The sequence below is a fragment of the Acinetobacter halobius genome, assembly GCF_044130335.1.
In the GTDB taxonomy this organism is placed as follows: domain Bacteria; phylum Pseudomonadota; class Gammaproteobacteria; order Pseudomonadales; family Moraxellaceae; genus Acinetobacter.
The window spans coordinates 1-99,405 of sequence record NZ_JBIQOD010000013.1; the positions used below are offsets into that span (position 1 = coordinate 1).

Here is a 99,405-nt window from a genome sequence, read left to right on the forward strand (position 1 = left end):
ACGGTATTCTGATGTGACAAAACCTGAGTCCTTGTAGTTAAAGTGTTTGTTCGCACTTATATTTTAACTATTTTGGACTCAGGTTTTTTATTTAAACAAAACTATGGGACAGCAGTGAGCCGAAGCTTCCTTTTAAATGAACGATTTTAGTCTTGTGCATCAATACTTTGACCATTCATATGCAAACTGTCATCGCCCATCAAGTACAGATAGGCAGGCATGATATTTTCAGGTGTGGGCAATGTTTTTGGATCTTCATCAGGATAGGCTTTGGCACGCATCGCTGTGCGGGTCGCCCCCGGATTGATACAATTAAATCGGATATTCGGTGCGGTATTTTCTTTGGCGAACAGTTGACTGACCGCTTCAATCGCGATCTTAGACACGGAATATGCGCCCCAACGTTCACGCGTTTCGCGCCCGACACCTGAGCTGGCAAAAACCACAGAGGCATGCTCAGATTTTTTCAGGAGGGGCATTAATTCTTGAGTCATAACGAATGGCGCACGTAAGTTGACCGCCATCACGTCATCCCAAACATCGACAGGATAATTTTCCAGTTCAGTACGCTCACCTAAAATACCTGCATTATGCAAAATGCCATCTAAGCGCCCAAACTGACGTTCTAGGGTGTCGACCAATAATTCATAGTCACGAGGAGAGGCACTTGATAGCTGCAAGGGTAAGATTGCAGGTTGCGGCGCACCTAAGCCTTCAATTTCATCATAAATGACTTCGAGCTTATTTAAGGTACGCCCATGCAGCACCACGGTTGCGCCGTGTAGGGCATAACTTAATGCAGCAGCACGACCAATACCATCGCCCGCACCTGTAATTAAGATGATACGATCTTTGAGTAGATCGGGGCGAGGTTGATATTCTGAATATTTCATCATTACCTCCTCGTTATTGTGATTTTTTAATTGTGATCAAGTCAGTGAGCTTGCTTTTGATGTCTGGTTGACAAGGGACTGAATGACCTCATCTAACTCAACTACATTCTTCACTATACAATCTGCTTGCCAAGCTGTTAAGTCATCTTTGTGCGCGAATGGTAAATAACCATAAGCGGCCAAAATGGTATACATCTGCGCGTTACGACCTGCATCTATATCACGTGGATGATCCCCGACGTAAATACAGTTTTCAGGTGCAATCGCAATCTGTTGGGCTGCCAAATACATTGGTTCAGGATCAGGCTTGGTTTTGCTGACATCCTCTGGGCAGACCAAAACAGCGCAGCGTTTTGTCAAATCCAGCGCGTCTAATAATGCTTCACTGAGCCAACGTGGTTTATTGGTGACAATGCCCCATGGAATTTCTTGGTTTTCAAGTTTTTCAAGTAGCGGATACATGCCAGTAAATAGGTCGGTATCTACCGCAATATCCGCCCCATAGGTGTCTAAAAAACGCTGACGATGTGCCAGAAAAATTGGGTCTTCGACTTCCAGTTCTGGATAAACCAATTTCACCATAGCCCGTGCGCCTTCAGAGACTTGGCTACGGATCAGGTTTGCATCGACCACAGCAACACCTTTTTCACGGCACATGTTTTGAATAATGCGAATAAAGTCGGCAGCCGTGTCGATCAGTGTGCCGTCAAGGTCGAATAAGACGGCTTTCATGCAGCACCTTCTTTGACAGTGTAGACCATATAGTTGACATCGACATTCGGCGCTAACCAATAGCGTTTGGTCAATGGATTGTAATGTAAACCCGTCATGTCTTTTAGTTTGAGTCCAGCACCGCGAATATCATGTGCAAGCTCTGATGGTTTAATGAATTTATGATAATCGTGGGTGCCTCTCGCTAACATACGCAGTACATATTCAGCACCAATAATGGCAAACAGATAGGCTTTGGGATTACGGTTGATGGTTGAAAAGAACACATGACCACCTGGTTTAACCAGTTTATGGCAGGCTTCAATGATTGAAGCTGGATTAGGTACGTGTTCCAGCATTTCCATGCAGGTCACGACATCGTATTGTCCCGCGTGTTCTTCTGCGAGCTGTTCAACTGGAACTTGGCGATACTCGATATGCTTAACACCTTCTTGCTCTGCATGTAAACGCGCCACATTCAGTGGGGCTTCGCCCATATCAATACCAAGAACATCTGCACCACGACGTGCCATACTTTCAGCCAAAATGCCGCCACCACAGCCGACATCAAGGACTTTTTTCCCACTGAGTCCACCAGCATGCTCATCAATCCAGTTTAAGCGTAATGGATTGATCATATGTAAAGGACGGAACTCCGAGTGCTGATCCCACCATATGGCAGCAAATGCTTCAAATTTGGCAATTTCTTGTGGATCAACATTCAGTTGCGACATCATCGTCACCTCAATCAGGTTGTAATATTTAAAAAAATTCAATAGGGCTTAGTGTAGCGTTTATTCTGGAAAAAGCGATAAAAGCCTGAAAAAAGTTCACAGAATGAAAACGAATTTGGCATATTTGATTTATAGTATTTGCATAAACTTATCATAATGATTTTGAGGACAATAAGTTCAATGAAAAAACTCCTTTTGAGTGGACTAGCAACCGCTGTTTTCGCTATTTCTGGTAGTGCTTTGGCTGCAAACTTTGTAGCAGGTCAGGACTATACTGTGGTACCAACGCCAGTACAGGTCGAAGTACCTGGAAAAATTGAAGTGCGTGAGTTCTTCTGGTATGGCTGCCCACACTGCTTTAAACTTGAACCGCATATGCAGACTTGGTTAAAGAAATTACCTAAAGATGTACGTTTTGTACGTACACCAGCAGCGATGAATCCACTTTGGGAGCAGGGTGCTCGAGCTTATTATGTGTCTGAAGCTTTAGGTGTGCGCAAGAAGACACACCTTATGTTATTCCATGCGATTCATGATCAAAACCAACCAATTTTAGAACAACCTGCTTTAGCTAAGTTCTATACTCAATTTGGTATTCCTGAAGCGAAATTTAACACTACGTATAAGTCTTTTGCGATCACTTCAAAAATTGCTCAAGCGCAAGATTTAGCGAAACGTTATCAACTGAGTGGTGTCCCTGCGGTCACAGTCAATGGTAAGTACATTGTTCAAGGCGAAAATGAGAAAGTTGTGCAAGTTGTAGAATATCTCATCGAAAAAGAACGTGCGGCAAAATAATGAGCGTATAGCTCGCCCCATAAAAAAAGCCTGCTGATGCAGGCTTTTTTTATGGGGTGACAAAATTTATTGCACACTTGATGTAGGCTGTAATAAATCCTCATAACGCAGATCAATTTTTCTTAAAGTTTTTAAGCGCCAAAGTTGGTGACGAGCCTCAGCCTCATAGCCATTGAAAGCCAAGAGTTTAGCAAACTTGGTTAAATCATAAGGAATCGGGTAGTTCAACACCATTTCCTCATAGTCCCGAATTTGCTCAGGGCTGACTTTACTATACGGATTTAACTGAATCCATTCGATACGACGGTTAAACTCAGACAGCAGTAAAATTTGATCGTGATTGGTGAATTTTTCAGGTGTTTTTTCATAGCGAGAGGCTTGATTTAGCTTCGGCACCATCAGTTCATAATCACGGATAATGAGTCCGACCAAGATCACACAGACTGTAAATACCACTGGCATAACATAACTTGCTACGGTCCATGTTTTTACTTTTTGCTGGGCTTGAATAATCCCGAGAATAAAGCCGAGCGGCAACAAGAAATAGGCATAGAATAAAGGAAATTCGAGCATCGCATGAATGAGTACAGCCCCTACCATGAGCAAACCCACCACAGATTCGGATGAAGTTGCATGCTTTTGTAGTTGATAACCCCAATAGCTTATGTAAGCAAAAAATGGAACTGCAATCAGTAGCCCATTCCATAAAATGAAGTCGAGAATGAAGTTGTGCGCACTTTTCACCCAAACTGGACCTTGGAACTGATCACTAATCAATGTGTAAGCGACACTGGTTTGATGCCAACCATAGCCAAACCAAGGGCGTTCTGCGATTGCATGTAGCATTTGCTGCCAAATGGCAAGACGTGACATATCCCCCTTGGTTGCTCGAGCAACGACATCGCGAGTTTGTGTGACATCAACATTAGAAAGTTGAGCCAACAACTGATTGAGCTGAGGAGTTAACACAATTAAAGAAACAAAGAGCACAAACCATGCAAGAGCACTATACCATTTGAGTTGTAGTGTGCCTCTGTATTGTTGATAGAGTAAATACAGTAGTACACAAATACTCGCGACCCATGATGTGCGAGATTGACTCAGTGCGACAGCAAACAACATCAGTACGGCACTAGTGCAGAGAAGAAGAGTATTGAATTTTTTCTTCTCAAATAAGTAAAGAGTACCCAGTAAGGACAGAATTAAGAAGCTTGCCATATTATTCGGCTGAGCGAAGTTGGCATACGGGCGATCACCTTTTAATATGGTCATCCCCGGTATTTTCTGTTCAATATTGAGCCATTGGCAGATGGCAATCAGAGCAGTGACCACACCAACCAACCAAAAAACCGTACTTAAACCAGCAAACAATTGTTCACGCGCGAGCGGTCTTTGACTGAGGTTAAAACCTAAAACAATACTGAGCCAAAAGGCAAAAATGTATAGGCCGCACATCAATGCTTTGCTGAAAAAGAACAGCTCACCAAAGCCGTACTGTATAAAGGGTACAAGGCTTAAGAGCAATAGAGGTAGTGTGATCTTGGGGAATAAAACTTTTTCTTTTAGAAACAGTGCAGAAAGCGTAAATAATGACAAAAAGGCAAACAGCTCACCTGTATAAGTGACCCATGGTCGATAATGAATGGGCAAAAGCCATGCTAAGGCCATACATACACTGGCAGCTAAAAAAAGAAAAAAACGCATAAGAGGTACAGATGAAAAAACTGGCTCTATGATAGTGAAAAAGCGTCTAAGTTTGAGCAAACAGTGTTAAAAAATTTGTAATGTATTAAAACATCATTCTAGCTGGAGTTTAATGCAGTGTCGGGTTGGCTTGTTCTGTTTGTATTGTTGGTCGATGCCAATTGGAAATACCACGAAACATGAGTTGAATCTGTACCACTGTTTGCATTTTAAAGTCATGTTGTTGCTGTTGTAATTGTACTGATGGTACATCTCGGCTAAAACCCATCCAGCGCATGGCCCAGTTAAAAGAGGCGTTCATTAGAATATTGGCTAAAACGTTAAGGTCTTTTGAATCGCGGATATGCTGCATACTTTCAATACGGGTGAGAGCATAGGCAAAGTCGTCGATTAAAAACGTGATCTCTCGTTCGATGGCTTTACGAACCAATGTTGAGCCTCCCCAACGCTCGCCGATGAGAAAGATCCATTGTTCGGGGTGTTGCTCAACGGCATCAAAGAATAAATCGAGGCTGTGCTCAATGGTTGCATGTGGGCGGTAAACATAGCTTTGGCCTAATTGGGTCAGCACATTTTTGATATGTAAGGTAGCTTGGTCGACCAGTTCAAGCCCTAGTTCATCCAAATCACTAAAGTGTCGATAAAAGGCGGTTGGCACTAAACCGACTTGACGGGTAACTTCACGGAGACTGATCTGACTAAAGGAGCGACCAGAGGTGCTGAGCTGTAAGGCTGCATTGAGCAATGCTTGGCGACTTTGTTGTTTGCGCTCTTCACGAATCGACATAGATGTGGCCTCAAGCTCATTTGTCTTTTAGTTTAACAAAGAATCAAGATCTAAAGTGAGGTTGGCGATCAATTACAAAAGCGAGCTTGTGGAGCAAATGCTTTGGCTTTGCTTCTGCTATACTATGCGCCAATCAACTTAGTCAGATGAAGGACGTATTATGCGTATCGACCAACGAGCATTAGATCAATTACGTGATGTTACTATTACGCGTAACTATACACGTTATGCAGAAGGTTCGGTATTGGTTGAGTTTGGTCATACCAAAGTTCTTTGTACGGCGAGCATTGATAACTCAGTTCCGCGTTTTTTAAAAGGTAAAGGTCAAGGTTGGGTAACAGCAGAATATGGCATGTTGCCACGTTCAACCCATACCCGTAGTGACCGTGAGGCGGCACGTGGTAAGCAAAGTGGTCGTACTCAAGAAATTCAACGTTTGATTGGTCGTAGTTTACGTGCCATGGTGGATTTAAAGAAACTCGGTGAAAATACGATTACCATTGACTGTGATGTGATTCAAGCAGATGGTGGTACGCGGACTGCTGCAATCACTGGTGCTGCGGTGGCCCTTATTGATGCGATGAATACGCTGCTTGAGAAAAAGAAAATTAAGCAGGATCCACTCAAAGGTTTGGTTGCTGCCATTTCAGTCGGTATTTTCCAAGACGAAGTGCTTTTAGACTTGTGCTATGAAGAAGACTCAAACTGCCAAACGGATTTAAACGTGGTCATGACCCAAGCGGGCGAGTTTATTGAAATTCAAGGTACGGCAGAAGATAAGCCGTTTACCCGTACACAGTGCAATGCCATGTTAGAAATGGCGGAAAAGGGTATTCAAGAATTGGTGAAAAAACAGCAGCAAGCACTGGGCTGGTAAGTTGTAACGCAAAAAAACGCACTATCTAGTGCGTTTTTTTATGGCGTGTTGACTGAATGCAATCTTTTCAAATTAAGCATTAAAACGCATGGAAAGATCGACGGCTTTGACATCTTTGGTCAACACACCCATCGAAATATAATCCACGCCTGTAGTTGCCACTTCACGTAAGTTGTCAATGGTGATGTTGCCTGACGCTTCCAATTTACAACGTCCTGCGACATGCTTGACCGCATCAATCATTTGTTGCTGGCTAAAGTTGTCTAACATCACGATATCCGCTTGGGCTTCTAATGCTTGGTCTAATTCAGCCCATGTTTCGACTTCGACTTCGACAGGTTTGCCCGGGGCAATTTGATGCGCTTTGGCAATCGCTTGAGCAATGCCACCAGCTGCCATGATATGATTTTCTTTAATTAAAAAAGCATCGAATAAGCCTAAACGATGGTTTTGCCCCCCGCCGATCGCGACTGCATATTTTTGTGCAATGCGCAGACCCGGTAGTGTTTTACGGGTATCTAGCAACTTGGTATTTAAGCCATCCAGTTGTTTGACATATTCAGCCGTTTTGGTTGCAACTGCAGACAGGGTTTGTACAAAGTTGAGTGCAGGGCGTTCAACCGTAAGTAAGCTGCGTGCTGAACCCGCCAGTTTAAAAAGGGTTTCATTGGCACGAACCAGATCGCCATCGTTTTTTAGCCACGTGATTTGTACACTCGAATCAAAAGCTGCAATTAATGCATTGACCCAAGGTTGACCTGCAAGAATCATGTCTTCACGGCTAATAATGGTCGCAGTTGCTTGCTCATCTTCAGGCGTCAAAAGTGCCGTAATGTCGCCATCACCGATGTCTTCTTGTAATGCCTGTTGAATATTCAGTTGAATAGATTGTTCAAGCAGTTGCTGCGATATGCTCATCCGATTGTCCGTATCTTTATAGAAGCCATGAAAATTGCGCAATATATTAGCATTTTTCCTGAAAAGGCGTAAAAATTTCTAAAACGAAACACCATAGATTTGTGAAATGATAGGGAAAGATTTAGCATGGACAACAAAGCAAAAATATTGCCCGAAGGGCGCAATGGGTTTAAGGAATAAAAATATGCAAGGCATTCCATCGTTTCAAGTGCAAGCTGGTCAATTGCAGGGAGCGAGACAAATCCCATCGCCTAATTTTAACGCACGTCCTGCAGATGCTGATATTCAACTGATTGTCATTCATAATATCAGTTTGCCCCCCTCACAGTTTGGTGGTGGCTATATTGAACAATTTTTTCAAAATCAATTGGATTGGTCAGTACATCCATATTTTCAAACTATTCAAGGCATGCAAGTCTCAGCACATTTACTGATTTTAAGAGGCGGGGAAGTCTTACAATTTGTTAACTTTCATGACCGTGCATGGCATGCAGGGCGTTCGAGTTATTTGGGCAAAAAAGAGTGCAATGATTATTCGATTGGCATTGAGCTTGAGGGCAGTGATGACATGCCTTTTGAAGATGCCCAATATGAAGCATTGGTACATGTGACTGCCTGCTTACAGCAAACCTATCCTCAAATTCAACAGCATTTGGCGGGGCATTCCGATATTGCTCCAGGTCGAAAAACGGATCCTGGCCCATTTTTCGATTGGTACAAATATAGAAGCCGTTTGCAGCAGTTAAAAAGTCAATAAATTGAGTGCAGACAACAACATTAAACAATCAAATATTCGTTGAAGTTTCATTACAATAGCGGCAAATGAAAAACTAGGTGGATACGATGGCGCTGTGGCGGTCAACCGTAATTGTAAGTGCAATGACCATGCTTTCTCGGGTCTTGGGTTTGGTACGAGACATTGTTTTACTGAATGTCTTTGGTGCAGGTAAAGATTTCGATACCTTTGTGGTGGCCTTTCGTATACCGAACTTCTTCCGTCGGCTGTTTGCTGAAGGGGCATTCTCACAGGCGTTTATTCCAGTACTGACCGAATATAAAACTGGGCGTACCCATGCGGAAGTTCAAATCCTGATTAGTCGAGTCTTTGGTTGTTTGATGACGATCATGACAGCTCTAACTTTCTTGGCTATGGTCGCGGCGCCTGCCGTATTGTATATTTATGCACCGGGCTTCCATGCTGACCCTGAGAAGTTTGATCTTGCAGTTTCGATGTTCCGCCTCACTATTCCTTATTTATTGTTTATGTCGCTGACAGCCTTTGCCAGCAGTATTCTAAATAGTTATGGTTCCTTTGCTTCACCCGCATTTTCACCAGTATTGCTGAATGTGGCGATGATTGCAGGAGCATGGTGGTTGACGCCGTATATGGCGGAGCCGATTATGGCACTCGGTTGGGCAGTGATTGCTGCGGGTGTATTGCAATTAGCGATCCAAATTCCTGAACTTTGGCATAAAAAATTACTGATTCCGCCGAAAGTCGATTTTAAACATGAGGGTGTAGATCGCATCATGAAATTGATGTTGCCTGCACTATTTGGTGTTTCTGTTACGCAAATTAATTTACTCCTGAACACCATTTGGGCTTCGTTTATGCAAGATGGTTCTGTGTCTTGGTTATATAGTGCAGAACGCATGACTGAATTGCCTTTGGGCTTGATTGGGGTGGCGATTGGTACGGTAATTTTACCGGCATTGTCGACCCGTCATGCAGAGCAAGATATGTCGAAGTTTCGTGGCATGATGGATTGGGCTGCGAAGGTGATTGTTTTGGTTGGCGTGCCTGCCAGTATTGCACTGTTTATGTTATCGACCCCTATTATTCAGGCCCTGTTCCAACGCGGACAATTTACCCTTGAAGATACTCAAATGACGGCTTTAGCGTTGCAGTGTATGAGCGCCGGGGTGATTTCATTCATGTTGATTAAAGTCTTTGCACCTGGGTTTTATGCACAACAAGACACCAAGACTCCTGTCCGTGTGGGGCTAATGGCCGTTGCTGCGAATGCGATTTTAAACGTAGTGTTTATTGGTTTCTTTAAATTGATTGACTGGCATGCAGAGCATATGGCACTGGCTTTAGCGTCTTCTGGGTCTGCACTTGTAAATGCAGGAATGTTGTATTTCTATCTACATAAGCGTGATATTTTCCGTTTTGGTGCTCACTGGAAAAAACTGTTTATTCAGTTTGGTATTTCTAACGCCGTGATGATTGCAGCATTGTGGTACGGACTGACTTGGTATAATGGCGAAATGTCACAGTGGATTCGCGTTGCTGAAGTGGTTGGGCTGTGTGTGGTCGGTGCGGTGGCTTATGCCGTTGGTTTATTCATTACGGGTTTTAGACCACGCCATTTAAAGCATGAAGCATAAAACAAAAAGCACTACTTGATTTTATGCTGCAAGACCAGTGAAGCGCGTAGCTTAAAAAAGCATGGCTTGATTTGAGAATAGATTGTAATTCATAAAAAGTGTAATCAATAAAAAGCCTGATCACATGTCAGGCTTTTTATTTTATCTCTAGAATTATTTTGCCTAACCGCCTTAGTTTGGCAATACTGCAATCAGTTCCACATCAAAAATCAGCGTGCTGTTCGGTTCAATTACATCACCTGAACCAATTTGACCATAACCCAGTTTAGATGGAATAAAGAAACGGTATTTCGCTCCTTCTTTCATCAGTTGCAAACCTTCAGTCCAACCTTGAATGACTTGGCTGACTTGGAATTCTGCAGGCTGTTGGCGGGCAATCGAACTGTCAAAAACCGTTTGATCAATCAAACGTCCTTCATAATGGACTTTGACTCGACTGTTGGCCTTGGGTGACTTGCCTTGACCTTGTTGTAAAACTATATATTGCAGTCCTGAAGCTGTAGTTTTCACCTCAGGTTTTTTTGCATTCTCAGCTAAAAATGCTGCACCAATTTTGGCATTTTTGTCTGCCAATTGTTTGACTTCTAATAATTGTTTCGCTTCGGCTTGACGCTTATATTGGGTGAGTACACGCGCCATATCTTCATCACTTAATGAGGCAGTTTGGCCTTTAGATGCTTCTCGTAACCCTTGGACAAAAGCATCTATATCTAAATCTTGAATAGACTCTGCATTACTGCGACCCATCAAATAACCAAAGCTATAACCGACCTGTTGATGAACACTACTTTTATTGGTGATAGGCGCCGCGAAAAGAGGAGTTGAAAGGAACAAGCCACAGAGTAATGTTGTTTGAATTTTCATAAATTGTTCTCAATAAAAACAGGAGAGCAAAAGCTCTCCTTGAGTTGGCATTGTTATTTTACTTTGATCAGTTCTACATCAAAAATAAGTGTGCTGTTGGCTGGGATCATACCGGGTACCCCTTGTGGACCATAACCTAAGTTGGACGGGATATAGAGGGTCGCTTTGCCACCTTCTTTCATCAGTTGTAAACCTTCAGTCCAACCTGGAATGACTTGATTCAATGGGAACTCAATTGGCTCGCCACGCTCAATTGAGCTGTCAAAGACTTTACCATCGACCAACTGGCCCTTGTAGTGTACCGTCACTACCGAGTTTGCATTTGGTTGCTTGCCTGTACCTTCTTGGGTGATTTTGTACTGTAAGCCTGAAGCTGTAGTTTTCACCCCAGGTTTTTTTGCATTTTCAGTTAAGAAATTATCGCTAGTGGTCTGTGCTTGCTGAGCAACATTAGCCTGTTTTTGTTGCATTTCTTGTTGGAACTGTTCATAGGCTTGTTTTAATTCTTCTTCTGTATACGCGGGTTGGCTACGTGCATGACCTGCACGAACACCAGTGACAAAACTGTTAATGTCGAGTTCTGGTGGGGTTTGATGAGCAACTTCATAGCCTAGTGCATAGCTAATTTTTTCTACGGCAGATGCATTTTTTGAAACTTGCGCTTCAGCCGAAGCAGGGTGTTGAGATGCATAATAAACGGGAACAAGTGCAGCACCGCCTAGAAGAACAGCTACAGCAATCGGTAAGGCTTTACTCATGTGAAATTTTTCCTAATTCTATTACATTCAAAAAGTTTTCAGCATCTTAGCAGACTTCATGAATCACGTGTTTTGTACCTAGAGTACATTTCCAAATTAATATATGCCGAAGTCCTTAAAAAAACTATAAGGATTTGAATATATAAACGTTTGTCATACAAAATAAAAAGCCAGAACTGTCATTCTGGCTTTTTATCGGCTAATAGCTGTCTTTAGTCTGATTCTTTATTGGCTTTATAAGCATAAGCATAATTGTAGCCATAACCTGAACCAGCTGTACGTTGAATGTCATTCAGAATGAAGCCATTGACTTTAACACCTGCTTGTTCAAAGCGATTGATGGTTAACTCAAGCTCTTTCATTTGTGTTTTCGCATAACGCGCAATCACTAAATTAACGCCTGTATATTGAGAAATAATAATCCCATCCGTTACAGCCAGTACTGGTGGTGTGTCGATGATCACATGATCGAACTTTTCAGACAGTTGTGCCAAGACGTTCTTAAACTGAGCCGAGCTTAAGAGTTCAGATGGATTGGCTGGACTTTTACCTCTGGAGATGACGCTTAAGCCAGGTACTTCAGTATTTCGAATCACTGTCTCTAAGCTGTGTTGGCCATTGAGTAATTCAGTGAGACCTGGTTGAGTGTCGTAGTTAAAGTATTTATGTAAATATCCACGACGTAAGTCAGCATCTACAATCAAAACACGTTTATCGCTTTGCGCCAAAATTGTGGCTAAGTTGGTCGAAATAAAAGATTTCCCGACTTCTGGTGCTGGGCCTGAAATCATAATCAGGTTATTTTTTGCAGAACTTAAAGCAAAATGAATGGCGGTACGCATACTACGTAAGCTTTCAATCGCAATATCATCACTGTTTTTAACAGCCAAAATAGGAATATTCTTTTTCTTCTTCAAAATATTGATGCGACTTTCTTGCACGGGTGAACGAGGGACTGTTGCATACACAGGTAGATCCAGCTCATTTTCAATTTGAGCGGAGTCTTTAATGCCTGAGCGCATCATATTGCGTAATAATGCTAACAGCGTACCAAGGAAACCACCGACAAAGAGCGATAAAATTAGAACGATAAGTGTCTTTGGCTTAACTTTTTCAAAAGGCTTAACGGCTGTATCGACAATACGTACATTACCAATCTCACCTGCATTTGCAATTTTCAACTGTTGATAGTTGTTTAGCAGAGCAGTGTATTGTTCTGCATTGACTTTAACATCGCGATAAAGCTGTAAATATAAGCGCTGGGTTTCTGGAAGTTGTTTCAAAGCTTGATTTAACTGTTCTTTTTTACCAGTCAACTCTTTCAACTGAGCATTAATTTCTGCCATTAAAGGGTGATCATTGGTATATTTTGCAGAAAGTTCAGCTTGTTTTTGCTTGAGCTCAATCATTAAGCGTTCAAGCTCAATATTTTGTTTCAGCAACAGTTCAGATTCTTGGGTCACATCAATGGTGTTGTATTTTTCACGGAATCTATTGAACTTAATCTCAGAATCTTCGAGTTGCTGCTTAAGTAAAGGTAATTGTTTATCTAAGAAAGCAAGTGTTTGCGTTGATTCTAGGGACTTTCTTTCAATATTTTGTTTGTGATAGACACTCAGAATATGATTCAGAACTTTGGTAATGTGTGCTTTATCAGTGCCTTGGTAACTTAAACCGACTACACCTGTCATTTTTCCACGTTCAGCAACACCATAATTCAACATTAGGTTTTTCATTGCTGTTGGTAGAGCGTATTTTGTGATTTTAAGTTCTGGGGCTAGATTGTTATTTTTTACAATATACACTTGCCACAAGCCATACGGACTAGGCACTTGATTCTTGACATTGGTTTTGCCTTCAAAAACAACTTCATCTTTATGTAGTAGTTGAAATGTGTTTGATTCGTTGAATTTTAGTTGAAGGGGTTCATCTAGATAGAAATCAGGGACATTCAATTGTTTAATTTGAACTACGGATGATTTATTTTGATAAACCACTTCAGTTGGAGTGTAATCAACTGTTGACTTTTTCTCTGAAATCAAACGATTAAATGCGGAGTCTTCTGGGGCCTTGATTTCAATATCAAGGTTGAGATCTCGAATCACTTGTCCCAAAACCATGCGAGATCTTAGAACTTCAATTTCTGCATCGGCTGGTGATTTTTGCCCCATCGCTCCTGAGAGTTGGCTTAACTCGCCTAATAGTGCTGCTGAGGCAGCACTTTTGCTGTCTTCAACGAGAACCATCGCATCTGTAGCATAAATGGGTTGAGTGACTCTTAAATAAAGTAATGCACAAATTAAACTGAAAATAATACAAAGAGCAATGAGTTTCCACTGAGCAATCAGAGAAAAAAATAACTCTTTTAAGTCGATTGTATCTTCGCTAGTGCTAGAGTTTTGATTCATAATTTAATATCGTAATAATTTAAAAATGTGATTTCCAATCAGCAACAAAGCGTTGAATATTGCTACAGGTTATATCAAAAAAAGCTTGATCATGCTGGTAGGGGTCAGCAACATTTTGTTTTTGCCAATGACCTAGGCGAAAGACTTTACCTTTAGCAAAAGGCCACTGTTTTTCTATATGTTGAGCTTGGTTGTTACTCATCACCAAAATCAAATCGGCAGCTTTAATGAGACTGGCATTGATCTGTTTTGCGACATGCTGACGCATATCAATCTTAAATTGATCCATACAATGAATAGCCTTGTCATCGGCACCATGTCCCACCATGGCGGATAGACCTGCAGAGTCAATATTGAGCTGTGGATTTTCCTGTTTGAGGAAATATTCCGCCATTGGACTTCTACAAATGTTTCCAACACAAACCACTAAAATATTTTGTATCCCCATGACTTATTTTCCAAGTTGATCAAAACTATATAAAGCACTTGAGAACGGAACAATTTGATTCATCACACGCTGCCAACGAGTTAAACCTGTTGCATCAATATAGACAATATCGTTCTTTTTCATGTCGAATTGATTGGCTAAGGCCAAATTACCCAGACTACTCAAGTTTAAATGATAAATGGTTGATTGTTTGGACTTTAAGTCTGTGCGCATTACATAAATTCGTGCTGCACTTGCAGAATATGGATTAATACCTTCACTTTCACCCAATACATCACTTAAAGACATGCCTTGATCTCTTAAGCTAATTGCTTGGCTTTTACTCGACTCACCCATGACATATAGTTTTTGGTCTTGTTTGGTGTTAACGAAAATGGTGTCGTCAGGTTGGATCAGTAGGTTATGGAGTGATAAGCCTTGTTTTTCTAACTGAATGGTATTGAGATTATATGTTTGACCATTTCGGATGAGTTGAATATTGGTCGTATCTCCAGTCTTGGTGTCGATCCCGCCCGCTTGACCTAGGGCAGTATAGAGACTGATTGGAAGATCATTGATGGTGTATTGTCCACTTTTAAGCACTTGCCCGTTGACATAGTAGCGTTTTGCTTCAAAAGACAGAACGCGGACAATCACGTCAGGATTCTTGAGATACTTGCTAAATTGGCTACGCAAGAATGTATGTGCTTCAGCAAGCGTTTTTCCAGCAATTTTGACAGAACCAATTAAAGGAAGTTGGACATTCCCGTTTGGATCAATCGGGTAGCCTACAGTTCGTACACTGGTCGCATCTTGAATAGGTGGAGTAATTTCTGGATATGCCCAAAGTTGGATAGATAGGACATCACCATAGTTCAAGCGATAAATACCTTGTTTTTTATTAAACAAAGTTCGAATATCTGAAAAATTGTTGACAGGTGCTTGCGCTATATTAGAGATATTCTCTTGTGTTAACTGTACAACATTAAGTTCAGCACCTTGATTTGTTTTATAGGAGCCTTGTTCAGGAAGATCATAAGTTTGAAGTCCTGATGTTACGGCACAACCAGTTATGCTTAAACTGAGTGCTAACAATATGCTATAGCGGTAGTAACTCACTCGAAAATAAACCCTATTTATAAATAATTTGAATAATGGATCAGGGCTATGACAACCCGAAGAATTTATATAAAACAGTTAGATTTTATACCAATTAATATCTTTAACATAGCCTAAGATGTTGGTGAAACGTACTGTTTCTATAATTAATCGAATAATTTTTTGAGGACTAAGTAACATAATTTAGTCATTAAAAGAAATCAAATTTCTGCTATATTGTGCAACGTTGAGATCTCTGCTCCTATCCTATTCAAATTGCACAAGGCTGTACCATGCTACAACTCGCTGATCTAAAAATTGCCATCATCGGATTAGGTTATGTTGGTTTACCTCTGGCTGTAGAGTTTGGTAAAAAAGTTTCTGTGCTGGGTTTCGATATTCATCAGAAGCGAATTGATGAGTTAAAGTCTGGTCAAGACCATACCTTGGAAGTGTCTCCAGATGAGTTGATGCAAGCAACTCAGTTGAGTTATAGCGCAGATTTAGAAGATCTAAAAAGTTGTAACTTTTATATTGTGACCGTTCCAACACCGATTGATGAATTTAAACAACCCGACCTCACCCCATTAATCAAAGCATCACAAAGTATTGGTCAGGTATTATCTGCGGGTGATATCGTTGTCTATGAATCGACCGTTTACCCCGGTGCAACAGAAGAAGCCTGTATTCCTGTCTTAGAAAAAGTATCAGGTTTAACATTCAATCAAGATTTTTTTGCGGGCTATAGCCCCGAACGGATTAATCCAGGGGATAAGCTCCATCGGGTTACGAATATTCTAAAAATCACCTCAGGTTCTACACCCGAAGTCGCTGATTTTGTCGATGAAGTATATAATCTTATTATTGAAGCGGGCACGCACAAAGCGCCAAGTATCAAAGTCGCAGAAGCAGCAAAAGTGATTGAAAACACGCAACGTGATGTAAATATTGCTTTAATTAATGAACTTGCTTTGATCTTCAATAAAATGGGCATTGATACAGAAGATGTACTCACAGCCGCAGGAACGAAATGGAACTTTTTACCATTCCGTCCAGGTTTAGTGGGTGGGCACTGTATCGGGGTTGATCCGTATTACTTAACTCATAAAGCACAGTCGATGGGTTATCATCCTGAAATTATCTTGGCAGGTCGTCGTCTGAACGATGGCATGGGTGCTTATGTCGTCACCCAACTTGTTAAAAGTATGGTGAAAAAGAAGATTCAGGTTGAAGGCGCAAAAGTTTTAGTCTTGGGGCTCAGTTTTAAGGAAAACTGTCCTGATATTCGTAATACCCGTATCATCGACATTGTGAAAGAACTTGAAGAATATCATATTGATGTTGATGTATATGACCCGTGGGTGAGCCCAATTGAGGCTGAAAGTGAATATGCGATTAGCCCAGTACAGTCTTTAAATCAGCAAACGTATGATGCAGTGATTCTTGCGGTTGCCCACCAGCAATTTAAGGTGATGGGCGCTGATGCAATTCGTGCTTTAGGTAAAGAAAGCCATGTCTTGTATGATTTAAAATATGTATTAGATCAATCAGAGTCTGATTTACGTCTATAATTTATTGAATGTTTTTGGAAAATTTACGATGAACCAATATCAAACGGTCTGCGAGCAGTTACAACAAGCACCGAAGACATGGCTAATCACGGGCGTTGCTGGATTTATTGGTTCAAATTTGCTTGAAACATTATTAAAGCTGGATCAGATCGTGGTCGGGTTAGATAATTTTGCGACAGGCTATCAACATAATCTTGATGAAGTGAAAGGATGTGTCTCAGAGGCGCAGTGGTCAAATTTCAATTTCATTGAGGGTGATATTCGTCAGTTTGCAGACTGTCAAACAGCTTGTACTGGTGTGGACTATGTTTTGCATCAAGCTGCTTTGGGTTCTGTACCACGTTCGATTGTTGATCCGATCACGACCAATGACACCAATATCAGTGGCTTTTTGAATATGCTGACCGCAGCACGTGATGCGCATGTTTCAAGTTTTAGTTATGCGGCAAGCAGTTCAACCTATGGTGATCATCCAGGATTACCTAAAGTTGAAGAAAATATTGGAAATCCACTTTCACCCTATGCCGTAACTAAATATGTGAATGAGCTATATGCAGATGTGTTTGCCCGTAGCTATGGTTTTAAAGCCATTGGATTACGCTATTTTAATGTTTTTGGACAACGTCAGGATCCAAATGGTGCCTATGCAGCCGTGATTCCCAAGTGGACTGCGTCGATGATTGCAGGGGATGATGTTTTCATCAACGGTGATGGGGAAACCAGTCGCGATTTCTGTTTTATTGATAATACGGTGCAAGCTAATATTTTGGCAGCCACAGCCCCTGACGAGGCCAAAAACCAAGTTTATAATGTAGCTGTGGGTGATCGTACCACCTTGAATGATCTATATGCTGCAATTCAAGTTGCATTGCTTGAAAACTCAATTCGCTATGAAAAGCCTGCAGTGTATCGTGAATTTCGTGCAGGGGATGTGCGCCATTCACAAGCCAGTATTGCCAAAATTCAACAGGCTTTAGGATATGCGCCTGGATACCCGATTGCTGAAGGCATTCAGTTGGCAATGCGTTGGTATGTCAACAATTTGACCTGAACGGGTTGACATGATTGCGCGCCTGTTCGCCAAATACCAGTCGATTGGTTTAATCACCAGCAGTTTATTAGTGGGTGCGATAATGACATTTATCGCCCTGCCTTTTTTAACGCGTTTATATTCGGTTCAAGACTTTGGTGAATATGGTATTGCTTTAGCCATCGTTAGTGTCTTATCGACGGTAGCGAATTTGCGTTTGGACCAAGCGCAATTGGTGGCCGAACAACAGCATCAAAAAAGTCTGATTTTCGAAGGTGCGATTTTTGCCACCATTATTTCCTTGCTTTCGGCAGGTGTTTTGAGTTGCTTTTTTGATGGAGCAATGGTTGGGGCAATTTGTAGTGGAATACTTGCCAATACTTTGATTCAAAGCCTTTATAACTATAAGTTTTCAGTACATGCCGAATATTTTTGTGCAGGGCTGAATATTTTTAGAAGCCTGATTGTGGTGGTGGTGCAGTTAAGTTTACCTTTATGGATGAGCATTGGCCTGGTGAGTAGTTATGCGGTCAGTTCAGTGATCATGCTTATGATTGTGGTGCTTTATATTCTAAAAAATCAACTCTATAGCGTGAGTTGGCAGGCGTTTAAGCATTATAAAGATTTTATCTATAGCAATACACCACATGCACTTTTAAATAGTTTTTCACATAACTTGCCATACTATGTGGTTTCACATTTTGTCGGGGTGCAGGCAATGGGTTTTTACGCCATTGTTGAACGTACGCTCCGTGTCCCAATTAACCTAATGTCGCAAACCCTTCGCCAATTTTTTATTCGCAAATTTAAACATGCACATACCAATCGTCAGGCTTTGCATAGCAGTGTGATTTTAAGCCTGATTTCGCTGCCATTTTTTGCAGTATTTTTTGTATTACCTGAAAGTGTTTATTTGTGGGCTTTTGGCCATGAGTGGGTCGGTATTTCAACCTATTTCCAAATTTTGGCATTGGGCTATTGGGCGGTCTTTTGTAATCCGCCCAGTTCAGCTTATCTGATTGCGAAACGAAACAGCCAAGTTTTGTTTAGACTGCAAATTGTGGAATTGATTTTAAAGTTCATTTTGTTTGCTGGGCTCTATGTCATGATGAATGATAAAATTTATATGCTTTTGGCTGTTCCTGTAGCACTCATTTTTTATAATTTTTCCATTTTATATGTGGTGTGGAGAGCAAAATTGTGATGTTTTTTAAAACTTTGAAGTTGCTCAACTGGTTCTCTGCACAGTGCCGTAAGATGCTGTATAACATGGCGTTTTCAAGTCGGTTTAAATATTTTGGGAAGCGGACTAAGCTCGATATTAGCGGTGTCGTGAGTATTGGGGAAAATGTCTATATTGGGGATGATGTCACGATTATTGTGGAAAAGGGCGCCACGCTTTGTATTGGTGATCACAGTTTTATTGGTGAAAGCTGTTATATCAAGTGTTTTGGTGGCAAGGTTGAAATTGGACAGAATGTCAGTATCAACTCCAAATCTTTTCTCAATGGCTGTGGTGGTCTAAGCATTGGGGATAATACCCGGATTGGCACGCAAAGTATTATGATCGCCAGTAACCATAAGTTTGATGATCCTGAGGTTTTGGTCAAAGACCACATTACTAAACAGGGGATTCAAATTGGTGAAAATATTTGGTTTGGTGCTCGAGTAACCGTGCTTGATGGCGTCAATATTGCCAATAATGTGGTCGTGGGCGCCTGTTCATTGGTGAGTAAAAGCCTTCCCGAGGCGGGGGTTTACGTGGGAACACCTGCAAAAAAAATAAAATAAAACTCTGTTGGACAGAGCATATCCGTGTTGCACAATTGAGAGTAAAATAGCCCGTTGCAGTACTTTTGTTGCACATTTATCTATTTATCTTGGGTCTTTTTGATACATGGCATTGATTCGGTCAATTTTCAACACAGTGTTTGATTTAGCCTATTTTATGTTCAAGGGCAGTATTGCTTATGCGCGTAAAAAAGGTGTGACTATCGGTGAGCATTGTCGAATTTATATCAAGAGCTGGGGCTCTGAACCTTTTCTGATTCACCTAGGGAATCACGTTACAGTCACCTCAGGCGTTAAGTTTATTACGCATGATGGTAGTACCTGCCTTGTTTATGATGCGCAAGGCAAGCGTTATCAACGTTTTGCCCCTATTCATGTGGGTTCTCATGTTTTCATTGGGGTCAATAGCATTATTATGCCGGGGGTCACGATTGGTTCAAATGTGGTGATTGGCGCAGGTTCAGTGGTGACTAAAGATATTCCTGATAATAGTGTAGCAATTGGAGTACCTGCCAAAGTGGTGAGCAGTTTTGATGACTTTCAAGCCAAAATTAAAACCACTTGTGCCAGTGACTCTGAGCTTGCAGGGATTCAGGACTATACTCAACGTGTGCAGCGTGCGATTGAGCTTCAAGCACAAAAACAATCTCAGCTTTAGCTTTAAGTGGATTTTATGATGTTGAATAAAGTGATGTTCTTTTTACCAACACTGGGTGGTGGAGGGGCTGAGCGAACCGTCATCCAGTTGGCCAATAGCTTTGCTGAGCAAGGTATTCAGGTGGATTTGGCTGTATGTAATATACAGGGTGAAAAGGGAAAATTACGTCCTGAGGTCAGCCCTAAAATCCAACTGCTTGATTTGAACTGTGGGCGAGTGGTGAATGCTTTGATGCCACTGAAACAACAATTAAAAACAGGGCAGTACCTTGCAGTCGTTGCCACCCAAACCCATAGCAATATCATTTGTGCCTTTGCCAAGAAACTGGCAAGAGTCAAAACCAAATTAATCTTCCGTGAAGTGTCGACACCTTCGAAAAATATGAAGTTGCAAGGTTTTGCCAAGTTTGTCTTGAAAAGCCTCGTGAACTATAGCTATCCCATGGCGGACCGAGTGGTTTGTGTATCCAATGGGGTGTTGGAGGATTTTCGCAAATACTATGGCTATCAACAGTCTAATTTAGTCACCATTTACAACCCCGTGATTGATGACAGTTATTTTACTAAACTTCAAGCACCTGTAACGCATCGTTTTTTTGAGCCTAATCTTAAAGTCATCATGGCGGTTGGACGTTTAACAGAAGCAAAAAACTTTGCTAATTTAATTCGTGCTTTTGCTAGGTTATATCAACAGCAGCCCAATACCCGTTTGATCATTTTGGGTGAAGGTGAGTTGCGTCAGGAACTGGAACATTTACGTGCTGACTTGGGTCTACACGATGTTGTGGATTTACCCGGTTTTGATGCCAATCCTTATGCTTATTTTAAATATGCTGAACTGTTTGTGCTGAGTTCAAATTGGGAAGGTTTGCCAGGTGTGCTGATTCAGGCGCTCGCTTCAAAAATTAAAGTGGTCAGTACCGATTGTCCAAGTGGCCCGATGGAAATTTTGGATAATGCCAAATTCGGCTTATTGGTGCCTTGCGATGATGCACCTGCATTAGCAGAGGCTATGCAGCAAGCGCTTTGCGCAGATGGTGTGCAATATACTGCGGCTGAATTTGAACAGCACTGTCAGCAGTTCCATAAAGATACGGTATTGCAACGCTATGCTCAGATGATGGGGTTGGCAGTATGAACAAACCTGTGGTTGTACATGTGATTACCAACTTCGCAGGTGTGGGTGGCGCTGAAATGATGCTGTCCCGTTTGGTTGCGCAAACGCAGGCAGAGTATGAACACATTATTATTTCATTAATGCATGTATCCAATGTTTATGCCGAAACCTTGAAGCTGTGCTCTTCACACTACAGTTTAAATTGGAAGGGTATAAACAGTTTTAGTGTCATGCTTAAACTCAGAACACTACTGCAACAGATTCAACCGAATGTGGTACAAGGTTGGATGTACCATGCCAATGCGATGACCAGTCTAAGTCTGTTGGGCATGCAACAAAAACCACCTGTTTTTTGGGGGGTTCATCATTCACTGGCATCACCTAAAGAAGAGTCGCTGAGTACCAAAGTGGCATTAAACCTCAGCAAGCTTTTCTCTCAGCAGCCGAAAGGCATTGTGTATTGTGCGCATTCATCCCTTGAGCAACATCAAGCGTTTGGTTTTAACAATGCAAATCAGCAGGTGATTGCCAATGGTGTTGCCTTAGATCAGTTTCAAGTAAATGAGCAATTGCATGAACCGATCACAATTGGTTTTGCAGGGCGCTACCATACAGCTAAAGGATATGCATATTTATTGCAAGTGATTGCTGAACTTAAAGATCAGCCGATTGTATTTAAAATTGCGGGGAGTGGTGCCAATTTAGACACCCCTGAAATCAAACAAGCCTTTGCTGAGCATCAGTTAGATCCACAAAAAGTACAGCTCTTCGATCAGGTTTCGGATATGCCAGCTTTTTATCAATCGTTGGATGCTTTTTTGATGACTTCGATTACGGAAGGTTTTCCCAATGTTTTGGTCGAAGCGATGGCATCAGGTTTACCCTGCATCACGACGGATGTTGGGGATGCTAAATATATTGTAGAAGAGAAAGGTTGGGTGGTTGCGCCACGCGATGTAGCAGGGTTGAAAGCGGCGATTTTAGACTATGTAAAATTGTCACAGGCTGATAAGCGCAGTTTAAAGCAACAAACACGGGCGCGGGTAGAGCAGAACTTTAGTATTCAGCACGTAAGCCAGCAATACATGACGGTATGGGGACAAGGTTGATGAAATTTTTGATGATCAGTAGTTATCTACCGTCTGTACTGAACTTTCGCGGTAAATTGTTAGAGGCGATTCATGCTCAGGGTTTAGAAATACATGTCCTAGCGCCTGATTTACACGATTATCCTGATGAGTTGAATAAACTGCAGCAATTGGGTTATCAGGTACATACGCTGCCCATGCAACGTACAGGAACCAACCCAATCCAAGACCTCAAAACCTTAAAAGCGATGTATCAGCTGATTCGCCAAATTCAACCTGATTATGTGCTGTCTTATACCATTAAGCCCGTGATTTATGGCACATTGGCTGCAAGCTTGGCAAAAGTGCCCCATCGTTTTGCATTGATTACGGGTTTGGGGTATGCCTTTCAAAATGCGGAATCGGGTCAACGCAGTATTTTTCAAAAAATGGTGCATGGTCTGTATGCGCAAGCGCTCAAGCATGCACACAAAGTCTTTTTTCAAAATCCCGACGACTTAAAATTATTTCAAAGCATGCAACTCCTATCACCTCAAAAACCGATGGTGGTGGTGAATGGTTCTGGGGTGAATGTGCAGGATTTTGCAGTACTGGATTTACCTAAAAATGAACATGGCCAAGCAAAGGTTTCTTTCTTGCTGATTGCTCGTTTATTGGGGGATAAGGGGGTGCGAGAATATGCAGAAGCGGCTCGCATCATCAAAGCAAAGCATCCAGAAGTCGAGTTTCATTTGGTGGGTTGGATTGATGAAAATCCTGCTGCGATTGCGCAAGCTGAACTAGATGCTTGGGTGGCAGAGAAAGTCGTCAATTATTGGGGTAAACTCAGTGATGTACGACCTGCAATTGCAGCCAGTTCGGTTTATGTTTTGCCATCTTATCGTGAGGGTACACCTCGCACCGTACTTGAGGCTATGGCGATGGGGCGTGCCATTATCACCACCGATGCCCCAGGTTGCCGAGAAACAGTGATCCATGGTCAGAACGGGTATTTGGTTCAGGTGAAATCGGTTGAAGAGTTGGTACACGCCATGCAAGCTTTTATAGATGACCCACAACTGATGGTACAGATGGGGCAGCGTTCGCGTGAAATCGCTTTAGAGAAATATGATGTCCATCAAGTGAATGCCCACATGATGTCCGAGATGGGAGTTTAAGCATGCTGAAACGAATTTTAGATGTCGCGATCGCCTCAACTGCTTTGGTGCTGCTATCTCCTGTCTATGCGTTGGTGGCGTATAAAGTAAAAAAGAATTTGGGTTCTCCTGTACTTTTTCGCCAAACCCGCCCGGGTTTACATGGGCAACCGTTTGAAATGATTAAGTTTCGTAGCATGAAAGATGCACTGGATACAGCAGGCAATCCGCTACCCGATAGTGAGCGTTTAACGCCCTTTGGTAAAATGCTCCGCGCCACCAGTTTGGATGAAATGCCAGAGCTATGGAATGTGATTAAAGGGGACATGAGTATCGTGGGACCACGCCCGTTGTTGATGGAATATTTGCCTTTATATAATAGCGAGCAAGCCAAACGCCATGATGTACGTCCCGGCATCACGGGCTATGCGCAGGTGAATGGACGTAATGCCATCTCATGGGAAAAGAAGTTTGAACTCGACACATGGTATGTCAACAATCAGTCCTTGTGGCTCGACTTTAAAATCATGCTGAAAACCGTCAAAAAAGTACTCGCGAAAGATGATATTAGTGCCGAAGGTGATGTCACGATGCATAAATTCACAGGCAGCAAACATGACTAAGCTTTATGCCGTATATGGTGCTTCGGGGTGTGGACGTAGTTTGATGCCTGTAGCACGTCAACAATTAGCACGTCAGCAAGAGCCTGCTGAAATTGTGTTTATTGATGATGCTTTGACTGAAATTACCATAGTGAATGGTCATCGTGCCATGAACTACCCACAATTTAAAGCGGAGCCTGTATCTTTCAAAGCGGTACTGATTGCAATTGCCAATAGTCAAGTACGTGAAAAAATTGCGCTGAAACTGGAGCAAGATGGTCTTCCATTGTGGTCAGTGCAGGCAGATAATACGCTGCTGATGGATACGGTAGAACTTGGCGCAGGTGCTGCGTTGAGTCCTTTTGTCACGATTACATCCAATATTAAAATTGGCAAATGTTTTCATGCCAACTTATATAGTTATGTCGAGCATGATTGTGTAATTGGTGATTTCGTCACGTTTGCACCGGGCGTAAAATGCAACGGTAATATTCATATAGAAGACCATGTTTATATTGGTGCAGGTGCCGTGATTAAACAAGGCACACCTGCGCAACCTTTGGTGATTGGTCGTGGTGCTGTGGTGGGTATGGGCGCTGTGGTGACCAAAAGCGTGCCTGCGGGCGTAACAGTGGTGGGAAATCCTGCCCGTATACTGACCAGTAAATGATAAATTTAGGAAAAACTCATGTTAAACACTGCATTTGAACCGTGGCCAAGTTTCACCTCAGCTGAAGCAGATGCGGTGTCAAAGGTCCTTTTATCCAATAAAGTCAATTATTGGACAGGACAAGAGTGCCGTGAGTTTGAAAAAGAATTTGCAGCATTTGCACAGACGCAGTATGCCGTCGCTGTAGCGAATGGCACAGTCGCACTGGATTTGGCCTTAAAAGCCCTTGGCATTGGCACAGGCGATGATGTGATCGTCACTTCACGGACATTTCTTGCATCTGCCAGTTCAATTGTGACGGCTGGTGCCAATCCTGTTTTTGCCGATGTTGAACTGGATTCACAGAATATTTCACGCCGTACGATTGAAGCTGTGCTTACTCCGAAAACCAAAGCCATTATTTGTGTGCATTTGGCGGGTTGGATGTGTGATATGGATCCGATCATGCAGTTGGCTGAGGAAAAAGGGATTTGGGTCATAGAAGACTGTGCCCAAGCCCATGGTGCATTCTATAAAGGTCAATCCGCAGGTTCAATCGGGCATATTGGCGCATGGTCATTTTGTCAAGACAAGATCATGACCACGGGTGGTGAAGGCGGTATGGTTACCACCAATGATGAAAATTTATGGAAAAAAATGTGGTCATATAAAGACCACGGTAAAAACTTTGACAGCATTTATAACAAACAGCACCCGCCTGGCTTTCGTTGGTTACATGACAGCTTTGGCACCAACTGGCGCATGATGGAAATGCAGGCTGTTATCGGACGTTTACAACTCCAAAAAATGCCAGAATGGACGCAAGTGCGTAATGCGCATATGCGTCGCGTTTTAGCAAGTTTTGAAAATAACCCTTATTTTACTGTGGCAATGCCACCTGCGAATTATGTTCATGCGGCATATAAGGCTTATGTCCAAGTGAATACAGCACAATTGCCAGAAGGTTGGTCGCGTGATCGCATTATGGCGGAAATTAATGCACTGGGTGTGCCATGCTTTAGTGGTTCATGTTCAGAAGTGTATTTAGAAAAAGCCTTTGATGGAACACCATGGCGACCTGAGCAACGATTGGTCAATGCCAAAAGCTTGGGGGACAGCAGTTTAATGTTCTTGGTACATCCGACTTTGTCCGACAGCAACATGCAAAAAACGGTGGATAGTATCCAACAGGTGATCTCACAAATCTCCATGTGAAACAGCGTATAATTTGCCATGCAATTTTTTGCCTTCATCTAGCCCGTTGAGTCCATCGTGAAAGACATTATCCGAGTTATTGCATCATTACCGCGCCGCCAAAAACAAGTTGTTTTAGTGGTCATGGATATCTGTGTCCTGCCTTTGATGATGTGGCTGGTTTATGCCATTCGACTAGCCAAACCAAATGTTCCGGTGATGGAAGGTTTAGATTTTTGGTATCTGTATGTCGGTGTCATTGGTGTCGCAATTTTTGCCTTACTCGGTATTTATAGTGCGATTGTGCGCTCCTTCAATGAAGATTATTTGCTACGGATCTCGATCGCGACATTTATCCAAATTGTTGGTTTATATGCAGTTAAGAAGCTCGGTTTAGCTTTTATTCCCATGAGCATTCCACTCATGTACGGCTTTGTGCTGTTTTCTTGGATGTGGTGGAGCCGTGCTGTAATTCGCTATGCCACACTGCGTACTTTTGTGAAAAAGCAAAACCGTAAGCGTGTCGCGATTTATGGTGCAGGGCTTGCGGGGCAGCAAATTGCGGCCGCATTATATCGCTCTGATGACTATTTGCCCGTCTGTTTTATTGATGATAAAGCTTCGTTACAAGGGCAGTCTTTAAGCGGACTAAAAATCTTTTCACCGAAAAGGGCGCTTACCGCATTTCGTAAGTTTCACATCGAAGAAATATTACTGGCTATGCCATCTGTAAGTCGTGCACGTAAAAAAGCAATTATTGAGTCTTTTGAACCGTCTAATGTCAAAATTATGGAACTGCCAGGGGTCACCCAACTGGTGGGCGGGCGAGTTCAAGTCTCCGATATTCGAGAAGTCGATATTATTGACTTACTGGGGCGTGATCCAGTACCACCCAAGTTAGACCTTTTAGAAAAAAATATTAAAAATAAAGTGGTGATGGTAACTGGTGCAGGTGGATCAATTGGTTCAGAACTTTCCCGTCAGATCTTGAAGCATCAACCAAAATGCCTTGTTTTATTTGAAATGTCTGAATTTGCACTGTATTCCATTGATCGCGAATTACAAAACGCAGGTGTAGAAGTAGTGGCTATACTAGGTTCTGTAACTCACCAAATAAAGTTGGAACGTATATTGCAAAACCATGCTGTGCAAACGGTTTACCATGCAGCAGCTTATAAGCATGTTCCCTTGGTTGAGGCCAACCCCTTTGAAGGGATCTATAATACTTCAATTGGTACGGCCCGTAGTGTTGACGCTGCTGTGGCTCAAGGGGTTGAAACCTTTGTCCTGATTTCTACTGACAAAGCTGTACGCCCAACCAATGTCATGGGTGCATCGAAACGGATGGCAGAATTGTATTGCCAAGGTTTAGCTGCCACAAAACCGCAAACACAAATCAGTATAGTTCGTTTTGGTAATGTATTAGGTTCATCAGGTTCTGTCGTTCCTTTGTTCAAAAAACAGATTGAAAAAGGTGGACCTGTTACAGTAACTCACCCTGAGGTGACTCGTTATTTTATGACTATTCCTGAGGCTGCGCAGTTGGTGATTCAGGCGGGGGCAATGGGAACAGGCGGAGATGTTTTTCTACTGGATATGGGTGAACCCGTTAAAATTGTTGATTTGGCTAAACAGATGATTCGTCTAAGTGGGTTTAAACCTATGGATGAAAAAGGCTTAGGGGATATCGCAATTCAGTTTACTGGCCTACGTCCAGGTGAAAAACTATATGAAGAGCTACTCATCGAATCTGAAAATGTGACTAAAACCGACCATGAACGAATTTTAAAATCGTATGAGCATTTTTATCTTTTTGATCAAATTAACAGCGTATTTTTGCAGTTATCTGATTTATCTGAACAAGGAGAGAATCAGGTAAAAATTAAAAATATCCTACAAACCTATGTAGAGGGTTACAAAACCAAAGATTTGCACAAGAATTGATATATTTTATTGATGTTCATTTGATAAAGCCTAACGTGTTCAATTAAAATATTTATACAATTCATTCACATATTTTGAATAAAATACTGAAATAGTTTTAGAAAAAAAGAAACATCTTATTTATCTATAGATAACCTAAAATTATTTTGCTATCAATCAATTTAAATTAAGAGCAGGAAAATATGAAATTATTGGTAACAGGCGGTGCTGGTTTTATTGGTTCAGCAGTCGTTCGCCATATTATTCAAAATACACCCCATCAGGTACTCAATGTCGATAAACTCACCTATGCGGGTAATTTAGAATCGTTGGCATTGGTTGAAAATAATGAACGTTATCAATTTTCCCAGACTGATATTTGTGATCGCATTGCATTAGATCAATTATTTGAAAGTTTTCAACCCGATGCTGTGATGCATTTAGCTGCTGAATCGCATGTCGACCGTTCAATTACTGGCCCTGCGGCGTTTATTGAAACCAATATTATTGGTACCTACCAACTACTTGAGGCAGCACGCCATTACTGGAATCAACTAGATCAAAATAAAAAACAAGCATTTCGATTTCATCATATTTCAACAGATGAAGTGTATGGCGATTTAGAAGGTACAGAAGATCTGTTTTTAGAAACAACACCTTATGCTCCAAGTTCACCTTACTCTGCCAGCAAAGCCAGTTCGGATCACTTGGTTAGAGCATGGTACCGCACGTACGGCTTACCAGTTGTACTGACCAATTGTTCAAACAACTATGGGCCGTTCCATTTCCCTGAAAAACTCATTCCGCTGGTAATTTTAAATGCACTGGCGGGTAAGCCACTACCTGTATATGGAAACGGTACACAAATTCGTGACTGGTTGTATGTAGAAGATCATGCCCGCGCACTTTATAAAGTAGTCACAGAAGCAGCAGTGGGTGAAACTTACAACATTGGCGGTCACAACGAGCAAAAAAATATTGATGTGGTAAAAGCAATTTGCGAACTTTTAGAAGAGCTTGCTCCAAACAAACCTGAAGGTTTAGCACGTTATGAAGACCTCATCACTTATGTGACAGATCGTCCGGGACATGATTTGCGCTATGCGATTGATGCAAGTAAAATCCAAAAAGATTTAGGCTGGGTGCCGCAAGAAAGCTTTGAGACAGGCCTTAGAAAAACAGTGCAGTGGTACCTAAACAACCAAGCGTGGGTACAGCATATTCAAAGTGGTGAATACCAAAACTGGATTCAGCAACAGTACACAACCACCGAAAAAATGAATTAAGTTGCGTGAAACTATGAAAATACTGTTGCTTGGAAAAAATGGTCAAGTTGGGTGGGAGTTGCAACGCGCACTCCAACCGCTTGGTGAAGTGGTTACACTTGATCGTAATATGTCATCTGAGGGCTTCAGTGGCAATGTTGCAGACTTCGCTGCCATTTCTGATGTGTTTGATAAAATTAATCCAGATATCGTCGTGAATGCCACTGCATATACTGCGGTTGATAAAGCCGAATCTGATCAGCAACAGGCACAGCTTATCAATGCGCAAGCAGTGAAGCATTTGGCTAGTGAGTGCAAAAAGCATCATGCACTGTTGATTCATTACTCGACTGACTATGTTTTTAGTGGAGATGGTATTGCTCCATGGAATGAAGATGATCAAACCGCACCAGTGAATTACTATGGCCTCACCAAACGTGAAGGCGAGTTAGCACTTGAACAGAGCAATGTTCGGTTTTTAAACTTTCGTACCTGCTGGGTATATGCCGCACGAGGCAATAACTTTATAAAAACCATGCTCAAACTGGCTCAGACCAAAGAAGAACTGAGTATTATTCATGATCAGGTTGGGGTGCCTACAGGCGCAGCACTGATTGCTGATGTTACGGCTCAAGCGATTCGCTATTACACCTTACAATCTGAAACTGAAAAACAAAATCTGCATGGTCATTATCATTTGGCGCCAAAAGGTGAAACTACATGGCATGATTACGCTCAATTTGTTTTTGCACATGCACGACATGCAGGACAAGTTTTAGCTTTAAATAAAGTAAATCCAATTGAAACATGGGCATACCCAACACCGGCAAAACGCCCGCTTAATTCACGTTTAAACACCAACAAGCTAGAACAAAATTTTAAATTGCATCTTCCTCACTGGCAGCAAGGTGTAACACAAGTATTAGAGGAACTTCTTACATGACTCAAACAAACCGTAAAGGGATTATTTTAGCGGGCGGCTCTGGCACACGCTTGTATCCAATTACCATGGGTACATCAAAACAGCTACTTCCAATTTATGACAAACCCATGATTTATTATCCACTGTCTGTACTTATGCTTGCAGGGATCAATGAAATTTTAATTATATCTACCCCAGAAGATGTACCAAACTTTGAAAAACTTTTAGGAACAGGTGAGGAGCTTGGAATCAAACTCTCTTACAAAGTTCAACCGTCTCCTGATGGGCTTGCTCAAGCATTTATTTTGGGCGAAGAATTTATTGGTCAAGATAATGTCACCCTAATTTTGGGTGATAATATTTTCTATGGTCAACATTTTAGTGAGCAGTTAAAGCGTGCTGCTGCTCAAAATAATGGTGCGACAGTATTTGGCTATTATGTAAATGATCCAGAGCGTTTTGGGGTGGTCGATTTTAATGCATCGGGTAAAGCTTTAAGTATCGAAGAAAAACCAGAGCACCCAAAATCGAATTATGCAGTGACGGGTTTGTATTTTTATGACAATTCAGTGATAGAAATTGCCAAAAATATTAAACCATCACATCGCGGGGAGCTTGAAATTACCGACGTAAATAATATTTATTTACAGCAACAAGCACTAAATGTAGAAGTACTTGGCCGAGGTTTTGCATGGCTAGATACAGGTACACATGATTCACTGATTGAAGCCAGTCAGTTTGTACAAACCATTGAGCATCGTCAGGGGCTAAAAGTTGCCAGTTTAGAAGAGATTTCTTTTAACAATGGCTGGATCGATTTAAACCAACTTAAAGCACGTGGTGAATTTTTTAAGAAAACTGGATATGGTCAGTATTTGTTGAAATTGCATCAAGAACACTCAAAATAAGTGTAATCAGGGCATTATGTAGATCTGCATGATGCCTCTTATATCAAGGTATACTGGACGTCATTATAATGAATATTGTTGAAACCAAAATCAAAGGTTTACTCATTTTAGAGCCGCGTGTGTTTGGTGATGACCGCGGCTGGTTTATGGAAAGTTTTAATCAAAAAAACTTTGAGCAGGCGCTTACTGAGCGTGACTTAGACGTTCCACAATTTGTACAAGACAATCACTCGTTTTCACAAAAAGGCGTATTGCGCGGTTTGCATTATCAGCTTAATCCTCATGCGCAAGGTAAACTGGTACGTGTGGTACAAGGCCGAGCGTGGGATGTAGCAGTAGATATCCGTGAAAACTCACCAACATTTGGGGAGTGGGTAGGAGTTGAGCTTACAGGTGAAAACCATAAGCAATTTTGGATTCCTGCTGGTTTTGCACATGGCTTTATTGCGCTTGAAGATAATACTCAGTTTTTATATAAGACCACGAATTACTACTCTAAGGAATGTGAAAGAAGTATTGTATGGAATGATCCAGATCTTGCGATTGAATGGCCAATAGATATTATTACCGAATTAAAACTTACTGAAAAAGATAAATTAGCTTCACCATTTAGATTAGCTGATCTATTTTAAAGGTAAGTCTTTATAATGAGTATTGCTAAAAACAGCTTCATTAATATGGCCGGGTATTTGGTTCCAGGGATATTATCAATACCTGTATTAGGATACATGGCCAGAGCAATGGGTGGAGATTTATTTGGTTTATTTACATTGATACTTTCTATTGTAGGATATGCAAGTATTTTTGATGTGGGTATTTCGAGATCAGTTATAAGAGAGGTTGCAATATATAGGCATGATAATGAAGAGGTTTTAAAAATACTTTCAACTTCGACAGTTGTGATGTTGTTTCTAGGATTATTTGCAGGAATTTTGATTGTCACTTTTAATAGTTATATCGTTGAGTTTCTAAATGTAAGTCCTTATGTTTCAAATGATTTTTATCTTTCATTAATAGTAATGTCAATTTCAATTCCATTTTTTCTTTTGGTTCAAGTATATTGTTCATTATTAGAAGGATATTTAGAGTTTTTAAAATTAAGTATATTTAAAACTATCTCAAGTAGTCTTATTGTTGTTATGCCAGCTATAATGCTACTTTGGAATATTAGTTTGTTTAACGCAGTGATAGGTCTACTTATCGCTCGAATTTTTTCATTTTTTCTAATAATTTTTTACTGTAAAGAATATATTACAAAAAAATCCTTAAAATTTTATAAATTAATTTTTTTTAGATTAATAAAGTTTGGTGGCTGGGTTGCTGTTAGTAATATCATTAGTCCTGTAATCTCGTATTTTGATAGATTTATCTTGTCTAACAAAATGGGAGCTAATGTAGTTGGGTTTTATACAGCACCATCTGAAGCAATATCAAGATTAAGCATACTGCCCGTTGCAGTTGCAAAAACTATTTTTCCTATGCTATCAAGAGGAGATGTTGATAAAAAAAATACTAAAAAAATATCATATTTTTTAATATGCATATCTAGTGTTCCATTGGGACTGATTTTTATTTATTTTGGACGAGAAATTATAACTCTATGGTTAGGTCAAGATTATGCAGAAAAATCAACTTTAGTTTTTCAGATATTAATGCTTGGATTTATTTTTAATGCAATAGCGCAGATACCTTTCACCAGTATTCAGGCAAAAGGAAAGGCTAAAGTTACAAGTTTGATACAGGTAGTTGAGTGTGTACCTTATATTTTTCTTCTTTTGTATCTAATTAACTTATATGGTCTAGTTGGCGTAGCTATCGCATGGACAACAAGAGTTTTTATTGATTTGTTGTTATTGATATTTTTCGATAGATTTGAGTAGATTAATTATGTCTGATACTTCAAATAAAGTTTTTAAATTTATAAATAGACTAAATTCTTTTTTTTATTTATTAAAAACACAATTATGGTATAAGATATTTTTTGAATTAATTGGTACTAATTCAAAAATATTTAAACCAATGATGATTATGAATCCTGGGAGAATTTCAATAGGAAATAATGTTCTGATTAGAGATTGTGCTAGATTAGAAATTATTGATAAAGGTCGGATATTAATTGGTGATAATGTTTCTATAGAACAAGGCTTTCATATAGTGTCTGCAAATAATATTGAAATAGGTAAGGATACAACAATATCATTTCATGTTATGATTGCTGATATAGAACACTCATATGAAGAAATTAATGTACATATATTAAAGCAAAATGATAAAACAGTTCAAACAACCATTGGTGAAAATTGTTTTATTGGTGCGGGTTCTTATATACAGCCTGGTACAATTTTAGGTAAACAGTGTATTGTCGGAACAAATTCTGTAGTTAGAGGTCATTATCCTGATTACTCAGTAATAGTTGGATCACCAGCTAAAATAGTAAAGCGTTATGATTTTATTCAAAATACATGGCGTAAAACTGATACTCATGGCAATTTTATATAATTTAAGTAGGATTTAATATGAAAGTTTTAATTACTGGCGGCGCTGGGTTTATTGGTTCAAATCTTGCTTTAAAATTAATAGACTTAGGGCATGAAATTACAATATTAGATAATTTGAATAAACAGATTCATGGTGATGATCCTGAAAAAACGTCTGAACTTTATCAATCTGTAAAAAATAAAGTGAAATTTATATATGGATCAGTTTGTGATGAGCAACGTTTAATTGAAGCTGTTAATGGTCAGGATGCTATCGTCCATCTGGCAGCAGAGACTGGCACTGGTCAATCGATGTATGAGGTAAAGAGATATGTAGATGTAAATATTGGCGGTACTGCTCTTTTATTAGATATATTGACAAATCAACAGCATACAATAAAAAAAGTAGTTGTTGCATCATCTCGAGCAATTTATGGTGAAGGTAAGTATTTATCTCATGAAACAGGAGTAGTTTATCCGGATTCCAGAAAACAGGAAAACTTAGAGAAAGGAATATATGATCCAATTTGTGAAGTTTCAGGTCAGCCATTAAATTTACTAGCAACAGATGAAGATTCAAAAATTCATCCATCTTCTATTTATGGAATAACGAAACAAAACCAAGAACAAATGGTTATGGTTTCATGTGCTGCTAATGGAATTGCTGCCTCAGCTTTAAGATACCAAAATGTATATGGACCAGGTCAATCACTAAAAAATCCGTATACTGGTATTTTATCTATTTTCTCGACTAGTATTTTAAATGGTAACAATATTAGTATATTCGAAGATGGTTTAGAAAGTAGAGACTTTGTTTATATAGATGACGTAGTAGATGCAACCATACTGGCACTTACCAAAGATACTGCAAATGGCGAAGTTTTTGGTATTGGATCTGGCATCCCTACATCAGTTAAAGAAGTGGCCGACAAGTTGATAAAAAGTTATGGAGCTGCAATCGAAGTTAAAATAACTGGGAATTATAGAATAGGTGATATTCGCCACAATTATGCGTGCCTGAAAAAATCAAAGCAATTACTAGGTTATGAGCCAAAAGTAAGCTTTGAACAAGGTATAACCAATTTTACTAATTGGGTTAAATCTCAAGAAATTGGGAATGATTTGTATCAACAATCTATTAATGAATTAAAATCACGAGGTCTATATAAATGAAGAAGATGGCATTAGTAACCGTTTTATATAGATCTGCGGATGTACTAGAACCTTTTATTCAAAGTTTGGTAAAACAGACCAATAAAGATTGGATACTTTATGTTGTCGATAATAATGAAGATAACTCTGATAAAGATGAGTTTTATAAATTAGCAAGTAAGCACGATTTTAAAAATTTTGAATTTATCTCAAATTATCGTAATTTAGGTATCTCAAAGGGAAATAATCAAGGCATTGAAAAAAGTTTAAATAATGAATTTGAATATACATTATTACTAAATAATGATATTTATTTTGATCAAAATACTCTTGAATTAGCTTTAAAATATTCACATGAGAATAATATAAATATTTTAGTTCCAAAAATTTACTATGCAGGGACGAATAAAATTTGGATGGCTGGAGGAACTATTTCAAAATTAAAAGGCACTACAATTCATCGCGGCGATACTCAAGAAGATCAAAAGCAATTCAATAAGATAGAAATTACTGAATATGCTCCGACATGTTTTATGCTAATTAATAATGAAGTTTTTAAAAAAATAGGATTAATGGACGAAAGATTTTTTGTTTATTATGATGATACTGATTTTGTTTTTAGATTAAATAAGGTGGGATATAAGATAATTTATTTCCCTGATATTTTAGTACATCATATGGTCAGTTTTTCAACTGGTGGGAGTGAAAGTATATTTACGATATATCAGGGTAATAAAAATAGAATAATATTTATTCGTAAAAATTTTAATATTTTAGAAAAATATTTTTCATTATCATTTTTTCTGCTAACACGTATAATTAAATATTTTAAATATAATTCTACGCAAAGACAAAAAATGATAGAAGCTATTCGTGATGGGTTTAAAATTAAGTTGAGATAAAAATGAATTATATTTTATTTTCTGTGGATATAAACATATCATGAATCATAAAGATAATTGCTTTGATGTAATGAGACATTTTGCAGCCCTACTTGTGCTATTTAGTCACAATTTTGTGGTGTTTGGATATGCTGAACCAACTTTTTTTAATATTCAGACGTTAGGTGGTTTTGCGGTAATTATATTTTTTTCAATTTCAGGTTTTTTGATTGCTAAAAGCTGCATATATTCTTCTTCTAATGTAAGTTATTTGAAAAAAAGAATTTATAGATTATTTCCAGGATTAATTTTTTGTTCTTTTTTATTAACCTATTTTTATTGTGGAATATGGGGACGACAAGAATTTTTAGGTTGGATTTCATCTTTTGAAGCCTTTAAAACTTTTATTTTTTATTCAACGACTGCTAGAAACGAATGGTTAATTTTATCTGAGTTTTTTCCATCTCTAGAGATTACTTCAAATTTTATCACTAATAGATTTGCTTATTATCCTCTACTAAATGGTCCACTATGGTCTTTACTCTACGAAATTTTTGACTATCTATTGTTGTTGATAGTTTTTTCTTTATTTTGTAATAAATTGAAGGTAAGTATAGCTATTGTTATATTATGCTTCTTAATACAATGTCTTTTATTTTTATTCGGTGCTCCAGAAAATCAAGTCTTTCAAAATAAATTTTTAAACTACTTTGCAAATGAATTTTTATATAAAATTTCATTACTTAGTATTCCTTTTTTTATGGGAGCAATTATCTATCTGAAAAATGATTATGTTTTTTCGAAAAAATTTTTTTTGATTCTAGCTTCAATCCTTTCTCTATCTATTTCCATAATTAATCCTAAGTTGATCATGTTCTATTCTTTAGGATTACCATTATTAATTATTATTTTTGGTTTAAGTTTCAAAGATAGATTTATAAAAGGTAGATTTGACTATTCTTATGGTATATACATTTATGCATGGCCAATCCAACAGTTTTTTTCAAATATATATAAAGTTGGCTTTTTTGAATCCTTTTTTATAGTTTTAATTTTTACTTTAATTTTCGCGTCTATATCATGGCATTTTGTGGAAAAACCATTCTTAAATTTTTCTAAAAAAAAATAACGATTTAATCAAGGATTTTATTTGAAGAATCAATCCAAATTTTTAGTAGTTAAATAATTTTGTTACAAAAGGAACTCTGTAGTGGCTTATTCAGCAGTATAATACTCAAGTCAATAGGCCTATACTTAAATCTATCGCACAATTAAAAGGTTCTTCTGCAATCGTGTATTGATGAATTGAGAAAATCTCTCGATGTGGGGTCAATGATATACACAGCAAAAAAGCAAACACAGACAAAAGCAAGTTTATTCTGATGTGGCTATTTAGTGTTTTCTTATATAATCAAATCACAATTTCGACTTTCTTTGCGTATTATCATTGGCTCTGTTCAGAGCCTTATTATGCTTTATAGACTAGGTTGTAAAGCTCTAAATATCAGTGATATTCTTACTCGACTATTTGTGGAAGAAAAAAGTCTATTGATATTCAAATTCGCTATCAAGAAAGTCGCGATGGTTTTCATTTACTTATAGACTTAACTTGACTGTGTTGCACAAACCTTTTAAAGGTTGATTTTACAAAATCTTACCAAATATAAGGCATAATTTGGATGTTAGGTGTGTATAACTTCTTAAATTTATTTAATACTGCCGCACGTATATAAATTCTCCTTTATTTAGTTTTGATAGTTCCTAACGCTGAGCTTATTGCCTAGTAATTTGATATATTGCATCTTGTTTTCAACCAAACTTCGGTGATGATAATCTGATCATTTTTTCCATAGCCTCCTGCCTAAACGTTTAATCTTTTTAAGTAGTTCATTTCGCTCTCGCGACTGAGCTTTTATATACTTCCAAGATTTTGCTTTTTTTCTTGACGGAATCACTGCATTTGCTTACCGATCTGCAATGAGCTGACGATATTTTTTTTATGTCATATACACGATCTGTATAAACGGAATCTATCTGCTCATCCAATGAGATTTGATTAAGTAAATCATCCAGTACTTATGAATCACTCTCATTATTCGTTATGAGTAGAATAACCCGTATTTGTAGAATTTTATTATCTATACTAATATGGAATATACGCCATCGACGACGATATTTAGGATGATTTTTCTTACGTTTAAATCTAAAAACTTTAAACTTATGGAATCGATAAATAGATTTAATCCTTTGCAACTCTTTTTCATAGCTAATTTGAATATCAATATACTTTTGTCTTCTGAAAATATTTGAATAATTTATCATCGTCCAATCTAGCGCACACAGTTTAATAAGACTTTAAACAAATTCCATGTTCATATTTAAAGAAAGACGAAATATAGATTTAATTATTAAACAGCATTACGTGACTGTATCAGATTAAGCTTGATTTCGTCCGTGCCTACCTTGTGATAGTGCATATTATTGAGTTTCAGAATCAAACCAGATTGAAATATTTACTCGCTTGATTATATGAGGAACAATTGGTTGTACGGTAGATTTTAGGTACAGGCTTCTCCATCTGAAAATTATATTGCTGAAGAAGCCTTTAAGAATAGATTTATGCAAAGAAGCCGTTTAATAGTAATTATAAAATCAATTTTTTCATATATCCTAATCATTAAGTATAGTTAGGTCTTAAGTTTCTTATTTATTTTAATTTGCCCAACAGCTAAACCTAGAAGCATCCAGTAATATGGCCGAAGGAAACTTGATTCTATCATCATAATTATCATAATAACTATTAAAGAACAAGTTATTACAGAATCACTTTTTTGAGAATTAACATTTTGTTTAATTATGTAGAAATGCCATAACAACCAAACAGCTAATGCTAACCATCCGCAGGTAGCTGCGATTTCTAAGTAAATATTAATTGGCGGATAACCTATAGGTGATAAATAGTCTGGAAGATATGAGAAATTAGAAAAATAATGATTAAGGCTATATTCATCCATCGTACCAATACCAACCCCCCAAAAATTTTGTAAAGCAATCTCGTTGGTTAGCTGCATTCGTGGCCATCTATTACCAGTTCTTTCAAGTAAAGAGGTTATAACATCACCAGAGTCTATGATATTTTGAAAAGTTTTTGAAATTAGATCATCTGAATTACTTATATAAAATTTGAATGCTTGATAGATAACTGAACCCAACAATGAAAATATTAATAAATTTCTTAATTTTCCTTTTTCAAATGCGAATAATATGATTGGTACCAAAAAGCAAATGATAATTAAATTAAAGCTTTTCGTGATAAATATTGCTAAAACTAGAAAAATTATATCTGAGTGAGATGTATATTTTTCATTGTTATCTGTATTGTTATTAATATACTTGCTAAAAATCATCACAATATAGGGAATTAATGCAATAGCAAAATAAGATGGCTCATAAAATAATACTTGAGCACGTTCTTGAATTCCTGAAAAGTATAAAAAACATCCTACTATTATTTGAAGCTTGTAGGCATCTCTTATTCCAATAATTGTTTCATATTTAGATTTTTGTATTAATTGAGAGTATACTATTAAAATTGAAAGATAATTTAAAAAAATCCAAAATATATATAACGAAGATTTTATAATATTTACTGTAAATAATAATGAAGGTATACATAATAAAGCGAATAAAAATACATATAATGTGTTTTTATCTATTGAGTTGTTTTTTATAAAAATCAATATCCCAACGAATAAAAGTGGAATTAAAGTAATTCTCAAACCTGAAAACTGAATGACATCAACACTTATTAATAATGTTATTAAGAAGCTAAATAGTTTTATACTATTAATTTTCATCTTATTTATCCAGAAACGTGAGAATTTTTTAATTCTTCAATTAATAGTAACTTACTTTTATTCCAGCAAAAAGAAGATGAAATATTAATATCACTGATTTGTAGATCATTAGAGGTTGCTTTCTCAATTGCTTTACTTATTTCTGTAATACTCAGAGGGTTAACTAAGATACAAGAATCATCACTTATTTCAGCTAATGAAGTTGTATTCGACGTAATTACAGGTGTTCCACATGCCATCGCTTCAATTACAGGAAGCCCAAAACCTTCATAAAGTGATGGAAAAAGTAGGCAGAGTGCGCCTTTGTAGGTAGATGCCAGTTCATCTTCACTTAATCGCCCGAGAAACTTAACTCGATCTTCAATTTGAAGCTCTTTCGCTGTATTTACTAATTGATCAGAAGGTTTACCCGAAAATAAAACATGGATATTTTTATCTATATTTGCCTGTGCAAAAGCTCTTAAAGCTCGGTCTTCATTTTTATGTAGCTTTCGATTACCCACTATAAAAATATACGGAAAACCCGGTAGGTAGGGCTGCACATCTTGATGAAAAGCACTCGATACACCGTTATACACTACTTTCACCTTATCTGGATTGATACCCGACCAGTCTACAATTCTGCCTTTTGAAAACTCAGAGACGGTAAATATCAGTGCAGCTTTTCTACATGCCCTCTTAAGAACAATGTTGTAATAGAGTTTCTTTAAAAAGGATGTATTGGCATCTACATCTATATGGTTGAGATCATGGATAGTAATTGCTGTTCGATGTAAAAAGAAAAAAGGTGCATTAAAACCAGGTGAAAAAAAGAAGTTTTTATTAAAAAACAAATATATAGTAAGCTTAATAACATCAAAAATTGATACAGGGTTGCCTTTTAATTTTATTGGCTGAAAGAAATCTTCGTCATAAACTTCTGTCGCAAAACGCCCGATACCATGCTCTCCAAACCAACGTGTATCGAAAATTACTTTATTTTGTTGATTTAACATACAATTTTATTAAACGAGATTTTAATTACCTCGAATTATAATGAAATCCTATCGGAATATAAATGGTATATACTTGCTAACTTCAAAAATTCAATTTTTTTACAAAATTATGGATGAGTAAGAACTTCCTATGATAACAGAACCAAAAACAGCTTTAGTTGCAGATTGGCTTGTCACCTATGCGGGTGCTGAGCGCGTAATGACTGAAATATTAAAAGTTTTCCCAAAATCAGATCTATTTGCTGTAATTGATTTTTTAAGCGATGAAAGTCGACAGCATTTTTTAGGTAAACACGCCCAAACAACATTTATTCAAAAATTTCCTAAAGCTGAAACAAAATACCGCAATTATCTTCCATTTATGCCTTTAGCCATTGAGCAGTTAGATGTCTCTGCCTACGATGTGATTTTATCGAGTAGCCATGCAGTAGCCAAAGGTGTGCTTACGGGGCCAGACCAACTGCACATTAGCTATGTTCACTCGCCTATACGCTATGCATGGGACTTACAGCATCAGTATTTACGTGAGTTGGGGCTCACCAAGGGCATAAAAGCCATTATTGTACGTTGGTTATTACACAAAATTCGGATGTGGGACTACCGCACCGCCAATGGGGTAGATCACTTTGTTGCAAACTCTAAATTTATTGCGCGTCGTATTCATAAGGTATATGGCCGCGATGCAGATGTGATTTATCCACCTGTAGATACAGATCGTTTTACACTACGTGAAAACAAAGATGATTTTTACTTTACCGCTTCACGTATGGTGCCTTATAAGAAAATTGATCTAATTGTTGAAGCTTTTTCTCATATGCCCAATAAAAAATTGGTCGTGATTGGAGATGGCCCAGATATGCAAAAAATCAAGTCTAAAGCGACATCTAATATCGAAATTTTAGGGTATCAACCGAACAGCGTGATGCAAGATCATATGCAGCGCGCTAAAGCCTTTGTATTTGCAGCGGAAGAAGATTTTGGTATTACACCTGTTGAGTCTCAAGCATGCGGTACACCCGTGATTGCTTTTGGTAAAGGTGGGGCACTTGAAACAGTGAATTGTGAGGTTGGATTGCATCCGACAGGAACTTTTTTTCAAAAGCAAGATGTCCCTAGCGTAATTACTGCGGTTGAGTATTTTGAAAAAAATGAGAATTTGTATTTACCAGAAAATTGTCGTACTAATGCTTTGAAATTTTCAAATCAGCGATTTGAGCAAGAGCTAGAAATTTATGTACATAGTAAATGGCAAATGAAGCAAGAGGAAATGAGCACTTTATAAAAATACGCCTAGCAGTTGCTAGGCGTATAAAATTTAACATCTACCATATAAGTCTTCGAATCGGACAATATCATCTTCTCCAAGATATGAACCAGATTGTACTTCAATTAGTTCGAGAGGAATTTTTCCTGGGTTTTCCAGTGCATGAATTTCTCCCAAAGGAATATATACAGATTCATTTTCTGTAAGAAGGAATGATTCCTTGCCTTTATGAATTTTTGCAGTCCCATTGACAACAATCCAATGTTCTGCACGATGATGATGCTGTTGTAGTGAAAGTTTCTGCCCTGGGTTAACAACAATACATTTGACTTGATAACGGTCACCACTGTCTATGGAATCGTAATTACCCCATGGTCGATATACTTTTCTATGTAAGTCGACCTCAGTCCTTTGCTGTGCTTTTAATATTTCTACAATTTTCTTAATATCTTGAACTTTATTTTTATGTGCGACAAGTACGGCATCAGATGTTTCAATGACGACAATATCTTCTAGACCTAAAACACCCACTAAACGACTTTCAGCGTATACCAGTGAATTTTGAGTATCGTGGATGATGGTATCGCCGCGTAATGCATTGCCTAAAGCATCTTTTTTGCTGACCTCCCATACGCTTTTCCAAGCTCCAACATCACTCCAATTGGCATTTAAGGGAACCACAACAGCTTTATCCGTTTTTTCCATAACAGAGTAATCTATGGAGTCTTCAGGGCATTGCTCAAAACTCGGTTTATCAAGTCGAACAAAATCTAAGTCATTTTTGCTTTGCTGGACAGACTTTCTAGCATTCGTAAGAATTAAAGGATTGAACTTTTCAAGTTCTTGCAGATAAACGGAGGCTTTAAACATAAACATGCCACTGTTCCATAAATAAGAGCCATTAGCTAAATATTCTTGAGCCGTTGTTAAATTTGGTTTTTCAACAAAAGTCTCAATCTTATATGCTTGTAGTGGTTTATTCGGTTTTACAGGGTTACTTGATTTAATATAACCATAACCTATTTCGGGTGAGTCTGGGACAACTCCAAAGGTTACCATTTTCCCAGCTTCAGCTTCAGCTAACCCGACTTCGATTGCTTGATTGAATGCTTGTTGTTGTTGGATAATATGGTCAGCAGCGAGAATGAGTAAGACAGGATCTTCCCCATAAGATAGTGCAAGTTCTGCAGCGGCTGCAATTGCGGGAGCTGTGTTCCTTGCAACAGGCTCTAACAAAATTTTAGCTGTCATTTTTTGTTGGCGAAGTTGTTCAGCAACAATAAAGCGATGATTTTCATTGGTTACAATGATAGGATTTTGAAAGTTAATTAAAGATGCATTTAAGTTTGAAATACGATCTAGAGTAAGTTCGAATAATGTTCTTTCGTTTGTGATTGGTAAAAATTGTTTTGGATAGCTTGAGCGAGACAACGGCCAAAGTCGTGAACCAGAACCACCAGATAAAATTACAGGTATCATTGAAAATCTCTTATTTGTGTTTCATGTGCTATTTATATGGTTTTTCTAAGAAAAATCGAATATTGTTTTTGTAAAAACAACAAAATAGTGATGAATTTTTACTTAGATTAAACAATTATAGATAAAACTTGAATTATTGCTACAGTAAGTGTCAACAGACCCTATTTTCAAATGCAATATCGGGGTTACAAATTAAAAAATAGTCACTGTCTTTTGCATATTGTTTGATGGCTAAATTATGGCCATAGCCAAAACCAAAATTACCTTGCGACTTTAAATAAACAACTTTTTCATGAACGAAAGTATTTGCCCAGTCACTTGCTGAATTATCTACCAAAATGACTTTATGAATAGATGGGGCACCGAGTAAAGAGTCTAATGTTGGCTTAAGTTCTTGATAACTGTGGTTATATATTACAATAGAGGCAATGACATTGATATTTGAAGTCGTTGTTTGGTTTGGAGTATCAGTTGCCATTAATATGCGCCTTTTCTAAATAGAACAACGAGAACAGTTTTGGCTAAAATTTTTAAGTCCTGAAAAAAAGACCAGTTTTGCACATATTTTTTGTCTAAGAGAACGCGAGTATTATAGTCGACATCATTTCGACCACTTACTTGCCATAAACCAGTGAGCCCTGGGGTGACGTGTAAATAATAAATAACATTATCTTTATATTGAGGTAATTCTGCTGCTGTTACAGGGCGTGGTCCAACAAAACTCATTTCACCCTTCATAATGTTAATCAATTGGGGCATTTCATCCAAACTAGACTTTCTTAAAAAGTGCCCAATTTTTGTAATTCTGGGGTCATTTTTTAATTTATAAGTACTATTCCATTCTTCGCGAGCCTGAGCATCTGAGGCGAGTAATTCTTTTAATAATTCTTGAGAGTTGCTAGCCATTGAACGAAACTTTAGACATTTGAATGTCTTACCATTCTTTCCAACACGTTCATGCCCATAAAAAGCACTTCCACCATCAAGTTTTACGATTAAATAAAAAAATAAAAAAAATGGTGATAATAAGATGAATAGCAAAATAGAGAATAATAAATCAAAAGCCCTCTTAGATGGATGTTGAAATTTATTAATATTTAGGTTTTCTGTTTTGCTAATATCAATTATTTTTTCTGGGAAATCATCATTCATAAATACATCTTTTTGTTAAATATCTATCTGCAGATCAAGTATAGTTTAATGTTAATACACTTGAATGGAAAAAATGTTACAGGTTGAATTTAATTTTAGAATTTTATTCAATTTTATAAAAAAATTCTACCTTAAGCTGCTTAGTTTCTCAGCTTCATATCTGGTTAACAGATAATGAACAAAGGTGTCATTTTCTTTTCAAACTCACGTGATAGCTTACCATTCATAATTTTTTACAGGTAAACTATACACATAATTGTAATTCCTGTTTTATGAATTTGTTGTAATGAAGGTAGTGAATAAGAGAATGATTAAAAAAGCAATTCTTCCTGTTGCTGGACTAGGTACCCGTTTTTTACCTGCAAGTAAGGCCATACCGAAAGAAATGGTGACAGTGGTAGACCGTCCAGCAATTGAGTATGTAGTCAAAGAAGCTGTAGCCGCTGGGGTTGAGCAAATTATTTTAGTCACACATTCATCAAAGGCTTCCATCGAAAATTATTTTGATCGTAACTTTGAGTTGGAAACAGTATTAGAACAAAAGAATAAGTTTGATTTACTTAAAGAAATTACTGAGATTTTACCTGAAAATATCAGTGTTGTTAGTGTGCGCCAACCACAACCTTTAGGGCTTGGTCATGCTGTTTTATGTGCGAAGTCTATCGTTGGTGATGATGACTTTGCAGTGCTCTTGCCTGATGTTCTGGTTAAAGAGACTGATGAGCGTAATGATTTGAACATAATGATTGAGCGCTACAATGTTTCAAAAGCGGCACAGATTATGGTTGAATCCGTTCCAGATAGCATGGTGGATCAATATGGTATAGTCGATGTTGCTGAAACTCCTGCAGAGGGCGAAAGCATCATTATGCAGGGGATTGTAGAAAAACCAGCTATTGGGACTGCACCGTCAAATTTATCTGTTGTTGGGCGTTATGTATTGCCTGCCAAAATCATGACTTTATTAGAACAAACACCGAAAGGTGCAGGGAATGAAATTCAACTGACAGATGCGATTGCAATGTTACAGCAGTCTGAACCTGTTGAAGCCTATCGTATGAAAGGGCGTACTTTTGACTGTGGAAGTAAAATTGGTTATTTAAAAGCCGTTTTGCACTATGGTGTTGATCATCCAAAATTAGGCGATGAATTTAAAATATTGATCCAAGAGTTAAACTTATAAGAAATACAAGGGGGAAGTATGAAAATAGCAATGTTTGGTACAACATTGTATGCAGGTGTGATTTCGTCATTACTTGCTGAAAGTGGGCACCAAGTCTTTATTTGTAATGATTTACAAGACCATACAGCGCTATTCAACCTTAGAGACCAAGATGTAGTGCGTTCTTTGGAGAAACAGCACAAAAGTGGCTTTCTAAGCTATTGTGATTTTGCAGCCCTACCTTTAGACATAGATGCTTATTTTTTTAGTTTTAATCCAGCTCAAGAGGGGGAGGCACTTTGTGTTGCTAAGCAACTAAAAATGCGTACGATTATTCATCCTAAATTGATGATTAATGCCTCTACGTTTGGTCTTAACGGTACTGAAAAATTAAAAGCCGTATTAACAGACGATCATTGGGTCTATTTTCCCGATATTATTCAAGAAGGTCAGGCTTTTAAAAGTGTGACGAGTGCTTCTAAGGTGATTATTGGCTGTGCCGATCAACAAGCACAGGGTCATTTAGAAGAAATGTTACGCCCAATTTTTCCCCGACCTCAGCAATATTTGTTTATGCCAGTTTTAGATGCTGAATTTACCAAACTCAGTATTTCAGGCATGTTGGCAACGCGCATTAGTTATGTCAATGATCTAGCTGCGGTTGCCGAGAAACTAGGTATTGATATTGCCCATGTTCGTGATGGGATGGCTGCGGATAGCCGTATAGGGGAATCATATTTGTATTCTGGAGCGGGGTTTGGTGGAGAAAATTTTTCACATGATATTTTGACTCTATCAAATACCATCAGTAATACAGGAACAAAAAGTCAACTTCTGGGACAGGTTTGGGATATTAATGAGCAGCAAAAGGAGTTTCTTTTCCGTAAGCTGTGGAATTATTATCATGGAAATTTAGCTGGAAAAACCATTGCGATTTGGGGAGCTGCTTTTAAGCAACATACCTCAAGTACCAGTTTTTCACCTATTCATCCGATGCTTGCCGCACTGTGGGCACAAGGTGTGACGGTTCGTTTGCATGATCCACAGGCCTTAGAAGAAATACACACAATTTATGGTGAACGTGATAATTTAATTTTATGTGAAGATCAGTATGACGCGGTGAATCAGGCACACGGTTTATGTGTTCTAACTGCATGGAAGCAATATTGGTCACTTGATTATACGCAATTAAAACTTAAATTAGCCCATCCTTTGATTTTGGATGGACGTAATATTTATCAACCTGATTATGTTAAAAGTCAGGGTTTTGCATATATGGGAGTAGGAAGATAATGATAAATTTAACTATTTTTCCTAAAAAAACGCTAGCAACAACACTTGAACATTTACAACACTTAAGTACAACCATTGGCCAGAAGCACTTAAATACTTTTTTTGCCGAAGATGACCAAAGATTTAAGCATTTTTCTGTTCAATATGATGAAATCACTTTTGATTTTAGTAAGCATCGTGTTGATGAGTCTGTAATCAGTGCATTGATTGATTTTGTACAAGTTCGGGATCTTCCCACTTGGACGAAACGTTTATTTTCAGAAGAAGAAATTAACTATACAGAACAGCGTGCAGCTATGCATTGGGCGCTTCGTTTACCGAAACATGATGAGCAGCATCCTAAATTAGCAGGCAAAGTACATGAGCAATTAGAGCGAATGTATGCATTGGTTGAGAAAATTCATGCGGGTCAGTACCGTGGTGCAACGGGTGAAGTTATACAAGATGTGGTTAATATCGGTGTGGGTGGGTCTGATCTAGGGCCATTAATGGTGAGTCACGCTCTGTCTGATTTTAAAGTCAATACAGTCAAACCACTGAAAATGCATTTCGTATCTACCATGGATGGTAGCCAACTTTCAGATTTATTGCATCAATTACGCCCAGAAACGACATTATTTATTATTTCATCAAAGTCTTTTGGAACGATTGATACACTTTATAATGCGCAAACTGCACGCCAATGGCTTGAAAAGCAATTGGGCCAATCAGAAGCGGTAGATCAGCATCATTTTATTGGCGTATCAACTAAGCCAGAGAAAATGACGGAATGGGGTATAGCAAGCCATAATCAGTTTTTGCTCTGGGATTGGGTCGGCGGTCGTTACTCTTTGTGGTCGTGTATTGGTTTGCCGATTGCATTAAATATCGGTGTACATGGTTTTAAGCGCTTACTTGCAGGTGCTCATGCAATTGATGAGCATTTCCAAAATGCCCCTTTACGCCAGAATATTCCTGTTCTTATGGGGATTTTGGGGATATGGAATCATAACTTCTTAGGAATTCAGACGCAGGCTATTTTACCTTATGATGGTCGTTTAAAGTATTTTTCGGCATATCTACAACAGCTTGAGATGGAGTCAAATGGTAAGTCGATTCAGCGTAATGGTCAAAAAGTTGAATTAGAGACGTGTCCTATCGTTTGGGGTGAAGTGGGTCCAAATGCACAGCATGCTTTTTATCAATTGTTACACCAAGGTGCGCATAAAGTGAGCTGTGAGTTTATTGCACCCGTTAATCGTTATGCTGCGAACCAATTTACCTATGTAAAAAATGCCAATGCATTGATTGATCAACACCATTTAGCGCTATCAAACTGTTTGGCTCAGTCTCGACTATTGGCCTTTGGTAATCAGGCACTTGATGCTGAAGAGGTGGCGGGTCTAGAGAATTATCAAAAATATGAAGGTAATCAGCCTAGTACAACCATTTTGCTCAAAGAGCTTAATCCTTATACCTTAGGTATGTTGGTTGCGTTGTATGAACATAAAGTATTTGTGCAATCTGTACTTTGGAATATCAATGCTTTTGACCAATGGGGAGTTGAAAAAGGTAAACAAATTGCGAATCAAGTACTTCCAATTTTGACTGGTACAGAAAAAGATTATGTTGATTTTGATAGCTCTACCCGTGGTCTATTAGATATTTTACTTGGAAAATAAAATGGCAAAAATATTAGTCACCGGTGGGGCTGGTTATATTGGTTCACATACTTGTTTGGAATTATTGAATGCTCAACATGAAGTTGTTGTATTGGATAATTTATCAAACAGCTCTGAAGTGTCATTATCGAGAGTTCAAGCTTTAGCAAATAAAAGTTTAACTTTTATCCAAGGTGATATTCGCGATGCGCAGATTTTAGATCAGATCTTTGCACAGCATCAGATTGATGCGGTCATCCATTTTGCTGGTTTAAAAGCAGTTGGCGAAAGTCAGGTCATTCCACATGCTTACTTTGATCATAATGTTGCAGGTTCGATTAATCTTGTTCAAGCGATGATTCGTGCCAAAGTGTTTAAATTGGTCTTTAGTTCATCAGCAACAGTTTATGATGAAAAAAATATATCACCGTTAAGTGAAGATATGCCAACAGGAATGCCAAGCAATAATTATGGCTATACCAAGTTGATCGTTGAGCAAATGTTACAAAAGCTTGCCGAGTCAAACGCTATTTGGTCCATTGCCTTGCTGCGTTATTTTAATCCTGTTGGCGCCCATAAAAGTGGCCAAATTGGAGAGGATCCACATGGAATTCCAAATAATTTAATGCCATTTGTGACTCAGGTTGCCGTAGGGCGACGTGAGAAGTTGTCAATATTTGGTCATGATTACGATACCCCAGATGGCACAGGGGTGCGGGATTATATTCATGTTGTTGATTTGGCTTGTGCGCATGTCTTGGCGATTCAGAACAGGCTGAATGATACAGGTTGTCGTGTTTGGAATATTGGCACTGGCAATGGGATTTCTGTACAGCAAATCAAGGATACCTTTGAGAGAGTCAATAATGTGCATATTCCTTTTGAATATGCGCCACGTCGGGCAGGGGATGTTGCAACAACGTTTGCTGATAATGCTCGGGCGGTTGCTGAATTAGGTTGGCAGCCAAAATTTGGGTTAGAAGATATGCTGGTTGATAGTTGGAACTGGCAAAAGCAAAATCCAAATGGTTTTATGCAGGACTGATACAATATTTTAAAACTCTGTCATGTATTGATTATGCAAACAATCATGTATTTATTCCCTTATTTTAAAAAACATCGCTATGATGTTTTTTAAAAATGAACTTAGATGAAGAATATTTATGAGATATCAAAGTATTAGATTTTTGTCACTTGCGGTTTTATCTGCACTTTCTTTGCCAGCCATTGCACAAGGAATTGTGTTAAATAACGAAGACTTACGAACTGATCTAAATTGGTTAAATCAACAAGGTGTGATTCAAATTAGCACGTCTACATGGCCTTTAAGTGGTGATGAAATACAACGTGCTTTATCTAATGCAAAGATTGATAATCAAGTTCAGCAGCAAGTCTTGGACTCCGTGCAAGCTGCTTTAAGTGCGGAAAATACAACGGCCAAAGCCAGTTTATATGCTGAATCTGATCCCCAAAATGTACCGCAACATTTTGCAGATGAACAAAAATCACAATACCAAGCGGCTGTTGAGTTCAATGCTGGTGGGGCGCAATGGGATGCAAGACTGCGTATTAATGCTGAAAAAGACCCTATTATTGATAATGGGCATGATGTGAATGTTGAAGGGTCATATTTAGCTGGAAAGTTGTGGAATCAATGGTTGATTGCAGGACAAATTCCAACCTATTGGGGACCTGGGCATGATGGTAGTCTAATTCGAGGGGATGCAAGTCGTCCAGTATACGGTTTTACAATGCAACGCGCTGAGCAAAAGGCATTTGAAACGAAATGGCTGTCTTGGATTGGTCCTTGGCAATACCAAGTTTTTGCTGGACAATTGGATGATTATAAAGCGATTCCAGATACAAAATTATTGGGTCTGCGTTTGACAGCCCAGCCTTTACCTTATCTTGAATTGGGTGCATCGCGCACATTCCAGTGGGGGGGGGAAGGACGCTCAGAAAGTTGGAATACTTTATGGGAGGCGATCAAAGGTAATGATAACGTTGAAGAAGGTGAGGTTGATAAGTCCAACCAAATTGCAGGCTTGGATGCCCGTTTAAATCTACAACAATGGTTTAAAGTCCCTGTAAGTTTATATGGGCAGTTTGTCGGTGAAGATGAATCAGGTTTACTGCCATCTCGGAAAATGTATTTGGCAGGACTCGATTATTCCTCACAAGTGAAGAATATGCCGTTCCAGCTTTATACTGAATGGGCAGATACTCGAACCAATGGCGATGTACTAGGCTATTCTTATAATCACTATGTATATACAGATGGTTACTACCAACATGGATTCCCTTTAGGTCACGCTATGGGTGGTGATGGTCAGATGTATAGTTTAGGTGGAGATATTCGTTTCGATAAAATGAATCGTTTAAATGGTCGCATCTTGTTGGCAAAAGTGAATCAGTCAGGACTTGAAATCAATCATGCTTTTCCACAAAAAGATGAAATCAAAGCTCTGGATTTAACGTGGACACATTATCTTCGTCCAAATACGCCGTTGAAATTAAGTGGTTGGGTCAGTGACTCTGACGTGTATGGCGGAGATAGCGGCGTGTCTTTAGGGGTTGAAATTCCTTTGGATCGCTCTTTATTTTACTAAGTTAAAAAGACTTTCTTAAAAAACGTATCTATACATGAACCATTCAAACGATGTTAAATCGTTTGAATGGTTTTTTATTTGAGGCTAAATATTGCTTAAGCTTGGATAAGTTGGGTCAACTGATCGACATAGACTTGTATTGGTTCAGGGTTTTTACTTGCATCACTTTCAATGTTTAAGCGTAATAGTGGTTCAGTATTTGAAGCCCGTACATTTAGGCGCCAAATACCAAAATCTAAACTCACGCCATCAGTTTGATCAATTACTGGATTTTGGTCAGCAAAATGATCAAAGATCTTTTGAATGGTGACTTGTGTATTGGCAACTTTGAAGTTAATTTCACCTGAGCACGGGAATTTTGCAATCATATCCTCAACCAATGAAGATAAAGATTGACCTGTTTCAGAGAGTACAGAAACAGCCAATAACCACGGGATCATACCACTATCACAGTAAGCAAAATCACGGAAGTAATGGTGGGCACTCATTTCACCACCATATACAGCATTGTGCTCACGCATTACATCTTTAATGAATGCATGGCCTGATTTAGATTGGACAGCGATCCCTTGATGTTTCTCAACAATATCTAATGTATTCCAGGTTAAACGAGGGTCATGCACAATCTTTTCACCTGCTTGTTTGAGTAGAAAGGCTTGTGCTAAGAGACCAACAATATAATAACCTTCAATGAATTGACCTTTTTCATCAAACAAGAAACAACGGTCAAAGTCCCCATCCCAAGCAATCCCCATATCTGCACCATGTTCAAGTACTGCTTGGCTAGTACTATCACGGTTTTCGATTAAAATAGGGTTAGGGATTCCATTTGGGAAATTGCCATCAGCTTCATGGTGGATTTTGATGAACTCGACTGGGATATTTAATGCTTTAAATTTTTCTTCTATCGCATCAATTACATGTCCTGCTGCACCATTACCTGCATTGGTGACGAGTTTCATTGGGCGAATCTTAGTCGGGTCAATGTAGGTCATGAGGTGATCTACAAATTCAGGTAGGATATTGTATTTTTCTACAAGCCCCTTTTGAGTAGCGTCGATAAAGTTGCCTGATTCAGCAAGCGCTTGAATCTCTTTTAAACCTGTATCCGCACTAATTGGTCGTGAGTTCTCGCGAACCAGTTTCATCCCATTGTAATCCATAGGGTTATGGCTGGCCGTTACTTCAATACCACCTTGGACATCTAAATGGAATGCGCCAAAGTAAACTTCTTCTGTACCTGTCATACCCAGATCAAGAACATTTACGCCTGCATCATTTAAACCCTGAATGGTTGCTTGTTTAAGGCTTTCACTGGTTAGACGAACATCGGCACCAATCACAACTGTTTTTGGTTGATAAATTTGCCCATAAGCACGACCAATTTTATATGCAATATCTTCATTGAGTTCTGTGCCAAGCTTTCCACGGATGTCGTAGGCTTTGAAGCAGGTTAAAGTCATTTTATTACCCTATTTAAAAATGAAAGGGCTGGAAGTCAGCCCTTTAAACGTTATTATTCAACAGTTACGGATTTAGCTAAGTTTCGAGGCTGATCGACATCGGTTCCTCGAAGTACGGCAACATGATAGGACAAGAGCTGTACGGGAACGCTATAAACAATCGGAGCTAATACAGGGCTGATGCTTGGCACATAGACCACATGTTGGCGGTCTTTGGCTTGGATACCACTGTTTTCATCGGCAAAGACAAAGAGTTCCCCGCCACGCGCTTGGACTTCTTCCATATTGGATTTGAGTTTATCGAGCATGTCATCTTGCGGTGCGAGAATGACCACTGGCATCTCATTATCAACTAAAGCGAGTGGGCCGTGTTTAAGTTCGCCTGCTGCATAGCCTTCTGCATGAATATAAGAAATTTCTTTTAGTTTCAATGCACCTTCGAGTGCAATAGGGAAGTGAGTCCCACGACCAAGGAACAAGCAATGCTGTTTCTCTACAAATAGTTCAGAGAGGCGGAGAATTTCAGCGTCGTTCCGTAAAGTATCTAAAATGACTTTAGGTAAGTGCCAAAGTCCAGCGGTAATCTCAGCCACCTGTTGTGTAGAGATACGATTTTTAATCGTACCTATTTTGAGTACCAATAACATAAGCGCTGCAAGCTGCGTGGTAAATGCTTTGGTGGATGCAACACCAATTTCAGGACCTGCCAGAGTTAATAAGCTATGGTTGGTTTCACGTACCATGGAAGATGTTGCGACATTGCAAATGGTCATCGTAATGATGTCTAAGCCTTTTGCTGTAGCACGCTTTTGAGTATCGCGCAGGGCAGCTAAAGTATCTGCTGTTTCACCGGACTGAGAAATACAGACATATAGGGTATTATTGACAATCACTGGTGTACGATAGCGAAATTCACTCGCGATTTCCACTTGGCAAGGCAGATCAATGAGCTGTTCAAACCAATATTTTGCAATCATACCCGCATGGTAACTGGTACCACAGGCAATGATTTGGATTTGCTGAATTTGAGATAAATCTGCAACAGCATTCGCAAGGAAATCTTCACGTAGGGCATTGCCATTTAAGGCTTGTGAAATGGTTTGTTGAATCGCTTCAGGTTGCTCATAAATTTCTTTGAGCATGTAGTGTTTATATTCGCCTTTTGATGCATTGCTGACGGTCGCATCTAACTCTTTTACTGGGCGATGAACCAATTGACCATCAACAAAGATTTCAATGCTATTACGAGTGAGACGCGCAATATCACCTTCTTCGAGATAAATAAATCGGTTGGTAATCGGAAGCAGCGCCAATTGGTCTGAGCTGATAAAGTTTTCACCAATACCCACCCCAATGACCAAAGGTGAACCTTCACGCACGGTAATCAGTTCATCTGGATAATCAGTATGTACGATACCGAGAGCATAAGCTCCTTTAAGCTGTGGCACGACTTGTTTGACTGCTTCAAGTAAACTTGGCGTTGACTTCAATGCATCATGAATCAGGTGGGCAACCACTTCGGTATCGGTCTGAGAGGTAAATACATACCCCCGTGCTTCAAGATCATCTTTTAGTTCTTGATAGTTTTCAATAATGCCATTGTGTACGATAGCAACGTTGCCTGAAATATGCGGATGTGCATTGTTTTCAGTTGGTTTGCCATGGGTTGCCCAGCGAGTATGTGCAATCCCTAATGAACCGATAATCTGTGATTCTTCAACCGCACCACCCAGATTGGCTACTTTACCGACACGACGTTCACGTAGAACATGGCCTTGGTTAATGAGAGCTAAGCCCGCAGAGTCGTAACCACGATATTCTAGACGCTTTAAACCTTCGATGAGGATATTACTAATATTACGTTCTGCAACGCCACCGACGATACCACACATAACAAATTCCTCTTATTTCTTGATCTTTTGCGGACGTTGGTAGTTTTCTTTCGTAAACTGCTTAGAACGTTCTACCGCTAAACTATTTTCTTCGACATCGCGGGTGATGGTTGAGCCAGCCCCGACAGTTGCGCCGTTGCCAATGGTGACTGGGGCAACCAAAGCACTATTTGAACCAATAAAGGCATGATCGCCAATGATGGTTTTAAATTTGTTTGCACCATCATAGTTGCAGGTAATGGTTCCTGCACCAATATTAGAGCCACAGCCCACTTCAGCATCACCCAAATAAGTAAAGTGGTTGGCTTTAGACCCGACACCGACTGTTGAGTTTTTGACTTCTACAAAGTTGCCAATATGTACTTCAGCCGCGAGTTTGGCACCTGGGCGTAAACGGGCAAAAGGTCCAATCTGCACATCTTCCCCGACAATAGCTTGATCAAAAATACTATAAGGCTGAACTTTGGTGCCTGCCGCGATTTTGGTATTTTTAATGATGCAGCCTGCGCCAATTTCTACATGGTCACCGAATTCACATTCGCCTTCAATGATGACATTGATATCAATGCGCACATCTTGTCCAACGACTAAGTTACCACGAAGATCAAAGCGACTAGGATCAATTAAATGCACACCTTGTTGCATGAGTTTTTTAGCTAGATTTGCTTGGAACTGGCGTTCTAAAGCTGCCAGCTGAATACGGTCATTGACCCCTTCAACTTCGAAGGCTTGTTCAGGCTCAACTGAGGCAACGGTCAAACCATCAGCCAATGCCATTGCCACAATATCTGTCAGGTAATATTCGCCTTGCGCATTGTTATTGCTGAGTTTGGGTAACCATTCGTGCAATTTGGCATTGCTCACACAGTAAATGCCGGTATTAAACTCTTTGATTTGGCGCTGTTGCTCTGTTGCATCTTTATGTTCAACAATTGCTTGAATCTGACCATTCTCACGGACGATACGACCATAGCCTGTTGCATCATCCACAGTGAGTGTGACTAAGCCGATACCAGTTTGGCTCGATGCATCTAATAGTTTTTGTAGCGTATTCTGGCTAATGCAAGGCACATCACCAGAGAGAATGAGGGAAATACCATCTTGAGGTAAAACGGGCAGGGTCATTTGTACCGCATGCCCAGTACCGAGTTGTTCTGCTTGTTCAACCCATTTAATGTCTTGATCTGCAAAAGCTGCTTGAACCCGATCGCCACCGTGACCATAGATCGTAATGATGTTTTCAGCGTGGATTTTTTTTGCTGTTTCAATCACATGACCGAGTAAAGGACGCCCTGCAAGTGGTTGTAGCACTTTGGGTAACGTCGAACGCATACGCGTTCCTTTACCTGCAGCAAGAATAATAACAGTCGTTGACATGTTCTAATCCTAAAAATGGCCTAGGCCACGGTGAAATAAAAATAAAGCCCAATACAAAGTGCGGCCCAAAGACCAGCAATAATGTCATCAAGCATGATGCCGAAACCACCATCGACTTTTTGGTCAATGACACGGATTGGCCAGGGTTTCCATACGTCAAATAAGCGGAATAAGGCAAAACCAAGCAACAGCCACAGCCAATTCATTTGCCCTAAATACAGTACAGGCAAGAAAGCGATGGATTGGCCTGCAAATTCATCCCATACGATACGTCCATCATCATGTACTCCCATGACTTTGGCGGTATGGCCGCAAATATAAATGCCGATCAGAGACATGAAGATGATGGCAATAATGGTGTTGGATAAGCCAATTGCAAGCCAGATTGGGACGAACAGCAGTGCAAAGGCTGAACCAAATGTTCCTGGTGCTTTGGGTGCTAGTCCTGAGCCAAAACCTACACCGCAAAACACGATGAAACGGTCGTACCCAGACATCTGACGAAAGAGGATAGGAGGCTTATGCAAAGTGTTGATATCCAGTAAATTGCAATGAATGGTCTAAGCCATTTTGTTGAAAACGTAGACCGCTTTGAGCGTCAACTTTTCCAATCACGTTGATCTTAGTATGGTTTTGTTGTTGCAAAAGTTTTTCATAATTCTGCGGACTTATTGTAAAGCATAATTCATAGTCATCGCCACCCGCCAAAGCATATTGCCATTGTTGTTCTCGTGTTAAATCTTGTAGAGCGATGTTGATGGGCAATTGATCAAGCTGTAGGGTCGCACCGACATTTGAGGCCTTTAAGATATGACCTAAGTCTTGTGCTAAGCCATCGGACACATCAATCATACTATGTGCCAAGCCTTTGAGTACTTGGCCCAGTTCACAGCGTGGGGTAGGGTAGTCCAAACGTTGTTGCAGAGGGTGGCCCAAGTGTTGCAGTGCGAAGGCGGCATCACCAACCGTACCACTAACACAAATTAAATCACCCACTTGAGCAGCGGAGCGGGTGACGGCTTGGCCGATATCGACCCAGCCCAGTGCAGTCACTGAAATGGTCAGATGTGGGCTTTGGGTGGTGTCTCCACCAATTAAACTCACGCCAAATTGATCGCAACAATCATATAAACCCTGACTAAAGCCTTTAAGCCAGTCATGATCAATTTGGGGTAAGCTCAAGGCCAGTAAAATACTCTGAGGTTTCGCGCCCATTGCGGCGATATCAGATAAATTGACCGCGACAGATTTCCAGCCAATCGCATGGGGACTGGTATCAAGCGGGAAGTGACGTCCAGCAACGAGAGTATCGGCACAGATGACCAATTGTTGCTGTGGAGGAGGGGTGAGCAAGGCTGAGTCGTCACCGACGCCTAAATCGACAGAATAAGGACTCTTACGATTAAAATAGCTATCAATGATCGAAAACTCAGCCATACAACAAATCTACTACTGTGAGTTCGCTTGTTGCTTTTCTGCTGCACGTAAAGTTGTTGCTAAACGATCTAATACACCATTGATGTATTTATGGCTGTCTGCACCGCCAAAGTGTTTAGCAAGCTCGATTGCTTCGTCTAAAACCACACGATATGGAATTTCAAGATGTTCCTTGAGTTCATATGCGCCTAAACGAAGGGTCGCAAGTTCAACGCCGTCAAGCGCAGAAACGTCGCGATCAAGCACAGGGATTAAGAGCGCATCCAATGCTTCATGATTGGCAACCACTTGGGTTAACAATTCATGATAATAGCTCAGATCCACTTTGTGCATGGCATTTTCCACACGCGTACGTGCTTCAATCTCATGGACTGGATTGTGGCTCATTTGCCATTCGTAAATTCCTTGTACAGCAAAGCGACGTGCTTTACGTTTTGCTGCATAAGTTGCTTGCAATGTTTGCGACATAGCGTTAAATAGCCTTTAACAAGTTAACCATTTCAATTGCAGTAAGAGCAGCTTCGCCGCCTTTATTACCTGCTTTTGTACCCGAGCGTTCAATCGCTTGTTCGATACTATCCGTAGTCAATACACCATTAATCACTGGAAGACCAGATTCTAGGCCAACCACGCCTAAACCTTTGGCACATTCACCTGCAACAAAGTCGAAGTGAGGTGTGCTACCACGAATCACAGCACCCAGTGCAATGATGGCATCAAAGCGTTCAGACGCCACTAATTTCTTAGCTACGACAGGAAGTTCCCACGCGCCTGGTGCATGAACAACAGTGATATTATCCTCTGATACACCATGACGTTTCAATGTATCAATTGCACCTTCTAATAGATGTTCGACAACAAAACTGTTAAAACGACCCACTAAAATCGCATAACGGCCTTCGCTAGCGAGATGTAACATACCTTCAATACGGCGAATTGCCATAGCAACCTCGATGATTTTTTAAGTTGTTTGATGTGCGGTGATATATTCCACCACTTCTAAATTAAACCCAGAAAGTGCATTAAAGCGTAAAGGTGAGCTTAAAAGCTTCATCTTTTCTACGCCTAAATCACGTAAAATTTGTGCGCCAACCCCAATGGTTTGGTACTGCTGAGATAAAGCAGCATTGGATTTGGTTGGTTTTGGTGCGGTAAGGCTGTCTAAGGCTGGGCCTAAGTCTTGTAAATGACGTTGACCAATCCAAACCAAAACACCCCGATCGCTACTTGCGATTTCTTGCAGCGCTTTGTCGAGATTCCATGCTGGCTCGCCGTCCTTTTTATTGAACTTAAGCAAGTCACGAACAGGGTTGAAACCATGAACACGAACGGTGGTTACCCCTTCTTTCGGTTCACCTTTCACCAAAGCCAAGTGAATATCTGGATTGCCTAATTCGCGGTAACGATATAAGTCAAAAGTCCCATATTCGGTATCAATGCTTTGCTGATCAATCCGTTCAACCGTTTGTTCATTGGTCATACGGTAGTGAATCAGATCCGCAATGGTGCCAATTTTTAAACCATGCTTTTCAGCAAAAAATTCAAGATCGGCACGACGCGCCATTGTGCCATCTTCATTGATGATTTCACAGATGACAGATGCAGGCTCTAAACCCGCTAGGCGAGACAAATCACAACCTGCTTCGGTATGCCCAGCACGGTGCAGTACACCGCCAGGCTGCGCCATCAATGGGAAAATATGACCCGGTTGAACGATGTCGGATGGTTTGGCATGTGCCGCTACAGCCGTTTGAATGGTATGCGCACGTTCCGCAGGTGAAATCCCTGTAGAAATACCTTCTGCTGCTTCAATTGAAAGCGTGAAGTTGGTGCCATGTTGTGCGCCATTGGCATCGACCATCAAAGGAAGATTCAATTGTTTACAGCGATCACGGCTGAGCGTTAAGCACACCAAACCACGGGCATGGGTGATCATAAAGTTGATGTCTTCTGCGCGAACATGGGTCGCTGCAATAACTAAATCACCTTCATTTTCACGATCTTCGTCATCCATCAGGATGACCATCTTACCTGCACGGATATCTGCAACTAGCTCTTCAACAGTATTGAGCGGCATCAACCTTCACCTTCATTGTTGTCGTCATGGACGATGTATCATTTGTTTTCATTGGCACATAGTTTAAGCTTTTTTCAGGCTTTTGCCTATGCGCGAATCATTTCCCTGAGTTGTCCATTGTTATACACAGTCAATCTCAGCTTGAAAAGAGACCTTTATTTTAAAAAGCCGAAAAGTGCTTAGTCTTTAAACAATTGAAAAGCATAAAAAAGAACAATCTTATCGAAAATAAGTCAATCGGCGTAGTAAATAAGGGGGCTAGACAAATGTTGTGTTGGTACTGGTGTGTCGTTGAGCGCTCAAGTCATTCTTTTTTGCATTTGAGCATCAGGTTTAATTCGAGATGGACACGGCAATTGCGTAATCCGATCAGGGGGCACTCATCGGGTAGAGGGAGAGTTAACGAAATATTAAATGTGCCGTAGTGAATAATCAGACGATTCGTCATCTCTTTTTGATTTGTACTATAATTCTTCTTTTTTTAATCCTCTGGATTATTTCTCCTGTGATGTCCTTACTTGCTCAATATTTTGCACAGCAACAATTTTGCGTATTGGTTGAATACTTAAGCGTGCAGCAAGCCCAATGGCCTGTCAAAACTCAATTTGCAGGTTTTCCTGCGGCTATGACGCTGGCCGATCGGGTACATGCGGATGACGATGAAGCGCCTTTAATGGTCGCCAAGCAGTATCCACAAGCGATTGAAAAAGTCATTCACTTTTCGGGGAAAGCGCGCGATATACGGGACTTTGAGCAGTTTTTGCAGGATGCAAAAATACAGGGTCAAAAGAACCTGTTGCTCTTAACGGGCGATAAATTAAAACAGCACCACTACAGCCATGACTTAGAGCCACGGACACGTTATTTGGAGTCTGTGAATGCTGTCATGGAAGCCAAACGCCAAGGCGGTTTTCATATCGGTGTGGCGTTTAATCCGTTTAAATATGCGGAAGCGGAAAAAGAGGCACAATATCTGAAACTGCATAAAAAGATGAAAGCAGGGGCGGATTATGTGATTACCCAATTGGGCTATGACATGGCTGCTTTACAGGATGCGCATGCATTTTTAGCGCAACATCAGTATGCGCAGAAAATTTTAGCCTGCGTTATGCCACTGACCTTGGCGCGGGCTAAGTTTATGCTGAAACATAAAGTAGCCGGCATTGTGATTACCCCGCATATATTGAAGGTGTTACAACAGGAAAAAGAACAGGGTTTAAGTGATGGCGTTTATGTGCGCTGCGCATTACAGATTCTTATGTGTCGACATTTGGGCTTTGCGGGAGTGCATTTATCGGCTTGCCATCAGCCTGAAGAACAAATGTTGTTGGAACGCTATATTGAAGAATATCGACACTTGAGTTTTGCTGAGTGTGAACGACTTTGGAATACGCTTTGGCAGGTGCAAACAGGTACGGAATTTCATCCGAAGCTGACTTATTATTCACGGCCTGCGACCTCAAGTCAGATCATTAAATACCAACATCTGCATCTGATGCACGATGCTTTATTTGAATCTAAACTGGCTAAAGGAGTAGGGCGGTTTATTTTTAATTTTAATGTTTGGGATCGAACGAAAGCCAACAATGCATTACTGAAAACGGAACATTTGAGTAAGCATGCAGTGGTGGGCTGTGAGAGTTGTGGTCAATGCCGTTTAGGCGAGACCCTGTACATTTGCCCAGAAACTTGCCCCAAAGGCTTGGCTAATGGGCCTTGTGGTGGAACCAGCTTAGACCGCTGTGAATTTGGTGACCGTGAATGCATTCATTCCGTCAAAGCACGCTTAGCCAAAGCGGTTGGACAAACAGCGATTTTAAAAGAAAAGCTGATTCCGACCGTGTCGATTGCGGTACGTGGAACCAGCTCTTGGAAAAATTGGTATGTGGCGTCTGCGAACTAAAATCAGCTGTCCTGATCCATGGCATTGGAATAGAACTTTTCTCCGAGTTTGATGCGCTCACGGCCTTGGCTCATGCGCCAGCGGTTGCTATCCCGCAGTGAATACACACAACCACAGTATTCTTGTTGATAAAATTCTTCACGTTTGCTGATGTCTAGCATGCGTACCGCACCGCCATGTTTGCGCCAGTTATAGTCCCAGTACTGAATGCCTGCATAATGTGAAGCAGAACGGTGTCCGCATTCATTGATCTGTTGCATATTCTTCCAACGGGAAATGCCGAGAGAGCTACTGATTAGGCTAAAGCCATGTTCTGCCGCATATAACGCCGTTCGTTCAAACCGCATATCAAAACACATGGTACAACGGATGCCTTTCTCTGGCTCATTTTCCATCCCTTTGGCACGTGCAAACCAGTTGTCTGTATCGTAATCACAGTCAATAAATGGAATATGATGTTTTTCTGCAAAGCGAATATTTTCTTCTTTACGAATTAGATATTCTTTCACGGGGTGAATATTGGGATTGTAAAAAAAGATGGAAAAATTGATACCTGACTCAATCAGGGTTTCCATGACTTCACCTGAACAAGGTGCACAGCAGGAATGCAGGAGCAGCTTGTCATGACCTGTGGGGAGGGTAAGTTTCTGACGTTCGAGCTTCGGCATATTGAATGGTTATATATTTAAACCAGACAGTTTAAAACGTCTAAAAGACAGATCAATCCAGATTGGGTGAAGAATTCTCAGGATGAGCTGATGAATTTTCATGATCAAAAGCGAGTTGAGTCGATGATTAAGATATGCACTTAGCCTTGTAATGGATATAGAGAGAACATTTGATAGGTCTAAACTTGCATAATGGATCGAGATTCGTCATCATTTACACAAAGGGTGTTTAACAGTTGTGTTAGATAGGTATTCGTTGAAGGCGGGCCACTTCAACAGCAAGAAAGAGAGTATCTAACAGTGCTGCATTTTTTTACTACGCCTTCTAATAAGGAATTGGAGTGTCGTCATAATTTCCAATTTGAAACGGATATGCGATTGATTCAACGCTGTAAATTTCTTGAAGATCAAGATGAGAAAAAAGCCATTCAACATCTTTTAAAAGAACGTGGTTATACCAAGGCTGAGATTTTAAAACTCACGATTGATAGTTAAGTTAACATTGAAAAGAGCTTCCAAAATAGGAAGCTTTTTTTGTTTTTGCATGCCTTGTTTTGTATCTCGTTAGTTTGAGATACAAACGACTTTTGCTCCCTGCTTACATGATGCTTCACGTGGAACATCAAAAACCAAGGCTGAGGCAAATAATGTAGTGTGCTTTAGTTGATCGAAGGTGTTTGAAAACATCAGCTTTATATAAATGAGATGAATATCACTCAGGTATATAATAGGGTGGATTGAGCTTAACCCATAAGAAGTGTTTAGCTGTGGTTTTTAACTTGTAGTTGATCGTGCCAATCATTTTCTTTACTTGTTTGAGAGTTACTTTCATGTCTAAAACAGGCTTCAGCAGTAAATTGTGGCTTGCATCTCTGAGTTATTGATTGTGTGCTGAATATATTTACATACCGTGTAGGGCGGTAAAATTTTTGTTATAGACAGCATGATTTAAAATTAAATAATGAAATAAATTAATAAGTTTAATTTAAAGGTGAAAAATATTAAGTATTAGGCGTAATTATCAGTTAAGCTATACCGTATCTATTAAAATTAAACCTTGAGTTGCGCCAGATGTTAGAACTCCGCCATTTAAAAACTTTAACCGCCTTAAGAGAGCATGGCTCATTGGTCGCTGCTGCAGGGGATTTGTGTTTAACCCCTTCAGCACTATCGCACCAGTTGCGTGAGCTTGATCAATGGTTTGGTGTGGAGGTGGTGAATCGTCGCAGTCGCCCTGTTAGTTTTTCGAATGTTGGACAGCGTCTATTAAAGTTAGCGGATGAGGTGTTACCACAGGTACAAATTGCACAAAGCGACATTACCCGTATCGTACATGGGCAAACAGGACGCATTACCTTTTCTTCTGAGTGTCATAGTTGTTTTGATTGGTTAATGCCGTTGTTAAATCAATATCGTCAGCAATATCCTGATGTTGATTTGGACTTTGCTTCAGGCTTTGAGGCGAACCCGCATGAATTATTACAGACGGGCGAATTTGACCTATTGATTACAGCCGATCCGATTGCATTAAAAGGGGTAGAATATTTCCCAATTTTTGAGTACGAGTCACGTTTGGTCTTATCCAATACCCATCCTTTGGTTCGCGCTAAAGAGATTACTGTACAAGAGCTTGCCGAAGAGACTCTTATTACCTATCCAGTTGATAAACATCGTTTGGATATTATGTCGCGTCTGTTTATTCCAGCCAATATTCTGCCAAAACAAATCCGTACCACCGATCTGACTCAAATGCTGATCCAGTTGGTGGCAAGTGGTCGTGGTATTGGTGCGTTGCCAGACTGGGTAGTGAATGAATATGAACAAAAAGGCTGGGTGACTTCACGTCGTTTGGACTGTGTAGCACCTGAAGGTTTGCGTCGTACTCTCTACGCTGGATATCGTACTGAAGAAAAAGAAAAAGACTATTTTGAAGGCTTTTTAAAGCAGCTCGATAAATTTGCCAAAAAAAGAGCGCAATACTATATCTAGTTGAAAAATAAAAAGAGGAGGAACATATTTCCTTCTCTTTTTTTAACTATTCTTAACTATTTATAATTTATGAAAATTTTTCTTCATAAAATATTAAACCTTTATTCACGATAACAATCATTTAAATGATTGACTAAAATATACAGATTTTCGGGTAAATCCTGAGTAGAATTCGACTTTTATTTTTTCTCCAGTAAAAAAGGCATGGCTTCTCACTATGCTGCTTTGCAAGGACGTTTTATGCTCGCGCTAGATATACAACATGTTCGAATGAAACAACACGCCACTGATAAGGCACAAGCGTTGCAATGTCTAGTCGATATCTTAGTCGAAGACCAATTGGTTACCCCTGATTATATTCATGGCTTGACCGCGCGCGAACAACAAAGTGCAACGTATTTAGGGCAAGGAATTGCCATTCCGCATGGGACACCTCAGTCGCGCCAATCTATTTTAAAAACGGGTATTCGTCTGGCGCACTTTCCTGAAGGAATTGTTTGGGACGGTGAAAATAAAATTTATTTAGCGGTGGTGATTGCTGCGAAATCAGATGAGCATTTGCAAGTCTTACAAGTTTTGACACGGGCTTTAATTAACAAGGTCGCTGACCAAGTGAAACAGGCTCAATCTGCAGAGCAAATTATTGCATTATTACAAGCCCAACCAGCATCTTTGGCATTGCATGAAAATTTAATCGCCACTCAAGTTCCCGCACTAGATGTAGAGGATTTGATTTGGCAGGCAACACAGCTACTGAAACAGCAAAAAATGGTGGAGTGTGGTTTTCTGTCGGGTTTAAACCTAAAAAGCATGATTCATTTAGGGGAGGGGGTCTGGTCGATCACTTCGAACCAGCATGTTTTGAGCCCAGCTGTAAGTTTGGTAAAAGCGGAACAGGTTTTAAGCCATCAGCAGGAAATGCTCAAGACTTTGGTGTGTATTGCCAGTAATGAGCAACTGGATATGCCACGGTTTCAACAATTAATGGATATTTTGTTTGATACTGAACAAGTTCATACCCTCAACCAAGAGCAAGATAGTCACCAGTTGGCGCAGTTAATTGGTGCTGAACTGATTCCTGATTGGCCATCTCGTCGTATTGTCTTAGCCAACGCTCATGGACTGCATGCGCGTCCCGCGACACACTTGGTCAATATGACCAAGAAATTTGCAGGGGATATTCTCGTTGCTGTAGATGAGGGGGCTTACGTTTCGGCAAAAAGTTTAACCAAATTATTAGCCATGGGATGCCGTCGTGGTCAAACTCTGACTTTTATTGCACAACCTGATACCGATGCTGTAGCAGGCTTAGAACAGATTATTGATGCAGTTCAACAGGGCTTAGGAGAAGAGGTTGAAGCTATTGACCTTGTATCTCATCAGCACAGCAGTAGTGACCCAGTCGGAAATACTTTGGAATTACTGCGTTTTGAATCACATGGCGATACGGGGAGCTGCGGTATTGCAGCATCAACTGGCCTTGCTTTTGGTCCTGCACATGTGGTGAAGCCACGTGAATTTAGCTATGAACGTCTCGGACAGAGCTTTAAAGCTGAGAATGAAAAGCTTGAAATTGCGCTTCATCAGGTGAAAAACAGCTTACGTCAATTCATTGCACATACTGAATCTACCGCCATTAAACAGATTTTCATGGCACATTTGGAAATGCTGGATGACCCAGACCTCATCCAAAGTGTGCAACGCGGTTTAAAACAAGGGTTGTCTGCTGCGGCGGCTTGGCATGAGCATATTGAAGTGGCTGCGACTGCGCAGGCTGCACTTAGTGATCATTTACTGGCAGAGCGTGCGGCTGATTTGAGAGATATTGGTGAGCGTGTTTTGGCTGCTTTGTGCGGTGTTGCTGAGGTCACAGAACCCGAGCAACCTTATATCTTAATTATGCATGATGTTGGTCCAAGTGATGTCGCGCGTCTGAATAAAGACCGGGTTGCAGGTATTTTGACTGCGGTTGGTGGGGCGAGTGCCCATAGTGCTATTGTGGCACGTGCTTTGGCTATTCCAGCGGTCGTAGGTGCGGGTGCAACTGTTTTAAGTATTGAGAACCATGCCACCGTGCTGATTAATGGGGATACAGGTGAGTATGTGGTCTCACCAGAGCCAAGCCAGATTGATCATGCCATTGCAGAGCGCCAACGCCAGCGTGAGTTACGAGAACAAGCGGAACAGCACTGTTTAGAACCTGCCATCACACTGGATCAACATCAAGTTGAAATTGCAGCCAATATTGGCAAAGTAGGCGCTACGATACAGGCTGTGGCAGATGGGGCAGAAGCAATTGGTTTGCTACGCACAGAATTGGTCTTTATGTCACACAGCAGTGCGCCTGATGAGGCTACACAGGAAGCCGATTATCGGGTGGTGTTAGATGCTTTGGCGGGTCGTCCATTGGTGGTACGTACACTTGATGTGGGCGGGGACAAACCTTTGCCGTATTTGCCTATTGAAAAAGAAGAAAATCCATTCTTGGGCTTACGTGGTATTCGTCTGACTTTACGTAAGCCAGAATTGTTACGTCAGCAATTGGTTGCCTTACTTAAAGCTGCGGATAATCGCCCATTAAGGATTATGTTTCCTATGATTGGGCGGGTTGAAGAATGGCGAGCAGCAAAAGCGATTTTGGATGAGGTTCGCATACAGCATCCATGTGAAAACTTACAAGTCGGTATTATGATTGAGGTTCCTGCGGCAGCATTGTTGGCTCCGATTCTTGCTCAAGAAGTTGATTTTTTTAGTATTGGAACCAATGATTTGACTCAATATACTCTGGCGATTGACCGTGGTCATCCGCTGTTGTCTGCTGAAGCTGATGGCTTACATCCGAGTATTTTGTTATTGATTGATCAGACTGTTCGGGCAGCACATCAGCATGGTAAATGGGTGGGCATTTGTGGTGAATTGGCTGCTGACCCAAAAGCTGTGCCTGTATTGATGGGCTTGGGCGTGGATGAGTTGAGTATGTCGAGTACCAGTATTCCATTGGTGAAGGCGCAAATTCGTGGTTTGAACTATATAAATTGCCAACAGGTCGCACAGCAAGCCTTAAGTTGTGACAGTGCAACCGCCGTACGTGCATTGGTGGAGTAATTACCGAATGGCTAAGATATTAAGCATTACCCTGAATCCTGCAATTGACCTCACCGTGCAATTGGATCAACTAAAAATTGGCGAGGTCAATCGTCAGTTAACGGCCCAAAGCCATGCAGCAGGTAAAGGCTTAAACGTGGCACAGGTCCTTAAGGATTTGGGACATGAACTGATTGTGAGTGGCTTTTTGGGGCAAGAAAACCGTCAAATTTTTGACCATCATATCCAGCAAGAGCAATTTGATAACCAATTTATTTATGTTGCAGGTGAAACACGACAAAACATTAAAATTGCAGAAGCCTCTGGTCAGATGACAGACATCAATGGCAAGGGCTTTTTTGTGGATACCGCCGCAAAACAACAGCTACGTGAACGCCTATCACAACTGATTTTTGCAGTGGATGCGATTGTGATTGCAGGTAGTTTGCCACAAGGTTTTTCTGCAGAAGAGCTTTCAACGCTGATTATATGGTTACAGTCTGAGGGTAAAAAAGTCGCAGTGGATACCAGTGGTATTGCATTGAAAGCGGCAATTGCTGCCCATCCTTGGTTGATTAAGCCCAATACGGATGAGTTGACGGAAACTTACCATTTGCCAGCAGAAACTTTTGCAGAACAACAGCACCTTTTTGCCCGTTTAAATAGTCAGATAGAACACATTGTGGTCTCGATGGGTGAAAACGGGGTGAACTGGCTTCACCGCACACAATCCCTGCATGCTACTGCACCGAAGGTCAGCGTCCAAAGTACGGTGGGTGCAGGAGACTCCTTAGTGGCAGGGATGATTCATGGCTTGTTGAGTTCAACTTCCCCAGAAGAAACATTGAAAACAGCAACCGCAATTGCGAGCAATGCCGTGACCCAAATAGGGTTTGCCCTTCCAGACTTTGCTGTTATTGAAGATTTGAAATCGCAAATCTCAGTCCAATCATTGAGTTAATACGATGCAAGAGATAAAACATATTCTATTTGTGCCACATAGTCCCGAGCAGCCGATTAATGCAGTGATTTTGGCCAAAAAATTGTCCAAAGCAGCAACAGCACTTGGTATTTCCAATCATGTAGCGACGTCAGTCGAACATCTCGATTTATCAAATGCTATTGATACGGTTGTTTTTGTGGGACAGAAGTCGACAGATACAGATCAACTGCGTGACAAAGTTGTGAAAGTCATTCGTTTGGGTGCCGCACAACATGATGCGACCATACTTTTGCAACAAGTCTTTGAGCATTCAGATGCTGTAGATGAACCTATTGCAGACAATGCTGAGGTTACACGGTTTGTCGCAATTACAGCATGTCCAACTGGTGTTGCACATACGTTTATGGCGGCCGAAGCCTTGCAACAAGGTGCAGTAAAGCATGGTTATCAGATTGATATTGAAACCCAAGGTTCGGTTGGGGCTAAAAATATTTTATCGGCAGAATGTATTGCCAATGCAGATGTGGTGATCTTAGCAACGGATATTGAGGTCAATACCGATCGCTTTGTAGGCAAACGTGTATATCGCTGCGGTACGGGATTTGCCCTTAAGCAAACCGATAAGACTTTTGCAAATGCAATTGCTGAAGCCAAAGTGCTTGAAACGGGTAAGCAAACAGCCACCAAGACAGAAAGTGAAAACAAAGAAAAAGCTGGAATTTATAAACACCTTTTAACGGGGGTGTCTTTCATGCTGCCGATGGTGGTGGCGGGCGGTTTGATCATTGCGATCTCGTTTATGTTTGGCCTCAATCCTGTTGAAGGGAGCTTTGCAGCATCCTTAAAACAAATAGGCGCTGCAGCATTTACTCTCATGGTGCCTATGCTGGCAGGTTACATTGCCTATTCTATTGCGGATCGTCCGGGCTTAACCCCTGGTTTGATTGGAGGCTTGCTTGCAACACAATTAGAGGCAGGCTTTCTCGGTGGCTTAGTTGCAGGTTTTATTGCAGGTTATATTGCGTTATTTTTATCGAAACAATTAAAACTCCCAAGTAGCCTAGAAGCCTTAAAACCAATTTTGATTATTCCACTATTAGCCAGTTTAGCTGTTGGTTTAATCATGATTTATGTGGTTGGACAGCCTGTTGCACAATTGTTTGAATTACTTACACACTTCCTTGCCAATATGGGTACGACCAATGCCATGATCATGGGGATTATTCTTGGGAGTATGATGTGTATTGATGTTGGGGGGCCAATTAATAAAGCCGCTTATGCCTTTACGGTAGGCTTACTGACGTCACAAACATACGGACCGATGGCGATTACCATGGCCGCGGGTATGGTACCGCCATTGGGTATGGCAATTGCAACTTTTCTGGCAAAGCATAAATTTGCCAAACCTGAGCAAGATGCAGGGAAGGCTGCTGTGGTCCTTGGCCTATGTTTTATTTCGGAAGGAGCTATTCCGTTTGCAGCCAAAGATCCGATTCGAGTGCTTCCATGTACGATCGCAGGTGGTGCTGTAACGGGGGCTTTGGTTGCATTGTTTAAATGTGAATTGGTCACTCCGCACGGCGGTGTAATGGTGCTGATCATTCCGAATGCGATGAATTATCCATTAAAATATTTATTGGCGATTGCGATTGGAAGTGTGGTGACTGGTGTAGCTTATGCCGTGATCAAACGCCGTTTGCCACAAACTGAGCCTGTCATTGCTCAAGCTTAATGAAGATCCTTTCTTGTTAAGCCTTTGGTTTGCCAATAGATATAATCAAAGGCTTATGGTGCGATCTTTTAAAATGATACAACGTGTAGGTTAAATGTAGTCCATGTTACGTGGGGATACTAAAAATCCGCCAATTTAGAGGTATTGATAAAAAAAGCGGCAATTTTTTATTGATAAGTGAATGGTATTTCACATTTTTATTTTTGAAAACAACGTGGTTTTGTTATTTTTTGTGAAAAATTTGGCTCGGTGCTATAATTGCGCGCCTGATAATTTGTCAATTTTTTAAACACTGATCATGATGATGCAACTCCACGTATCCCGCTTAAATCTAAGTTCGGTTGATCAAGAATTATCAGCTATAGAACACATTCCTGCGATGCAACGTCGACGTTTATCGCGTCTGGCAAAGCTGGCTTTGAATAGTGCCATACAAGCTTTAGATACCTGCAATGTCGATTATATTGTTTGGGTGTCGCAATATGGCGATGAAGCCAAAACGCTGAATATATTAGAAGATGTCTTGAGAGAGCAAACGCCTTCACCGACACAGTTTTCAACCTCGGTTCATAATGCCATTTCAGGCTTGTATTCTATTTTATGTCAGGATGCGACACCTGCGACCAGTTTGGCAGGCTCGTGGAATGACGGGTTGATTGAAGCCTATGCGTGGTTAAAAACACAGCCCGAAGCCCGTCAGGTTTTGCTGGTGTATTATGATGATGCACTACCTGAAATTTATATCGAGCATCAGCCATTTGCTGCTTTTGCGATGGGTGCTGTGATTTCATTAGCGCCTGCAAATTTGATTTTAGAGTCAGAACATCACATCGCTCAAGATCCTGCTTATCAACAAGCTTTAGCGTTTAATGCGTTTTGGAACAATAACAACGAAACTGAATTTGAAGTGTGGACAAAATGCTGAAATTAGATGAAATCAAGCAAAAAGCCAACTATGCATGGCGTGTTGGGGCAACGGGCTTTAGCTTTGCCAGTTTTGGCTTAGGCGGTGTGGCGATTGGTAGTTTGATTGCACCAATGGTCAAGCTGAGTTCACAAGACCCAGAAGTTCGCAAGCAGCGCACCCAAAAGGTCATTAAGCACAGTTTCAAAGGTTTTACCGAGATGATGGTAAAACTGGGCATTATGACCTATACGGTTGAAGGTTTAGATAAGCTACAGCACAGCCAACAAGAGCTGGTGATTGCCAACCATCCGACACTGATTGACGTGGTGGTTTTAATTGGTTTAATGGAACAAGCGAATTGCGTTGTGAAACAGGCGCTGTGGTCGAATCCATTTACCAAAGGTCCTGTACAAAGCGCAGGCTATATTTTAAATGCAGGTTCCGAGCAGTTTATTCAGGACTGTGTACATAAATTACAACAAGACCATGCTGCCTCATTGCTCATCTTTCCTGAAGGAACACGGACGGCCAAAGGTGAGCAGTTGAACGAGTTCCAGCGTGGCGCAGCCAATATTGCACTAAGGGCAGGGGTACCGATTCGGCCTGTGCTAATTAGCTGTACGCCCTCGACACTCACTAAAAACGAAAAATGGTATCACATTCCAGAACAGCCTTTTCATATCCATGTAAAAGTCTTGGATGCGATCCGCGTGGAAGACGTATTGGATGACGTAACGGTCAATCCAAAAAATGTACGTCAATTAAATCAACAATTACAGTGGTTTTTTAACCAAGAGTTATCCCTAAATGACTAATCTTGCTGATGAATTAAAGCAAATGATTATTGATGTCCTTGCCCTTGAAGACATCAGTATTGAAGACATTGATACAGGCGCGCCTTTGTTTGGCGATGGTCTAGGTTTGGACTCGATTGATGCCCTTGAATTAGGCTTGGCATTGAAAAAACGTTATGGCATTCATTTGAATGCAGAGTCTGCAGAAACCAAAGAACATTTTAAATCAATTCAAAGCTTAGTGGCTTTGGTTGAAGCACAGAAAACAGCATAAGAGGTTGCTATGCTTGCACAAGAAACCGTGTTAGAAAAATTACGTGAATGGATGGAAGAGCTGTTTGAAATTGCGCCTGAAGATGTGCAATTAGAGTCAAACCTAGCTTCAGACCTCGATGTTGACAGTATTGATGCCATTGATTTGGTGGTAAAAATTAAAGAGTTGACCGGCAAACAAGTCAACCCTGAAGACTTTAAAAATGTGCGCACCGTAGAAGATGTGGTGGTCGTGATTCAGAATATGTCGGCTGCATGAACAACATCTTAAAAGGGGTAGCAGGGGTTGGATTGATCCTCTATCCTTTTTTTGTGGCTTATGCTTTGGCACATGGACAGTATGTCTGGGTCAGTGCGGTATTGATTGTACTGGGCGTTCTGCGGCTATTGAGTAAGGGCAATGCCCTGCTGTGGCCATTGACGGGTTTTGCCATTTTATGTGGCGGGCTGAGTTTGATTTTAAAAGATCATGCGTGGCTTAAACTCTATCCTGTCTTTATGAGTCTTGGGGCGCTGTTTATTTTTGCCAGCACCTTGATTCGACCGCCTTCAATGATTGAACGTTTTGCACGTTTGGCAGAGCCTAATCTGCCCGAAGAAGGAGTAGAATGGACCCGTCAAGTGACCAAAGTTTGGTGTGGTTTTTTTTGCATCAATGCGGTCATTGCCCTGATCACTGTTTTCTTTGCACCGATGAAGATTTGGGTGCTGTATAACGGTTTGATCTCTTATGTCTTGATGGGTGGACTGTTACTGGGTGAGTTTGTGTTGCGTAAACGCCAGCAACGACTGCATCAGGCACAGAAATAACAGCATTTCCGTCAGGGCAACTGAAACAGTGGCCTCGAACTATAGCGATTAGAAATACGGTTTTTAAAAACAAATTTTATGTCTTGTCATTTTCAACATCATCTCCATTCATCGCGTCCCTTGTGTATTCAGGCGGACTCAAGTTTTGTGTCCTTTCACACTTTTTGGTTGGATGTAGCTGTGCAGGCTACGCAAATTCAGCAGTTGGAACAGCCAGTATGGGCGCTTTGGGAACAAGACAGTTATGAGTTTTTGGTATTGTTGTTTGCAGCCTTGCAAGCAGGTAAGCAAGTGCTGTTGCCGCCGCATCGGGTCAGTGACTTAGAAAAAGAATTGGCTGAACAGCAGATTTATTTTTTACAACGTTTGCCGTCGACAGCATCGTCAACCTTTGAGCTTCAATTTGATGCTGCCTTTCTCAATCAGGCACAGCTGTATTTCTATACTTCGGGTTCAACAGGGCAGCCGAAAAAGATTCCGCGCACCTTGCAACAATTGTTCAATGAAGTCTGTGGTTTGGAAGCCAGTTTTGATTTGCCTGAGCGGGCAGTTGCGATTGCCACGGTGAGTCATCAACATATTTATGGTTTGTTGTTTAAGCTGTTGTGGCCCTTAGCCAGTGGACGTAGTTTCTACCAAAAACAACTGGCTTTCCCAGAAGATGTGGTTGATCTTCAAAAGAAAATTGCCCATCTGCAACTACCCAATTATCTGATTTCAAGTCCTGCATTGTTGAAGCGCTGGACCACAGATGTGGTGTTGCAAGACTGCCATCGGGTCTATTCCTCTGGCGGAAAGTTGGATGCAGGTGTGCGTCCTTTGCTGAACCGTCCCATTACCGAAGTGTTTGGTAGTTCTGAAACAGGCGGGATTGCTCACCGTCAGGCGGATGATGCACTATGGACACCCTTTGCCAATGTCGAAATTAACTGCGCCGAGCAGCAAGAGTTAGCCGTTAAAACCAACCATGCCTATAGCGAGGATTGGATTTTGACAGGTGATAAAGTGCAGGTTATGGATGCAGATAATCCCAAAAGTTCGTTTCAGTTGTTGGGGCGTTTGGACCGCATTGTCAAACTCGAAGAAAAGCGGTTAAGTCTCGATGCGATTGAAGCAAAAATCGCTGAGTTGGCAGAAATACAGCAGTGCCATGTTTTAATTCATGAAAAAGAACAGCGTCAGATGTTGGCGGTGGTGGCAGTGTTAACGGATGATGCAAGGGCGCTGCTCATTGAAAAGGGTAAAGCTGCCTTTACCGCACAGCTGAAAAAACACTTACAACTGAAATTGGAAAGTATCGCGATTCCGCGGCAGTGGCGGTTTTTAACGCAAATGCCACAAAATGCACAATCGAAGCTGAACAAACAGTATTTAAAATCACTCTTTCAGCCGATGACTCTGCCTGTGGTATTGACACAGCAGTCACAGGATATGCAGATCACTTATGCTTTGGAGTTTGTGCCTGAGCTGGAATGCTTTAAAGGGCATTTTCCGAACTTCCCGATTTATCCGGGCGTAGGGCAAATTGGATTTATTCAACATTTTGCCAAACAAAACTGGGCAGATTTACTGTGGTGCAATGGTTTTGAGCAGTTAAAATTTCAAGGACTGATCCAACCCTATCAAACGCTGGAACTGGTGCTCAGCCGTAAAGCACATAAGATCAGTTTTGAGCTGAAAAATCATGACAAAATATTGGCATCAGGACGTTTGCTGTTTGCTGTCCCTGTAGACGTTTAAGCCGAGAGACAAATATGAAACACTGCTTTGTGATTCCTGTGTATAACCATCCGCATTATTTGGCTGCGTTACTGTCACATTTAAGCGCTTTTGAGTTACCCATTATTATGGTGAATGATGGCAGTGATGCTGATTGTACAACAGTGTTACATCAGCTTGCGCAGGACTACCCAAGGGTCGATTTGGTTGAACATACCCACAATCAAGGGAAGGGGCAGGCGGTGATCACGGGTCTCAAGCATGCCTTTCAATGTGGCTATAGCCATGCTTTGCAACTGGATGCGGATGGACAACATGATTGGCAGGATGTGCAACGCTTTTTAGACATCTCTATCCAGCATCCCGAAGCCATGATTATTGGTCAGCCGATCTTTGATGCGACTGTTCCAAAAAAACGTCTCTATGGCCGTTATGCAACCCATATTTGGGTGTGGATTAACAGTCTGTCTTTTGACATTAAAGACAGCATGTGTGGCTTTCGTGTTTATCCTTTGGCGCAGACGGTGAACATTCTAAATACAGCCAAGTTTCAACCGCGGATGGGCTTTGACTCGGAAATTTTGGTGCGTTTGAAATGGGATAATGTGCCGTTTATCAATTTGCCCACGCATGTCGTTTACCCTGAAGGTGGCATTTCACATTTTGATGTTTGGCGTGACAATTTGGGCATGGCGCGCGCGCATAGTCGCTTGTTAGGTGGCATGCTGCTGCGGTTCCCCAAACTGATTTATCAGAAAGTTAAAGGCTAAGGCGGTCAGAGAAGCATATGCAGAAATGGAGCGCCGTGAAAGAGCGGGGCGGGATGTTGCCGCTGATGCTGATGCTGGGTTTCTACCGTTTGGGTGGGCGCTGGCTGTGTCGGGTCATCTTGTACTTTGTGATTTTATGGTACTGGCTCTTTTCCAATACCGTGCGTCAGGCTTCTCTGTTGTACTTAAAAAAACTGCATCATTTTGCAGGTGCACAGTCACCGTTTCAGGCTGAGCCGCAGCTTTGGCATAGCTATACGCATTTGATGCAATTTGGCGAATGTATTTTAGATAAAATTGAAGGTTGGCTTGGGCATATTCCTGAACAGAACTTAAAGCTACATGGTCATGCGCACTTTCGCTCGCACTATCAAAAAGGTGCGGTGATTGTGGTGTCGCACTTTGGCAATATTGAATTACTGCGCGCCGTCAAAGCAGAGCATCCGCAGAGAATTAATGTGTTGGTCTATCAAAAGCATGCCACCAAGTTCAATGCATTTTTAAAAAAACTGAATGAACATGCCGATGTCAATTTGGTTTCGGTGGATGAGTTGGGGATCGAAACAGCACTGATTTTGCAGGATAAGTTGGATCAAGGTGAATGGGTGATTGTGGCTGCAGACCGCGTACCTGTGCAGTCAGATCGGGTACAATCGGTTGCGTTTTTAGGTGAGCAGGCGCTGTGGCCACAGGGCGCATGGATTTTGGCCAGTTTGTTGAAAGCTCCTGTGCTGGCTGTGTTTTGCTATCGAGTCGATACACATTTTGAAGTGCATATCCATCAAGTCGCGGAGCAGTTAAACTGGCCACGTAAAGAGCGTTTACAGGCCATGCAACAGACCACACGACAGTATGTGGAACTGTTGGAACAGCATTGCATACGTGCGCCCTATCAATGGTTTAATTTTTATAATTTTTGGAATAAAGGATAAGTCTTGTGTTAATTGTTGGGGAAACTCCGCTCAGTATTGAAGATGTTGTGGCTGTAGCGCGTAAGGAAAAACAGGTGGCATTGCCTGCCTCTGCTGAATGGACAGCATTGATTCAACGTGGCGCAGATTTCCTCGATCAGCTGTTGCAAGACGAAGGCGTCATTTATGGCGTGACCACGGGCTATGGCGACTCGTGCTTGGTTGAAATTCCAGCCCACCAAGTGCATGAGCTGCCGCTACATTTGTCGCGTTTTCATGGCTGTGGCATGGGGCAAAACTTAGACTTAATTACAGCGCGTGCTGTTGTGGTGGTGCGTTTATGTTCTTTGGCACGCGGTTATTCGGGTGTTTCGCATGCCTTGTTGCAGCGTTTGGTCTGGATGCTGAATGAAGATGTGATTCCTGTGATTCCCTCGGAAGGTTCGGTGGGTGCCAGTGGGGACTTGACGCCTTTGTCTTATATCGCTGGGGCCTTGGTCGGTGAGCGCGATGTGTACTATCAAGACCAGATTATGCCGATTGCACAAGTGTATGCCGAAAAAGGTATACAGCCTTTGGTGATGCGTCCTAAAGAAGGCTTGGCCCTGATGAATGGTACAGCGGTTATGACCGCCATCGCTTGTCTGAATTATAAAAAAGCCGAACAGATTTCTTTTGCCAGTACTTTGATTACCGCCCTGAATGTTTTGGCTTTAGAAGGGAATCCAAGCCATTTTGATGAAGTCTTGTTTGCGCAAAAACCACATCCGGGACAGCAACATATTGCAGCCCAATTACGTGACTGGTTGAATAGCGAAGTACAAACCGAACACCAAAGTTCACGTCTGCAAGACCGTTATTCATTGCGTTGTGCGCCGCATGTGATTGGGGTGTTTGAAGATTCTAAAGTCTGGTTGCGTCAGTTTATTGAAAATGAGCTGAATTCAAGCAATGACAATCCATTGATTGATCCGGTGAACCTGCGGGTACTGCATGGGGGACATTTCTATGGCGGACATATTGCCCAAGCCATGGACAGCCTGAAAATTATGATCGCGAATATTGCCGACTTGATGGATCGCCAGTTGGCACAGTTAGTCGACTATAAAATGAACAATGGTTTGCCGCGCAATTTAACTGGTTCAAGCCCTGAGCGTTTGCCGTTGAATCATGGCTTTAAAGCGGTGCAAATTGGGGTTTCGGCATGGACAGCAGAAGCCTTGAAACAAACACTCGCAGCGTCGATTTTCTCACGTTCAACCGAATGTCATAATCAAGACAAAGTCAGTATGGGCACCATTGCTGCGCGTGATGCCAGTCGAGTGATTACCCTGACTGAACAAGTGATTGCGGCACTCAGCTGTACAGCGGTTCAGGCGGTCAAACTCAAAGGGGTAGATACAGAACTCAGCCCTGTTTTAACAGCATTTCAACACTGGGTACTTCAGAGCTTCACCTATGTAGTGGAAGATCGTCCTTTGCAACAAGAGCTTCAGGCATTGGTTCATCGCTTTGAGGATTTAGAACTGTTAGACAGCATTGCTGTTCAATATTCATAGGAAATGGGCATGCATGCTGATGTAATCATTGAAGTGCCTTTTCATGATGTCGACACCATGAATGTGGTGTGGCACGGGCATTATTTAAAATATTTTGAAATTGCGCGCTGCAAACTGCTGGATCAATTTCACTATAACTATAACCAAATGCGTGACTCGGGCTATGCATGGCCGGTGATTGAAAGTCATGTGCGTTATGTACAAGGCATCGAGTTTGAGCAAAAAATTCGTGTGCGCGCCATTTTAAAAGAATGGGAAAATCGCTTAAAAATCGAATATCTGATTTTCGATGCGGTTTCAGGCAGAAAGCTGACCAAAGGCTATACCTCGCAAGTGGCGGTACACATTGAAAAACGTGAAATGTGCTTCCAGTCGCCACAGGTGTTGCTGGACTGTTTAAATGCATGGCCTGAATTTAAAGCGGAGTAATGCAAGCATGATTCGATACAAATTTTTTAAGCCGATTTTGGTTGCGTGTACAGCCAGTATGATGACACTGCTTGCTCCCACAGTGAATGCACAAAATACTGAATTGAAGCAGGTGTTTGCTCAGCTCGGTGCAACGCCTGTGGTGCGTGCCCAATTTGAGCAGCAGAAAAAACTGGCCTCTTTGAATAAAACCTATGTGTCCAAAGGCACGGTACTGTTCAGCAAAAACCAAGGCGTGCTGTGGCAGATTCAAAGTCCAGTCAAAGCCGATTTGGTGGTGACACCGCGTAAGCTGGTACAAAAGACGCAGCGCACGTCCAGTCAAATTGAAGTCGATAAGACTCCTTATGGCTCTGTAGCGACGATGTTTTTACAGTTGATGTCGGGCAATGAAGCGGCACTCGCTAAAAACTTTAATGTGGTGTCTGCCAATTACAGTCCGACGCAATGGAATGTCAGTTTGACACCGAAAAGTGGTCTATTTAAAAAGCTTTTTGTCCAAGTCGATGCGCAAGGGCAGCGTTATGTGGACCGTATTACCATTTTGGAACAAGCCAATAATCGCACCATCATTCGTTTTAGCCAGCAAACGGCTCAACCTCAAACTTTAACGGCTGCGGAAAATGCGCTTTTCCAATTGGCAAAATAAGTTTAGCGCCCTGTGGTTGTTGGTGCTGTGTGTCATTGCTTTGGCACTGGGCGTGGCTTGGCTGAATAAAGGCATCAAGATTGAGACCAATATTTTTGCTTTGTTGCCTGAAGCACATCAAGATGCTCATCTGGAACAAGCACAGCAATATGTCAGCCAGCAGTTAAATGACAAAGTTTTTGTGGTGCTGGATGCCAAAACAGATCTGCAACTCGAACAGGCAACGCAGGCACTCAAAACCCAAGCCGACCACAGTCAGCTGTTTTTACCTGTTCGTCCACAGCTTGATCCTGATCAATTTGCCCAAGCGCTCTATCTACACAAGGCGGGGTTATTATCCAAGACTGATCAGCAGATTGTGCAAGGGCAGGATACTGCTGCGTTGATGGAGCAGGGCTTATTACAACTGATGAGTCCGGGCATGCCAATCACGGCTGAAATGCTCAAGCAAGATCCTTTATTGCTGTTTCCCCGTTATGCAGTGGGTTTAAGTGCCCTACAAAGTAATGCCGATATCAATTTAGAGCAGGGCTTTGCCACGATTCGTGATGAGCAGGGCATCTCGCGCCTGATGGTGCTTCAGCTCAATAGCAGTCCCTATAACATTGCCTACCAAGAGCAGACTGCTGCATTTATTCAGAATATCAATCGGCAGCTCAACCAGTTGCAGGTTAAACCGCACTGGACAGGCACGTTATTGTTTGCACAGTTTGGCACCAATTCTGCCAAAGAGGAAATCTCGACTATTGGCGTGGGTTCGACCATCGGAATATTACTACTGGTCTGGTTTGGCTTCCGTTCGATACGCCCGATGCTGACGGAAATGGTTGCAGTCGGTACCGGCAGTCTGGTGGCCTTTGCGGTGACGTATTGGGTTTTCGGCGAAATTCACCTGATGACACTGGTCTTTGGCGCCAGTCTGATAGGGGTCTGTGTCGATTTTTCATTTTACTTTATGGCCATGCAGTCTCAGCATCGACAGGTGGATGGATTTGCAGTTTTAAAACCATTATTGCCAAGCCTATTTGTGGGTTTGATGACCACATTGTTAGCCTATGTGGTGCTGAGTTTTACCCCATTTCCGGGTTTTAAACAGATTGCGGTCTTTTCCATGGTTGGACTGAGCGCCGCATGGGTGACCAGTATTTTATTGCTGCCACGTTTGCCTGCGCTGAATGCGGAACCCGCGATACGTGCTTTGGCCTTTATTGGCAAAGCACGTAGTTATGTGCAGCGCCACAACACGCTACGTTATGGCATGATTGCACTGATTCTACTGGTGATGGGTAGTAGTCTCGCCTTGCTGAAAAGCAATGATGACATCCGTAATTTACAAAGTATGGATGCCACTTTAAAGCAGGAAGATCAATATATTCGTTCACGCTTTATGCAACAGCAAAGCAGTGAATATTTTGTGGTACAAGGTCGAACCCCAGCAGAGTTAGAGCAGCGTGAACAGCAACTGTTGGCAGAGCTTGCGCCCTTGCAACAGGCTGGAAAGCTAGATGCTGTACAAGCTTTAGGGCAGTGGATTCCATCGCCTGAGCAGCAGAAGCACAATATCGCGATGTTACAGGCGATTCCTCAGCCCGCTTTGGTGGAATATGCGCAAGCACTACAGCTCAACGCAGCCGATGTTTTAAACTGGCAAGCCCATTTAAAAGACCAGCCGTTGCTGACCGAAGCCATCTTTAAAGATCATCCTCTGCATTTTTTGCAGATGAGTCCGACACAACGTTTGGTGATGCTGCAAAATGTGCATGATGTCAAAGCCGTACAGCAGCTTGAGAATGCTGATGTACAACTGTTACGTCCCGTTCATCAACTGTCTGAATTGTTTAAACAGCACCGTGAGCAGGCACAGTGGCTATTACTCAGCGCTTTGCTGATTTTAGCCATTGGCTTAGGGACACTATATGGCAAAAAATCCATTCTGCCTTTGGTGTTGCCTGTCAGCATGGCCTTAATGACCACGTTTGCGATTCAAGCATGGCTGGGTGTCGAGATTAATTTATTCAGCATTATGGGTACCTTCCTGATCATTGGGATTGGGGTGGACTATGCGATTTTCTACCGCCACGGACATGATCATCCGCAGGTGGTGGGGATGGCTTTATTCCTGTGCATGATGTCGACGTTTTTTAGTTTTGGTTTGCTGTCCTTTAGTCATACCTATGCCATTCACAGTTTTGGCTTAACAGTGTTGCTGGGCGTTATTTTTTCATTTATTTATGCCACACTTTTTACATCCTCCGATGCAAAACATGTGGTGGTTCAACAATATCAGCCAAAGAGCTGAGTCAAAGGGTACAGTGCAATGAGCACCATGCAACAGACAGATGTTTTAATTATTGGGGCGGGACCATCAGGCAGCTCGGCTGCAGCTTTGTTGCGCCAAAAAGGTTACCAAGTCACGGTCATTGAAAAGCAATATTTTCCGCGTTTTTCCATCGGCGAGTCTTTATTGCCGCAGTGTATGGTGTTTTTAGAAGAAGCGGGTTTATTGGAAACGGTGCGTGCACATGCCGACGAATATGCCTTTCAGTTTAAAAATGGCGCGGCTTTTTTAAGAGGCAGACAGCGTAGTTTTTATGATTTCACCCAAAAATTTAGTGAAGGCCCAGGCACTACATGGCAGGTCCGACGTGCCAACTTTGACCAGCTTTTGGCACAGCAAGCCGAAAAAATGGGCGCGGACATCCGTTTTGGCCATGAAGTCTTGGCCGTCGATGTCAAATCCACACAGCCGATTTTGACGGTCAAAGATGAGCAAGGCAACAGCTACCAAATTCAAGGCAAGTTCCTCTTGGATGCCAGCGGTTTTGGTCGCATTTTGCCAAAGTTTCTCGACTTAGAAAGCCCGTCGGACTTTCCTGTGCGCCGTGCAGTCTTTACCCACATTGAAGACGGTCTATTGAATGACCCTGAGTTTGACCGTGAGAAAATTTTAATTACCGTACATGAAAAAGATCATCGTGCGTGGTATTGGCTGATTCCCTTTGCTGATGGGCGCTCTTCATTTGGCATCGTGGCGGAGCAGGATTTCTTTGAAAAATATGGTTATGACGGCAGTGCAGATTATGATTTAGAAGCTTTGCAGAAACGTATTTTGGCGGATGATGTCAGCTTGTCGCATGTGCTACGTCACGCCAAACATGATACTCCTGTCCGTACTTTGGTGGGCTACTCTGCCGATGTGAAACATTTGGCATCTGAAAACTACGCGCTACTGGGCAATGCCGGTGAGTTCCTCGATCCTGTCTTTTCTTCGGGAGTGACTATTGCTTTGAAATCGTCCAGTCTAGCCGTACCATTGGTCGAGCAAGTGCTGCAAGGTCAGGCAGTAGACTGGATGGAGCAATATGAAAAGCCACTACGTAAAGGCATTCAAGTATTTCGTGCCTATGTCGAGTCATGGTATTCGGGGGAGTTTCAGGATGTGGTGTTCTCCACTCAGCAGGATGAGAAAATCCGCCGTATGATTGCTTCCTTACTGGCAGGTTATGCGTGGGATGCAAGCAACCCGATTCATCGTAATGCCAAGCAACGCTTGAGCACTTTGGCCGAATATTGCCGAGAAGAACAACCGCAAAAAGAGTCGCTGACCGATGAAACTTAAGCTGCGTTTGAAAACTGTCAGTTGGCTTTTAGCCAGTGCTCTGCTTTGTAGTGCCTGCCAAAGCTGGATCCCCAAGGCGCAGGGACTCGCGACTCCGCAGTGGGCAGCGCAAAATTATCAACGTCAAGACCAAATCGAAGTGCAGTGGAAAACCCAGAGTTTCAGCTTTTTACTGTATCAGCAACAACGGGGACAGTCGCTTGACATGCTGGCGCTCAGCCTCACAGGACAGCAGTTGTTTAAGCTCAGTTTTGATGGTCAAAAGGTCGAAGTTGAACAGCGGATTGATCCAATGAAACGGTTGCCTTTTGATTATGTGGTGCGTGATATTCTGTATGCCACGTATCCAAATTTTGCTGCCTTACATACTGCTCAAAATGCGGTCGTGCAGAAAGACGATACCATTTATATACAGCAGCAACCCGTGTTGAAAATTCAGCACAATGAAGGAACAATTGAACTAGATAATCTGCAAGTGCCTTATCAAATGGTGATCAGCACGGTGAGCAATACTTTAGAAGATGATCAAGGTGACCATCATGACTAAAAATCTACAGCATGTTTCAGCCGTGGGGATTCAGTTCAGTGTGGCGCTGTCGGCTTTGGGGCAAAATGCCACTGAGCTTCAGCATGCCTTAACCAATACTGAAAATACTTTGTCGCAACGAGAGGATTTGATCGCGGGGCGTTCGGTTTGGGTCGGTGCATCTGATCAAGCCTTGGTTCAAGCAGTGCCTGAAAGCTTGAGCGGTGCAGATTCACGGAATCTACGCTTTGCCTTGACGGCTCTGGCACATATTGAAACTGAAATTCATGCTTATACTGCGCAGTTTGCTAAACAACGTCTTGCTGTGATTATCGGTACGTCAACCTCAGGCATCGCGGATAATGAGCCTGTATTGAAAGCGCAGTTTCAACAGCCAGCGTCAAAGTCTGTACAGCACCAAAAACAAGAAATGGGTAGTTTAGCGAAAGCCTTACAACAGTATTTGGGCTGGGAAGGGCCTGCCTATACCATTTCTACCGCTTGTTCCTCCGCAGCCAAAGCGCTGGCGGCGGGGCAACGTCTGCTGAATGCCAATTTGGCCGATGCTGTCTTAGTCGGTGGAATAGACACCTTATGCAAGCTGACCTTAAATGGCTTTGATAGTTTAGAAAGCTTATCGAGCGGAATTTGTCAGCCCTGTGGTGCCAACCGTGATGGTATTAATATTGGTGAAGCCGCAGGACTGTTTTTACTCTCCAAAGCGCCTGCCCCTGTGATGTTACTGTCGAGCGGCGAGTCAATGGATGCATGGCATATTTCAGCACCACATCCAGAAGGACGAGGGGCTGCGGAGGCGATGCAAAAAGCTTTAGATATGGCACAGCTTGAAGCAGGCGATATTGGGTATTTAAATTTGCATGGGACTTCTACACCGCAAAATGATGCGATGGAAATTAAAGCAGTGCAGACTGTTTTTGCAGATTATTCAGTTGCACTTAGCAGCACCAAACATAAAACAGGGCATTGTCTGGGGGCGGCGGGTGCAATAGAAGCCTTTATTTGCCAGCAAGTTTTATTGGATCAATCCTGGTTGCCACTGCATCATGCAGGTGAATTGGACGATGCGTTGGCTGGGCAAAATTATGTGCTTACACCGCATTTGAATACACCCATTCGCTATGCGATGAGTAATTCTTTTGCTTTTGGGGGGAGCAACATCAGTTTAATTTTCGGGACGGTTTTGTCATGATGGACGCAGTACAGTTTATTCCACATGCGAAACCGATGGTTTTTGTGAGTCATCTGATTGAAGCCAATGATACGTTTGCGATTGCAGAACTTCACATCACACCCGATTTGATGTTTTGTGAACCAGATGGCTTGCCCACATGGAGCAGTATTGAGCTGATGGCGCAGACCATTAGTGCCTATGCAGGCTATAAAGGGCAAACCAAAGGATTGCCACCGAAAATTGGCTTTTTATTGGGAACGCGTAAAATGCAGTTACCCTGTGCCTATTTTAGTTTGGGTACAACCGTGCAGATTCGGGTCGAACAAAGTTATCTGCACGAAGGTTTGGGGCAGTTTAATTGTGAAATTGAATATCAAGAACATCGGTTCAGCGCTATGTTGAGCGTATTTGAGCCTGAAAATATGAATGAAATCATTGGAAAATTAGTGTGAACAGAAGAGTTTTAGTCACGGGTTCGAGTCGTGGAATAGGTAAAGCGATCGCTTTGGAGTTGGCAAAGGCAGGCTTTGATGTCACGGTCCATGCCCGCTCAAGACAGTCTGAGGCCGAAGCAGTGGCTCAGGAGATTCAAGCGCTTGGACAGGCGAGTCATGTACTGATGTTCGATGTGAATGAGCGTGAAAAGATTGCTGACATTTTGGAGCAAGATATAGCACAGCATGGTGCTTTTTACGGTGCGGTGTTGAATGCAGGACTAACCCGTGATGGTGCTTTCCCCGCATTGACCGATGAAGACTGGGATGATGTGGTCTCGACCTCTCTGAACGGTTTTTATAATGTGCTGAAACCCCTGATGATGCCGATGATTCGCTTGAAAAAGGGCGGACGTATTGTGACCTTGTCTTCAGTATCTGGAATCATGGGGAATCGTGGTCAGGTGAACTATAGCGCTGCTAAGGCAGGCTTGATTGGAGCGACTAAAGCATTGGCACTGGAATTGGCCAAACGTAAAATTACCGTGAACTGTGTTGCTCCGGGCTTGATTGAAACCGAAATGGTGAACGAAGAAGTTAAAGAACACGCCTTGAAAATGATCCCGATGCAACGCATGGGACAGGTAGAAGAAGTCGCAAAAGCGGTGAAGTTTTTATGTAGTGATGATGCCAGTTATATCACTCGTCAAGTGATTTCAGTCAATGGAGGCTTGATCTAATGAAACGTGTTGTCGTAACAGGCATGTCTGGAATTACTTCTTTGGGTGAAACCGCAGAACAAATTTTTGAGCAGTTTGCACAAGGCAAAAGCGGTATTCGCTATATGCCTGACTGGGAAATTTATCCTGATTTACGCAGTAAATTGGCTGGCCCGGTGGAGTCATTTACTGTACCGAAGCATTTTAACCGTAAAGTAACCCGTGGCATGGGGCGTGTTGCTTTAATGTCTACGGTATGTGCTGAAAAAGCATTAGAAGATGCAGGTTTACTGCATGCGGATATCTTAAAAAGTGGTGATGCAGGTGTGGCCTTTGGTTCCTCTGCGGGCAGTGTGGATGCCGTACGTGAGTTTGGCGCCATGTTGATTGAGCACAATATGAGCCAACTGAATGCCACGACCTACATTCGTATGATGTCGCATACCAGTGCAGTCAATATGACGGTGTATTTTGGTTTAAAGGGTTTAACCCTACCAACTTCGAGTGCTTGTACTTCAGGTTCTATGGCGATTGGCCAAGCTTATGAAGCGATCAAATATGGCAAGCAAACTGTGATGATTGCAGGTGGTGCGGAAGAGCTCAGTGCAGCGGGTTCAGCCGTGTTCGATGTGCTATTGGCGACCAGTGTGCAAAATGACCATCCAGAGAAAACCCCACGTCCATTTGATGCAAGCCGAGATGGTTTGGTGGTGGGTGAAGGCGCAGGTTGTTTGATTTTAGAAGAGTATGAACATGCGCAAGCACGTGGGGCGACCATTTATGCCGAGATTGTGGGGTATGGCAGCAATACCGATGGTCAGCATGTGACCCGACCTGATTCTGAAATGATGGGCCGTTGTATGCAGTTGGCACTCAAAGATGCACAGCTTACAGCCGAAGATATTGATTATGTTAATGCGCATGGTACCTCGACCGATCAGGGGGATATTGCTGAATCACAAGCGACTGCGCGGATCTTAGGCAAAAAACCGATTAGCTCATTAAAAAGTTATTTTGGGCATACGCTTGGGGCGTGTGGCGCCATTGAAGCATGGCTCAGTATTGAAATGATGCGACGCAACCAATTGGTGCCGACTTTAAATTTAGATCAGATTGACAGCGCCTGCGGTGATCTGGATTATGTGGTATCGGGCATGCGTTCAGCAGAAACGCAAACCATGATGAGCAATAATTTTGCTTTTGGAGGGATTAATACCTCCTTAATTTTTAAACGTTTCAAATAAGATGAGGGAAAAATGATGTCTTTTAAAAAAGCTTTTGCAGTAACAGTATTGTCTTTATGTGGGATTGCATCGGCTCAAGCAGCTGACCAAATGCATGATTTCAATTTCCAAGAAGCCGTAAACCGTGCTGTCGCTGATGGGGTGTTGGATGGTTCAGTCAAGTTTTATTTAGCGGGCACTAAGTCAGGTGGCAAGGTCATTCAAAAAGGCTTAGTGACCAATAAAAAAACCAATGGTTTTGCTAAATCGGCAGAAAGTTCATGTGATCATGTGCTACGTTCTGCGTTGATTCAGTTCCAAAATACGGCAAAAGCAAAAGGTGCAAATGCCGTGACCAATTTGGTGAGTTTCTATAAGTCCAACGAAACACGTAGCACCACGACTTACCAATGTGCGAAAGGTACGGCATTAGCAGGGGTGGCGTTAAAAGGTGACTTAGTAAAGTTCTAATGTGATTGATGGGCTGGGTCTTTCTATAAACAAGAGAAAGGCTCGGCTTGATATAAAATAATCATGGTTTTATCGCTCAAGTCAGCGGTTTTCATGAGTGGTTAGGCTCAGTGGCTTTATCTTGTTTAAACAGTAAGTGTGAAGCATGAATAATGATGAAAAGCTGTTGTAGTGCATTCAACCCTAGTGTTTACCTCATAACATATTAATATTAAATAATAAAATATACTGCACTAATTTTTAGAAACATAAATCTAAATTTACTTTAACTCGATCCAGAACAATTAAGGTTCTGTACGTCTTTACATCAATATTATCTGCAAAGTGTTTTCTTACTAATACTTCAAAATGAGATAAATTATTTGAAATCATTATAATGATGAACGAAACTCCTCCATTTACGAAATAGCATTGCTGAATTTCATCTACAGATGAAAAATATTGTTTGGATCTGTCCATAACGATAGACCTATCTTCACTTAACCTAACTTCAATAATAGACGTAATTCTTTCACCAAATTTTTTTGGATTTAAGACAGCGCAGTTTCGCTCAATAATTTTTTCATCTTCCATTTTTGCTATACGTCTTTGTACCGATGCTGGAGATAAGCCAATAGCATCAGCAATTTCACGATGAGATGTTTTATTGTTTTGTTGTAGAACTCGGAGGATAGAATAATCAAAATTATCTAAAGAAATTTCCTTCATAATTAAATGCATCAAATTTAGTCAAATTATGAGTAATTTACTCGAATAGATATCGAAATTACAGCTTTTTACCTGACTTGTCTGAACTAAAATTTCTTCATCAAATAACAGATGAAAAAAATGATCCTTGTTCATTCTAAGTATGAAGTCGCTTTACTTGCAGCCTTTCTGTCTTTAATTTCTGTACAGATTGGTGCAGCAATTGCAAAAACAATCTTCCCTATTTTAGGCGCAGAAAGCGTAGCTCTAATGAGGCTAGGTTTATCAACTATTTTATTATGGATCATGTTTAGGCCTTGGAAAGGGTTGAATCCAAATGTGTATTGGAAAGATTTAATTTGCTATGGAATCATCATGAGTTTAATGAATCTTCTAATTTATAAAGCCTTTTCATATTTATCTGTAGGTATTGCCATTTCTATAGAAGTATTAGGACCTTTAGCCATTGCTATTTTTATGTCTAGACACAAACTAGATTTGATTTGGGGAGGATTAGCGCTTATTGGATTAGTTTTATTTCCTTTCGGGAAAGTAGCGAATAATTTTAGTTATATTGGAATGTTATATGCGCTTGGTGCGGCAGTATGTTGGGGACTATATATTATTTATGGTGCAAAAGTTGCACTGGGTGGCAAAAATTCTGTCGCTTTAGGAATGGCTATCGCTGCATTATGTGCAAGTCCATTTGGAATTTGGAACATTAGCGTTATTTTTGAATCTCGTTGGATTTTTCTACTTTGCTTTTTAGTGTCACTGCTTTCTAGCACAATTCCATTTCTGTTAGATATTTTTGCAATGAATACGTTATCTCCAAAAATTTTTGGCATCTTATTAAGTGTCTCTCCTATCATAAGTGCTTTAGCTGGATGGATAATTTTAGGTGAAAAATTAAGTAATTATCAGTTGATCGGTATCACTATAATTATGGTGTCCTGTATAGGGTGTTTTTTCTGCTCTTATAAAAAATCTAAGCCCCATCTAATCTAAAATTTCTTATATGCAGTGCTCCATGTGCCAATAAAAAAGCCCCCATCTTTCGATGAGGGCTTTTTTGAATCTGGAGCGGGAAACGAGACTCGAACTCGCGACCCCAACCTTGGCAAGGTTGTGCTCTACCAACTGAGCTATTCCCGCGTATTGAGCAGTTTTATAAAAACTTACACTAAAAAATTTGGAGCGGGAAACGAGACTCGAACTCGCGACCCCAACCTTGGCAAGGTTGTGCTCTACCAACTGAGCTATTCCCGCGTATTGAGCAGTTTTTACGAAAACTTACCCTGAAAAAAATTTGGAGCGGGAAACGAGACTCGAACTCGCGACCCCAACCTTGGCAAGGTTGTGCTCTACCAACTGAGCTATTCCCGCATAGCGCTGTATGATACAGCAAGCAAGTTCAGGGTCAATAGCTTTATGAAAAAGCTGAGTTTAATTGCATAAAATAAAGCCAGTTTAATGCAGTCTGTTCCGACTTTTTGATTTTTTACCGCTGAAAAGTAAAGTCATGGTTCGGATGATGATCGTTTTAACCGTCGCATAGCAGCAAGGAACAGGTATACTCTCAGAATAATCATTTTTGGAGACAGGCATGAGCTTAGAGCAGCAATTAATTGAGCGCTTACAGCAGTTTTCCCCATCCCATTTAGAAGTGGTGAATGAATCTTCGGGGCATGGTGGATATTTCCCCGGTAAGGAATCACATTTTAAAGTGATTGTGGTGAGTGAAGCCTTTGCTGGTCTGCGTTTGGTACAGCGGCATCAAAAAATTTATGCCGTAGCAGGCGATTTACTCAGTCCTGGAAAAATTCATGCTTTAGCTATTCATGCTTTTCTACCAGAAGAGTGGGAAGGGCAAGACACTTCTAGCCCAAACTGTGCACATGCACCGAAAAGCTAAACAGAGGCTTGCGAATGGAAACACAATTACTGATTAAAATTGTACATATGAGTGCGGTGAGTATTGCATGCATAATTATTTTGGCACGTGCGATGACCTTGTTTAAAGGGGTTCAGGGTAACCAGCCTAATCCTACAGGTCGTATCGCTTTTGTTGCATTTCAGCATTTGAGTATGACTATGATTGTACTCACAGGCATCATCTTATTGGTGATGAAAAACTTTGAAGTGCAAACATGGTTCTATGCCAAAGTGGTTTTATTTTTAGTCATACTGTCTTCTTTATCTAAAGCCTATAAAAAGGATGACACAATTTTATTAGCACAGCGCCGTGCAGGCTTATTTCTCGCTGTAGTGTCGATGGTTTCGATTATTGGTTTAGTCATGATTAAACCAAACTTTGGCTAATTGTTAGACATAATGTTCGGCACGAAACCTGTTCTGCGCTACACTGCTAGATAAGGTGGAAAAATAACAAGATGAAGGGGATTTTATGCATACACGTGTGGTATTTAATCAAAAAGGTGGTGTAGGCAAGTCCAGTATTGCTGTGAATTTGGCTGCTATCAGTGCGCATCAAGGTCTAAAAACATTATTGATTGATCTCGATCCACAAGCGAATTCGAGTCAGTATGTGTTGGGCGATGATGCAACCTATACTGCGGATAAGCCTGCTTTAGAGCCAAATATTGAGAACTATTTTGAAGAAGTTCTGGGTGCTACACAAAATAAAAGCTTGCTCGGCAATGCGATTGGTTCGATCCTGAAAGGACGTGCCAAAGGCTTAGAAAGCTATGTACATCAGTCTCCTTTTAAAAATCTTGATGTGATTCCTGCCAGCCCAAATTTGGGTGCCTTGGCCCATGCATTAGAATCCAAACATAAAATTTATAAATTGCGTGATGCCTTACAACAACTGGTTGGGAAGTACGACCGAGTTTATATTGATACACCACCAGCCTTTAATTTCTTTACCTTATCGGCATTGATTGCGGCCAATAAAGTTCTAATTCCGTTTGACTGTGATGTTTTCTCTAAACGAGCACTACAAACCTTGATTGAAAATGTACTTGAAACCCAAGATGATCATAATGACCATTTGGAAATTGAGGGCATCGTGGTCAATCAATACCAAGCACAGGCTAAACTGCCGCGTGAAGTGGTGCAACAGTTGAAAGATGAAGGTCTACCTGTTTTAGAAAGTATGTTACCGCCATCGGTGATGATGAAAGAGTCACATCATAAAAATTTACCGTTGATTCATTTGGCGCATGATCATAAATTGACGCTGGCCTATCAATCATTGTTCAATGAGATTGAGAATAATAAACTGCGAGATTCAGCATGAAAAATATCTTAGTTGCTTTTTTAGCGGGCAGTACGTTGTTATTAGGTGCGTGTGCCACAACGGTTAAACCAACCTATGTTTCTCCTACACAGTACCAAGCGCTGAACTGCCAACAGCTACAGGCAGAGTATAATCGTATTCAACAACATTTAGATGAAGGTGTACCGACTGAAAAACGCACGGGTATGGGTGTAGGTGTGGGGCTGGGTGGTGGTTGGAGTCATGGTGGCGGCTGGGGCTTTGGTCCAAGTATTTCGCTCAATATGGGACAATCTTCGAATACTAAAAAGACCGAAATTTCAAGGCTTTTGGGCCAACAAGAAGCCATAGTACAAGCTGCAAAGTTTAAGGGTTGTACGATTACTGTCCAAAATAAGACAAATTAAACACGGATAGATTCATTCTGCTGAAGTGTTTGTATCTTTAGCAGAATGAAAATTTTAGCAAAATGTTTCAAAAATAATCACAATAAAACAACGTCTTATTATTTTTTAAGGTCACTTTTCAGTAAGTAGGTTCTGTCTTTTTGTCTGCCTTGACTTGAGGAAACTGCTCTTTTTCGGCTAAATTGCGCATCTTGAATACTGTTGTTGGATGTCTATGATTGAGAGTTGGCTGTTTGTATTGGCAATGATTGCTGTCCTGATGATTCCGGGACCAACCAATGCTTTACTCGCAAGCTCTGCACATCAGCAAGGTCTGGCGAAAACCAGTGCGCTTGTGCCTGCAGAACTGTTCGGGTATTTCTATGCCATCAACTTATGGGCATTGTTAATTCATTTGAGTACCCCTATCTGGCCATATCTGATTGATATTTTGCATATTATTAGCGCAGGTTACGTATTTTGGCTGGCCTTTCACTTATGGAAAAGCTCACATTTAGAAAAACATAATCAACGTTTTACCTCGATTCGACCAATGCAGTTGTTTTTTTCAACTTTGAAAAACCCAAAAGCTGTACTGTTTGCTGCAGGTATTTTTCCTTATGAAACATGGGATAATCCGACGAATTTTTTATGGGTCTTTATTGTATTTAGCTTAGTTTTATTACCTACGGCTTTGTTTTGGATGTCATTTGGTCGTGCCATTTTATCGGGTGAGTCCAAGCAAATAAAAGCCGATCTCTTGTACAAAGGATCGGCCATGTTATTGGTGGTATGTATGTTCCCTGTGATTTTACGCTTTTTTGCCTAAGCGCGAGTGGTTGATTTTTTCTTCCATTTCGCCCGAATAAAACCAATGATTCCAGGTAAGACACTAATAATAATGATGCCGAAAATCAGATGCGTGAAATTGTCTTTGACCACAGGCACATTGCCAAAAATATAGCCTAAAGTAATGAATGAACCAATCCAGCAGAATGCACCAATCAGGTTATAAGACAGGAAAAATTTGTAGTCCATTTTTCCTGCGCCTGCCACAAAAGGTGCAAAGGTGCGCGCAAAGGGAATAAAACGTGCAAAAATAATGGTTTTACCACCATGTTTTTCAAAGAATTTTTGTGTATTTATCAGGTGTTGTTTATTAATAAAACGTGACTCGATTTCAAAAACACGCGGCCCAATATAACGACCAATATGATAGTTCAATGTATCGCCCAGTACGGCTGCGACAAAAAGTAAAATACCGAGGAACCATGGATTCATTGCACCCGTTGATGCAGCTAAGGCACCTGCGGCAAACAATAAGCTATCGCCGGGTAGAAAGGGCATGACCACCAAGCCTGTTTCCACAAAGATGATGAGAAACAAAATTGCATAAATCCAAACCCCATAGTTGGTGATAAACTCGAGCAGATGGTCATCGACATGTAATATAAAATCAATCAGTTCCATGGGGCACAATTAAACAGAAGAGTGCAGAAATCCTAGCAGTCTCATTGTCAGAAGTCAGTATTAAAACGTAAATAAATTCGGCTATTATTGTTCTCTATTCGGAACGATGCATAATGAAAATGCATATTTATTCTAAAAACAGAGATTATTAAGATAGCTACAACTTCAAATAAAACGTATTTAAAGGTGTAAAAATGTTTAATCCAAATGTTGTGGTCAAAAATATTGTCAATCAACCCAATACCGATGCTGTTTTAGCTTTAATTGCACGTGTGCTGATGGCTTATATTTTCCTTGTCGCAGGTTGGGGGAAAATTACAGCTTATAGTGCAACTGTAGGGTATATGGAGTCTATGGGCGTTCCCGGAGCGCTATTACCATTAACTATTTTGGTTGAGTTTGGTGGTGGCTTAGCGTTGCTGTTTGGATTCCAAGCGCGTTTTGCTGCGTTTGGTTTGGGTCTATTTAGTGTGATTACCGCTTTTATCTTTCATGATGGCACACAAGACAGTATTAATTTTATGAAAAACTTTGCCATGGCAGGAGGTTTGTTTTTTCTGATGCTACATGGTGCAGGAAAAATGAGCCTAGATCATCTGATTGAAAAATAATTCAAAATGAAAAGCAGCATTTACGATGCTGCTTTTTTTATTTTGATTAATAGCAATAAGACATGAGGAAAAATAATATGAAAAATCTTCTAAAAATTGCGCTTTGTATGAGCAGTTTAAGTCTAGCTGTAGGCGCATGGGCAAATGATGAGCATATCATCATACAAAAAGCGGCAAACAATCACGTCACTGTTTCAGCCATTGCAAATCTCAAAGATGAAACGGCGGTCACTTTAAAAGGCACACTGTTGAAACATCTCAATGAAGATCATTATGAGTTCAGCGATGGTACAGGGGTTATTTTGCTGGATATTGATGATGATTTATGGAAAGTATCCAATATTAAAGCAGGCGATAAAGTACAGGTGGTCGGTGAGGTCGACACACATCGTTATAAACCGACCGATATTGAAGTTGTTAAAATAGAGAAAATTTCGCAATAAACATAGCACATAATTGCGTGCTTTTTTGTTTAAACACCACCAAATGTTGGCCTTGCATAAAGCTTGTCCGAATTATGTGCGTTATGTGTGGAAAAATGCTAGAATACGGCGCTTATATTCGTTTGCCTTTCATAGTTGTTTGTCATGACTACCAATACTCAAATTACTGAAGATCGTATCCTTATTTTGGATTTCGGTTCTCAATATAGCCAGCTTATTGCACGCCGCGTACGTGAAGCTGGTGTATATTCTGAAATGTATGCTTTTGATATGTCTGAAGAAGACATTCGTGCATTTAATCCAAACGGTATCATCTTGTCAGGTGGTCCTGAGAGCGTACACGAAGAGGGCAGCCCACGTGCGCCAGAAGTTGTGTTCAACTTAGGTGTACCAGTTTTGGGTATTTGCTATGGCTTACAAACCATGTCGGCACAACTTGGCGGTAAAGTTGAGCCAGGGACAGTACATGAATTCGGTTATGCCGAAGTAAACATCCAAGTTCGTGACAAGTTGATTGGTGATCTTGAGGACACCAAAGACCAGCTTAAAGTATGGATGAGTCATGGCGACAAAGTGACGGCGATTCCTGAAGGTTTCCAAATTACTGCAAGCACGCCAAGCTGCCCAGTGGCGATGGTTTCTGATGAAACACGTCGTTTCTACGGTATTCAGTTCCACCCAGAAGTAACGCACACTGCAAAAGGTGCAGAGTTATTGTCTAACTTTGTACACAGCATTTGTGGCTGTCGTAGTCTGTGGAACTCTGAAAACATTATCGACCTGCGTGTTGAACAACTACGTCAACAAATTGGCGATCAGAAAGTTCTTTTAGGTTTGTCGGGTGGTGTGGATTCATCCGTTGTTGCGGCACTTTTACACCGAGCAATTGGCGATCAATTGACTTGCGTATTTGTAGACAATGGTTTGCTTCGTTTAAACGAAGGCGAGCAAGTGATGGACATGTTTGCGAAAAACATGGGTATCCGTGTGATTCGTGCCGATGCTGAAGAGCGTTTCTTGACTGCACTTGCGGGTGAAGTTGATCCTGAGAAAAAACGTAAAATCATTGGTCGTGAGTTCATTGAAGTTTTTGCTGAAGAAGCGCGTAAACTTGATGGTGTAAACTTCCTTGCACAAGGGACGATTTACCCAGACGTGATCGAATCTGCTGCAACCAAAAATGGTAAAGCACATGTGATTAAATCTCACCACAATGTGGGCGGTTTACCAGATGACTTGGCTTTTGAATTGGTTGAGCCAATCCGTGATTTGTTTAAAGATGAAGTACGTCGTTTAGGTACAACTTTAGGCTTACCGCATGAAATGCTATATCGTCATCCATTCCCAGGTCCAGGTTTGGGTGTGCGTATTTTGGGTGAAGTGAAGAAAGAATATGCAGACATTTTACGTCTTGCAGATGACATCTTCATGCAAGAGCTTCGTGCAAGTGGTTGGTATGATAAAACTGCACAAGCTTTTGCAGTATTCCAGCCCGTAAAATCTGTAGGTGTCGTAGGTGATGGTCGTCGTTATGCATGGGTGATTGCACTTCGTGCAGTAGAAACTGTAGACTTTATGACAGCACGTTTTGCACATCTTCCTTATGATCTTGTCGATAAAATCTCAACGCGTATCATGAACGAAATCAAAGATGTTTCTCGTGTTGTGTATGACGTGTCGTCTAAGCCACCAGCAACGATTGAATGGGAGTAAAATCGGGGTTTTAAAATGCAACGCATTTTACCGATTTTACGCCAAAGGCTACGCCTGCGTCAGTGAGGGCTTTCAAGAAGAGAAGCTTCTTGCCTAAATTACGCCAAGAGCTATGCTCGCGGCAGTGAATGAGAAATTACTCTTTGAAAAGGACGCTTAGGCGTCCTTTTTTATATAACGAGGTAGGGAGAGAGGGATGAATTTTTATCATTGGTTAATACAGAATAAGAATCTTTCAAAGGCTACAGCTTTAAAATATGATTTAGTTATAAAAAATAGAATTAATGAGTGGTTACCTAGTTATGAGTTACCTCAAAACAGCATTGAGTTTGAAGCATTAAAGCAGACAATTTTTACTTTAGATATCTATCAAGATAGAAACCGAGTGGGGAATAATATGTATTCTTCTGCATTGAAGCATTATGGTGACTTCTTAAAAGAAATTGATGTTAATGATGAGTCAATATTTACGGAAAAACAAATATTTACAACAGATGCTGAGCGTTTAGTTAAAGTCAGACTGATTCAAAATAAGTTCAGGAAAAAGCTTTTTGATTTTTATCCCTATTGTGCAGTCACAGGCTTTAGTCATAGTAGATTGTTAATTGCATCCCATATTAAGCCTTGGGCAAAGTGTGATGGAAATGAAAAAGTAGATGTTTATAATGGATTCTTATTGTCTCCAAATTTTGACCGTCTATTTGATCAAGGATTTATTACTTTTCTTGACACGGGGATAGTTCAGATTTCGAAAAAGCTCAATGAGATTGATAAAGAGTTCTTTTCTATTCCAACACATTTAAAATTGCACTTGGATGTAAAACATCTGCCTTATCTACACTATCATCAGAATGAAATTTATATGGGATAGGCATGAAAATTGAGAAATTTGTATATTTCATTTATCAAAAGGGCTTACACAATAATATTTTTCTTATTTTCAGGTGGTCGTAATCTTTAAAAAATAAAGATGTAACAACATTTTTACATCCACGCATTGCCTTTTACTTAAGTTTTGAAAATACAAGATATTGTCCCATGTTTAAGAATCAGCATTCTATTTTTAGGGATGTGCAGTTGGGAATCTGCTTGTTATGATCTAGGACATATGGATCTGTAATGAGTAAGCACATGACGAATAATAATTATACTGAACTTTCGCATTCGGATGACTGTGAAAAATACGTAAATCAATTCATTCAAGAGTTTCCACTGAGAAGTGCTGAAATCGGCCAAGGGACGGTCATCAAGCGTGCACTACCAAGTCGCCATAAACGAATGATTGGCGCATGGTGTTTCTTAGATCACGCTGGCCCTGTAACTTTCCCACAAGGGGACGGTTTAGATGTTGGCCCACATCCACATATTGGTTTGCAAACTTTTACATGGATGATTGAAGGCACCATGATGCATACCGATAGTTTGGGTAGCAAACAGCTGATTCGTCCAAAACAGGTCAACCTAATGACCGCAGGACATGGGATTTCCCATACAGAAGTCGCACCAGATACAGAAACCAAAATGCATGCGGCACAATTATGGATAGCATTGCCCGATGCACAAATTGCTGTTGAACCACGTTTCGATCACTATTCAGAACTGCCTGTGGTGGAAAAAGATGGGGTGGAGTTTACTGTTTTGGTTGGAGAGTTTTTAAATACCACCTCACCTGTGAGTGTTTATACCGAACTGTTAGGAGTAGATTTAAGCGCAGCAGAAAGCACCAAAACCCGTTTAACACTCAATCCTAACTTTGAATATGGCTTTATGGCTTTAGAAGGAACGGCTACGGTCAATGGGCACGAACTGACAGAAGACAATATGGTGGTGCTTGAGCAGGGCGTAAGTGCGATTGAAATTGAAATTCATGCGGGTAGTCGCTTGTTACTGTTAGGTGGTGAGCCGTTTGAAAGTCCAATTCTACTGTGGTGGAATTTTGTTGGTCGTACTCAAGAAGAATTGAAAATTGCACGTGATCAGTGGATTGCACAAGATGAACGTTTTGGCTCAATTCCAGACTATGAAGGCCCGCGTTTGGAAGCACCAGCATTTCCAGACCAAATGCGCGCTTCAAAATAAGAGGAATACTGCGAAAAATCGTTCAACAACAGCATAGGTGGACAGTTTCAGTACGTGAAACCTATTCAAAAAAGATAAATGAAAAATAGGATAATAAAAAAATGGCAATCATTGCGAATGCAGAAGTGAAAACATGCGTCGAAGCATGGTCTGGTGAAGTAAGTAGTGGGCGACATCAATTCATTACCGATAAACCAGCGTCTTTTGGCGGTCAGGACAAAGGCCCTGCACCTTATGACTTTATTTGTACAGGCTTGATTTCCTGCACCATGATTACCCTACGGATGTATGCGCAGCACAAAGGGATCGAGTGGGGGGCTTTTAGTGTCGAAGCAGACTTTAATGCCAACAAAGAAGGCCGAGAATGGATTAGTCGTCGTTTGTCGTTTGAGCAAACATTGACAGAAGAAGCGCGTCAAAAAATCTTAGATATCTGTCAAAAAACACCAGTCACTAAAACCCTATTACGTTCTGTTGAGATTGAAACCTCAATTGTTTAACTTACTTGGCTGTTTTTAGAGGCAGTAAAGGATTTTGTACGACTGCAGATTCATGTACATCTACAGGTGCAAAATCCAAATTTTCGCGTAAAGTGAGTGCTAGATTTCAATTAAAACAAAAGGCAAAACAATGATCACTCTGCACCATTTGGAACATTCACGTTCTTTACGCATTTTATGGGCTTTGGAAGAGTTAGGGTTGGAGTATGAGGTGAAGTTTTATAAACGGCTGCCGACTTATGCTGCGCCACCTGAGTTAAAAGACATTCATCCCTTAGGCAAAGCCCCCGTTTTGACTGATGGTGATTTGGTCATAGCAGAATCTGCGGTGATTTTAGAATATCTGCAAGCCACTTACGATACGGCGCATAGGTTTAAACCGCAAAATCCAAAGGACTTAATGCAATACAACTACTGGATGCATTATGCCGAAGGGTCGTTGATGCCCTATTTGGTCATGACCTTGGTGATGACCAATGTACCGAAACATGTTCCCTTTCTAATTAAGCCGATTGCCAATAAAATTTGTGATGGGGTGAAAGGCGGCTTTATTAATCCACGCTTGAAAGAGCACAGTGCATATTTGGAAAATTATTTATCTCAACATGAATATTTTGCAGGTGATTTTTCCTTTGCCGATATTCAAATGAGCTTTCCTGTGGTGGCGATGCAAGAGCGAGTCAAAGCCCATAATCCTCAAATGGTTGCTTATGCACAGCGTATTCAGCAGCGCCCAGCCTTTAAAAAAGCCAAAGAGCTCAGTGGATTCTAGTGGATGGTGATGGTTTGAACCTGATTTTTTTGCCCGGTGCATCGGGCAATACGGCATTTTGGCAACCTGTCATACAGCGCCTCCCACAGGACAATTCAAGCATGGTCGTCGCTTATCCGAGCTTTGGTGGCTATCCGGATGATGTGAATGTGCAGAGTTTTGAGGGCTTACAAGACGATGTATTGAATCAAATCCAACAGCCTTCTGTAGTCATTGCACAATCCATGGGCGGCATTTTTGCAGTGCAAGCTGCCTTACAAAAACCTGAGCAGGTACAGGCTTTGGTACTTGTGGCAACCTCAGGCGGTATTGATTTAAGTCCTTTTCAGGTGGCGGATTGGAGAGAGGATTATCAACAGAACTTTACTGTTCCCGATTGGTTTGTTCAGCATCAGTCTGATTTGACGGACAGTCTGGAGCGTATCCAGTGCCCAGTTCTGCTGATTTGGGGCGATGCAGATCCGATTAGTCCTGTTGTAGTGGGGCAGGCCTTACACCGTCAAATACTACATGCTGAATTGTATATCGTGTCACAGGGGCAACATGATTTGGCTTATGTACATGCGGAGCATGTTGCGCAATTGATTCAGCGTTTTCTCACCAAACTCAGGGTATAAAAAAGGATGCCTCGGCACACTGCTGTCCCACAATTATTCCAAGAAGAACCTCAATTGAGGTTCTTCTTGTTTTCGCCACTTCTTATCGGGTAAAAATAATGCCTTGAGATACTTCCTTTCAAATAAATTCACCT

At 40.9% G+C, this 99,405-nt stretch carries 95 protein-coding genes, 3 tRNA genes and 4 pseudogenes; 71 read left to right on the top strand and 31 right to left on the bottom strand.

Going from position 1 to position 99,405, the window contains the following annotated elements:
* Positions 1-146: 146 nt before the first annotated feature.
* From ACE01U_RS11765 to ubiG, 3 genes are read right to left on the bottom strand one after another with little or no spacing between them, the layout of a single operon-like run.
* Positions 147-893, bottom strand: a complete 747-nt coding sequence (locus ACE01U_RS11765; protein ID WP_110974420.1) for a YciK family oxidoreductase — start codon at positions 891-893, stop codon at positions 147-149.
* A 36-nt stretch (positions 894-929) separates the two neighbouring features.
* On the bottom strand, positions 930-1,625 hold the full coding sequence (locus tag ACE01U_RS11770; protein ID WP_395579540.1) for an HAD family hydrolase: 696 nt from the start codon (positions 1,623-1,625) through the stop codon (positions 930-932).
* A complete protein-coding gene (ubiG, locus tag ACE01U_RS11775; RefSeq protein WP_110974474.1) occupies positions 1,622-2,338 on the bottom strand; it encodes a bifunctional 2-polyprenyl-6-hydroxyphenol methylase/3-demethylubiquinol 3-O-methyltransferase UbiG in 717 nt (238 codons plus the stop codon). The genes ACE01U_RS11770 and ubiG overlap by 4 nt, the downstream gene beginning before the upstream one ends.
* A gap of 180 nt (positions 2,339-2,518) precedes the next feature.
* Here ubiG and ACE01U_RS11780 point away from each other — a divergent pair, with 180 nt between their 5' ends.
* Positions 2,519-3,136 carry a thiol:disulfide interchange protein DsbA/DsbL gene (locus ACE01U_RS11780; RefSeq protein WP_395579541.1) on the top strand — a complete coding sequence of 206 codons (618 nt, stop codon included), beginning with the start codon at positions 2,519-2,521 and terminating at the stop codon, positions 3,134-3,136.
* 66 nt (positions 3,137-3,202) lie between these two features.
* Here ACE01U_RS11780 and ACE01U_RS11785 read toward each other — a convergent pair whose 3' ends face one another.
* Positions 3,203-4,840: a PglL family O-oligosaccharyltransferase gene (locus ACE01U_RS11785; RefSeq protein ID WP_395579542.1), complete on the bottom strand. Its 1,638-nt coding sequence runs from the start codon at positions 4,838-4,840 to the stop codon at positions 3,203-3,205.
* Positions 4,841-4,949: 109 nt separating this feature from the next.
* Positions 4,950-5,627, bottom strand: a complete 678-nt coding sequence (locus tag ACE01U_RS11790; protein ID WP_395579543.1) for a TetR family transcriptional regulator — start codon at positions 5,625-5,627, stop codon at positions 4,950-4,952.
* 160 nt (positions 5,628-5,787) lie between these two features.
* On the opposite strand from ACE01U_RS11790, the gene rph reads away from it, so the two are divergent.
* Positions 5,788-6,504, top strand: a complete 717-nt coding sequence (gene rph / locus ACE01U_RS11795; RefSeq protein ID WP_395579544.1) for a ribonuclease PH — start codon at positions 5,788-5,790, stop codon at positions 6,502-6,504.
* A gap of 72 nt (positions 6,505-6,576) precedes the next feature.
* Here rph and nadC read toward each other — a convergent pair whose 3' ends face one another.
* Entirely contained in the window at positions 6,577-7,422 is an 846-nt protein-coding gene (gene nadC / locus ACE01U_RS11800; RefSeq protein ID WP_086210726.1) for a carboxylating nicotinate-nucleotide diphosphorylase, read from the bottom strand.
* 184 nt (positions 7,423-7,606) lie between these two features.
* Between nadC and ampD the strand changes: the two genes are divergently transcribed.
* The gene (ampD, locus tag ACE01U_RS11805; RefSeq protein ID WP_086210725.1) at positions 7,607-8,179 is read left to right on the top strand and encodes a 1,6-anhydro-N-acetylmuramyl-L-alanine amidase AmpD; all 573 of its coding nucleotides are present in this window, start codon (positions 7,607-7,609) and stop codon (positions 8,177-8,179) included.
* Between the two features lie 77 nt (positions 8,180-8,256).
* Entirely contained in the window at positions 8,257-9,813 is a 1,557-nt protein-coding gene (gene murJ, locus ACE01U_RS11810; RefSeq protein ID WP_171405809.1) for a murein biosynthesis integral membrane protein MurJ, read from the top strand.
* A gap of 171 nt (positions 9,814-9,984) precedes the next feature.
* Here the strand turns inward: murJ and bamJ (ACE01U_RS11815) are convergent, their stop codons facing one another.
* From bamJ (ACE01U_RS11815) to ACE01U_RS11835, 5 genes are all read right to left on the bottom strand, one after another.
* Positions 9,985-10,677, bottom strand: a complete 693-nt coding sequence (bamJ, locus tag ACE01U_RS11815; RefSeq protein ID WP_395579545.1) for a BamJ family beta-barrel-assembly machinery protein — start codon at positions 10,675-10,677, stop codon at positions 9,985-9,987.
* Positions 10,678-10,730: 53 nt separating this feature from the next.
* Positions 10,731-11,435 carry a BamJ family beta-barrel-assembly machinery protein gene (gene bamJ, locus ACE01U_RS11820; RefSeq protein WP_151706922.1) on the bottom strand — a complete coding sequence of 235 codons (705 nt, stop codon included), beginning with the start codon at positions 11,433-11,435 and terminating at the stop codon, positions 10,731-10,733.
* Between the two features lie 212 nt (positions 11,436-11,647).
* Positions 11,648-13,843: a polysaccharide biosynthesis tyrosine autokinase gene (locus ACE01U_RS11825; RefSeq protein ID WP_086210721.1), complete on the bottom strand. Its 2,196-nt coding sequence runs from the start codon at positions 13,841-13,843 to the stop codon at positions 11,648-11,650.
* Between the two features lie 19 nt (positions 13,844-13,862).
* Positions 13,863-14,291, bottom strand: a complete 429-nt coding sequence (locus ACE01U_RS11830) for a low molecular weight protein-tyrosine-phosphatase (RefSeq protein WP_395579547.1) — start codon at positions 14,289-14,291, stop codon at positions 13,863-13,865.
* 3 nt (positions 14,292-14,294) lie between these two features.
* On the bottom strand, positions 14,295-15,389 hold the full coding sequence (locus tag ACE01U_RS11835; protein ID WP_086210719.1) for a polysaccharide biosynthesis/export family protein: 1,095 nt from the start codon (positions 15,387-15,389) through the stop codon (positions 14,295-14,297).
* A 272-nt stretch (positions 15,390-15,661) separates the two neighbouring features.
* Between ACE01U_RS11835 and tviB the strand changes: the two genes are divergently transcribed.
* From tviB to ACE01U_RS11940, 21 genes are all read left to right on the top strand, one after another.
* On the top strand, positions 15,662-16,939 hold the full coding sequence (gene tviB / locus ACE01U_RS11840) for a Vi polysaccharide biosynthesis UDP-N-acetylglucosamine C-6 dehydrogenase TviB (RefSeq protein WP_086210718.1): 1,278 nt from the start codon (positions 15,662-15,664) through the stop codon (positions 16,937-16,939).
* Between the two features lie 28 nt (positions 16,940-16,967).
* The gene (locus ACE01U_RS11845) at positions 16,968-17,990 is read left to right on the top strand and encodes an NAD-dependent epimerase/dehydratase family protein (RefSeq protein WP_395579549.1); all 1,023 of its coding nucleotides are present in this window, start codon (positions 16,968-16,970) and stop codon (positions 17,988-17,990) included.
* 10 nt (positions 17,991-18,000) lie between these two features.
* On the top strand, positions 18,001-19,173 hold the full coding sequence (locus ACE01U_RS11850) for a lipopolysaccharide biosynthesis protein (protein WP_110974432.1): 1,173 nt from the start codon (positions 18,001-18,003) through the stop codon (positions 19,171-19,173).
* Entirely contained in the window at positions 19,173-19,760 is a 588-nt protein-coding gene (locus ACE01U_RS11855) for an acyltransferase (protein WP_395579582.1), read from the top strand. Before ACE01U_RS11850 ends, ACE01U_RS11855 begins: the two co-directional genes overlap by 1 nt.
* A gap of 106 nt (positions 19,761-19,866) precedes the next feature.
* Complete coding sequence (locus ACE01U_RS11860) at positions 19,867-20,418, top strand: acyltransferase (RefSeq protein WP_086210714.1); 552 nt, start codon at positions 19,867-19,869, stop codon at positions 20,416-20,418.
* An 18-nt stretch (positions 20,419-20,436) separates the two neighbouring features.
* Complete coding sequence (locus ACE01U_RS11865; protein ID WP_395579550.1) at positions 20,437-21,555, top strand: glycosyltransferase; 1,119 nt, start codon at positions 20,437-20,439, stop codon at positions 21,553-21,555.
* Positions 21,552-22,643 carry a glycosyltransferase gene (locus ACE01U_RS11870; protein ID WP_395579551.1) on the top strand — a complete coding sequence of 364 codons (1,092 nt, stop codon included), beginning with the start codon at positions 21,552-21,554 and terminating at the stop codon, positions 22,641-22,643. The genes ACE01U_RS11865 and ACE01U_RS11870 overlap by 4 nt, the downstream gene beginning before the upstream one ends.
* Positions 22,643-23,779 (top strand): glycosyltransferase family 4 protein, encoded by a 1,137-nt coding sequence (locus ACE01U_RS11875; protein WP_395579552.1) that lies wholly within the window; start codon positions 22,643-22,645, stop codon positions 23,777-23,779. Before ACE01U_RS11870 ends, ACE01U_RS11875 begins: the two co-directional genes overlap by 1 nt.
* A gap of 2 nt (positions 23,780-23,781) precedes the next feature.
* The gene (locus tag ACE01U_RS11880; RefSeq protein ID WP_086210710.1) at positions 23,782-24,381 is read left to right on the top strand and encodes a sugar transferase; all 600 of its coding nucleotides are present in this window, start codon (positions 23,782-23,784) and stop codon (positions 24,379-24,381) included.
* Positions 24,374-25,030: a NeuD/PglB/VioB family sugar acetyltransferase gene (locus ACE01U_RS11885; protein ID WP_004684228.1), complete on the top strand. Its 657-nt coding sequence runs from the start codon at positions 24,374-24,376 to the stop codon at positions 25,028-25,030. Before ACE01U_RS11880 ends, ACE01U_RS11885 begins: the two co-directional genes overlap by 8 nt.
* An 18-nt stretch (positions 25,031-25,048) precedes the next feature.
* On the top strand, positions 25,049-26,224 hold the full coding sequence (locus ACE01U_RS11890; RefSeq protein ID WP_004684230.1) for a DegT/DnrJ/EryC1/StrS family aminotransferase: 1,176 nt from the start codon (positions 25,049-25,051) through the stop codon (positions 26,222-26,224).
* A gap of 57 nt (positions 26,225-26,281) precedes the next feature.
* Positions 26,282-28,147 carry a polysaccharide biosynthesis protein gene (locus ACE01U_RS11895; protein WP_151836890.1) on the top strand — a complete coding sequence of 622 codons (1,866 nt, stop codon included), beginning with the start codon at positions 26,282-26,284 and terminating at the stop codon, positions 28,145-28,147.
* Between the two features lie 182 nt (positions 28,148-28,329).
* Positions 28,330-29,412, top strand: coding sequence for a dTDP-glucose 4,6-dehydratase (rfbB, locus tag ACE01U_RS11900; protein ID WP_348927533.1), 1,083 nt, complete (start codon positions 28,330-28,332; stop codon positions 29,410-29,412).
* Between the two features lie 13 nt (positions 29,413-29,425).
* Positions 29,426-30,334, top strand: coding sequence for a dTDP-4-dehydrorhamnose reductase (gene rfbD, locus ACE01U_RS11905; RefSeq protein WP_348927536.1), 909 nt, complete (start codon positions 29,426-29,428; stop codon positions 30,332-30,334).
* The gene (gene rfbA, locus ACE01U_RS11910; protein ID WP_348927539.1) at positions 30,331-31,221 is read left to right on the top strand and encodes a glucose-1-phosphate thymidylyltransferase RfbA; all 891 of its coding nucleotides are present in this window, start codon (positions 30,331-30,333) and stop codon (positions 31,219-31,221) included. The genes rfbD and rfbA overlap by 4 nt, the downstream gene beginning before the upstream one ends.
* A gap of 68 nt (positions 31,222-31,289) precedes the next feature.
* Entirely contained in the window at positions 31,290-31,853 is a 564-nt protein-coding gene (rfbC, locus tag ACE01U_RS11915; RefSeq protein WP_348927542.1) for a dTDP-4-dehydrorhamnose 3,5-epimerase, read from the top strand.
* 15 nt (positions 31,854-31,868) lie between these two features.
* Positions 31,869-33,101: a flippase gene (locus ACE01U_RS11920; RefSeq protein WP_348927545.1), complete on the top strand. Its 1,233-nt coding sequence runs from the start codon at positions 31,869-31,871 to the stop codon at positions 33,099-33,101.
* Positions 33,102-33,108: 7 nt separating this feature from the next.
* Positions 33,109-33,720 (top strand): acyltransferase, encoded by a 612-nt coding sequence (locus ACE01U_RS11925; protein ID WP_348927547.1) that lies wholly within the window; start codon positions 33,109-33,111, stop codon positions 33,718-33,720.
* Positions 33,721-33,737: 17 nt separating this feature from the next.
* Positions 33,738-34,871, top strand: a complete 1,134-nt coding sequence (locus ACE01U_RS11930; protein ID WP_348927550.1) for an NAD-dependent epimerase/dehydratase family protein — start codon at positions 33,738-33,740, stop codon at positions 34,869-34,871.
* Positions 34,868-35,752, top strand: a complete 885-nt coding sequence (locus ACE01U_RS11935) for a glycosyltransferase family 2 protein (protein ID WP_336149816.1) — start codon at positions 34,868-34,870, stop codon at positions 35,750-35,752. The genes ACE01U_RS11930 and ACE01U_RS11935 overlap by 4 nt, the downstream gene beginning before the upstream one ends.
* A 40-nt stretch (positions 35,753-35,792) precedes the next feature.
* Positions 35,793-36,860, top strand: a complete 1,068-nt coding sequence (locus ACE01U_RS11940; protein ID WP_395579553.1) for an acyltransferase family protein — start codon at positions 35,793-35,795, stop codon at positions 36,858-36,860.
* Between the two features lie 525 nt (positions 36,861-37,385).
* Here ACE01U_RS11940 and ACE01U_RS11945 read toward each other — a convergent pair.
* The 3 genes and pseudogenes from ACE01U_RS11945 to ACE01U_RS11955 all read right to left on the bottom strand — a co-directional run bounded on the left by ACE01U_RS11945 (position 37,386) and on the right by ACE01U_RS11955 (position 40,583).
* Positions 37,386-38,309 (bottom strand): annotated as a pseudogene (locus tag ACE01U_RS11945) (IS5 family transposase).
* 109 nt (positions 38,310-38,418) lie between these two features.
* Positions 38,419-39,588 (bottom strand): O-antigen ligase family protein, encoded by a 1,170-nt coding sequence (locus tag ACE01U_RS11950; RefSeq protein ID WP_004988756.1) that lies wholly within the window; start codon positions 39,586-39,588, stop codon positions 38,419-38,421.
* Between the two features lie 5 nt (positions 39,589-39,593).
* Positions 39,594-40,583, bottom strand: coding sequence for a glycosyltransferase family 4 protein (locus ACE01U_RS11955; protein ID WP_279697361.1), 990 nt, complete (start codon positions 40,581-40,583; stop codon positions 39,594-39,596).
* A 130-nt stretch (positions 40,584-40,713) separates the two neighbouring features.
* On the opposite strand from ACE01U_RS11955, the gene ACE01U_RS11960 reads away from it, so the two are divergent.
* A complete protein-coding gene (locus ACE01U_RS11960; RefSeq protein ID WP_004684251.1) occupies positions 40,714-41,865 on the top strand; it encodes a glycosyltransferase family 4 protein in 1,152 nt (383 codons plus the stop codon).
* 33 nt (positions 41,866-41,898) lie between these two features.
* Here the strand turns inward: ACE01U_RS11960 and ACE01U_RS11965 are convergent, their stop codons facing one another.
* The 3 genes and pseudogenes from ACE01U_RS11965 to ACE01U_RS11975 form a co-directional block, all read right to left on the bottom strand.
* Positions 41,899-43,326 carry a mannose-1-phosphate guanylyltransferase/mannose-6-phosphate isomerase gene (locus tag ACE01U_RS11965; protein ID WP_138742803.1) on the bottom strand — a complete coding sequence of 476 codons (1,428 nt, stop codon included), beginning with the start codon at positions 43,324-43,326 and terminating at the stop codon, positions 41,899-41,901.
* A gap of 166 nt (positions 43,327-43,492) precedes the next feature.
* Positions 43,493-43,804: pseudogene (locus ACE01U_RS11970) on the bottom strand (glycosyltransferase family 2 protein); the annotation flags it as partial.
* On the bottom strand, positions 43,804-44,478 hold the full coding sequence (locus ACE01U_RS11975; protein WP_348927559.1) for a sugar transferase: 675 nt from the start codon (positions 44,476-44,478) through the stop codon (positions 43,804-43,806). The pseudogene ACE01U_RS11970 and the gene ACE01U_RS11975, both read right to left, overlap by 1 nt.
* 307 nt (positions 44,479-44,785) lie before the next feature.
* Between ACE01U_RS11975 and galU the strand changes: the two genes are divergently transcribed.
* The 5 genes from galU to ACE01U_RS12000 all read left to right on the top strand — a co-directional run bounded on the left by galU (position 44,786) and on the right by ACE01U_RS12000 (position 51,182).
* Positions 44,786-45,661 (top strand): UTP--glucose-1-phosphate uridylyltransferase GalU, encoded by an 876-nt coding sequence (gene galU, locus ACE01U_RS11980; protein ID WP_279744251.1) that lies wholly within the window; start codon positions 44,786-44,788, stop codon positions 45,659-45,661.
* Between the two features lie 18 nt (positions 45,662-45,679).
* Complete coding sequence (locus tag ACE01U_RS11985; protein ID WP_395579554.1) at positions 45,680-46,933, top strand: UDP binding domain-containing protein; 1,254 nt, start codon at positions 45,680-45,682, stop codon at positions 46,931-46,933.
* Positions 46,933-48,594, top strand: coding sequence for a glucose-6-phosphate isomerase (pgi, locus tag ACE01U_RS11990; protein WP_395579555.1), 1,662 nt, complete (start codon positions 46,933-46,935; stop codon positions 48,592-48,594). Before ACE01U_RS11985 ends, pgi begins: the two co-directional genes overlap by 1 nt.
* A 1-nt stretch (position 48,595) precedes the next feature.
* Positions 48,596-49,618: a UDP-glucose 4-epimerase GalE gene (galE, locus tag ACE01U_RS11995; RefSeq protein ID WP_174893575.1), complete on the top strand. Its 1,023-nt coding sequence runs from the start codon at positions 48,596-48,598 to the stop codon at positions 49,616-49,618.
* Between the two features lie 112 nt (positions 49,619-49,730).
* Positions 49,731-51,182: a capsule assembly Wzi family protein gene (locus tag ACE01U_RS12000; RefSeq protein ID WP_395579583.1), complete on the top strand. Its 1,452-nt coding sequence runs from the start codon at positions 49,731-49,733 to the stop codon at positions 51,180-51,182.
* Positions 51,183-51,277: 95 nt separating this feature from the next.
* Here ACE01U_RS12000 and ACE01U_RS12005 read toward each other — a convergent pair whose 3' ends face one another.
* The 8 genes from ACE01U_RS12005 to ribBA are packed head-to-tail and all read right to left on the bottom strand — an operon-like array spanning position 51,278 to position 59,428.
* On the bottom strand, positions 51,278-52,645 hold the full coding sequence (locus ACE01U_RS12005; RefSeq protein WP_395579556.1) for a phosphohexomutase domain-containing protein: 1,368 nt from the start codon (positions 52,643-52,645) through the stop codon (positions 51,278-51,280).
* Positions 52,646-52,698: 53 nt separating this feature from the next.
* Positions 52,699-54,537, bottom strand: coding sequence for a glutamine--fructose-6-phosphate transaminase (isomerizing) (gene glmS, locus ACE01U_RS12010; RefSeq protein WP_086210693.1), 1,839 nt, complete (start codon positions 54,535-54,537; stop codon positions 52,699-52,701).
* Between the two features lie 12 nt (positions 54,538-54,549).
* On the bottom strand, positions 54,550-55,914 hold the full coding sequence (gene glmU / locus ACE01U_RS12015; RefSeq protein WP_395579557.1) for a bifunctional UDP-N-acetylglucosamine diphosphorylase/glucosamine-1-phosphate N-acetyltransferase GlmU: 1,365 nt from the start codon (positions 55,912-55,914) through the stop codon (positions 54,550-54,552).
* A gap of 20 nt (positions 55,915-55,934) precedes the next feature.
* Complete coding sequence (locus ACE01U_RS12020; RefSeq protein WP_395579584.1) at positions 55,935-56,456, bottom strand: phosphatidylglycerophosphatase A family protein; 522 nt, start codon at positions 56,454-56,456, stop codon at positions 55,935-55,937.
* Complete coding sequence (gene thiL, locus ACE01U_RS12025) at positions 56,434-57,351, bottom strand: thiamine-phosphate kinase (RefSeq protein ID WP_395579558.1); 918 nt, start codon at positions 57,349-57,351, stop codon at positions 56,434-56,436. The genes ACE01U_RS12020 and thiL overlap by 23 nt, the downstream gene beginning before the upstream one ends.
* A gap of 12 nt (positions 57,352-57,363) precedes the next feature.
* On the bottom strand, positions 57,364-57,819 hold the full coding sequence (gene nusB / locus ACE01U_RS12030) for a transcription antitermination factor NusB (protein ID WP_058952409.1): 456 nt from the start codon (positions 57,817-57,819) through the stop codon (positions 57,364-57,366).
* Positions 57,820-57,823: 4 nt separating this feature from the next.
* The gene (gene ribH / locus ACE01U_RS12035; protein ID WP_004684294.1) at positions 57,824-58,294 is read right to left on the bottom strand and encodes a 6,7-dimethyl-8-ribityllumazine synthase; all 471 of its coding nucleotides are present in this window, start codon (positions 58,292-58,294) and stop codon (positions 57,824-57,826) included.
* Between the two features lie 18 nt (positions 58,295-58,312).
* The gene (gene ribBA / locus ACE01U_RS12040) at positions 58,313-59,428 is read right to left on the bottom strand and encodes a bifunctional 3,4-dihydroxy-2-butanone-4-phosphate synthase/GTP cyclohydrolase II (RefSeq protein ID WP_395579559.1); all 1,116 of its coding nucleotides are present in this window, start codon (positions 59,426-59,428) and stop codon (positions 58,313-58,315) included.
* Between the two features lie 508 nt (positions 59,429-59,936).
* Here ribBA and ACE01U_RS12045 point away from each other — a divergent pair.
* Positions 59,937-61,331 (top strand): methylenetetrahydrofolate reductase C-terminal domain-containing protein, encoded by a 1,395-nt coding sequence (locus ACE01U_RS12045; protein WP_395579560.1) that lies wholly within the window; start codon positions 59,937-59,939, stop codon positions 61,329-61,331.
* A gap of 2 nt (positions 61,332-61,333) precedes the next feature.
* Here ACE01U_RS12045 and ACE01U_RS12050 read toward each other — a convergent pair whose 3' ends face one another.
* A complete protein-coding gene (locus ACE01U_RS12050) occupies positions 61,334-61,999 on the bottom strand; it encodes an epoxyqueuosine reductase QueH (RefSeq protein ID WP_395579561.1) in 666 nt (221 codons plus the stop codon).
* 372 nt (positions 62,000-62,371) lie between these two features.
* On the opposite strand from ACE01U_RS12050, the gene ACE01U_RS12055 reads away from it, so the two are divergent.
* From ACE01U_RS12055 to ACE01U_RS12170, 25 genes and pseudogenes are all read left to right on the top strand, one after another.
* Positions 62,372-62,494: a hypothetical protein gene (locus ACE01U_RS12055; protein ID WP_265733404.1), complete on the top strand. Its 123-nt coding sequence runs from the start codon at positions 62,372-62,374 to the stop codon at positions 62,492-62,494.
* Between the two features lie 576 nt (positions 62,495-63,070).
* Positions 63,071-63,988 carry a LysR family transcriptional regulator gene (locus tag ACE01U_RS12060; RefSeq protein ID WP_058952405.1) on the top strand — a complete coding sequence of 306 codons (918 nt, stop codon included), beginning with the start codon at positions 63,071-63,073 and terminating at the stop codon, positions 63,986-63,988.
* 240 nt (positions 63,989-64,228) lie between these two features.
* Positions 64,229-65,357, top strand: a pseudogene (fruB, locus tag ACE01U_RS17065) (fused PTS fructose transporter subunit IIA/HPr protein); the annotation flags it as partial.
* An 86-nt stretch (positions 65,358-65,443) separates the two neighbouring features.
* Positions 65,444-67,093: pseudogene (ptsP, locus tag ACE01U_RS17070) on the top strand (phosphoenolpyruvate--protein phosphotransferase); the annotation flags it as partial.
* Positions 67,094-67,100: 7 nt separating this feature from the next.
* On the top strand, positions 67,101-68,033 hold the full coding sequence (pfkB, locus tag ACE01U_RS12070; RefSeq protein ID WP_395579562.1) for a 1-phosphofructokinase: 933 nt from the start codon (positions 67,101-67,103) through the stop codon (positions 68,031-68,033).
* A 4-nt stretch (positions 68,034-68,037) separates the two neighbouring features.
* Complete coding sequence (locus ACE01U_RS12075; RefSeq protein ID WP_395579563.1) at positions 68,038-69,747, top strand: fructose-specific PTS transporter subunit EIIC; 1,710 nt, start codon at positions 68,038-68,040, stop codon at positions 69,745-69,747.
* A gap of 301 nt (positions 69,748-70,048) precedes the next feature.
* Positions 70,049-70,672 (top strand): beta-ketoacyl synthase chain length factor, encoded by a 624-nt coding sequence (locus ACE01U_RS12080; RefSeq protein WP_119064462.1) that lies wholly within the window; start codon positions 70,049-70,051, stop codon positions 70,670-70,672.
* On the top strand, positions 70,666-71,469 hold the full coding sequence (locus tag ACE01U_RS12085) for a lysophospholipid acyltransferase family protein (protein WP_086210684.1): 804 nt from the start codon (positions 70,666-70,668) through the stop codon (positions 71,467-71,469). The genes ACE01U_RS12080 and ACE01U_RS12085 overlap by 7 nt, the downstream gene beginning before the upstream one ends.
* Complete coding sequence (locus ACE01U_RS12090; protein WP_086210683.1) at positions 71,462-71,722, top strand: phosphopantetheine-binding protein; 261 nt, start codon at positions 71,462-71,464, stop codon at positions 71,720-71,722. The genes ACE01U_RS12085 and ACE01U_RS12090 overlap by 8 nt, the downstream gene beginning before the upstream one ends.
* A 9-nt stretch (positions 71,723-71,731) precedes the next feature.
* Entirely contained in the window at positions 71,732-71,980 is a 249-nt protein-coding gene (locus ACE01U_RS12095) for an acyl carrier protein (RefSeq protein WP_317110386.1), read from the top strand.
* Positions 71,977-72,531 carry a COG4648 family protein gene (locus ACE01U_RS12100; protein WP_395579564.1) on the top strand — a complete coding sequence of 185 codons (555 nt, stop codon included), beginning with the start codon at positions 71,977-71,979 and terminating at the stop codon, positions 72,529-72,531. The genes ACE01U_RS12095 and ACE01U_RS12100 overlap by 4 nt, the downstream gene beginning before the upstream one ends.
* 78 nt (positions 72,532-72,609) lie before the next feature.
* Positions 72,610-74,271: an ApeI family dehydratase gene (locus ACE01U_RS12105; RefSeq protein ID WP_395579565.1), complete on the top strand. Its 1,662-nt coding sequence runs from the start codon at positions 72,610-72,612 to the stop codon at positions 74,269-74,271.
* 14 nt (positions 74,272-74,285) lie between these two features.
* Positions 74,286-75,020, top strand: coding sequence for a glycosyltransferase family 2 protein (locus ACE01U_RS12110; RefSeq protein WP_395579566.1), 735 nt, complete (start codon positions 74,286-74,288; stop codon positions 75,018-75,020).
* A gap of 17 nt (positions 75,021-75,037) precedes the next feature.
* Entirely contained in the window at positions 75,038-75,952 is a 915-nt protein-coding gene (locus ACE01U_RS12115; protein ID WP_395579567.1) for a lysophospholipid acyltransferase family protein, read from the top strand.
* Between the two features lie 5 nt (positions 75,953-75,957).
* Entirely contained in the window at positions 75,958-77,490 is a 1,533-nt protein-coding gene (locus tag ACE01U_RS12120) for an HAL/PAL/TAL family ammonia-lyase (protein ID WP_395579568.1), read from the top strand.
* Between the two features lie 9 nt (positions 77,491-77,499).
* Positions 77,500-77,919 (top strand): acyl-CoA thioesterase, encoded by a 420-nt coding sequence (locus tag ACE01U_RS12125; RefSeq protein ID WP_004684321.1) that lies wholly within the window; start codon positions 77,500-77,502, stop codon positions 77,917-77,919.
* A gap of 7 nt (positions 77,920-77,926) precedes the next feature.
* Positions 77,927-78,568, top strand: a complete 642-nt coding sequence (locus ACE01U_RS12130) for a LolA family protein (protein ID WP_395579569.1) — start codon at positions 77,927-77,929, stop codon at positions 78,566-78,568.
* The gene (locus tag ACE01U_RS12135; protein ID WP_395579570.1) at positions 78,543-80,867 is read left to right on the top strand and encodes an MMPL family transporter; all 2,325 of its coding nucleotides are present in this window, start codon (positions 78,543-78,545) and stop codon (positions 80,865-80,867) included. Before ACE01U_RS12130 ends, ACE01U_RS12135 begins: the two co-directional genes overlap by 26 nt.
* An 18-nt stretch (positions 80,868-80,885) precedes the next feature.
* Complete coding sequence (locus tag ACE01U_RS12140) at positions 80,886-82,187, top strand: NAD(P)/FAD-dependent oxidoreductase (RefSeq protein WP_395579572.1); 1,302 nt, start codon at positions 80,886-80,888, stop codon at positions 82,185-82,187.
* A complete protein-coding gene (locus ACE01U_RS12145; RefSeq protein WP_395579573.1) occupies positions 82,177-82,734 on the top strand; it encodes a DUF3261 domain-containing protein in 558 nt (185 codons plus the stop codon). The genes ACE01U_RS12140 and ACE01U_RS12145 overlap by 11 nt, the downstream gene beginning before the upstream one ends.
* Positions 82,727-83,923: a beta-ketoacyl-[acyl-carrier-protein] synthase family protein gene (locus tag ACE01U_RS12150; protein ID WP_395579574.1), complete on the top strand. Its 1,197-nt coding sequence runs from the start codon at positions 82,727-82,729 to the stop codon at positions 83,921-83,923. Before ACE01U_RS12145 ends, ACE01U_RS12150 begins: the two co-directional genes overlap by 8 nt.
* Positions 83,920-84,357, top strand: coding sequence for a hotdog family protein (locus ACE01U_RS12155; RefSeq protein WP_291375151.1), 438 nt, complete (start codon positions 83,920-83,922; stop codon positions 84,355-84,357). The genes ACE01U_RS12150 and ACE01U_RS12155 overlap by 4 nt, the downstream gene beginning before the upstream one ends.
* Positions 84,354-85,079 carry a 3-ketoacyl-ACP reductase FabG2 gene (locus tag ACE01U_RS12160; RefSeq protein WP_151706824.1) on the top strand — a complete coding sequence of 242 codons (726 nt, stop codon included), beginning with the start codon at positions 84,354-84,356 and terminating at the stop codon, positions 85,077-85,079. The genes ACE01U_RS12155 and ACE01U_RS12160 overlap by 4 nt, the downstream gene beginning before the upstream one ends.
* A complete protein-coding gene (locus ACE01U_RS12165; RefSeq protein ID WP_086210671.1) occupies positions 85,079-86,302 on the top strand; it encodes a beta-ketoacyl-ACP synthase in 1,224 nt (407 codons plus the stop codon). The genes ACE01U_RS12160 and ACE01U_RS12165 overlap by 1 nt, the downstream gene beginning before the upstream one ends.
* 15 nt (positions 86,303-86,317) lie before the next feature.
* Entirely contained in the window at positions 86,318-86,752 is a 435-nt protein-coding gene (locus ACE01U_RS12170; protein ID WP_086210747.1) for an excinuclease, read from the top strand.
* Between the two features lie 240 nt (positions 86,753-86,992).
* Here the strand turns inward: ACE01U_RS12170 and ACE01U_RS12175 are convergent, their stop codons facing one another.
* Entirely contained in the window at positions 86,993-87,460 is a 468-nt protein-coding gene (locus tag ACE01U_RS12175) for an Lrp/AsnC family transcriptional regulator (protein WP_395579576.1), read from the bottom strand.
* A gap of 120 nt (positions 87,461-87,580) precedes the next feature.
* Between ACE01U_RS12175 and ACE01U_RS12180 the strand changes: the two genes are divergently transcribed.
* Positions 87,581-88,447, top strand: a complete 867-nt coding sequence (locus tag ACE01U_RS12180) for an EamA family transporter (RefSeq protein WP_395579586.1) — start codon at positions 87,581-87,583, stop codon at positions 88,445-88,447.
* A gap of 71 nt (positions 88,448-88,518) precedes the next feature.
* Here the strand turns inward: ACE01U_RS12180 and ACE01U_RS12185 are convergent.
* The 3 genes from ACE01U_RS12185 to ACE01U_RS12195 all read right to left on the bottom strand — a co-directional run bounded on the left by ACE01U_RS12185 (position 88,519) and on the right by ACE01U_RS12195 (position 88,825).
* Positions 88,519-88,594 (bottom strand) — tRNA-Gly (locus ACE01U_RS12185).
* A 38-nt stretch (positions 88,595-88,632) separates the two neighbouring features.
* A tRNA-Gly gene (locus ACE01U_RS12190) sits at positions 88,633-88,708 on the bottom strand.
* A 41-nt stretch (positions 88,709-88,749) separates the two neighbouring features.
* Positions 88,750-88,825: transfer RNA gene (locus tag ACE01U_RS12195), tRNA-Gly, on the bottom strand.
* 220 nt (positions 88,826-89,045) lie between these two features.
* Here ACE01U_RS12195 and ACE01U_RS12200 point away from each other — a divergent pair.
* From ACE01U_RS12200 to ACE01U_RS12220, 5 genes are all read left to right on the top strand, one after another.
* Entirely contained in the window at positions 89,046-89,354 is a 309-nt protein-coding gene (locus ACE01U_RS12200; RefSeq protein ID WP_086210668.1) for a BolA family protein, read from the top strand.
* Positions 89,355-89,368: 14 nt separating this feature from the next.
* A complete protein-coding gene (locus ACE01U_RS12205; protein WP_086210667.1) occupies positions 89,369-89,761 on the top strand; it encodes a SirB2 family protein in 393 nt (130 codons plus the stop codon).
* Between the two features lie 85 nt (positions 89,762-89,846).
* Positions 89,847-90,701 carry a ParA family protein gene (locus tag ACE01U_RS12210; RefSeq protein ID WP_395579578.1) on the top strand — a complete coding sequence of 285 codons (855 nt, stop codon included), beginning with the start codon at positions 89,847-89,849 and terminating at the stop codon, positions 90,699-90,701.
* Positions 90,698-91,087 (top strand): hypothetical protein, encoded by a 390-nt coding sequence (locus tag ACE01U_RS12215; protein WP_110975781.1) that lies wholly within the window; start codon positions 90,698-90,700, stop codon positions 91,085-91,087. The genes ACE01U_RS12210 and ACE01U_RS12215 overlap by 4 nt, the downstream gene beginning before the upstream one ends.
* Before the next feature lie 214 nt (positions 91,088-91,301).
* On the top strand, positions 91,302-91,895 hold the full coding sequence (locus ACE01U_RS12220) for a LysE family translocator (protein ID WP_086210664.1): 594 nt from the start codon (positions 91,302-91,304) through the stop codon (positions 91,893-91,895).
* Here ACE01U_RS12220 and ACE01U_RS12225 read toward each other — a convergent pair.
* A complete protein-coding gene (locus ACE01U_RS12225; protein ID WP_086210663.1) occupies positions 91,892-92,536 on the bottom strand; it encodes a DedA family protein in 645 nt (214 codons plus the stop codon). The two genes, ACE01U_RS12220 and ACE01U_RS12225, sit on opposite strands and share 4 nt — an antisense overlap.
* A 194-nt stretch (positions 92,537-92,730) precedes the next feature.
* Here ACE01U_RS12225 and ACE01U_RS12230 point away from each other — a divergent pair, with 194 nt between their 5' ends.
* The 8 genes from ACE01U_RS12230 (at position 92,731) to ACE01U_RS12265 (ending at position 99,271) form a co-directional block, all read left to right on the top strand.
* The gene (locus ACE01U_RS12230) at positions 92,731-93,147 is read left to right on the top strand and encodes a DoxX family protein (RefSeq protein WP_086210662.1); all 417 of its coding nucleotides are present in this window, start codon (positions 92,731-92,733) and stop codon (positions 93,145-93,147) included.
* Positions 93,148-93,224: 77 nt separating this feature from the next.
* Positions 93,225-93,590 (top strand): NirD/YgiW/YdeI family stress tolerance protein, encoded by a 366-nt coding sequence (locus ACE01U_RS12235; RefSeq protein WP_395579579.1) that lies wholly within the window; start codon positions 93,225-93,227, stop codon positions 93,588-93,590.
* Positions 93,591-93,734: 144 nt separating this feature from the next.
* Positions 93,735-95,303 carry a glutamine-hydrolyzing GMP synthase gene (gene guaA, locus ACE01U_RS12240; RefSeq protein WP_086210961.1) on the top strand — a complete coding sequence of 523 codons (1,569 nt, stop codon included), beginning with the start codon at positions 93,735-93,737 and terminating at the stop codon, positions 95,301-95,303.
* A 196-nt stretch (positions 95,304-95,499) separates the two neighbouring features.
* On the top strand, positions 95,500-96,174 hold the full coding sequence (locus tag ACE01U_RS12245) for an HNH endonuclease (protein ID WP_119065019.1): 675 nt from the start codon (positions 95,500-95,502) through the stop codon (positions 96,172-96,174).
* Between the two features lie 260 nt (positions 96,175-96,434).
* Positions 96,435-97,382, top strand: a complete 948-nt coding sequence (locus ACE01U_RS12250) for a pirin family protein (RefSeq protein WP_395579580.1) — start codon at positions 96,435-96,437, stop codon at positions 97,380-97,382.
* Between the two features lie 101 nt (positions 97,383-97,483).
* On the top strand, positions 97,484-97,882 hold the full coding sequence (locus ACE01U_RS12255) for an OsmC family protein (protein WP_086210829.1): 399 nt from the start codon (positions 97,484-97,486) through the stop codon (positions 97,880-97,882).
* A gap of 130 nt (positions 97,883-98,012) precedes the next feature.
* Entirely contained in the window at positions 98,013-98,654 is a 642-nt protein-coding gene (locus tag ACE01U_RS12260; protein ID WP_110975786.1) for a glutathione S-transferase family protein, read from the top strand.
* 14 nt (positions 98,655-98,668) lie between these two features.
* Entirely contained in the window at positions 98,669-99,271 is a 603-nt protein-coding gene (locus tag ACE01U_RS12265; RefSeq protein WP_395579581.1) for an alpha/beta fold hydrolase, read from the top strand.
* Positions 99,272-99,405 lie beyond the last annotated feature (134 nt).

What these genes read in the sequence shown, in the direction of transcription:
- ACE01U_RS12090 (WP_086210683.1), top strand. Translation starts at nt 71,462, where the DNA reads ATGACTAATCTTGCTGATGAATTAAAGCAAATGATTATTGATGTCCTT.
- ACE01U_RS12230 (WP_086210662.1), top strand. Translation starts at nt 92,731, where the DNA reads ATGTTTAATCCAAATGTTGTGGTCAAAAATATTGTCAATCAACCCAAT.
- ACE01U_RS11790 (WP_395579543.1), bottom strand. Translation starts at nt 5,627, where the DNA reads ATGTCGATTCGTGAAGAGCGCAAACAACAAAGTCGCCAAGCATTGCTC.
- ACE01U_RS12125 (WP_004684321.1), top strand. Translation starts at nt 77,500, where the DNA reads ATGCATGCTGATGTAATCATTGAAGTGCCTTTTCATGATGTCGACACC.
- ACE01U_RS11865 (WP_395579550.1), top strand. Translation starts at nt 20,437, where the DNA reads ATGTTGAATAAAGTGATGTTCTTTTTACCAACACTGGGTGGTGGAGGG.
- ubiG (WP_110974474.1), bottom strand. Translation starts at nt 2,338, where the DNA reads ATGTCGCAACTGAATGTTGATCCACAAGAAATTGCCAAATTTGAAGCA.
- ACE01U_RS11950 (WP_004988756.1), bottom strand. Translation starts at nt 39,588, where the DNA reads ATGAAAATTAATAGTATAAAACTATTTAGCTTCTTAATAACATTATTA.
- ACE01U_RS11770 (WP_395579540.1), bottom strand. Translation starts at nt 1,625, where the DNA reads ATGAAAGCCGTCTTATTCGACCTTGACGGCACACTGATCGACACGGCT.
- ACE01U_RS11975 (WP_348927559.1), bottom strand. Translation starts at nt 44,478, where the DNA reads ATGAATGATGATTTCCCAGAAAAAATAATTGATATTAGCAAAACAGAA.
- ACE01U_RS12235 (WP_395579579.1), top strand. Translation starts at nt 93,225, where the DNA reads ATGAAAAATCTTCTAAAAATTGCGCTTTGTATGAGCAGTTTAAGTCTA.
- ACE01U_RS11955 (WP_279697361.1), bottom strand. Translation starts at nt 40,583, where the DNA reads ATGTTAAATCAACAAAATAAAGTAATTTTCGATACACGTTGGTTTGGA.
- ACE01U_RS12165 (WP_086210671.1), top strand. Translation starts at nt 85,079, where the DNA reads ATGAAACGTGTTGTCGTAACAGGCATGTCTGGAATTACTTCTTTGGGT.
- ACE01U_RS12260 (WP_110975786.1), top strand. Translation starts at nt 98,013, where the DNA reads ATGATCACTCTGCACCATTTGGAACATTCACGTTCTTTACGCATTTTA.
- ACE01U_RS12145 (WP_395579573.1), top strand. Translation starts at nt 82,177, where the DNA reads ATGAAACTTAAGCTGCGTTTGAAAACTGTCAGTTGGCTTTTAGCCAGT.
- pfkB (WP_395579562.1), top strand. Translation starts at nt 67,101, where the DNA reads ATGGCTAAGATATTAAGCATTACCCTGAATCCTGCAATTGACCTCACC.
- ACE01U_RS12200 (WP_086210668.1), top strand. Translation starts at nt 89,046, where the DNA reads ATGAGCTTAGAGCAGCAATTAATTGAGCGCTTACAGCAGTTTTCCCCA.
- ACE01U_RS11765 (WP_110974420.1), bottom strand. Translation starts at nt 893, where the DNA reads ATGAAATATTCAGAATATCAACCTCGCCCCGATCTACTCAAAGATCGT.
- tviB (WP_086210718.1), top strand. Translation starts at nt 15,662, where the DNA reads ATGCTACAACTCGCTGATCTAAAAATTGCCATCATCGGATTAGGTTAT.
- rfbD (WP_348927536.1), top strand. Translation starts at nt 29,426, where the DNA reads ATGAAAATACTGTTGCTTGGAAAAAATGGTCAAGTTGGGTGGGAGTTG.
- ACE01U_RS11930 (WP_348927550.1), top strand. Translation starts at nt 33,738, where the DNA reads ATGAAAGTTTTAATTACTGGCGGCGCTGGGTTTATTGGTTCAAATCTT.
- ACE01U_RS12225 (WP_086210663.1), bottom strand. Translation starts at nt 92,536, where the DNA reads ATGGAACTGATTGATTTTATATTACATGTCGATGACCATCTGCTCGAG.
- ACE01U_RS12110 (WP_395579566.1), top strand. Translation starts at nt 74,286, where the DNA reads ATGAAACACTGCTTTGTGATTCCTGTGTATAACCATCCGCATTATTTG.
- ACE01U_RS12095 (WP_317110386.1), top strand. Translation starts at nt 71,732, where the DNA reads ATGCTTGCACAAGAAACCGTGTTAGAAAAATTACGTGAATGGATGGAA.
- ACE01U_RS12150 (WP_395579574.1), top strand. Translation starts at nt 82,727, where the DNA reads ATGACTAAAAATCTACAGCATGTTTCAGCCGTGGGGATTCAGTTCAGT.
- ribBA (WP_395579559.1), bottom strand. Translation starts at nt 59,428, where the DNA reads ATGCCGCTCAATACTGTTGAAGAGCTAGTTGCAGATATCCGTGCAGGT.
- ACE01U_RS11880 (WP_086210710.1), top strand. Translation starts at nt 23,782, where the DNA reads ATGCTGAAACGAATTTTAGATGTCGCGATCGCCTCAACTGCTTTGGTG.
- ACE01U_RS11855 (WP_395579582.1), top strand. Translation starts at nt 19,173, where the DNA reads ATGTTTTTTAAAACTTTGAAGTTGCTCAACTGGTTCTCTGCACAGTGC.
- ACE01U_RS12220 (WP_086210664.1), top strand. Translation starts at nt 91,302, where the DNA reads ATGATTGAGAGTTGGCTGTTTGTATTGGCAATGATTGCTGTCCTGATG.
- pgi (WP_395579555.1), top strand. Translation starts at nt 46,933, where the DNA reads ATGATAAATTTAACTATTTTTCCTAAAAAAACGCTAGCAACAACACTT.
- ACE01U_RS12105 (WP_395579565.1), top strand. Translation starts at nt 72,610, where the DNA reads ATGTCTTGTCATTTTCAACATCATCTCCATTCATCGCGTCCCTTGTGT.
- guaA (WP_086210961.1), top strand. Translation starts at nt 93,735, where the DNA reads ATGACTACCAATACTCAAATTACTGAAGATCGTATCCTTATTTTGGAT.
- rph (WP_395579544.1), top strand. Translation starts at nt 5,788, where the DNA reads ATGCGTATCGACCAACGAGCATTAGATCAATTACGTGATGTTACTATT.
- ACE01U_RS12170 (WP_086210747.1), top strand. Translation starts at nt 86,318, where the DNA reads ATGTCTTTTAAAAAAGCTTTTGCAGTAACAGTATTGTCTTTATGTGGG.
- ACE01U_RS12080 (WP_119064462.1), top strand. Translation starts at nt 70,049, where the DNA reads ATGATGCAACTCCACGTATCCCGCTTAAATCTAAGTTCGGTTGATCAA.
- ACE01U_RS11890 (WP_004684230.1), top strand. Translation starts at nt 25,049, where the DNA reads ATGTTAAACACTGCATTTGAACCGTGGCCAAGTTTCACCTCAGCTGAA.
- glmU (WP_395579557.1), bottom strand. Translation starts at nt 55,914, where the DNA reads ATGTCAACGACTGTTATTATTCTTGCTGCAGGTAAAGGAACGCGTATG.
- ACE01U_RS12180 (WP_395579586.1), top strand. Translation starts at nt 87,581, where the DNA reads ATGATCCTTGTTCATTCTAAGTATGAAGTCGCTTTACTTGCAGCCTTT.
- ACE01U_RS12050 (WP_395579561.1), bottom strand. Translation starts at nt 61,999, where the DNA reads ATGCCGAAGCTCGAACGTCAGAAACTTACCCTCCCCACAGGTCATGAC.
- ACE01U_RS11850 (WP_110974432.1), top strand. Translation starts at nt 18,001, where the DNA reads ATGATTGCGCGCCTGTTCGCCAAATACCAGTCGATTGGTTTAATCACC.
- ACE01U_RS11920 (WP_348927545.1), top strand. Translation starts at nt 31,869, where the DNA reads ATGAGTATTGCTAAAAACAGCTTCATTAATATGGCCGGGTATTTGGTT.
- ACE01U_RS12085 (WP_086210684.1), top strand. Translation starts at nt 70,666, where the DNA reads ATGCTGAAATTAGATGAAATCAAGCAAAAAGCCAACTATGCATGGCGT.
- ACE01U_RS12045 (WP_395579560.1), top strand. Translation starts at nt 59,937, where the DNA reads ATGTCCTTACTTGCTCAATATTTTGCACAGCAACAATTTTGCGTATTG.
- galE (WP_174893575.1), top strand. Translation starts at nt 48,596, where the DNA reads ATGGCAAAAATATTAGTCACCGGTGGGGCTGGTTATATTGGTTCACAT.
- ACE01U_RS12005 (WP_395579556.1), bottom strand. Translation starts at nt 52,645, where the DNA reads ATGACTTTAACCTGCTTCAAAGCCTACGACATCCGTGGAAAGCTTGGC.
- ACE01U_RS11965 (WP_138742803.1), bottom strand. Translation starts at nt 43,326, where the DNA reads ATGATACCTGTAATTTTATCTGGTGGTTCTGGTTCACGACTTTGGCCG.
- ACE01U_RS11825 (WP_086210721.1), bottom strand. Translation starts at nt 13,843, where the DNA reads ATGAATCAAAACTCTAGCACTAGCGAAGATACAATCGACTTAAAAGAG.
- nusB (WP_058952409.1), bottom strand. Translation starts at nt 57,819, where the DNA reads ATGTCGCAAACATTGCAAGCAACTTATGCAGCAAAACGTAAAGCACGT.
- glmS (WP_086210693.1), bottom strand. Translation starts at nt 54,537, where the DNA reads ATGTGTGGTATCGTCGGTGGCGTTGCAGAACGTAATATTAGTAATATC.
- ACE01U_RS12100 (WP_395579564.1), top strand. Translation starts at nt 71,977, where the DNA reads ATGAACAACATCTTAAAAGGGGTAGCAGGGGTTGGATTGATCCTCTAT.
- nadC (WP_086210726.1), bottom strand. Translation starts at nt 7,422, where the DNA reads ATGAGCATATCGCAGCAACTGCTTGAACAATCTATTCAACTGAATATT.
- rfbB (WP_348927533.1), top strand. Translation starts at nt 28,330, where the DNA reads ATGAAATTATTGGTAACAGGCGGTGCTGGTTTTATTGGTTCAGCAGTC.
- ACE01U_RS11935 (WP_336149816.1), top strand. Translation starts at nt 34,868, where the DNA reads ATGAAGAAGATGGCATTAGTAACCGTTTTATATAGATCTGCGGATGTA.
- ACE01U_RS12250 (WP_395579580.1), top strand. Translation starts at nt 96,435, where the DNA reads ATGACGAATAATAATTATACTGAACTTTCGCATTCGGATGACTGTGAA.
- ACE01U_RS12115 (WP_395579567.1), top strand. Translation starts at nt 75,038, where the DNA reads ATGCAGAAATGGAGCGCCGTGAAAGAGCGGGGCGGGATGTTGCCGCTG.
- ACE01U_RS12155 (WP_291375151.1), top strand. Translation starts at nt 83,920, where the DNA reads ATGATGGACGCAGTACAGTTTATTCCACATGCGAAACCGATGGTTTTT.
- ACE01U_RS12135 (WP_395579570.1), top strand. Translation starts at nt 78,543, where the DNA reads ATGCGCTTTTCCAATTGGCAAAATAAGTTTAGCGCCCTGTGGTTGTTG.
- ACE01U_RS12175 (WP_395579576.1), bottom strand. Translation starts at nt 87,460, where the DNA reads ATGAAGGAAATTTCTTTAGATAATTTTGATTATTCTATCCTCCGAGTT.
- ACE01U_RS12215 (WP_110975781.1), top strand. Translation starts at nt 90,698, where the DNA reads ATGAAAAATATCTTAGTTGCTTTTTTAGCGGGCAGTACGTTGTTATTA.
- ACE01U_RS12140 (WP_395579572.1), top strand. Translation starts at nt 80,886, where the DNA reads ATGAGCACCATGCAACAGACAGATGTTTTAATTATTGGGGCGGGACCA.
- galU (WP_279744251.1), top strand. Translation starts at nt 44,786, where the DNA reads ATGATTAAAAAAGCAATTCTTCCTGTTGCTGGACTAGGTACCCGTTTT.
- ampD (WP_086210725.1), top strand. Translation starts at nt 7,607, where the DNA reads ATGCAAGGCATTCCATCGTTTCAAGTGCAAGCTGGTCAATTGCAGGGA.
- ACE01U_RS12255 (WP_086210829.1), top strand. Translation starts at nt 97,484, where the DNA reads ATGGCAATCATTGCGAATGCAGAAGTGAAAACATGCGTCGAAGCATGG.
- ACE01U_RS12130 (WP_395579569.1), top strand. Translation starts at nt 77,927, where the DNA reads ATGATTCGATACAAATTTTTTAAGCCGATTTTGGTTGCGTGTACAGCC.
- ACE01U_RS12075 (WP_395579563.1), top strand. Translation starts at nt 68,038, where the DNA reads ATGCAAGAGATAAAACATATTCTATTTGTGCCACATAGTCCCGAGCAG.
- thiL (WP_395579558.1), bottom strand. Translation starts at nt 57,351, where the DNA reads ATGGCTGAGTTTTCGATCATTGATAGCTATTTTAATCGTAAGAGTCCT.
- ACE01U_RS11925 (WP_348927547.1), top strand. Translation starts at nt 33,109, where the DNA reads ATGTCTGATACTTCAAATAAAGTTTTTAAATTTATAAATAGACTAAAT.
- ACE01U_RS11985 (WP_395579554.1), top strand. Translation starts at nt 45,680, where the DNA reads ATGAAAATAGCAATGTTTGGTACAACATTGTATGCAGGTGTGATTTCG.
- ACE01U_RS11940 (WP_395579553.1), top strand. Translation starts at nt 35,793, where the DNA reads ATGAATCATAAAGATAATTGCTTTGATGTAATGAGACATTTTGCAGCC.
- rfbC (WP_348927542.1), top strand. Translation starts at nt 31,290, where the DNA reads ATGAATATTGTTGAAACCAAAATCAAAGGTTTACTCATTTTAGAGCCG.
- bamJ (WP_151706922.1), bottom strand. Translation starts at nt 11,435, where the DNA reads ATGAGTAAAGCCTTACCGATTGCTGTAGCTGTTCTTCTAGGCGGTGCT.
- ACE01U_RS11845 (WP_395579549.1), top strand. Translation starts at nt 16,968, where the DNA reads ATGAACCAATATCAAACGGTCTGCGAGCAGTTACAACAAGCACCGAAG.
- ACE01U_RS12210 (WP_395579578.1), top strand. Translation starts at nt 89,847, where the DNA reads ATGCATACACGTGTGGTATTTAATCAAAAAGGTGGTGTAGGCAAGTCC.
- ACE01U_RS11870 (WP_395579551.1), top strand. Translation starts at nt 21,552, where the DNA reads ATGAACAAACCTGTGGTTGTACATGTGATTACCAACTTCGCAGGTGTG.
- ACE01U_RS11830 (WP_395579547.1), bottom strand. Translation starts at nt 14,291, where the DNA reads ATGGGGATACAAAATATTTTAGTGGTTTGTGTTGGAAACATTTGTAGA.
- ACE01U_RS12055 (WP_265733404.1), top strand. Translation starts at nt 62,372, where the DNA reads ATGCGATTGATTCAACGCTGTAAATTTCTTGAAGATCAAGATGAGAAA.
- ACE01U_RS12205 (WP_086210667.1), top strand. Translation starts at nt 89,369, where the DNA reads ATGGAAACACAATTACTGATTAAAATTGTACATATGAGTGCGGTGAGT.
- ACE01U_RS11885 (WP_004684228.1), top strand. Translation starts at nt 24,374, where the DNA reads ATGACTAAGCTTTATGCCGTATATGGTGCTTCGGGGTGTGGACGTAGT.
- ACE01U_RS11780 (WP_395579541.1), top strand. Translation starts at nt 2,519, where the DNA reads ATGAAAAAACTCCTTTTGAGTGGACTAGCAACCGCTGTTTTCGCTATT.
- ACE01U_RS11785 (WP_395579542.1), bottom strand. Translation starts at nt 4,840, where the DNA reads ATGCGTTTTTTTCTTTTTTTAGCTGCCAGTGTATGTATGGCCTTAGCA.
- ACE01U_RS12245 (WP_119065019.1), top strand. Translation starts at nt 95,500, where the DNA reads ATGAATTTTTATCATTGGTTAATACAGAATAAGAATCTTTCAAAGGCT.
- ACE01U_RS11960 (WP_004684251.1), top strand. Translation starts at nt 40,714, where the DNA reads ATGATAACAGAACCAAAAACAGCTTTAGTTGCAGATTGGCTTGTCACC.
- ACE01U_RS12060 (WP_058952405.1), top strand. Translation starts at nt 63,071, where the DNA reads ATGTTAGAACTCCGCCATTTAAAAACTTTAACCGCCTTAAGAGAGCAT.
- bamJ (WP_395579545.1), bottom strand. Translation starts at nt 10,677, where the DNA reads ATGAAAATTCAAACAACATTACTCTGTGGCTTGTTCCTTTCAACTCCT.
- ribH (WP_004684294.1), bottom strand. Translation starts at nt 58,294, where the DNA reads ATGGCAATTCGCCGTATTGAAGGTATGTTACATCTCGCTAGCGAAGGC.
- rfbA (WP_348927539.1), top strand. Translation starts at nt 30,331, where the DNA reads ATGACTCAAACAAACCGTAAAGGGATTATTTTAGCGGGCGGCTCTGGC.
- ACE01U_RS11875 (WP_395579552.1), top strand. Translation starts at nt 22,643, where the DNA reads ATGAAATTTTTGATGATCAGTAGTTATCTACCGTCTGTACTGAACTTT.
- ACE01U_RS11860 (WP_086210714.1), top strand. Translation starts at nt 19,867, where the DNA reads ATGGCATTGATTCGGTCAATTTTCAACACAGTGTTTGATTTAGCCTAT.